The 115,343-nt window shown below is 62.3% G+C and carries 82 protein-coding genes and 10 pseudogenes (2 of these 92 only partly in view); 54 read left to right on the top strand and 38 right to left on the bottom strand.

What is annotated here, in order from left to right; translation table 11 throughout:
* The 6 genes and pseudogenes from moaA to PSH87_RS15550 form a co-directional block, all read left to right on the top strand.
* Window positions 1-651, top strand: the 3' portion of a protein-coding gene (moaA, locus tag PSH87_RS15575) for a GTP 3',8-cyclase MoaA (protein ID WP_017735790.1). Its footprint begins 336 nt before the window's first position; only the last 651 of its 987 coding nucleotides appear in the window; the start codon falls outside the window, past its left edge; the stop codon is at window positions 649-651.
* A gap of 618 nt (window positions 652-1,269) precedes the next feature.
* A pseudogene (locus PSH87_RS15570) lies at window positions 1,270-3,447 on the top strand (ribonucleoside triphosphate reductase).
* Window positions 3,444-4,139: an anaerobic ribonucleoside-triphosphate reductase activating protein gene (locus tag PSH87_RS15565; protein ID WP_032864774.1), complete on the top strand. Its 696-nt coding sequence runs from the start codon at window positions 3,444-3,446 to the stop codon at window positions 4,137-4,139. Before PSH87_RS15570 ends, PSH87_RS15565 begins: the two are co-directional and overlap by 4 nt.
* 69 nt (window positions 4,140-4,208) lie before the next feature.
* Complete coding sequence (locus PSH87_RS15560; RefSeq protein WP_017735794.1) at window positions 4,209-5,828, top strand: methyl-accepting chemotaxis protein; 1,620 nt, start codon at window positions 4,209-4,211, stop codon at window positions 5,826-5,828.
* Window positions 5,829-6,062: 234 nt separating this feature from the next.
* Window positions 6,063-6,272: a DUF3079 domain-containing protein gene (locus PSH87_RS15555; protein WP_017737272.1), complete on the top strand. Its 210-nt coding sequence runs from the start codon at window positions 6,063-6,065 to the stop codon at window positions 6,270-6,272.
* Window positions 6,273-6,356: 84 nt separating this feature from the next.
* Complete coding sequence (locus tag PSH87_RS15550) at window positions 6,357-6,563, top strand: PLDc N-terminal domain-containing protein (RefSeq protein ID WP_017737271.1); 207 nt, start codon at window positions 6,357-6,359, stop codon at window positions 6,561-6,563.
* A gap of 59 nt (window positions 6,564-6,622) precedes the next feature.
* On the opposite strand, the gene PSH87_RS15545 is transcribed toward PSH87_RS15550, so the two are convergent.
* On the bottom strand, window positions 6,623-7,408 hold the full coding sequence (locus PSH87_RS15545) for a DeoR/GlpR family DNA-binding transcription regulator (protein WP_305430100.1): 786 nt from the start codon (window positions 7,406-7,408) through the stop codon (window positions 6,623-6,625).
* A 121-nt stretch (window positions 7,409-7,529) separates the two neighbouring features.
* On the opposite strand from PSH87_RS15545, the gene PSH87_RS15540 reads away from it, so the two are divergent.
* Window positions 7,530-8,690, top strand: a complete 1,161-nt coding sequence (locus PSH87_RS15540; RefSeq protein WP_305430098.1) for an alpha-hydroxy acid oxidase — start codon at window positions 7,530-7,532, stop codon at window positions 8,688-8,690.
* Window positions 8,691-8,882: 192 nt separating this feature from the next.
* Here the strand turns inward: PSH87_RS15540 and PSH87_RS15535 are convergent, their stop codons facing one another.
* A complete protein-coding gene (locus tag PSH87_RS15535; RefSeq protein ID WP_305430096.1) occupies window positions 8,883-9,809 on the bottom strand; it encodes an alpha/beta hydrolase in 927 nt (308 codons plus the stop codon).
* 162 nt (window positions 9,810-9,971) lie between these two features.
* Between PSH87_RS15535 and PSH87_RS15530 the strand changes: the two genes are divergently transcribed.
* Complete coding sequence (locus PSH87_RS15530; protein WP_305430095.1) at window positions 9,972-10,817, top strand: SDR family NAD(P)-dependent oxidoreductase; 846 nt, start codon at window positions 9,972-9,974, stop codon at window positions 10,815-10,817.
* On the opposite strand, the gene PSH87_RS15525 is transcribed toward PSH87_RS15530, so the two are convergent.
* The gene (locus PSH87_RS15525; protein ID WP_305430094.1) at window positions 10,814-11,965 is read right to left on the bottom strand and encodes a GGDEF domain-containing protein; all 1,152 of its coding nucleotides are present in this window, start codon (window positions 11,963-11,965) and stop codon (window positions 10,814-10,816) included. The two genes, PSH87_RS15530 and PSH87_RS15525, sit on opposite strands and share 4 nt — an antisense overlap.
* A 115-nt stretch (window positions 11,966-12,080) precedes the next feature.
* Here PSH87_RS15525 and PSH87_RS15520 point away from each other — a divergent pair, with 115 nt between their 5' ends.
* Entirely contained in the window at window positions 12,081-12,668 is a 588-nt protein-coding gene (locus tag PSH87_RS15520) for an NUDIX domain-containing protein (RefSeq protein ID WP_026136841.1), read from the top strand.
* Between the two features lie 101 nt (window positions 12,669-12,769).
* On the opposite strand, the gene PSH87_RS15515 is transcribed toward PSH87_RS15520, so the two are convergent.
* Complete coding sequence (locus PSH87_RS15515) at window positions 12,770-13,183, bottom strand: hypothetical protein (protein WP_157356516.1); 414 nt, start codon at window positions 13,181-13,183, stop codon at window positions 12,770-12,772.
* A 299-nt stretch (window positions 13,184-13,482) separates the two neighbouring features.
* A pseudogene (locus PSH87_RS15510) lies at window positions 13,483-17,768 on the bottom strand (RHS repeat-associated core domain-containing protein); the annotation flags it as partial.
* Between the two features lie 234 nt (window positions 17,769-18,002).
* On the opposite strand from PSH87_RS15510, the gene lexA reads away from it, so the two are divergent.
* The 7 genes from lexA to PSH87_RS15475 all read left to right on the top strand — a co-directional run bounded on the left by lexA (window position 18,003) and on the right by PSH87_RS15475 (window position 28,512).
* On the top strand, window positions 18,003-18,620 hold the full coding sequence (gene lexA, locus PSH87_RS15505; protein ID WP_017737262.1) for a transcriptional repressor LexA: 618 nt from the start codon (window positions 18,003-18,005) through the stop codon (window positions 18,618-18,620).
* On the top strand, window positions 18,620-19,234 hold the full coding sequence (gene imuA, locus PSH87_RS15500; RefSeq protein ID WP_305430092.1) for a translesion DNA synthesis-associated protein ImuA: 615 nt from the start codon (window positions 18,620-18,622) through the stop codon (window positions 19,232-19,234). The genes lexA and imuA overlap by 1 nt, the downstream gene beginning before the upstream one ends.
* Before the next feature lie 7 nt (window positions 19,235-19,241).
* Entirely contained in the window at window positions 19,242-20,657 is a 1,416-nt protein-coding gene (locus PSH87_RS15495) for a DNA polymerase Y family protein (protein WP_305430090.1), read from the top strand.
* A complete protein-coding gene (locus PSH87_RS15490; protein ID WP_305430089.1) occupies window positions 20,633-23,725 on the top strand; it encodes an error-prone DNA polymerase in 3,093 nt (1,030 codons plus the stop codon). The genes PSH87_RS15495 and PSH87_RS15490 overlap by 25 nt, the downstream gene beginning before the upstream one ends.
* A 110-nt stretch (window positions 23,726-23,835) precedes the next feature.
* Window positions 23,836-25,536, top strand: coding sequence for an ATP-binding protein (locus PSH87_RS15485; RefSeq protein WP_017737258.1), 1,701 nt, complete (start codon window positions 23,836-23,838; stop codon window positions 25,534-25,536).
* Window positions 25,537-25,544: 8 nt separating this feature from the next.
* The gene (uvrA, locus tag PSH87_RS15480) at window positions 25,545-28,052 is read left to right on the top strand and encodes an excinuclease ABC subunit UvrA (protein WP_305430088.1); all 2,508 of its coding nucleotides are present in this window, start codon (window positions 25,545-25,547) and stop codon (window positions 28,050-28,052) included.
* Window positions 28,053-28,287: 235 nt separating this feature from the next.
* Window positions 28,288-28,512, top strand: a complete 225-nt coding sequence (locus PSH87_RS15475; RefSeq protein WP_017737256.1) for a DUF465 domain-containing protein — start codon at window positions 28,288-28,290, stop codon at window positions 28,510-28,512.
* Between the two features lie 150 nt (window positions 28,513-28,662).
* Here PSH87_RS15475 and PSH87_RS15470 read toward each other — a convergent pair whose 3' ends face one another.
* Window positions 28,663-30,039, bottom strand: a complete 1,377-nt coding sequence (locus tag PSH87_RS15470) for a VOC family protein (RefSeq protein WP_305430087.1) — start codon at window positions 30,037-30,039, stop codon at window positions 28,663-28,665.
* Window positions 30,040-30,328: 289 nt separating this feature from the next.
* Here PSH87_RS15470 and PSH87_RS15465 point away from each other — a divergent pair, with 289 nt between their 5' ends.
* Together PSH87_RS15465 and PSH87_RS15460 are read left to right on the top strand one after the other, a co-directional pair.
* Window positions 30,329-31,738 carry an OprD family outer membrane porin gene (locus PSH87_RS15465; protein ID WP_305430086.1) on the top strand — a complete coding sequence of 470 codons (1,410 nt, stop codon included), beginning with the start codon at window positions 30,329-30,331 and terminating at the stop codon, window positions 31,736-31,738.
* 68 nt (window positions 31,739-31,806) lie between these two features.
* Window positions 31,807-34,443, top strand: a complete 2,637-nt coding sequence (locus PSH87_RS15460; protein ID WP_305430085.1) for a glucosidase — start codon at window positions 31,807-31,809, stop codon at window positions 34,441-34,443.
* Between the two features lie 147 nt (window positions 34,444-34,590).
* Here PSH87_RS15460 and PSH87_RS15455 read toward each other — a convergent pair whose 3' ends face one another.
* Together PSH87_RS15455 and PSH87_RS15450 are read right to left on the bottom strand one after the other, a co-directional pair.
* Complete coding sequence (locus tag PSH87_RS15455) at window positions 34,591-34,905, bottom strand: SCP2 sterol-binding domain-containing protein (RefSeq protein WP_026136838.1); 315 nt, start codon at window positions 34,903-34,905, stop codon at window positions 34,591-34,593.
* 56 nt (window positions 34,906-34,961) lie between these two features.
* On the bottom strand, window positions 34,962-35,672 hold the full coding sequence (locus tag PSH87_RS15450; RefSeq protein ID WP_017737251.1) for a histidine phosphatase family protein: 711 nt from the start codon (window positions 35,670-35,672) through the stop codon (window positions 34,962-34,964).
* Window positions 35,673-35,866: 194 nt separating this feature from the next.
* Here PSH87_RS15450 and sohB point away from each other — a divergent pair, with 194 nt between their 5' ends.
* Window positions 35,867-36,892, top strand: coding sequence for a protease SohB (gene sohB / locus PSH87_RS15445; RefSeq protein WP_207046359.1), 1,026 nt, complete (start codon window positions 35,867-35,869; stop codon window positions 36,890-36,892).
* A 65-nt stretch (window positions 36,893-36,957) separates the two neighbouring features.
* Here the strand turns inward: sohB and PSH87_RS15440 are convergent, their stop codons facing one another.
* The gene (locus PSH87_RS15440; protein WP_305430083.1) at window positions 36,958-38,505 is read right to left on the bottom strand and encodes an MFS transporter; all 1,548 of its coding nucleotides are present in this window, start codon (window positions 38,503-38,505) and stop codon (window positions 36,958-36,960) included.
* A 151-nt stretch (window positions 38,506-38,656) separates the two neighbouring features.
* On the opposite strand from PSH87_RS15440, the gene PSH87_RS15435 reads away from it, so the two are divergent.
* Window positions 38,657-39,526 carry a LysR family transcriptional regulator gene (locus tag PSH87_RS15435; RefSeq protein ID WP_305430082.1) on the top strand — a complete coding sequence of 290 codons (870 nt, stop codon included), beginning with the start codon at window positions 38,657-38,659 and terminating at the stop codon, window positions 39,524-39,526.
* A 253-nt stretch (window positions 39,527-39,779) separates the two neighbouring features.
* Window positions 39,780-41,337 (top strand): annotated as a pseudogene (locus PSH87_RS28860) (transporter associated domain-containing protein).
* On the opposite strand, the gene PSH87_RS15420 reads toward PSH87_RS28860, so the two are convergent.
* The 3 genes from PSH87_RS15420 to PSH87_RS15410 all read right to left on the bottom strand — a co-directional run bounded on the left by PSH87_RS15420 (window position 41,318) and on the right by PSH87_RS15410 (window position 43,136).
* Window positions 41,318-42,397: a GGDEF domain-containing protein gene (locus PSH87_RS15420; RefSeq protein ID WP_305430081.1), complete on the bottom strand. Its 1,080-nt coding sequence runs from the start codon at window positions 42,395-42,397 to the stop codon at window positions 41,318-41,320. The pseudogene PSH87_RS28860 and the gene PSH87_RS15420 overlap by 20 nt on opposite strands.
* A gap of 48 nt (window positions 42,398-42,445) precedes the next feature.
* The gene (locus tag PSH87_RS15415; protein ID WP_305430080.1) at window positions 42,446-42,811 is read right to left on the bottom strand and encodes a thioredoxin family protein; all 366 of its coding nucleotides are present in this window, start codon (window positions 42,809-42,811) and stop codon (window positions 42,446-42,448) included.
* Between the two features lie 76 nt (window positions 42,812-42,887).
* Window positions 42,888-43,136, bottom strand: a complete 249-nt coding sequence (locus PSH87_RS15410; protein ID WP_305430078.1) for a hypothetical protein — start codon at window positions 43,134-43,136, stop codon at window positions 42,888-42,890.
* A gap of 333 nt (window positions 43,137-43,469) precedes the next feature.
* Between PSH87_RS15410 and PSH87_RS15405 the strand changes: the two genes are divergently transcribed.
* The 8 genes from PSH87_RS15405 (at window position 43,470) to PSH87_RS15370 (ending at window position 50,065) form a co-directional block, all read left to right on the top strand.
* Window positions 43,470-44,318, top strand: coding sequence for a transporter substrate-binding domain-containing protein (locus tag PSH87_RS15405; protein ID WP_010210965.1), 849 nt, complete (start codon window positions 43,470-43,472; stop codon window positions 44,316-44,318).
* A 52-nt stretch (window positions 44,319-44,370) separates the two neighbouring features.
* Window positions 44,371-45,033, top strand: coding sequence for an amino acid ABC transporter permease (locus tag PSH87_RS15400; RefSeq protein WP_124526745.1), 663 nt, complete (start codon window positions 44,371-44,373; stop codon window positions 45,031-45,033).
* 11 nt (window positions 45,034-45,044) lie between these two features.
* Window positions 45,045-45,707, top strand: a complete 663-nt coding sequence (locus PSH87_RS15395) for an amino acid ABC transporter permease (RefSeq protein WP_017737241.1) — start codon at window positions 45,045-45,047, stop codon at window positions 45,705-45,707.
* Window positions 45,704-46,486, top strand: coding sequence for an amino acid ABC transporter ATP-binding protein (locus PSH87_RS15390; RefSeq protein ID WP_017737240.1), 783 nt, complete (start codon window positions 45,704-45,706; stop codon window positions 46,484-46,486). The genes PSH87_RS15395 and PSH87_RS15390 overlap by 4 nt, the downstream gene beginning before the upstream one ends.
* A gap of 16 nt (window positions 46,487-46,502) precedes the next feature.
* Window positions 46,503-46,892: a RidA family protein gene (locus tag PSH87_RS15385; protein WP_017737239.1), complete on the top strand. Its 390-nt coding sequence runs from the start codon at window positions 46,503-46,505 to the stop codon at window positions 46,890-46,892.
* Between the two features lie 167 nt (window positions 46,893-47,059).
* Window positions 47,060-47,824, top strand: coding sequence for an IclR family transcriptional regulator (locus tag PSH87_RS15380; RefSeq protein WP_207044041.1), 765 nt, complete (start codon window positions 47,060-47,062; stop codon window positions 47,822-47,824).
* A 9-nt stretch (window positions 47,825-47,833) separates the two neighbouring features.
* Window positions 47,834-49,042 (top strand): amino acid deaminase, encoded by a 1,209-nt coding sequence (locus PSH87_RS15375; RefSeq protein ID WP_305430077.1) that lies wholly within the window; start codon window positions 47,834-47,836, stop codon window positions 49,040-49,042.
* A 117-nt stretch (window positions 49,043-49,159) separates the two neighbouring features.
* Complete coding sequence (locus PSH87_RS15370; RefSeq protein WP_305430075.1) at window positions 49,160-50,065, top strand: sugar kinase; 906 nt, start codon at window positions 49,160-49,162, stop codon at window positions 50,063-50,065.
* A gap of 121 nt (window positions 50,066-50,186) precedes the next feature.
* On the opposite strand, the gene PSH87_RS15365 is transcribed toward PSH87_RS15370, so the two are convergent.
* The 12 genes and pseudogenes from PSH87_RS15365 to PSH87_RS15310 all read right to left on the bottom strand — a co-directional run bounded on the left by PSH87_RS15365 (window position 50,187) and on the right by PSH87_RS15310 (window position 66,213).
* Entirely contained in the window at window positions 50,187-50,462 is a 276-nt protein-coding gene (locus PSH87_RS15365) for a peptidylprolyl isomerase (RefSeq protein ID WP_017737235.1), read from the bottom strand.
* A 45-nt stretch (window positions 50,463-50,507) separates the two neighbouring features.
* A pseudogene (locus tag PSH87_RS15360) lies at window positions 50,508-53,006 on the bottom strand (PAS domain-containing protein).
* Between the two features lie 144 nt (window positions 53,007-53,150).
* A pseudogene (locus tag PSH87_RS15355) lies at window positions 53,151-55,102 on the bottom strand (acetoacetate--CoA ligase).
* 148 nt (window positions 55,103-55,250) lie between these two features.
* Window positions 55,251-56,024, bottom strand: a complete 774-nt coding sequence (locus PSH87_RS15350; RefSeq protein WP_305430073.1) for a 3-hydroxybutyrate dehydrogenase — start codon at window positions 56,022-56,024, stop codon at window positions 55,251-55,253.
* Window positions 56,025-56,031: 7 nt separating this feature from the next.
* Window positions 56,032-57,423, bottom strand: a complete 1,392-nt coding sequence (locus tag PSH87_RS15345) for a GntP family permease (RefSeq protein WP_017737231.1) — start codon at window positions 57,421-57,423, stop codon at window positions 56,032-56,034.
* A 297-nt stretch (window positions 57,424-57,720) separates the two neighbouring features.
* Window positions 57,721-59,118: a sigma-54-dependent Fis family transcriptional regulator gene (locus tag PSH87_RS15340; protein ID WP_305430072.1), complete on the bottom strand. Its 1,398-nt coding sequence runs from the start codon at window positions 59,116-59,118 to the stop codon at window positions 57,721-57,723.
* 143 nt (window positions 59,119-59,261) lie between these two features.
* Complete coding sequence (locus PSH87_RS15335; protein WP_305430070.1) at window positions 59,262-60,833, bottom strand: ABC transporter ATP-binding protein; 1,572 nt, start codon at window positions 60,831-60,833, stop codon at window positions 59,262-59,264.
* Between the two features lie 10 nt (window positions 60,834-60,843).
* Window positions 60,844-61,866, bottom strand: a complete 1,023-nt coding sequence (locus PSH87_RS15330; protein ID WP_305430068.1) for an ABC transporter permease — start codon at window positions 61,864-61,866, stop codon at window positions 60,844-60,846.
* Window positions 61,866-62,927 carry a microcin C ABC transporter permease YejB gene (locus PSH87_RS15325; RefSeq protein WP_305430067.1) on the bottom strand — a complete coding sequence of 354 codons (1,062 nt, stop codon included), beginning with the start codon at window positions 62,925-62,927 and terminating at the stop codon, window positions 61,866-61,868. Before PSH87_RS15325 ends, PSH87_RS15330 begins: the two co-directional genes overlap by 1 nt.
* Window positions 62,927-64,768, bottom strand: a complete 1,842-nt coding sequence (locus PSH87_RS15320) for an extracellular solute-binding protein (RefSeq protein ID WP_305430066.1) — start codon at window positions 64,766-64,768, stop codon at window positions 62,927-62,929. Before PSH87_RS15320 ends, PSH87_RS15325 begins: the two co-directional genes overlap by 1 nt.
* Before the next feature lie 130 nt (window positions 64,769-64,898).
* Window positions 64,899-65,180, bottom strand: a complete 282-nt coding sequence (locus PSH87_RS15315) for a peptidylprolyl isomerase (protein WP_010210937.1) — start codon at window positions 65,178-65,180, stop codon at window positions 64,899-64,901.
* A 538-nt stretch (window positions 65,181-65,718) separates the two neighbouring features.
* On the bottom strand, window positions 65,719-66,213 hold the full coding sequence (locus tag PSH87_RS15310) for a DUF1543 domain-containing protein (protein ID WP_017737020.1): 495 nt from the start codon (window positions 66,211-66,213) through the stop codon (window positions 65,719-65,721).
* A 106-nt stretch (window positions 66,214-66,319) separates the two neighbouring features.
* Here PSH87_RS15310 and PSH87_RS15305 point away from each other — a divergent pair, with 106 nt between their 5' ends.
* A complete protein-coding gene (locus PSH87_RS15305) occupies window positions 66,320-67,141 on the top strand; it encodes an aldo/keto reductase (protein WP_017737019.1) in 822 nt (273 codons plus the stop codon).
* Here the strand turns inward: PSH87_RS15305 and PSH87_RS15300 are convergent.
* On the bottom strand, window positions 67,138-67,653 hold the full coding sequence (locus tag PSH87_RS15300; protein WP_305430065.1) for an Hcp family type VI secretion system effector: 516 nt from the start codon (window positions 67,651-67,653) through the stop codon (window positions 67,138-67,140). The genes PSH87_RS15305 and PSH87_RS15300 overlap by 4 nt on opposite strands.
* Window positions 67,654-68,123: 470 nt before the next feature.
* Here PSH87_RS15300 and PSH87_RS15295 point away from each other — a divergent pair.
* The 5 genes and pseudogenes from PSH87_RS15295 to PSH87_RS15275 form a co-directional block, all read left to right on the top strand.
* A pseudogene (locus PSH87_RS15295) lies at window positions 68,124-68,432 on the top strand (type VI secretion system ImpA family N-terminal domain-containing protein); the annotation flags it as partial.
* Window positions 68,432-68,725 (top strand): annotated as a pseudogene (locus tag PSH87_RS15290) (type VI secretion system baseplate subunit TssF); the annotation flags it as partial. The pseudogenes PSH87_RS15295 and PSH87_RS15290, both read left to right, overlap by 1 nt.
* Window positions 68,706-71,405, top strand: a pseudogene (gene tssM, locus PSH87_RS15285) (type VI secretion system membrane subunit TssM); the annotation flags it as partial. The pseudogenes PSH87_RS15290 and tssM, both read left to right, overlap by 20 nt.
* Window positions 71,402-72,115, top strand: a complete 714-nt coding sequence (locus PSH87_RS15280; protein ID WP_017737004.1) for a PP2C family serine/threonine-protein phosphatase — start codon at window positions 71,402-71,404, stop codon at window positions 72,113-72,115. The pseudogene tssM and the gene PSH87_RS15280, both read left to right, overlap by 4 nt.
* The gene (locus PSH87_RS15275; protein WP_305430064.1) at window positions 72,112-72,927 is read left to right on the top strand and encodes a serine/threonine-protein kinase; all 816 of its coding nucleotides are present in this window, start codon (window positions 72,112-72,114) and stop codon (window positions 72,925-72,927) included. Before PSH87_RS15280 ends, PSH87_RS15275 begins: the two co-directional genes overlap by 4 nt.
* 8 nt (window positions 72,928-72,935) lie before the next feature.
* On the opposite strand, the gene PSH87_RS15270 is transcribed toward PSH87_RS15275, so the two are convergent.
* The 3 genes from PSH87_RS15270 to PSH87_RS15260 form a co-directional block, all read right to left on the bottom strand.
* Window positions 72,936-73,265, bottom strand: coding sequence for a DUF6388 family protein (locus tag PSH87_RS15270; protein WP_017737002.1), 330 nt, complete (start codon window positions 73,263-73,265; stop codon window positions 72,936-72,938).
* Between the two features lie 25 nt (window positions 73,266-73,290).
* Window positions 73,291-73,542: a hypothetical protein gene (locus tag PSH87_RS15265; protein WP_017737001.1), complete on the bottom strand. Its 252-nt coding sequence runs from the start codon at window positions 73,540-73,542 to the stop codon at window positions 73,291-73,293.
* 108 nt (window positions 73,543-73,650) lie between these two features.
* On the bottom strand, window positions 73,651-74,964 hold the full coding sequence (locus PSH87_RS15260) for a serine hydrolase (RefSeq protein WP_305430063.1): 1,314 nt from the start codon (window positions 74,962-74,964) through the stop codon (window positions 73,651-73,653).
* Window positions 74,965-75,215: 251 nt separating this feature from the next.
* Between PSH87_RS15260 and PSH87_RS15255 the strand changes: the two genes are divergently transcribed.
* On the top strand, window positions 75,216-77,291 hold the full coding sequence (locus PSH87_RS15255; RefSeq protein WP_017736999.1) for an EAL domain-containing protein: 2,076 nt from the start codon (window positions 75,216-75,218) through the stop codon (window positions 77,289-77,291).
* On the opposite strand, the gene PSH87_RS15250 is transcribed toward PSH87_RS15255, so the two are convergent.
* Genes PSH87_RS15250 through PSH87_RS15240 form a run of 3 tightly spaced genes read right to left on the bottom strand, consistent with a single transcriptional unit; the run spans window position 77,288 to window position 80,559 of the window.
* Window positions 77,288-78,121: a metal-dependent hydrolase gene (locus tag PSH87_RS15250; protein WP_017736998.1), complete on the bottom strand. Its 834-nt coding sequence runs from the start codon at window positions 78,119-78,121 to the stop codon at window positions 77,288-77,290. The genes PSH87_RS15255 and PSH87_RS15250 overlap by 4 nt on opposite strands.
* 15 nt (window positions 78,122-78,136) lie before the next feature.
* Window positions 78,137-79,027, bottom strand: coding sequence for an SDR family oxidoreductase (locus PSH87_RS15245; RefSeq protein ID WP_017736997.1), 891 nt, complete (start codon window positions 79,025-79,027; stop codon window positions 78,137-78,139).
* Window positions 79,024-80,559 (bottom strand): NAD(P)/FAD-dependent oxidoreductase, encoded by a 1,536-nt coding sequence (locus PSH87_RS15240; RefSeq protein ID WP_305430060.1) that lies wholly within the window; start codon window positions 80,557-80,559, stop codon window positions 79,024-79,026. The genes PSH87_RS15245 and PSH87_RS15240 overlap by 4 nt, the downstream gene beginning before the upstream one ends.
* A gap of 276 nt (window positions 80,560-80,835) precedes the next feature.
* Here PSH87_RS15240 and PSH87_RS15235 point away from each other — a divergent pair, with 276 nt between their 5' ends.
* The 12 genes and pseudogenes from PSH87_RS15235 to PSH87_RS15180 all read left to right on the top strand — a co-directional run bounded on the left by PSH87_RS15235 (window position 80,836) and on the right by PSH87_RS15180 (window position 95,648).
* Complete coding sequence (locus PSH87_RS15235; RefSeq protein ID WP_305430059.1) at window positions 80,836-81,834, top strand: alpha/beta fold hydrolase; 999 nt, start codon at window positions 80,836-80,838, stop codon at window positions 81,832-81,834.
* Window positions 81,835-82,128: 294 nt separating this feature from the next.
* The gene (locus tag PSH87_RS15230) at window positions 82,129-83,409 is read left to right on the top strand and encodes an alkane 1-monooxygenase (RefSeq protein WP_305430058.1); all 1,281 of its coding nucleotides are present in this window, start codon (window positions 82,129-82,131) and stop codon (window positions 83,407-83,409) included.
* A gap of 136 nt (window positions 83,410-83,545) precedes the next feature.
* Complete coding sequence (gene praA, locus PSH87_RS15225) at window positions 83,546-84,040, top strand: alkane oxidation protein activator PraA (RefSeq protein ID WP_017739150.1); 495 nt, start codon at window positions 83,546-83,548, stop codon at window positions 84,038-84,040.
* A gap of 135 nt (window positions 84,041-84,175) precedes the next feature.
* On the top strand, window positions 84,176-84,694 hold the full coding sequence (gene praB, locus PSH87_RS15220) for an alkane oxidation protein activator PraB (protein WP_305430056.1): 519 nt from the start codon (window positions 84,176-84,178) through the stop codon (window positions 84,692-84,694).
* Window positions 84,695-84,796: 102 nt separating this feature from the next.
* Window positions 84,797-85,321: an alkane oxidation protein activator PraB gene (gene praB / locus PSH87_RS15215; protein ID WP_305430054.1), complete on the top strand. Its 525-nt coding sequence runs from the start codon at window positions 84,797-84,799 to the stop codon at window positions 85,319-85,321.
* A 71-nt stretch (window positions 85,322-85,392) separates the two neighbouring features.
* Window positions 85,393-85,899 carry a protein activator gene (locus PSH87_RS15210; protein WP_305430053.1) on the top strand — a complete coding sequence of 169 codons (507 nt, stop codon included), beginning with the start codon at window positions 85,393-85,395 and terminating at the stop codon, window positions 85,897-85,899.
* Between the two features lie 108 nt (window positions 85,900-86,007).
* A pseudogene (locus PSH87_RS15205) lies at window positions 86,008-87,463 on the top strand (outer membrane protein transport protein).
* Window positions 87,464-87,721: 258 nt separating this feature from the next.
* On the top strand, window positions 87,722-90,247 hold the full coding sequence (locus tag PSH87_RS15200; RefSeq protein ID WP_305430052.1) for an acyl-CoA dehydrogenase: 2,526 nt from the start codon (window positions 87,722-87,724) through the stop codon (window positions 90,245-90,247).
* 133 nt (window positions 90,248-90,380) lie between these two features.
* On the top strand, window positions 90,381-91,724 hold the full coding sequence (locus PSH87_RS15195) for a 3-oxoacyl-ACP reductase (protein WP_305430051.1): 1,344 nt from the start codon (window positions 90,381-90,383) through the stop codon (window positions 91,722-91,724).
* Window positions 91,725-91,727: 3 nt separating this feature from the next.
* On the top strand, window positions 91,728-92,618 hold the full coding sequence (locus PSH87_RS15190; RefSeq protein WP_305430050.1) for a MaoC/PaaZ C-terminal domain-containing protein: 891 nt from the start codon (window positions 91,728-91,730) through the stop codon (window positions 92,616-92,618).
* A complete protein-coding gene (locus PSH87_RS15185) occupies window positions 92,615-93,913 on the top strand; it encodes an acetyl-CoA C-acetyltransferase (RefSeq protein WP_305430049.1) in 1,299 nt (432 codons plus the stop codon). Before PSH87_RS15190 ends, PSH87_RS15185 begins: the two co-directional genes overlap by 4 nt.
* A 31-nt stretch (window positions 93,914-93,944) precedes the next feature.
* Window positions 93,945-95,648, top strand: a complete 1,704-nt coding sequence (locus tag PSH87_RS15180) for an AMP-binding protein (protein ID WP_305430048.1) — start codon at window positions 93,945-93,947, stop codon at window positions 95,646-95,648.
* Window positions 95,649-95,717: 69 nt separating this feature from the next.
* Here PSH87_RS15180 and PSH87_RS15175 read toward each other — a convergent pair whose 3' ends face one another.
* Window positions 95,718-96,833, bottom strand: a complete 1,116-nt coding sequence (locus PSH87_RS15175) for a Gfo/Idh/MocA family protein (RefSeq protein WP_305430047.1) — start codon at window positions 96,831-96,833, stop codon at window positions 95,718-95,720.
* Window positions 96,834-97,142: 309 nt separating this feature from the next.
* Between PSH87_RS15175 and PSH87_RS15170 the strand changes: the two genes are divergently transcribed.
* Together PSH87_RS15170 and PSH87_RS15165 are read left to right on the top strand one after the other, a co-directional pair.
* The gene (locus PSH87_RS15170) at window positions 97,143-98,180 is read left to right on the top strand and encodes a YCF48-related protein (RefSeq protein ID WP_305434323.1); all 1,038 of its coding nucleotides are present in this window, start codon (window positions 97,143-97,145) and stop codon (window positions 98,178-98,180) included.
* 18 nt (window positions 98,181-98,198) lie between these two features.
* The gene (locus PSH87_RS15165; RefSeq protein ID WP_017739140.1) at window positions 98,199-100,574 is read left to right on the top strand and encodes an RND family transporter; all 2,376 of its coding nucleotides are present in this window, start codon (window positions 98,199-98,201) and stop codon (window positions 100,572-100,574) included.
* Window positions 100,575-100,639: 65 nt separating this feature from the next.
* On the opposite strand, the gene PSH87_RS15160 is transcribed toward PSH87_RS15165, so the two are convergent.
* The gene (locus PSH87_RS15160; protein WP_305430045.1) at window positions 100,640-105,607 is read right to left on the bottom strand and encodes a dermonecrotic toxin domain-containing protein; all 4,968 of its coding nucleotides are present in this window, start codon (window positions 105,605-105,607) and stop codon (window positions 100,640-100,642) included.
* Between the two features lie 76 nt (window positions 105,608-105,683).
* On the opposite strand from PSH87_RS15160, the gene PSH87_RS15155 reads away from it, so the two are divergent.
* The 4 genes from PSH87_RS15155 to PSH87_RS15140 all read left to right on the top strand — a co-directional run bounded on the left by PSH87_RS15155 (window position 105,684) and on the right by PSH87_RS15140 (window position 107,641).
* Window positions 105,684-105,848, top strand: coding sequence for a hypothetical protein (locus tag PSH87_RS15155; RefSeq protein ID WP_305430043.1), 165 nt, complete (start codon window positions 105,684-105,686; stop codon window positions 105,846-105,848).
* 5 nt (window positions 105,849-105,853) lie between these two features.
* The gene (locus tag PSH87_RS15150; RefSeq protein WP_305430041.1) at window positions 105,854-106,144 is read left to right on the top strand and encodes a DUF5629 family protein; all 291 of its coding nucleotides are present in this window, start codon (window positions 105,854-105,856) and stop codon (window positions 106,142-106,144) included.
* Window positions 106,131-107,306 carry a lactonase family protein gene (locus PSH87_RS15145; RefSeq protein WP_305430040.1) on the top strand — a complete coding sequence of 392 codons (1,176 nt, stop codon included), beginning with the start codon at window positions 106,131-106,133 and terminating at the stop codon, window positions 107,304-107,306. The genes PSH87_RS15150 and PSH87_RS15145 overlap by 14 nt, the downstream gene beginning before the upstream one ends.
* A gap of 155 nt (window positions 107,307-107,461) precedes the next feature.
* Window positions 107,462-107,641 carry a hypothetical protein gene (locus tag PSH87_RS15140; protein ID WP_017739136.1) on the top strand — a complete coding sequence of 60 codons (180 nt, stop codon included), beginning with the start codon at window positions 107,462-107,464 and terminating at the stop codon, window positions 107,639-107,641.
* Window positions 107,642-107,781: 140 nt separating this feature from the next.
* On the opposite strand, the gene PSH87_RS15135 is transcribed toward PSH87_RS15140, so the two are convergent.
* The 5 genes and pseudogenes from PSH87_RS15135 to PSH87_RS15115 form a co-directional block, all read right to left on the bottom strand.
* Entirely contained in the window at window positions 107,782-108,375 is a 594-nt protein-coding gene (locus PSH87_RS15135; protein WP_305430038.1) for a glutathione S-transferase, read from the bottom strand.
* Window positions 108,372-112,011, bottom strand: a pseudogene (locus PSH87_RS15130) (AAA family ATPase). Before PSH87_RS15130 ends, PSH87_RS15135 begins: the two are co-directional and overlap by 4 nt.
* Window positions 112,008-113,249: an exonuclease SbcCD subunit D C-terminal domain-containing protein gene (locus PSH87_RS15125; protein WP_017739133.1), complete on the bottom strand. Its 1,242-nt coding sequence runs from the start codon at window positions 113,247-113,249 to the stop codon at window positions 112,008-112,010. The pseudogene PSH87_RS15130 and the gene PSH87_RS15125 overlap by 4 nt, the downstream one beginning before the upstream one ends.
* A 178-nt stretch (window positions 113,250-113,427) precedes the next feature.
* Window positions 113,428-115,068, bottom strand: a complete 1,641-nt coding sequence (locus tag PSH87_RS15120; protein ID WP_257783008.1) for a BatD family protein — start codon at window positions 115,066-115,068, stop codon at window positions 113,428-113,430.
* Window positions 115,065-115,343, bottom strand: partial view of a tetratricopeptide repeat protein gene (locus tag PSH87_RS15115; protein WP_305430037.1) — the 3' end only. 1,461 nt of this gene lie beyond the right edge of the window; only the last 279 of its 1,740 coding nucleotides appear in the window; its start codon lies beyond the right edge, outside the window; the stop codon is at window positions 115,065-115,067. The genes PSH87_RS15120 and PSH87_RS15115 overlap by 4 nt, the downstream gene beginning before the upstream one ends.

The following is a 115,343-nucleotide window of genomic DNA, read 5'->3' as shown; positions in this document are numbered from 1 at the left end:
GTCAAGCGCATGAATATCAGCCTCGACAGCCTTGATCCTGAGCGGTTTCGGGCGATCACGCGCAACGGTGATTTGCGCCAGGTGCTGGACGGGATCGACGCGGCCAGTGGTGCGGGGTTTGAGCGGGTCAAGCTTAATTGTGTGGTGATGAAGGGGCGCAATTTTGATGAGGTACCGGGGTTGGTGCGGTATGCCATTGAGCGGGGGATCGATATCAGTTTTATCGAGGAGATGCCTCTGGGGGATGTGGGGCGGTCGCGGGGGGAGACGTTTTGCCCCAGCGACGACGTGCGTGCGGTGATCGCCAGTGAATACGCGTTGCTCGACAGCGCCGAGAGCAGCGGCGGCCCAGCGAGGTATGTGCGGTTGGCGCGGCATCCTCGGACGCGGATCGGGTTTATTTCACCTAATTCGCATAATTTTTGTGGCAGTTGTAATCGGGTGCGGGTGACGGTGGAGGGGAGGCTTTTGTTGTGTTTGGGGCAGGAGGATTCGGTGGATTTGCGGGGGTTGCTCAGGGGGTATCCGTTGGAGGATGGGCCGTTGATCGAGGCGTTGCACAGGGCGTTGAAGGGGAAGCCGCTGCGGCATGAATTTACGGGGGCGGGGGAGGTGCAGGTGGTGCGGTTTATGAATATGAGTGGCGGCTAACCCGGCGTCCTGCCGGGTTACCCACGGATTCGAGCCTGCGTTCGGCCAGCGTGTTTGACGGGGCAAGTAAGGTCAAAAGCAAAAGCGCGGCGGCCTTGGAGCCGACCGATTTTTTGTGTCGATCTCGGTTTGAAATGTGGGAGCTGGCTTGCCTGCGATGCAGACAACTCGGTACATCAGGTACACCCAGTTGATGCCATCGCAGGCAAGCCAGCTCCCATAAGGGAACGCGTCAGCTCCAGAGACTCGGTCGGCTATTAGGCCGCCGCGCTTTGCTTTTGATTTTGATCTTGGGCGCCCCGTTAAACACGCTGGCCGGAATTCGACATGGATGGCGCGTGGCGGCGGCCCCCCAAATCCATGTCGGATTACGGGCATGCCGAGCCTAGGCGAGGCACCGAGTGTTGGGGCAAGAGCGTTTTGCTTACTTTTGCGCTCTTCAAAAGTGAGCCGCTGTAAGAGCGGAACCATAAGTGGCCGTTACCCAAGAAACGGATATACACCCGATCTGAAAAAACTTGACCCCGATCAATGCTCCCCCAAACCAACCTCCATACCATCACTGCATCTTGTGTCTAGTAAACAAAAAACATCTATATGTAGTGCTAGGAGCCAAAAATGCAAACCGCTCTCACCCCGCTGGCCAGCACCCACCTCTACAAACGTGACGGCACCCAGGCCCCCTTCGACGCCGAAAAAATCCGCCAGGCCCTGATCGCCGCCGGCAACGCCACCACCGAATACCAGCCCCCCGAAGCCGACCTCTTACTGGGGGCAGTACTGGCCCGCCTAAGAGGCATCGACCAGTTGGACGTCGAACAAATCCAGGACAGCGTCGAACGCGTATTGATGGACGCCGGCCACTTCCGCTCAATGCGCGCCTACATCGTCTACCGCGAACAACACGGCCGCCTGCGCCGCGACCGCAAGACCCTGGTGGAAGTCGCCACCTCAATGAACGAATACCTCGACCGCGAAGACTGGCGCGTGCAAGCCAACGCCAACCAGGGCTATTCCCTCGGCGGCCTGGTCCTCAATGTCGCAGGCAAAGTCACCGCCAATTACTGGCTCGACGAGGTCTACAGCGAACAGATCGGCCGCGCCCACCGCGAGGCTGACCTGCATATCCACGACCTGGACATGCTCGCCGGCTACTGCGCCGGCTGGTCGCTGCGCTCGTTGCTGCACGAAGGCCTCAACGGCGTACCGGGACGGGTCGAGGCGGGGCCGCCCAAGCACTTGAGCAGCGCGCTGGGGCAGATGGTCAACTTCCTCGGCACCCTGCAAAACGAATGGGCCGGGGCGCAGGCATTCAGTTCGTTCGACACCTACCTGGCGCCCTATGTGCGCAAGGATCAACTGAGCTACCCCGAAGTGCGCCAGGCGGTGCAGGAGTTCATTTACAACCTCAACGTGCCGTCGCGCTGGGGCACCCAGACGCCGTTCACCAACCTGACGTTCGACTGGGTGTGCCCGGAAGACCTGCGCGAGCAAATCCCGGTGATCGGCGGTGAAGAAATGCCGTTCGCCTATGGCGACCTGCAGGCCGAAATGGAGCTGATCAACCGCGCCTACATCGAAGTGATGCAGGCCGGGGACGCCAAGGGCCGGGTGTTCACCTTCCCGATCCCGACCTACAACATCACCCACGATTTCCCGTGGGACAGCGCCAACGCCGACCGCCTGTTCGAGATGACGGCGCGCTATGGCTTGCCGTATTTCCAGAACTTCCTCAATTCCGATATGCAGCCCAACCAGGTGCGCTCGATGTGCTGTCGCCTGCAATTGGACGTGCGCGAGTTGCTCAAGCGCGGCGGTGGTTTGTTCGGTTCGGCGGAGCAGACCGGCAGCCTGGGCGTGGTGACGATCAACTGCGCGCGCCTGGGTTATCTGTTCAAGGGCGAAACCTCGGGCCTGCTGCAACGCCTCGATCAACTGATGCAGCTGGCGATGGAAAGCCTGGAGGTCAAGCGCAAGGTGATCCAGCACCATATGGATGCCGGTCTCTACCCGTACACCAAGCGCTACCTGGGCACGCTGCGCAATCACTTCTCCACCATCGGCCTCAATGGCATGCACGAGATGCTGCGCAATTTCAGCGGCGACGAGCAGGGCATGCACACCGCCCAGGGGCGGGAGTTCGCTCTCAAGCTGCTCGACCATGTGCGCGCCACCTTGCTGCGTTTCCAGGAAGACACCGGCCACCTCTACAACCTCGAAGCGACGCCGGCGGAAGGCACCACTTACCGCTTCGCCAAGGAAGATCGCAAGCGTTACCCAGACATCCTGCAAGCCGGCAGCGACGTCGCGCCGTACTACACCAATTCTTCGCAACTGCCGGTGGGTTTTACCCAGGACCCGTTCGAGGCCCTGGAGCTGCAAGACGAACTGCAATGCAAGTACACCGGCGGCACCGTGTTGCACCTTTATATGGCCGAACAGATTTCTTCGACCCAGGCCTGCAAGCAATTGGTGCGCAAGGCACTGGGGCGTTTCCGCCTGCCGTACCTCACGGTCACGCCGACGTTTTCGATCTGCCCGGTGCACGGCTACCTCGCGGGCGAACACGAGTTTTGCCCGAAGTGCGATGAGGTCTTGGCCGCGGCCCACTAAGTTTTTTCAACCCCAAGGAGATTCACCATGCAAGCAACCCAGCCACAACGTCAGCGCTGCGAAGTCTGGACCCGGGTGATGGGTTATCACCGGCCGGTGTCGGCGTTCAACCCCGGCAAGCAGTCCGAACACAAGGAGCGCGTGCACTTCACCGAAGCGGCCGCCGTGGCCGGGCGCCAATGAGTCGAGCGCTACGGGTCGGGGGCCTGGTGCCCCTGACCACCCTCGACTACCCCGGCATGCTCGCCTGCGTGCTGTTCTGCCAGGGCTGTGCCTGGCGGTGTCGGTATTGCCACAACCCGGACCTGATCCCGCCGCGCGCCAGCACGGAGATGGATTGGCGCCGGGTGTTGCTGTTTCTCCAGCGCCGCCAGGATTTGCTCGATGCAGTGGTGTTCAGCGGCGGCGAGCCGACCTTGCAGGAAGGCTTGCCGGCGGCCATGGATGAAGTGCGCGCGATGGGTTTTCGCATTGGCCTGCACAGTGCCGGGATCAAGCCGGCAGGGTTTGCCAATGCCTTGCGCCATGCCGACTGGGTCGGGTTTGACGTCAAGGCGCTGGCCGAGGATTGCCCGTCGGTCACCCAGGTCAAGGGCAGCGGCACCGCCAACTGGCGCAGCCTCGACACCCTGCTGGCCAGCGGTGTGGACTACGAATGCCGCACCACCGTGCATTGGCACTTGATCGATCCGCCACGCTTGCTGCTGCTGGCCCAGCGTTTGCAGGCCTTGGGTGTGCAGCGCTTTGCCGTACAGCTGGTGCGCACGGCGAGCATGCTCGATCCGCAACTGCCGACTTCACCGGTGCAGGCCCGCTTGCCGGAGTTATGGGGCCGTTTGCACGAGTTGTTTCCCGCTTTTGTATTGCGAGGGTGATCAGCACCCTCAACCGGTTTTTATAGATGCTGCCCATGGTGGGCAGGTTTTCATCAAGGAATGTTCAGAATGACGCAGTTAACCACGGCACAACGCATTGTCATCGGCTTCGCGATTGCGCCGCTGGCCCTGGTGGGCTTGGTGTTTTACGCCTTGCACGACCTGGCAACCCTCAAGCAGCAGTCCGAGCAGATCGTGCAGCAGGACTGGCCGCGGATCGCACCGATCATGGTGATTGCCACCGGCGTGCGGGATAACGGGCGCAACACCCGCGACCTGCTGATCAACCAGGACAATCAGCAGGCCCAGGAGGCCATCGGCACCACGCGCCAGCGCATCACCGAGGCCTTCGCCACCCTTGAACCGCTGCTCGACAGTGCCGAAGGCAAGGCCGCCTACGCGACCTTGAAAAACCACCGCGAAACCTATGTGGCGGCGTTCACCCAGGTGCAGGCGCTGATCAAGCAAGGTGCCCGTGAACAGGGCCTGGCCCAGCTCAAGCAACAGGTGATGCCGGCCGAAGCGCAGGTGTTCAAGAGCCTGGACGCGCTGATGGCGATGCAAGGGCGGTTATTCAGCGAGCGTGAACAGGCGGCGCAGGTTCTGTATGACGAGGCGCGGCGCAACATGATCGGGCTGTTCCTGCTGTGCCTGGCCCTGGTGGTCGCGGCCGCCGTGATCGTCACCCGCAGTGTGACCCGGCCGTTGGGCGGCGAGCCGGATGAAGTGGCGCGCGTGTTGAACCACATCGCCGAGGGCGACCTGACCATCGACGTACCGCTGGGCAACAGCGCCGACGGCAGTGTGATGCGCAACCTGCACCATATGCAGCAGAACCTTAACCAGATGGTGCGCCACATCGCGGCCTCGGTGGACGGCGTGGCCAGCTCTTCCGAAGAACTCAGCGCGGTCAGCAGCCAGACCAGCGGCAGCTTGCAGTCCCAAGGGCAGGAGATCGAACAGGCGGCCACGGCGGTCAACGAAATGACTGCCGCCGTGGACGAAGTCGCGCGCAATGCAGTGAGCACCAGCGAGGCTTCGCGCCTGTCGGAACAGACGGCCCAGCGCGGGCGTGCCCAGGTCCAGGAAACCGTGGCGTCGATCAACACCCTGGCCACCGGCGTGGTGGAAACCTCGGAGCGCATCCAGCAACTGGCCGGGCGCGTGCAAGACATCAGCGGCGTGCTCGAAGTGATCCGCAGCATTGCCGACCAGACCAACCTGCTGGCCCTCAACGCCGCCATCGAGGCGGCCCGGGCCGGCGATGCCGGGCGCGGGTTCGCGGTGGTGGCCGATGAAGTGCGTGCGCTGGCCCATCGCACCCAGGCCTCGACCCAGGAGATCGAGCAGATGATCGGCAATATCCGCCAAGACACCGAACACGCCGTGGCGGCGATGCACAGCAGCAGCGAGCGCGTGCAGGCCACCCTCGGCGTGGCGCAACGCTCGGGTGAGGCCCTGGAGGAAATCACCCGCTCGATCTCGCAGATCAACGAACGCAACCTGATGATTGCCAGCGCCACCGAGGAACAGGCGCTGGTGGCGCGGGAGGTGGATCGCAACCTGGTGGGGATTCGCAGCTTGTCGCAGCAGGTGTTGCAGGGCGCGTTGCATACCGAAACGGCGGGGCATGACCTGGCGGGGATGGCGAGTGCGCTGCACCAGACGGTGGCGCGGTTCAAGGTCTAGCGTGCGATAAAGCTCTGGGGAGAATGCTTACTGTGGGAGCTGGCTTGCCTGCGATAGCGGTCTGTCAGTCACTGATGTGCAAACTGACAGGGCGCTATCGCAGGCAAGCCAGCTCCCACATTTGGATTTGTATGTATCAGGTACTTTGGGTCTGGTCGGCTTGATGTTGGTCAAGTTCCGGCTTAGGCGATAAGCGTAAGTTGCAGTGATTGCTCGCCGCCAGGAAACCTCATCATGGCCAAGCCTTTCCCGCTGCACCCCAAGCACCCCGAGCGTATCTGCTGGGGCTGTGATCGCTATTGCGCTACGGCCGACCTGGCCTGCGGCAATGGCGCCGACCGCACCATGCACCCGGCGGAGATGCTCGGGGATGACTGGTACGAGCACGGCGATTGGGGCCTTGCCCCCGAGCCGCCAGTGACCGATGAACCCTCAGTGGCCTGAGGGGGGTTTTTCCTTGTCGCAGAACTTTTAATGAACCCTCACGGCCGATGCTTGACCTAACCCATACGACCTGGGAGGTGAAGCATGGAAATTCAATATATCTGGATCGGTTTGGCCGTGATTCTGCTGGTGCTGGAATTGTGGGCGATCAATACCGTATTGCGCAGCACGGGGGGCTGGGAGAGCAAGGGCTTGTGGCTGGTGATCCTGATCTTCGTGCCGCTGCTGGGCTTGATTGCCTGGGCGATGTTCGGGCCCAAGCGCCAGATGCCGGAGCATCGCAAGGGCTGAAACGTGCATGAAAAATACCGGCGCCTCTGAGGCGCCGGTTTTCATTCAGGGGTGATGACCTATTCGACTTCCACCCGCAGCACTTCCATCCCCAACTGCTCATAGGCCTCCACGCTCGGCACATGCCACTCGGTAATCAGCGTGTGAATGCGGCTGCACGGCGCCACCACAAAGGGTTCCACCGCGCCGAGCTTGTCGGCCATGGTCACCGCGATCACCTGGGAGGCGCTGTCGAGCAGGGCTTGCTTGACCGCCACTTCATCGAAATGCAGGGAGGTGATGCCGACCTGCGGGTGCAGCGCGCACACGCCGGTAAACAGCAGGTCGGCCTTCACGCCTTGAATCAGGCGCACGGCTTCGTGGCCGCTGGTGGACAAGGTGGCCGGGTTGAGTTGGCCGCCCGCGAGGATCACTTTCACGTCGGGATGGTCCGCCAGCGCGATGGCGATCATCGGCGACGGCGTGACCACGGTCAGGCGGATCGAGCGCGGCAGTGACTGGGCGATCTGCAAGGTGGTCGAGCCGGAGTCGAACAGCACGATCTGGCCATCTTCGACCCGCTCGGCGGCCAGTTGCGCGAGGTGGCGCTTGGCGGCGTTGGTCTCGCCGACGCGGGTGAAGAAATCCTTGCCGGTGTCCTTGGGCCGGGGCAGGGCGCCGCCGTGGACACGTTGCAGCAGGCCCGCGGCGGCGAGTTCGCCGAGGTCGCGGCGGATGGTGTCCGGGGACACGGCAAAGTGCTCCACCAAGTCGGCGGCGGTGACTTTGCCGTCGCGCTCCAGCAGCAACAGGATCTTCTGTTTGCGCAACGAAGGCAGGTCGATGGCGGCGTGGGTGTCGTGCATGTTTGTGCGCCTTTATGCGGTTTTGTGCGAGATTAGTCGTCCGCCGATGTAAACGCAATGGCTGGTTGCGCCGCCGATGGGCGGTTACTCTCTGTGTTCAGCTCAGGGAGAGGTCACTCAGATGTCGTTGATCACCACCATCGAAGATTTACGCAAACTGGCGCAAAAACGTGTCCCCAGGATGTTCTACGACTACGCCGATTCCGGCTCCTGGACTGAAAGCACCTACCGGGCCAATGAAAGCGATTTTGCCCGTATCAAATTCCGCCAGCGCGTGGCGCGCAATATCGACGAGCGTTCGATCCGCGCCACCATGATCGGCCAGGACATGGCGATGCCCGTGGCCCTCGCGCCCACCGGTCTGGCCGGCATGCAGCATGCCGATGGCGAGATTCTCACCGCCCGCGCCGCCGCCGCGTTTGGCCTGCGCTATACCTTGTCGACCATGAGCATCTGCTCGCTGGAAGACATCGCCGAACACGTCGGCCAGCCGTTCTGGTTCCAGTTGTATGTGATGCGCGACCGCAGCTTTATCGAGCAACTGATCGAGCGGGCCAAGGCCGCTGGCGTGGACGCATTGGTATTGACCCTCGACCTGCAGATCCTCGGGCAACGCCACAAGGACCTGATCAACGGCCTGTCGGCGCCGCCCAAGCTGACCTTGCCGAATATCCTCAACATGGCCACCAAGCCGCGCTGGGTGATGGGTATGCTCGGCACCCAGCGCCGGGGCTTCGGCAATATCGTCGGGCATGTCAAAGGCGTGGCGGACATGAGTTCGCTGTCGTCGTGGACCGCCCAGCAATTCGACCCGCGCCTGAGCTGGGACGATGTGGAGTGGATCAAGAAGTGCTGGGGCGGCAAGCTGATCATCAAGGGCATCCTCGATGTGGAAGACGCCCGGCTGGCGGCCAATGCCGGCGCGGACGCGCTGGTGGTGAGCAATCACGGTGGCCGTCAACTGGACGGCGCACCGTCGAGCATCAGCCAATTGCCGGCGATTGTCGAAGCGGTGGGGGAACGCATTGAGGTGTGGCTCGATGGCGGTATCCGTTCCGGCCAGGACGTGCTCAAGGCGATAGCACTGGGCGCCAAAGGCACCATGATCGGGCGCCCGCACTTGTATGGTTTGGGCGCAATGGGCGAGGCGGGCGTGACCAAGGCCCTCGACATCATCGCCCGCGAACTGGACGTGTCGATGGCCCTGTGTGGCTATAAGGATATACGCGATGTGAATCGCGAGATTTTGCTGCCGGGTACATTTCCCGAAAGCATTTACTGAGCAAAAAAATCGTAAAAAAGTAAAAAGAGTTGTCCACGAAAACCGTGGGTATCTCTGTGGATAACTTTGCAAGACCCCGGCAGGTATGGCGATTTAACCAAAGGTTAATATTTGATCAACTTTCGGCGCGGGCCAGTATGGCCAGGGTTTGCGCTTGACACGCAAGCGCGAACCCAGTGCCGAAAAGCGCTTTTACGAGTCGCCGTTGCGGCCTGTGGAGTGCGTCACCACCTGAGGGGGCATCTCTGCCTGCATCAATTTGTCCAACGCCTGGCCATAGCTGCGTCCGGCCAGGCTCATGCTGTTGTTATGGCTGGCGCCGGGCACCAGCAACAAGCGCTTGGGTTCCTGGGCGGCGTTGAACAATTGCTCGCTGAAGCGCGGCGGCACATAGCGATCATCGAGGCCATGCACCACCAGCAGCGGCATATGGATGTCGGCGATCTTGTCGATGGAATCGAACTTCTGCGACAGCAACCAGCGCACCGGCAACGAGGTATTCGCCACGGCCGTGGCCACATCCGCCAACGAGGTAAAGGTGGATTCGATCACCAGCCCGCGCACCGGCAACGGCACCTGCTTGCCCAGTTCGGCCGCGAGGTCGATGGCCACTGCACCGCCGAGGGAATGCCCGTAGATCAGGCGTTTGCTCGGGTCGGGTTGCAGGGTCTGGAAGCGTTCCCAGGCGATGCGCGCATCTTCGTACACCGTGGTTTCCGACGGCAGCTCGCCGTGGCTCTGGCCGAAACCGCGATAGTCGATGGCCAGTACCGAGTAGCCCAGGGCGTGCAATTGCTCGATGCGAAACAGTTGCCCGGTAAGGTTCCAGCGCACGCCGTGGAGGTAGAGGATCGCAGGCGCGTCCTTCTTGGCCGCCGGGTACCACCAGGCATGGATGTTCTGCCCCGATTTGAAGCTGGCGGGCTTGAGTTCGAACTCCTGCACGGCCTTGGGCAGGCCGGTGTACCAGCCGGCGGTGCCCGGCTCGATCCGAAACACCAGCTCGCGTTCTTTTTGTTGCAGCACGCTGCAACCCACCGGCAGGCCGACGATCAACAGCGCCATGCACAACAAGGGCAACCAGCGCAGGCGCAGGCGCGAGAGAAAACGTGAAGACATGAAGGTTCCAGGGCAAAGGTGAAGCAGGGGTTTTAACAGATGGCCCGTGCAGGCAGGAATTAATTCGACAGTCGTAAACGGGGATTGCTTGCAAAGTGTTACAGCATTGAACAATGCGTGCAGGGATTGTTAGGGTGGTCGGCCAAACAGGAGGGCAAGCATATGGATTTCACCGGCAAGACAGCCATCGTCACCGGCGGTGCACGCGGATTGGGGCTCAGCTATGCACGAGCCCTGGCCCAGTGCGGGGCACGGGTGGTCATCAGTGATATCGGCGCCGACACGGTGGGTTCCGGCAACGATGCGACAGTAGCCCAGGCCGCTGCAGCCGCACTGCAGGAAGAAGGCCTGAACGTGATCGGCCACAGCGGCGAGCTGTCCACCGATGACGGTTGCCGGCAACTGATCCACGCGGCGCTCGAAGCCTTTGGCCAACTCGACATCCTGATTCACAACGCCGGCTGGGTGGGTTACCAGAACATCGAAGACCTCGACGCCGCGTTCCTGCAACGCGCCATGGACATCAACCTCTATGCCCCGCTGTGGCTATGCAAGCACGCCTGGCCACACCTGCTGCAATCCTGCGCGCCACGCATCATCCTCACCACCTCCGACCGCGCCCTGTACGCGCAGTACGAGCAGACCGGCCTGGTGGCCTACAGTGCCGGCAAGATGGCACAACTGGGGATCATGAATGCGCTGAGCCATGAAGGCGCGCAAGCGGGGATTCGGGTCAACGCGATCTCACCGGTGGCCAAGACCCGCATGTGGGGCGTGACCGAGGAACCGGACGAGCTCAAGCCGGAGTGGGTGACGCCGGGGGTGGTGTTCCTGGCATCGGCGCAGTGCGAGGACACCGGTTACGTCCTGCGCGCCAGCAACGGCCAATTCACCGCCACGCGCTTCACCGAAAACCCCGGCGTGGACTACCCGCGCAACCTCGCCCGGATCAAGGCGGGCAGCGCCGAAGAAGTGGCCGCTGCCTGGTCGCGTATCAAACAGGTTTAGGCGGTCTCCACCACCTGAACCCGGTTGCGCCCCTGCGCCTTGGCCAGGTACAGCGCCTGGTCGGCCAGGGACAACAGGTGTGACAAGTCATGGCCGCCCTGGCTGGTGGTAACAATGCCAATGCTCACGCTGAGGAACCCCGGCGCCAGCAGGTCCAACTGCGCAAAGGCCCGGCGGATGCGCTCGGCGACGTCGAACGCGGCGGCGTCATCACTCTCGGCCAACAGGCAGGCGAACTCTTCGCCGCCAATACGCGCGAACACATCGCCCTTGCACAGTATCGCCTGGGTCACCTGGGCGAACGCGATCAATGCCTGGTCGCCCATGGGGTGGCCGAAGCTGTCGTTCAAGCGTTTGAAGTGATCCAGGTCGCACAGCAACAGCGCCACGTTTTGCTGGCGGCGGGTGCTGTCCGCCAGCAGTTTTTCACCCTTGAGCATAAAGGCGCGGCGGTTACCGATACCGGTCAACGCGTCACTGAACGCCGCCGCCTTGAAGCGCAACTCGGCGCGCTCCTTGACCATCGCCAGGGTGACGTAGGCGATGCCAATGGCGTACAGCATGGACTCGAACAACATGAACGAGAAAATCGGTACGCCTTCGCCGCCCGAGAGCTGGGCGTTTTTGATCGGCAGGCCGGGGTCGGTAAAAGCGCGTATGACGTAGAAGCCGGTGTGCCACAGGGTCAGCACCAGCGCGGGGGTGTAGGCGACGTCCAGGGTGTCGCGCTTGCGCCACAGCTCCAGCGCCGACAACACGCCATAAGTGGCGGCCAACAGCGAATACAAGGTCACTCGTGCCGACAACGAGCCATAGAACTGCGGCACCAGGCACATCAGCAACCACACGCCACACCCGGCGAACATCCCCGGCAGGTTGGGCTTGCGGTGCACAAAGGCGCGCATGGCGGTCCAGTTCATTGCCGCACTGAGCAGCAGCACAAGATTGCCGATCACCAGCGCGACATAATCCATGCCCACACCGCGCACCACCAGCAACCCGGTGCCCAGCGCCGCCAGCAACAACATGCTGCCCAGATAACCCAAGGTCGGCTCACGGCCACGGCTCCACGCGTGCACGGTGAGCAAACCCATCAGGCAAAACACGAACACGGCCACCATCAGTAGCGTCGGAATGTGCAGCATCATTTCCTTAAACCTGGAGAGAGTCCTTTATGGCGCGCGATTGTAGCCGCAAGCGGCGCGCTTGACGCTGGCCTTGCCATCGCGACATGCTCGGGCTCCTTTGAGCAAAGGCCTGACCATGGACAACAGCCCCGTTCGCATCACCGCCGAGGAAACCCTCTCGGACAACTGGTACCTGCTGAAAAAATACAGCTTCGACCTGCGCCGCCGCGACGGCAGCTGGCAAGCCCAGACCCGCGAGGTGTACGACCGCGGCAATGGCGCGACGATCCTGCTGTACAACCGCGCGCAACGCACGGTGTTGCTGATCCGCCAGTTCCGCATGCCCACCTTCGTCAACGACTACCCCGGCTACCTGATCGAAACCGCCGCCGGATTGCTCGACAACGCCAGCCCCGAAGAGCGCATTCGCCTGGAGGCAGAGGAAGAGACGGGCTATCGCGTGGGGCATGTGGAGAAGGTCTATGCCGCGTTCATGAGCCCGGGGTCGGTGACGGAACGGATTCACTTCTTTTTGGGCGAGTATCAGCCGGGGGATCGAGTGGGGTCGGGCGGTGGGTTGGAAGAGGAGGGTGAGGATATCGAGGTGCTGGAACTGGGGTTTGAGCAGGCGCTGGGGATGGTGCAGAGCGGGGAGATTGTGGATGGGAAGACGATTATGTTGTTGCAGTGTTTGGAGTTAAGGGTGTTGAAGGAGGGGTGGTGAGGGGAGGATTGTGCTGGTTTTGAATCGGTGATTGTTTGCCCCACGGATTGTGCTTTTTGGTGAGCTCAAGCTGTGGGGCGGTGTTGTGTCGGTTGTAGCGCTTATAGAAAGGCCACATCAATTCGTTCTACCGTTAATTTTATAAGTGAGTCGTTAAGGTCTGGGTGGTCATGGTGGATCCCATCAACCGTCAATAACGTAAAAGTGTTGAAGGTGTTGTTGTTTAATGTTCCGTAGAGAGCATAAGCAAAACTGTTATCTATTCGCTCGATCAAAACGTTGGTTGAACTGATTTTTTGGGCCTCGTAATGCTCAGATAAATATAAGGTCAGTTCAACGGCATAAGTCATCCCTACTTCGATTTCGTATGGACAGTAGCTGGCGAAGCACGTGACTAACGCTCCGTCAATGAGTAGCGTGACCTCTTCGTCTATGAGTTCATCGATGGCTACCACCGTTGCTTGCTTGATCGTGCTTAGTATGGGGTCTAATGGTTTTATCATTGGAATCGCCATTTATTGTTCTCCAGAAATCTCTTCCGCTTTTGGTGTGAAGGGTCGTAATTTGACCGTTCTGGTTGGTTCCGGCAAAAGCAAATTTCGCTTCGCCTGACCTATTTGAACCTAAAAGTAAAACATACCCTGTTGTGGGGCGGCCTTTGTAAGCGTAGTGGACTGGAATCCCGCTATCCACTACGTGCCGTGCAGTGAGTAGGTACTCTCGTGGCTGGTCCCGGACTTGAATTCTGCACCGTGCTTCTCGTAATGAGCGATGAGTTTTTCTTCAGATGCAAACTCAGTTGCTCGCTTCGAGGTTATTGGCGTGTGCGGTTCGTCTGGGTCAACCTTGGATTTTTCTGTAGGCTCCCCAGTTTCATCATCCGGCCTACATCCGTTCCCTCCCGGACAATGGGTTAGTCCTAGCGGATCCATCCACCCCGTAGGATTAGGCACATACCGATACCCATTGATCCCCCCCCGCCAACTTCACCGGGTCCGGCGTCAGGTAGCGACCAATATCGGGATTGTAGTAGCGATGCCGGTTGTAGTGCAGCCCGCTTTCCTGGTCGAAGTACTGGCCCTGGAAACGCAACGGGTTGTCGATTGTTCCGACGTCGAGGCGGGTGATTTCGCCGTAGGCGCGGTAGTGGGCGGACCAGACGATGTCGCCGTCGGGGCTTGTCAGTTCCTGGGGTGTGCCGAGGTGGTCCAGTTGGTAGTGGTAGGGCTGGGTGGCTTTGGGGCCGAAGCCTTCCAGCAGGGCCAGTGGGCGGAAGCTGTTGGGTTCGTAGAGGTAGCTGCGATGGCAGTTCGCATGGTGTTCGGCGATCAGTTTGTCGCCTTGCCAGAAGAATTCTGTTGTCAGGCCGTCAACGGTTTTGCTGATGCGTCGACCAAACGGGTCGTAGCGGTAGCTGGCGGTTTGTCCGTTCGGTTGAGTAACGCCGATCAGCCGATGCTGGCAGTCATAGCGGTATTCGGTAACGAGTTGCTGGCCTTTGCCGCGTCTCTCCCGGATCAGGTTGCCAAACGCGTCATAGTCGTAGTGCCGATCCCCCTGGATCATCAACCGGTTGCCCGCTGGGTCGTGGGCGAATTGCTCTTGGTTGACGCGGGTAAGGCGGTTAAGTGGGTCGTAGTGGTAGTGCTGTTCGCCTTTGCGGGTATCGTAAATACGGGTCAGGTTGCCGGCTTTGTCGTAGTCGTATTGGCGCTGGTAAAGGGCATTTTCGACATTGCATACCCCGTGATTGAAGAGGTGTCCTTGCTCGTTGTATTGGTAACTGCTGAGTAGTTTTCCTTGGCGTCGCTGATGTTCGCGGCCTGTGTCGAAGAAGTGTGAAGTGAGCGTTTCTCCATTCAACTCTACGGTCGAGAGATGGCCGCCTTTGGCGTGGTTGAAGGTGACGCGGTTGTTGTCGGGCAGGCGCAGGTGTTGCAGTTGGCCGCAAGCGTCGTAGCCGTAACGCAAGGTGCCCCAGCCTTGGTGTTCGGCGGTGAGGCGGTTTTGTTGGTCGTATTCGTAGGCCAATGACCAGTGGCCGTCTTCGACGCCGAGGAGGTTGCCTTGGCGGTCGTAGGTGTAATCGACGGTGTTGCCGTCGGGCAGGGTTTTTCGTACGAGGCGGCCGGCGAAGTCGCGTTCGTAACGGGTGACGAGCTGACTGCCGTCATCGCCGTGTTCGGTTTTTTCCTGCAGGTTGCCGTTGATGTCGTAGAGGTAGGACGTGCGCTGGCCGTCGAAGCCGGTTTCCTGCTGGATCAGGCCGTTGGGGTGGTAATCCAGCTGGTAGGTTTCGCCGACTTCGTTTTCGATCTCGGTCAGCAGTAACCGCACGTTGTCGTAGCGGTATTTGACCTGGGTGCCGTCGGCGTTAATTCGACGGCTGATCAGGTGTAGGCCATCGGCGTATTCGTAGCGGGTAACGTGGCCCAGTTCGTCCCGCTCGGAGGTGATTTTTCCGTATGGGTTGTAGCTGTATTCCCGCGTCGAATCGTCTGGCAAGACCACACGAATCAACCGACCCACGTTGTCCCACTTGTACTGGGTCACCGCACCGCGTTCATCCTCGCGCGCAACTTGCCGGCCAACATCGTCATAGCGATAGCGCTTAATGCCGCCATTGGGCAACTGTTCCTCAACCAGCTGGCCACGTTCATTCCACATCAGCCGATGGCAACTGTGATCGGGATACCAAACTCCGGTCAGCTGCCCGTATTTGTTGTAGCTGTAGTCCGTAACGCTGCCATCGGGATCAGTCCTACGCGTGACATCGCCCTGATCATTACGCTCGTGCTTCCAAACCGCTTCACCACGCCGCACAACCCGTACGAAGCCGTTGTCATGCTCGTAGGAGGTCGGCTCATCATCCCCGGGAAACAGCGCCACCAAGCGTCCGGCGTCGTCGTACTGATACGCCGTCACTGCCCCCAGCGGGTCTTGCTCGACCGTCAGCCGGCCCTTGTCGTCGTAGGATTTGAAATGCGTTGCGCCATCTGGATCAACCCGCTGCACCAACCGCGCGCGCTGGTCGTGGACGTAAACCTCCTGGCTACCATCGGCGTTAAACACCGTGACCCGCCCGTCGTCCTCCCAGGCATAGCGCGTGTCCATCTGCGTAATGCTCGCCCAATGGCGAACACATCGCGCAGCCTTGCCAGAACGTTCCCACTCCCAAAAGAAACTCGCCCCACCGGCCAACCCACGCTCAAGGATCACATGCTGATCGTCGTAGCGATAAACCTCGCTTTCGCCTACGGCATTGGTCGCCGAAACCAGTCGGCCAAGGTCGTCATAGGCGTAGGAAACAACGCTGTACTCGGTCACCCAGACGTAGGGATCAGAACCCTCGGCCCGTTGAATCTGGTACTCCACCGCCACGATACGGTCGGCCGAATACCGCAAACACAGCGAACGCCCGACACCGTTGTCCAACCGCTCAATACGCCCCAACACATCCCGGGAAATCCGCAGCCGGTTGTCATACGCATCGCTGACGGCTGTCAGCAAACCCTCACGAAAGTGGTAGAACCGCGACGCCTGCGCCAGTACCAACTCGTCAGGTAAAGTACCGAGATAAATGGCCGCTTCGGCCAGGCTATTGGTGATGGCCGGCCGAGAAATCGTAGGCAAGGGCAAAACCGTCGAGCGGTTTTCATGATCCGTCCACACCACCGAATCGCCCGAAACAGCAAGCCTGTGGGCCAGCGCATGGCTCCAGCCAAACCCCAACCCGCACTCCACGTCCACCGCACTGGTGCGGTACAACCGCGTCCACTCAAACGGCAAAATACCGTCGAGTACGCCGTCGGTGAGGGTGAGCAACTCTTCGCCGGTGACCATCGACACCGGGCAACCGTTGGTAACGGTCTTGTCCGCAGAAGCCGCGGCATCACCATTCGGATTTTTCCCCGAAGCGGGCACATCGTCGACGGGCTCGTGCTTCACCAACACCGTCTGCTGCCTGGACTTGCCCCGCACAGCTGTAACCGGGTTGGAAACCAAATCCGTCCCTGCTTTCAACTGCGCACTTGGCACAGCATTGATCGCAGTGGCCGGACTCCCCAGCAATAAAGGCTTCGCCGCCTCGACATGCGCATCCAGGCGAGCCTTGCCGAACTGGCCAGCCATGTGTTGCAACCACCTGCGCGCCCGCTTCGACTTGATCCCGCCGAGCACCTTGGCACTCATGCGCACCACCACCCCCATCCCGGCAGTGGCAAGGCACAGCAACAGATTGATCAAGACTTCGGCGCTGATTTCCCCCAGCAACTCGTTCATATACGGCGGCGGCAACAGGCGCATCCAGCTGACCATTGCCGACAGATACACAAACAACAACGGCTCATCGCTGAGCATCAGCAAACCCTTGGCAAGGGTTTCGGTGCTCAGGTTCAGCAGTGCTTCGAAGGCTTGCGGGGACAGGTAATGCAGGAGCTTTTCAGCATTGGCCAGTGGGTCCGAGAGCCACAGGAACACTTGCCTGATGGTGTCCCACAGTGAATACAGCGCCTCGCCAAACCCGCGTGCATAGGCGTGGTGCAACGAGAGGTAGCGCTTGAGGAAGTGCGCTTCGGCGTAACCCTTCCACAGCGGCTCGAAGGTGGTTGCCCATTCACGGCGCAACCAGCCTTCCAGCGGAGTGATCACCGATTGGTAGGACGCATACAGCGCCTTGACATGATCCTTGGAAACGTTGGGGTAGAAACTGACCCGATACGGCTGGTTGCGATCACACTCGGTGACTTCAAGAATGCCGCTGGGCCCGATGGTCTTATGGAGAGGTTCGCCCAGCGGGCCACCGTTCGGATCGACGCGCTGCAGCATCACCGGCGTGTTGCCAATGGGCACGAACCGCGCGCTCTGGAACATATGCACCAAGGTCAACGTGCCGTTGGCCGGGCACGTTGCGGTGGTGCTGCTGGGCAGGATGGAGCGGTTGACCGGCGCGACGAGCGCCACCTCATTGCCGACCTTGAACACCTGCTCGACATCCAGCGCCGAAAAGCTGAAAAAGCTCTCGGCCCACACGTCGTAGGTATTGAGGCAGCGATTGAAGTCGCTGATGACGGATTCAACGTCCCGCGTCGTTGAATCCATGGCCGCCAGCACCAGGTAGCCAATCGCCTGGCTGGTCGCGGAAATCACGACACATCACTCACAACAACACTCATCTGCACTCCCTCGCACGGTGAAATCAGGCGAAAGACTTTGCAGAGGTTCCCAGGGCAGGGCAGTAGAGCTAATCCGGCAGTAGCGTGGGACGTTTCAACAGCCCTTGTGTGCCCCCATACGACTGGCGGCTATTGTCAGAAATTTCCCACAGGAGTACAAATGTACTCCATGACGACTCTCACTCCCCGCCGTACCGCCATCCTGACCTTTATCCGCGACCGTATCGCGCAACAAGGCCAGCCCCCCAGCCTCGCCGAGATCGCCGAGGCGTTCGGTTTTGCCTCGCGCAGCGTGGCGCGCAAGCATGTGCTGGCGTTGACCGAAGCCGGCTTTATCGAGGTCAACCCCAACCAGGCGCGCGGCATTCGCCTGCTCAACCAGCCGGCGCGGCCCGAGTGGCTGGATGTGCCGGTACTCGGCCGTGTCGCGGCGGGCTTGCCGATTGGCGCCGATGCCGACGTGCACAGCCGCCTGCAACTGGACCCCGCCACCTTTGCGAAAACCCCGGATTACCTGCTGCGGGTACAGGGCGATTCGATGATCGAAGACGGCATCCTCGATGGCGACCTGGTGGGCGTACGCCGCAGTGCCGAAGCCTTGAACGGGCAGATTGTGGTGGCGCGCCTGGACGGCGAAGTGACCATCAAGCGTTTCGAGCGCCATGGCGACAGCGTGCGCTTGCTGCCGCGCAACCCGGCGTATCAACCCATCGTGGTCAAGCCTGACCAGGACCTGGCGATCGAAGGGGTGTTCTGCGGCCTGGTGAGGCAGGGCTGATGGGCGCCGTCGTTGCGTTGGACACGCTGTTCAATGGCGGCCGCGTGTGGAAAGGCCGGCCCGCCGCGCCACCCGCCAGCGTGCACCCCACCGGGCTCAAGGCGCTGGACGCGGTGTTGCCCAGCGGCGGTTGGCCGGAGGCGGCCTTGAGTGAAATTCTCATGGCCAAGGAAGGCGTCGGCGAGTTGCAACTGGTCCTGCCGACCCTGGCGCGCTTGTCCAAGGCCGGGGAGCGCATTGTGTTGGTGGCGCCGCCCTACACGCCGTATCCCCACGCCTGGCAGAACGCCGGGGTGGATCTGCGCCTGCTCTCGGTGATCCAGGCCGATGAACGTGATGCGCTGTGGGCGGTGGAGCAATGCCTGCGTTCCGGCAGTTGCGGCGCGGTATTGTGCTGGCCGCGCAAGGCCGATGATCGCGCGTTGCGCCGCTTGCAGGTGGCGGCGGAAACCGGGCAGACCCTGGCGTTTGCCTGGCGTTCTTTGAGCGAGGCGATCAACTCATCGCCCGCTGCCTTGCGTCTGGCGGTCGAGACCAAGCCCGCGCAAGTGCGGGTGCTCAAGTGCCGTGGCGGCCTGGCCCATCCGGCGCCGATTGCCCTGGCCGGGCACTGAGGTTGGCATGCGCTGGGTGTGTATTGTCTTCCCGCAATTGGCGCTGGACGGGGTGCAGCGTGTGCACCCCGAGCCGGACCAGCCACTGGCCCTGCTGGCCGGCACGCCGCAGCGCCGCGTGCTGCAAACTGTCAATGACGCCGCCCGCGCCCTGGGCCTGCGCCCCGGCCAGTCGCTGACGGCGGCCCATGCCCTGGCCAAGACGTTTGCCAGCGCCGAATACGACCCCGCCGAGATCGAGCGCTGGCAGCAATTCCTCGCGGCCTGGGCCTACCGTTTCAGCTCCCAGGTCAGCCTGTATTACCCGCGTGCCTTGTTGTTCGAGATCGAATCGAGCCTGGGCCTGTTCGGCCCGTGGCCGCAGTTCGAAGCCCGTTTGCGCGCGGAACTGACGGAACTGGGCTTTCGTCACCGCATCGTCGCCGCGCCCAACCCGGCCGCAGCGCGGGTGCTGGCCAATCTCTACGACGGCCTGGCCGTGGCCGATGATGAACGCTTGATGCAAGCCCTGGCGCCGCTGCCCATCGACCGCGCCGGCCTCGACCCGCAGGCAGCCACGGCCTTGTCGCGCATGGGCCTGCGCACCCTGGCCCAGGTGCAGGCGTTGCCCCGGCATACGCTGGCGCGACGCTTTGACGCCAGCCTGCTCAAGCACCTGGACGCCCTGAGCGGGCAGCGCCCGTTGGCCCTGGCGTTTTATCAGCCGCCGGATCAGTTCGATGTGCGCATCGAGTTGAATTTCGACGTGCAATCCCATCAGGCGCTGCTGTTTCCCTTGCGCCGCTTGACCGGCGATCTGTCCGCCTTCCTCTGTGGGCGCGACAGTGGCGTGCAGCGTTTCGACCTGCACCTGGAGCATGCCCAGGCGCCGGACAGCGTGATCAAGGTCGGCCTGCTCAGCGCCGAGCGCGAACCGGCGATGCTGTTCGAACTGGCCCGTGGGCGCCTGGAGCAAGTGCAAGTCACCTCGCCCGTGCGCGGTTTTCGCCTGGTGGCCGAGGACCTGCCGGTATTTGTGCCGCAACGCCAGGACCTGTTCGACGACCGCCCGCAACAAACCCTGCCGTGGGAGCAATTGCGCGAACGCCTGCGTGCACGGCTGGGGGATGACGCGGTGCAGGGCCTGCGTTTTCACGCCGACCACCGCCCCGAATGCGCCTGGCAAGCGGCGGCCGACAGTCGCCCCGGCCCAACCCTGGATAAAGTCCAGCGCCCCGGCTGGTTGCTGAGCGAACCGACCTTGCTCGCCGAGCAGGGCCTCCAGGTCCTCATGGGGCCGGAGCGTATCGAATCCGGTTGGTGGAACGGCGCCGATATCCGCCGCGACTACTACCTGATCCAGACCCGCGCCGGCCAGCAAGGCTGGGCCTATCGCACCGTGGGCCAGAATGATGGACTGTGGCTGCAAGGCTGGTTTGCATGAGTTACGCCGAGCTGCATTGCCTGTCGAATTTCAGCTTCCAGCGCGGTGCATCCACGGCGCTGGAGCTGTTCGAACGGGCCAAGCACCAGGGCTACAGCGCCCTGGCGATCACCGATGAGTGCACCCTGGCGGGCATTGTGCGTGCGTGGCAGGCGGCGAAAGCGGTGGAGCTGCCGCTGATTATCGGCAGCGAGATGCGCATCGACAACGGCCCGAAAGTGGTGCTGCTGGTGGAAAATCTCAGCGGCTACCAGCAGCTGTGTCGCTTGATCACCCTGGCCCGGCGTCGCGCTGAAAAGGGCAGCTATCGCCTGCTGCGAGAAGACTTCGAGCAACCGCTGCCCGGCCTGTTGGCGCTGTGGGTCGCCACAGACACCGACACCCAGGCCGATATCCAATGGCTGCGCCACACCTTCGCCGAACGCCTGTGGCTGGCGGTGCAGCTGCATTGTGGCCAGGACGATGCGCGCCACGTGCAACAACGCCTGCAACTGGCTGCCAGCCTGCACCTCCCGGCCGTCGCTTGCGGCGATGTGCACATGCATGCCCGTGGCCGCCGCGCCCTGCAAGACACCATGACCGCCATCCGCTATCACGTGCCGGTGGCCGAAGCCGGCACGCGCCTGCATCCCAACGGCGAGCGGCACCTGCGCAGCCTCGACGCCCTGGCCGCGCTGTACCCGCAAGCCTTGCTCGACGAAACGGAAACCATCGCCCGCCGTTGCACCTTCGACCTCAGCCAGTTGCGCTACCACTACCCACGCGAACTGGTGCCCGCCGGCCACGACGCCAAATCCTGGTTGCGCGCCGTGACCGAAGAGGGCATCGCCCAGCGCTGGCCCGAGGGCATCGATGCAAAGACCTTGCAGCAGATCAACAACGAGCTGCAACTGATCAGCGAGCTGGGTTACGAAAGCTACTTCCTCACCGTGCACGACATTGTGCGCTTCGCCCGCAGCCGTTCGATCCTGTGCCAGGGCCGGGGCTCGGCGGCCAACTCGGCGGTGTGTTTTGCCTTGGGCATCACCGAGATCAACCCGAGCCTGACGAGCATGCTGTTCGAGCGCTTCCTGTCGCGCGAGCGCAACGAGCCGCCGGACATTGACGTGGACTTCGAACACGAGCGCCGCGAAGAAGTGCTGCAGTACGTGTTCCAGCGCTACGGCCGCACGCGCGCGGCGCTGACGGCGGTGGTCAGCAGTTACCACGGCGCCGGCGCGGTGCGCGACGTGGCCAAGGCCCTGGGCTTGCCGCCGGATCAGGTCAACGCCCTGGCCGAGTGCTGCGGGCGCTGGAGCGACGAGGCGCCGCCCCTGGAGCGTCTGCGCGAGGGCGGCTTTGACCCGGACAGCCCGATCCTGCGCCGCGTGCTGACGCTGACCCAGCAATTGATCGGTTTCCCCCGGCACCTGTCCCAGCACCCTGGCGGCTTCGTGATTTCCGAGTACCCGCTGGACACCCTGGTGCCGGTGGAAAACGCCGCCATGGCCGAACGCACCATCATCCAGTGGGACAAGGACGACCTCGACGCCGTCGGCCTGCTCAAGGTGGATATCCTTGCCCTCGGCATGCTCAGTGCGATCCGCCGCTGCTTCGACCTGTTGCGCCGCCATCGTCATCTGGACCTGGCGTTGGCGAGCATTCCCAAGGAATGCCCGGCCACCTACGCGATGATCAGCAAGGCCGACACCATCGGCGTATTCCAGATCGAGTCGCGGGCGCAGATGTCGATGTTGCCGCGCCTGAAACCGCAGACGTTCTACGACCTGGTGATTGAAGTGGCGATTGTGCGCCCGGGGCCGATCCAGGGCGGCATGGTGCACCCGTACCTGCGGCGGCGGAATAAAGAGGAAGAAACCACCTATCCCTCACCGGAGTTGAAAGCGGTGCTGGAACGCACCCTGGGCATTCCACTGTTCCAGGAGCAGGTCATGCAGATCGCCATGGTTGCCGCCGATTACGGCCCCGGCGAGGCGGACCAGTTGCGCCGTTCCATGGCCGCGTGGAAACGTCACGGCGGCCTGGAACCGCATCAGGCGCGCCTGCGCACGGGCATGCTGAAAAACGGCTACAGCGAAGCCTTCGCCGCGCAGATCTTCGAGCAGATCAAGGGCTTTGGCAGTTATGGCTTTCCCGAATCCCACGCGGCCAGTTTCGCCTTGCTGACCTACGCCAGTTGCTGGCTCAAGTGCCACGAACCGGCGGCCTTCGCCTGTGCGCTGATCAACAGCTGGCCCATGGGCTTCTACAGCCCGGACCAGATCCTGCAAGACGCGCGGCGCCATCACTTGCAGATCCGCCCGGTGGATGTGCAGGCCAGCGATTGGGATTGCAGCCTGGAACCCATCGACGGCGCGCAACCGGCGATTCGCATGGGCTTGCGCATGATCGCGGGGTTTCGCGAGGAGGATGGGCGGCGCATCGAGGCGGTGCGCCAGCGTCGCCTGTTCAGTGACATTGCCGATCTCGACGAACGCGCCGGGTTGGATGCCCGCGCCCAGGCCTTGCTGGCCGATGCCGGCGCCTTGCGTGCCTTGGCGGGCAACCGGCATGCGGCGCGTTGGGAGGTGGCCGGGGTGCACAAGCAGCTCGGGCTGTTTGCGGGTTTGCCAAGTCCCGACGAGGCAGTGGTGGAACTGCCAGTGCCGACGGTGGGCGAGGACGTGCAGGCCGACTACGCGACGGTCGGCACCACCCTGGGCCCGCATCCGCTGGCATTGCTGCGCGCCGAACTGCGCAAGCGGCGCTGTCGCAGTTCCGAGGAGCTGATGGCGGTGGAGCATGGGCGCACTGTCAGCGTGGCGGGGTTGGTCACCGGTCGTCAGCGCCCCGGCACGGCGAGCGGGGTGACCTTTGTCACCCTGGAGGACGAGTTCGGCAACCTCAATGTGGTGGTCTGGCGCGACCTCGCCGAGCGCCAACGCCAGGCGCTGGTGGGCTCGCGCCTGCTGAAAGTGGACGGGCGCTGGGAAGCGGTGGGCGAGGTGCGGCACCTGATCGCCGGGCGCTTGACCGACCTTACGCCGCTGCTGGACGGGATTCCTGTGCGCAGCCGGGATTTTCACTGAGGGCGGTGGTGCCTGTGCGGTTTAGCGCCTAACGTAGATGCGGTGAAACCATCTGCGTTTGCAGCGCTCCAAAAACTTGACGATGTCTTCTTTGCGCACAGAGCCAACCGATGCAGTTTTTATCCAACCCCCACGGCTGCGAAGGCTGGGCCGGTGAAATGGCCGAGCGCATTCGCGCGTTCGACTGGTCGGCCACCGACCTGGGGCCGATTGACCGCTGGTCCACCAGCCTGGCCTGCAACGTGCAGATGTTGCTGGCGTCCCCCGTGCCCATGGTGATGCTGTGGGGGCGGCTGGGCTACATGATCTACAACGACAGTTATTCGCGCTTTGCCGGCGGCCGCCACCCGTACCTGCTGGGCACGCCGGTGGAGCTGGGCTGGCCGGAAGTCGCCGACTTCAACCGGCATGTGGTGGACACCTGCCTGGCGGGCGGCACCTTGTCGTTCAACAACAAGGACCTGGTATTGCTGCGCAACGGCCAGCCGGAAACCGTGTGGCTGGACCTCTACTACAGCCCGGTCGCCGGCGATCAACAGCAGCCGGCCGGGGTGTTGGCGATTGTGGTCGAAACCACCGAACACGTGCATTCCGAGCGCCTGCGCCAGGAACTCACCCATAATCTTGAACAGCGCGTGGCCGACGAAGTGCAGGCGCGCTCCGCCGCCGAGGAGCAGTTGCGCCAGTCGCAGAAACTGGAAGCCATCGGCGGTCTCACCGGCGGCGTGGCCCACGACTTCAATAACCTGCTGCAAGTGATCGCCGGCAACCTGCACCTGCTGGCGCGCCACGAGCCGGACAACGTACAGGTGCAGCGCCGCGTGGCGGCGGCGATTGCGGCGGTGGAGCGCGGGGCCAAGCTGTCGGCGCAACTGCTCGCGTTTGCCCGGCGCCAACCGTTGTCGCCCGCGGTGTACAACCCGCAGCGCATCTATGCGGGCTTGGGGGAGTTGCTGCAGCGGGCGCTGGGGGAAACCATCCATATCGACGTACAGATGCCCCAGGATGCCTGGTTTATCAATGTCGATCGCAACCAACTGGAAAATGCGCTGCTCAACCTGGCAATCAACGCCCGCGACGCGATGAAAGGCGAGGGCGTGATCCGCATCACCGGGGAAAACATCATCCTCAACCCCGCCGATTGTGCAGGTAAAAGCATCAAGCCTGGCGAGTACGTACGCCTGGCGGTCACCGATACGGGGGTTGGCATGTCGCCGGTCACCCTCAAGCGTGCGTTCGAGCCGTTCTTCACCACCAAGCGCGAGGGCCACGGCACCGGCCTCGGCCTGAGCATGGTGTTTGGCTTTGTGCGCCAAAGCGGCGGGCATGTGGAGATGTGGAGCGAGGAGGGCAAGGGCACGGTGGTGCAGATGTATTTCCCCCACAGCCTGGAACCGGAAAGCCTCGATGTGCACATCGACCAGGTGCTGCCTGCCGGCGGCCAGGAAACCATCCTGGTGGTGGAAGACAATGAAGGCGTGCGCCTGACCGTGGTCGAACTGCTGCAACAATCGGGCTACACCGTGCTCACCGCCGAAGACGGCGACCGCGCCATGCAGGCGTTGCAAGGCGGCTTGCTGCCGGACCTGATTTTTACCGACGTGGTCATGCCAGGCCGCGTCAAAAGCACCGACCTGGCCGACTGGGCCCGTGCACAGAGCCCGCCCGTGGGGGTACTGTTCACCTCGGGCCACACCCGCGACATTCTTTCCAGCAATCATCTGCTGAGCCCCGATATTCATCTGCTGAGCAAACCCTACAGCCCCGAAGCCCTGACGCAACGGGTCCGCAGCGTGCTCACCGCGCGATAAGGTTGACCATGACTTCACAGCGCAACATCCCTCAATTCCACGGTTTCGTGCGGGTGCGCGGCGCCCGTGAGCACAACCTGCGTAACGTCGATGTGGATATTCCACGGGATGCCCTGGTGGTGTTTACCGGGGTGTCGGGTTCGGGCAAGTCGTCCCTGGCGTTTTCCACGGTGTATGCCGAGGCACAGCGGCGGTATTTCGAATCGGTGGCGCCGTATGCGCGGCGGCTGATCGACCAGGTCGGCGTGCCGGATGTGGACAGCATCGAAGGCCTGCCACCCGCCGTGGCCCTGCAACAACAACGCGGCACGCCGAGTGCGCGCTCATCGGTAGGCAGCGTCACCACCTTGTCGAGCCTGATCCGCATGCTCTATTCCCGCGCCGGCAGCTACCCGCCGGGGCAGGCGATGCTGTATGCCGAGGATTTTTCGCCCAACCTGCCCCAGGGCGCGTGCCCGCAATGCCACGGCCTGGGCCGGGTGTATGAGGTGAGCGAGGCACTGATGGTGCCGGACCCTTCGCTGACCATCCGCCAGCGCGCCGTCGCTTCCTGGCCGTTGGCGTGGCAGGGCCAGAACCAGCGGGACATCCTCGTGACCCTGGGTTATGACGTGGACATTCCCTGGCGTGACCTGCCGAAAAAGCAGCGCGACTGGATTCTGTTCACTGAAGAAACCCCGACCGTGCCGGTGTACGCCGGCTTTACCCCGCAGCAAACCCGCGACGCGCTCAAGCGCAAGCTGGAGCCGAGCTACCAGGGCACTTTCAGCGGTGCGCGGCGCTACGTCCTGCATACCTTCACCCATAGCCAAAGCGCGCTGATGAAAAAGCGCGTGTCACAGTTCATGCAGGGCAGCGCCTGCCCGTTGTGCGAGGGCAAGCGGTTGAACAAGGCGGCGCTGTCGGTGAAGTTTGCCGGAGTGGACATTGGCGAGTTGTCGCAGTTGTCGTTGACCCAACTGGCCGAACTGTTGCGACCGGTGGCGGCGGGGGAGGACAAGATGCACCTGTCGGTGGAAAAGCGCCTTGCCGCGCAACGCATCGCCCAGGATCTGCTGGAGCGGGTCAGCACCTTGACCGAGCTGGGCCTGGGTTATTTGTCCCTGGAGCGCAGCACGCCGACGTTGTCGTCCGGCGAACTGCAACGCTTGCGCCTGGCGACGCAATTGGGTTCCCAGCTGTTTGGCGTGATCTATGTGCTGGATGAACCGTCGGCGGGGCTGCATCCGGCCGATGGCGAGGCGTTGTTCACCGCGTTGGAACGGTTGAAAGCAGCGGGCAATTCGTTGTTTGTGGTGGAGCATGACCTGGAAACCATGCGCCGCGCCGACTGGCTGATCGATGTGGGGCCGGCAGCGGGTGAGCAGGGCGGGCAGGTGCTGTACAGCGGCCCGCCGGCCGGTTTGGCGGAGGTGCAGGCATCGCAGACGCGGTCGTATCTGTTTGCCGAGCAGCGCGTGGCGCATCAGGCGCGCCGTGAACCCAGCGGCTGGCTGAAGCTGCAGGGCGTGACGCGTAACAATCTCAAGGCGCTGAGCGTGGATTTCCCCCTGGGCTGCTTTACGGCGGTCACCGGGATTTCTGGCTCGGGCAAGTCCAGCCTGGTCAGCCAGGCGCTGCTGGAGCTGGTAGGCAGCGGCCTGGGTCGCGTGGTCGAAAACGATGAAGAGCCGAGCCTGGAAGACGACGCCCCGCAAACCAGCGGTGGGCGTATCAGCGCCGGCCTGGAGCAGATCCGGCGGCTGGTGCAGGTGGACCAGAAACCCATCGGGCGCACGCCGCGCTCCAACCTCGCGACCTATACCGGGCTGTTCGACCACGTGCGCAAACTGTTTGCTGCGACACCCGCGGCGAAAAAGCGCGGTTACGATGCCGGGCAATTTTCCTTCAACGTCGCCAAGGGCCGCTGCCCGAACTGCGAGGGTGAAGGCTTTGTCAGCGTGGAACTGCTGTTTATGCCCAGCGTCTACGCACCGTGCCCGACCTGCCATGGCGCGCGCTACAACCCCGAGACATTGGCCATCCAATGGCAAGGCTTGAGCATCGCCCAGGTGCTGGGGCTGACGGTGGCGCAGGCCGTCGACGTGTTTGCCGAACAACCCAGCGTGCTGCGCTCGTTGCAGGTGCTGCGCGACATCGGCCTGGGCTACCTGCGCCTCGGCCAGCCGGCCACCGAGCTGTCCGGCGGCGAGGCGCAGCGCATCAAGCTGGCGACGGAGCTGCAACGCAATGCGCGGGGCGCCACGTTGTACGTCCTCGATGAACCGACCACCGGCCTGCATCCCCGGGATGTGGACCGCTTGCTCAGCCAGCTCAACCACCTGGTGGACGCCGGGCACACCGTGGTTGTGGTGGAGCATGAGATGCGTGTGGTGGCGCAGAGTGACTGGGTGATCGACATCGGGCCGGGGGCGGGGGACTTGGGCGGGAAGGTGGTTGCTCAGGGAGCGCCACACACCGTGGCCAAAAACAAAACCAGCCGCACTGCGCCATTTTTGGCCCGAGAGCTACCCTGACAGGCACCACCGATCAACCTGTGGGAACGGGCCCCTGTGGGAGCGGGCTTGCCCGCGATGGCGGAGTGTCAGTCACCGATAGTTTGGATGGACTACCGTAATCGCGGGCAAGCCCGCTCCCACAGGGGCCCTTGTCCACATTTAGAGCAGTGTCTTGACCTCAAACATGACAAGACCCCGCGCAATGGTCTAGCTTCAAGGGCGTAAGCCATTGATCAACTTGCGGAGGTACGCCATGCCAGTGAAACACGACCTGTATCAGGACTTGGGGTTGAGCAAGGACGTCATTCACGAACGCAGGGCGGGCGACAAGCGTCTGGATTCGCTGCTCACTCAATACGACGACGCCGACAAGGAGGTGCTGAAGGCCGAATCGGCCAGTGCCAGCGATGAGGATGTGGAGAAGCTGAAGAAGAAGCGGCTGTTGATCAAGGACAAGATTGTGGAGCAGTTGGGTTAACTGATGTTCCTACAGAATTAGGTCATATTTGTTCAGAATTGTCTGGAGGACAGTGCCCGGCGCAGTCCCTATGATGCCCACCGCCCACCCGGCTCTTGGGGGCTTTTACGGTGTAAGGATTACGCCGATGAGCCGGGTGGGTATCTTGTTTCACCCATGCAGCGCTTGAGTGCAGGCCTCTATCGAGCGCTGCTGCGTCTGCTCATACAGCTTCAACTCATCAATCGTCCGCCGCCCCAGCGCCAGCTCAAACTCGGCCCGGTTCGAATTGGCCGCGTAGTGACTTTGCGCCGCATCCCCCAGGTTTGACTGAAAAATCCCCGCCGCACTCACCGGCAGGAAATCTTCGTACACCAACGGTTCCACCGCCACATGACCTGCTGCGATCAGCGCGTCCAGTGTGCGCGGTTGATCGGCTTGGCCGCGTGCCGCCAGGCCTGGTGTGGTGGCGAAGTAGCGGAAGTACGCCAGGCCCTGCTCGCGCATCTGCGCGTGGTTGTCGGGGAAGGCCTGGAAGTGCTGTTCGATCAATTGCACATAACGCGCGGCGTTGCCCTCAGTGGGGAACGCGCCCAGCTCGTCGCGTGCGGCATTCAACAATTGGTCATACAGGGTGCGGCCTTTGGGGGTGAGTGCCACGCCGCGCTGCTCGATCTCGCCGAAACGGGCACTGTGGCTGCCCTGGGCGTCGGTGAAGGCGATGGCTTCGTCGAGGGCCTTGAAGCTGGTCTGGCGCAGCAGGATCGGGCACTGGCGGCGTGGCGGACCTTCGATCACGGCCTTGGGGGTGATGCCTTTGCCGGGCATGGCGGCCTGGACCTGGTCGATGTCCAGGGTGCGCGGCGTCAGGTGGTTGATGTGCGGCCCCTTGAAGGCCACCACGTCGGCGATCAGGCGGTGCTGGTCGCTGAGTTGCTGGTAGTGGGCGCGGGTGACGGTGGCGGTGTGGTGCCAGCGGAAAGTTTCCAGGGCCTCGCGGATAAACTCCTCGGCGTCCACCGCGTTGAGACCGTCAGCCTTTTCCGCCTGTTCGATCAGCGCCAGGGCGCGGTCGGTGAAGATGTTGCGTTTGGCCAGGACGGTTTCGGCAAAGGCGCGCAGTTCGGGGTTTTCGATCAGTTCCAGGCGCAGCAGCGAGGTGAACACGCGAAACGGGCTGGTTTGCAGCGCCTGCTCATGCACCGCACGAAACGCGGTGGAATGCACCGGTACGCCGGCCGGGGTCAGGTCGTAGTAGCCCACCGGTTGCATGCCCATCACCGCAAACAGGCGGCCGATGGTGGCCAGTTCGAAGGCGGTGCCCAGGCGGATGGCGCCGTGGCGTTCCATGTCCAGGCGCTGGATCTCGCCGGTACGTTGCAGCTGTTGCGCCAGCGCTGGCTGGGCGTCGAGCACACGGGTGTTGGTCTCGGCCACCAGCGCCATCAGCGCGCCATACAGTGGGACTTCATCTCGGTACATGTCGGACATCGCCTTGGAAAAGCCCTTGCGGATCTCGTCGGGGCTGACATGTGCAGTGGTAGGCATAGAAAAATTCCTGATGACGGTGGCGATGAACGTGGCCTTTTTCTGGATTTTGTTGAGCGCCCGCCACACTTGCAAACGAAGAATCCTCTGGACTTCATTCCTTGGATGAATGAGATGACGTGAATATGACAAAAATCGTCCGGCTGAAAATTTCATTTTCCGCTGTTTTTCCTAACTAATTCTTCACGCAGTCGCCCCCACCCGGCATGAAAGAATCGTCACGTTCGCAAGGATGAAAACGCCGTTTTACACATCACACACATAAAAAAATGTTTAGGGGCCGTCGTTAATGAAAATTTCTACACTGGCGTTGTCGATCACCGCCGCCGTTCTTGCACAACACGCGTTAGCTGATGATTTCGGGCTCGGCTCCCTGGGCACGGGCACCGGTCACAGCGGTTTCCTGGAAGACAGCCATGCCTCCGTGAGCTCGCGGACCATGTACTACAGCGCTGACAACCGCTCGGTCACCAACAACGACCTGCGCGAAACCGCCACCGCGCTGCGGTTTGACTACAAGTCCGGCTTCACCCAAGGCACCGTGGGCGTCGGTTTTGACCTGATGGCGTTCGGCGCCCTGCGCCTGGATGGCGGCGATGGCCACACCGCAGGCGCGGGTCTGGCGGGTAACGGCAACAGCTTCTTCCCGACGAAGAACAACGGCACTGAACCGGCCGACTCTTTTGGTCGTGCCGCGGGCAACGTGAAGTTCCGTATTTCCCAGACCGAGTTGCACGTCGGTGGTGGCTTGGCGCCGGTGTTGCCGATCCTGGTGTCCAACGACAGCCGCGTGGCCCCGCAAACCTTTGATGGCGGCATCCTGACGTCGAGCGATATTCCCAACGTGACCTTCACCGGCGGTGAACTGAACCGCGCCGAAGGCCGTGCCTCCAGCAACTCCACCGGTTTGAGTGTGGCGGGTGGTCAGCGCGACAGCGACAGCTTCAAGTTCGGGGGGGTGGACTACAAGCCGTTTGGTTCTTCCGACAACGTCATCGCGAAAAACCTGACGTTGCAGTACTACTACGCCCAACTGCAAGACTTCTACAAACAGAACTACTTCGGCCTGGTCCACGTACTGCCGCTGGGCAATGACCAATCGTTCAAGACTGACCTGCGCTACTTCGACAGCAGCAGCGACGGCAAGAACGGCCAGAGCGGCTACCAGTTCAACAACAACGGCGGCTATGCCCGGCACGCCAACGAAGTCGACAACAAAACCTACAGTGCGGCCTTCACCTACCAACTGGGCGGCAGCAGCCTGATGCTTGGCCATATTGGCGTGGGTGACGACGGCGGCTTTGTCTGGGTGAACCAGGGCAGCCTGGCTGATCCGCACGCACAAGGTGCCGGTGGCAGCGACTTCTACCTGTTCACCGACGCCGTGGTCGGCCAGTTCTCCCGTGCGGGCGAGCAGGTCAACTTTGGTCAGTATTCGTATGACTTCAAGGCCTACGTACCTGGCTTGAAGGCGTCCGTGGCGTACCTGGATGGCCGGGATATCAAGGCGAAGGTGGCCGGTGGCCCTGACCAGAAAGAAAACGAAGCCGACTTCCGTCTGGACTACGTGGTGCAGGCCGGTCCTCTGAAAGGCTTCGGTACCACCTTCCGTACCGGTACCTACCACGGCAAGAACACCGGCACTGCCGATCAGGATCAAACCCGCCTGATCTTCAACTACACCTACGCGATCTTCTAAACCTTCATGTGCATACGGGCGTGGATGGGTCCTACACTGCACCTCACCTTGTAGGCGCAGGAGGCCCCATGACGGCCACGCCCGTAACGCGGATTTCTGACACGATCGAAGGCCAACGCCTGGCAACCAGCGACGCCGAGCGCTGGCGCGAGTGGGGCCCCTACCTGAGCGAACGCCAATGGGGCACGGTGCGCGAAGACTACAGCGCCGATGGCGACGCCTGGGCCTACTTCCCCCATGACCATGCACGCAGCCGCGCCTACCGTTGGGGCGAGGACGGCCTGGCGGGGTTCAGTGACAAGGCGCAACGCTGGTGCCTGGGCCTGGCCCTGTGGAACGAGCGCGATGGAATCATCAAGGAGCGCCTGTTCGGCCTGAACAACGCCGAGGGCAACCACGGTGAAGACGTCAAGGAACTGTACTTTTTCGTCGATGGCGTACCGAGCCATGCCTACATGCGCATGCTCTACAAATACCCCCATGCTGCCTTTCCGTACGCCGACTTGCTCAGCGAGAACGCCCGCCGTGGGTTGGCTGACGCCGAGTACGAAATCCTCGATACCGGAGTATTCGAAGACAACCGCTACTGCGATGTCAGTGTCGAATACGCCAAACATCAACCCGACGATATTTTCATGCGCATCACGGTGCACAACCGTTCGGATCAGCCGACGCGGTTGCAGGTGTTGCCCCAACTGTGGGCGCGCAATGATTGGAGCTGGACCGTCGATGCGCCCAAGCCACAGTTGACGCTGGACGGCGACCAGGTGCTGGCACGCCATCATGAGTTGCCTGACCGCCATCTAAGCGCGTGGGGCGAGGAGGGCGTCGAGTGGCTGTTCTGTGAAAACGAAAGCAACTATCCCCGGCTGGATGGTCAACCGGCACCAGGGCCGTTCAAGGACGGGATCAACGAGTACGTGGTGAGCGGTGTTCAGTCGGCGATTCGCCGTGACTGCGGCACCAAAGTCGCTGCGCGGTTTGTCCTCAATCTGGCGGGCCTGGAGCGCAAAATAATCTACCTGCGTTTTGCGTCGGTCGGTGCGCCTCGGGTCAACGCGCGCAAGCTGTTTGAACAGCGCCGCCATGAAACCGACGACTTTTACGCCGCCTTGCAGCAGGACATTGCGTCTGAGGACGCTCGCAACGTACAGCGTCAGGCATTGGCCGGTCTGCTGTGGTCCAAGCAACTCTATTATTTCGATGTGAACCAATGGCTCGATGGCGACCCGGCCCAACCTGCGCCACCGCCCGAGCGCTTGCATATCCGCAATACCCATTGGCGGCACCTGTCCAACTTCGACATCCTCTCCATGCCCGATACCTGGGAATACCCGTGGTACGCCTCCTGGGACCAGGGCTTCCAGGCCGTGGCCATGGCGCTGATCGATCCGGCGTACGCCAAGCAACAGCTGTTGCTGCTGGTGAAGGATCGTTTCATGCACCCCAACGGCCAGTTGCCGGCGTATGAATGGCGCTTCGACGACGCCAACCCGCCGGTGCACGCCTGGGCCAGTTGGCGCGTGTATCAGCAGGACAAGGCGCTGACCGGCGTAGGCGATATGGACTTCCTGGAAAGGATATTCCACAAGCTGCTGCTGAATTTTTCCTGGTGGGTCAATCGCAAGGATGCCGAGGGGCGCAATCTGTTCCAGGGCGGGTTCCTGGGGCTGGACAATATTGCCTTGTTCGACCGCTCGGCCGCGCTGCCGCCGGGTTATCAGCTGGATCAGGCCGACGGTACGGCGTGGGTCGCCGCCTATGCGCTGGACCTGATGCGCATCGCCCTGGAGCTGGCCAAGCGCAATGTGGTGTACGTGGACATCGGCGTGAAGTTTTTCGAGCACTTCTTGTACATCGCCGGGGCTATCAACCGCGTGGATGACAGCGCCGAAGGCTTGTGGGATGAACAGGACCAGTTTTTCTACGACGTCCTGCACCGCCCCGACGGCAGTAACGAACCGGTACGCCTGCGCTCCATGGTCGGGCTGATGCCCCTGTTTGCCGTGCTGGTGCTGGAACAGCACGAGCATGAAGGCCTGGAAGGTTTGCGCGAGCGTTTGCTGGGGTTCATGAAGCACCGGCCCGACTTGGCCAAGCTGGTGTCGCGCTGGAACGAACCGGGCCAGGGCAATCGCCTGTTGCTGGCGCTGCTGCGCGGTGAGCGCACCAAGGACCTGCTGCGGCGCATGCTCGATGACGCTGAGTTCTTGTCGGCGTTTGGTGTGCGCTCATTGTCCAAGGCGTTTGCCGAGCAGCCGCTGGCGTTGAAGATGAACGGCAATACGTTATGTGCAAGCTACCAGCCCGGCGAATCCGACTCGCGTTTGTATGGCGGCAACTCCAATTGGCGCGGGCCGTTGTGGATGCCGGTGAACTATATGCTGATCGAATCGCTGCGGGAATTTCACCGCTACTACGCCGACAACTTTTCGGTGGAGTACCCGACGGGCAGTGGTTATCTGGCATCGCTGGAGGAAGTGGCTGACAGCCTCAGCGCGCGGCTGACGGGGTTGTTTCTAAGGGACGAGGATGGGCTGCGGCCATCGATGGTGGGGTATGCGCAGTTGGAAGCGGACCCGGCGAGCCGTGACCTGGTGTTGTTCCATGAATATTTCCATGGCGAAACCGGGCGCGGGTTGGGGGCGTCGCATCAGACCGGGTGGAGTGCGTTGGTGGCGTTGCTGCTGCAGCCAAAAAACTGAGCATCACAGCAGATCAAAATGTGGGAGCGGGCTTGCCCGCGAATGCGGTGCGTCAGTCACTGAATCTATTGACTGATACGCCGCAATCGCGGGCAAGCCCGCTCCCACACAAGCCCGCTCCCACAGGGATTCAGGCTGGACCTTGAATCAGGAAGGGAACAGCTCGCTCAGCTTCATCGCCAGCATCATGTCGCCTTCGGTGCGCAGTTTGCCGCCCATGAAGGCCTGCATGCCGTCGGTGGAACCGTCAACGATGCCTTCCAGGGTTTCGCTGTCCATGACCAGCGTCACTTGGGCGTCTGGGTTTTCGCCTTCCTGCAATTCGCAGGTCTTGTCCTTGACGATCAGGGAGAAGTTCTTGGTGTCGTCGATGCGGAAACCGAATACCAGGTCCAGGCCGTCAGCGGCGCCTGGGTTGAATTTGGCTTTCATTGCTTCTACAGCTTTGGCTACGTCAGTCATGGTTTCGATCCTTTTATGGTGAGTCCAGTGACCTTGGGGTCACGGTTGGCCGCAGCTCATCGGAAGGTGATGAGCTGCGGCGCCTTCAACAGTTGCAAGTGGGTGTGGCTGTTGAAGGAAGCCAGGGCCACCTCGCGACCGCGGAATTTCAGCTGGTTGAGCGAGGTGTTAACAATTTGCCAGTTCAGTTCGAAGGCCTGGGCGGCAGGCATCCGGGTAATCAGGTGGAGCAGGGCAGTGATGGTGCCGCCGGAAGTAAACACGGCGATTTTCTGCGCGTTGTCCGCCGCTTCGAGAATGCGTTGCAGGCCACCCTGGACCCGTTCGACAAACCCCAGCCAGCTCTCCAGCCCCGGTGGGTCATAGGTGCCGGCCAGCCAGCGTTCGATGATCAGGGCGAAGATGCGCTGGAACTCGCTGCGGTTCTGCGCGGCATTGCGCAGGATCTCCAGGGCTTCGGGTTCGCTGGTGAGCAGGTCGGGGAGCAGGGCGCGGATGATTGCATCGGCGTCGAACTCGTTGAAGGCGCTGTCCACCTCGACTGCCGGTACCGGCAGGCCGCGGGCGCTGTACTGCTCGAAGGCGGCGCTGGCGGTGTGCTGCTGGCGGCGCAGGTCGCCGGCGAGGCAGCGGTCGAACGTCACGCCCAGATCGGCCAGGTGTCGCCCGAGCACTTGCGCTTGTTCCACGCCGACGGGCGACAGGACGTCATAGTCGTCTGCACCGAAGGAGGCTTGGCCATGTCGAATCAGATAGATGCTGCCCACGTCCGTTTTCCCGGTACGTTGAAAGTCTGGCGAGGTTATGGGGATGCCTGCGAGCTGTCAATGGAAAAACATACGCTTGTTTTAAAAGCCCGTTGGAGGCCCGCTTGCTGGCGGTTTGATCACTGGCCCGAACGCGGTGCCGCCGGTATGCTGGGGCAATCCGCGCCTGGCGCACTGCACTTGTAAGGAGCAACATGGATTTTCTGGCCGAATACGCGAGCTTCTTAGCGAAGACCGTCACCCTGGTGGTCGCTATTCTGGTGGTACTGATCAGCTTCGCCGCCTTGCGCAGCAAAGGTCGTCGCAAATCCGCTGGCCAATTGCAGGTCAGCAAACTCAATGATTTCTACAAGGGCCTGCGCGAGCGCCTGGAATCCACCCTGCTCGACAAGGACCAGCTCAAGGCCTTGCGCAAGTCCGAAAGCAAAGCCGAAAAGAAGAACAGCAAGAAAAAGCCCGAGGCCAAGCCACGGGTGTTTGTGCTGGATTTCGATGGCGACATCAAGGCCTCGGCCACCGAAAGCCTGCGCCATGAAATCACTGCGCTGCTCAGCCTTGCCACACCCAAGGACGAAGTGGTGCTGCGCCTGGAAAGCGGTGGCGGCATGGTCCATAGCTACGGCCTGGCGTCGTCGCAACTGGCGCGTATCCGCCAGGCGGGCGTGCCGCTGACCGTGTGCATCGACAAGGTCGCGGCCAGCGGCGGCTACATGATGGCGTGCATCGGCGAGAAAATTATCAGCGCCCCGTTCGCCATCCTCGGTTCGATTGGCGTGGTCGCGCAGCTGCCCAACGTCAACCGCTTGCTGAAAAAGCACGACATCGACTTTGAAGTGCTGACCGCCGGTGAGTACAAGCGCACCCTCACGGTGTTTGGCGAAAATACCGAGAAGGGCCGGGAGAAGTTCCAGGAAGACCTGGATATCACCCATCAGTTGTTCAAGAACTTCGTCTCGCGCTATCGCCCGCAGTTGGCGATCGATGAGGTGGCGACAGGGGAAGTGTGGCTGGGTGTTGCCGCGCTCGACAAACAACTGGTGGACGAACTGCAAACCAGCGACGAATACCTGGCGACCAAGGCCAAGACCGCCGAGGTGTTCCACCTGCACTATGCCGAGCGCAAAAGCTTGCAGGAACGTGTGGGCCTGGCGGCCAGCGGTTCAGTGGACCGCGTGCTGCTGACCTGGTGGAGCCGGTTGACCCAGCAGCGCTTTTGGTAATCCGACCTCTCGGATGTTAGCAGTCCCTTGTGGGAGCGGGCTTGCCCGCGAATGCGGTGGATCAGTCACTCATGTATCGACTGACGCCCTGTAATCGCGGGCAAGCCCGCTCCCACATTGATCGGGTAGCGCATCAGCAGCCCCACCACCAACGCCCCCAGCAACCCCAACCATCCCGCCACCCACAACACCCCACCGAAACCACCGACAAACGCCTGCTGTGCCAGCGGTTGCACACCGGCCCTTGCCGACGCCGGCAACAACCCCATCGCCGCTGGCATGTCACCGGCCACCACCCGCGACGCGATCCCGGCCACCTGGCCCTGCCACTGCGCATCGATACTCGCCCCCAACAATTGCTCACTGTGGCTGCTCAACAACGCCCCATACACGCCAATGGCCAGCATGATCGCGCTGAAACGCATGGTGGTACTCATCCCCGAGGCCATCCCGACACGGTCGCGCGGCACGCAGGCCATGATGTTTTTCTGCGTATCGCCATTGAGCAAGCCCGCGCCGGCCCCCGTGACCGCAATCGCCAAGGCGAAGGGCAGGTAACCGCCCGCATTCACCGCCCACGCGCTGAGCAAGTTGCCGCAGCCCACCAGGGTCAAGCCGGCGGCCATCATCGTCGCCGGGGTAAAACGCCCCGCCAGGCGTGCGCCGATACGGGGGCACACCAGCATGGTCAGGGCGAACGGCAACATGCCCAGGCCCGACGCGATGGCGGAGAACCCCAGGCCGTTCTGCAGGTAGAAGGGCAGCAGCGTCATCATCACTTGCGCGCACCCGGCGTAGGCGAACATTCCGAGCAAGGCGCCGATAAAACGCGGCTGGCGAAACAGTTGCAGGTCCACCATCGGCCGTTGCTGCACGCGTTCGACCAGCACAAATACGGCCAACAGCGCCGCGCCACCTAGCAGGCGCGCATAGGTCAGCGGGTTGTCCCAGCCGATGCGGTTGGCCTCGATCAGCCCCCAGATCAGGCACAGCAGGCTGGCGCTGAACGCCAGGCTGCCCCAGGGATCAAGGCGGGCGGACTGGGTATCGCGGGATTCCGGGATGGCCCGCAGTACCAGCGCCATCAGTGCCAGGCCCACGGGCAGGTTGAGGTAGAAAATCCAGCGCCAGCCCAGGTACTCGGTAATCAGACCGCCGAGGGTCGGCGCGGCGGTCATCGCCACGCCCATGCACGCGCCCCAGAAGGCCCAGGCTTTGGCGCGCTCCACCTCATCGTGGAAGGTGTGGCCGATGGACGCCAGGGCCGAGGTCAGCAACAGCGCTGCACCGACGCCTTTGACGGCGCGGGCGATGTCCAGCCACAACGCGCTGGGCGCAGCGCCGCAACCCAGGGACGCGAGGATGAAAATACTCAAGCCCCAGACCAGGGTTTTCTTGCGCCCGAAGCGGTCGGCAAGGCTACCGGCGGGCAACAGCAGCGCGGCGAAGGCCAGCATATAGGCGCTGACGACCCACTCGATATCGGCGAAATTGGCCCCCAGGTCGCGGGCGATGCTCGGCAGGGTGACCGCGACGATATTGGTGTCGAGCACGATCAGCGAGCAGACGCCGGAGGCGGTGAGCAACGTCAAGCGTGGGCTGACGGGCTTCATGGGCAGATTACCCGGCAGGCAATGGTGGGTGTGAAATCGCAAGGCATCGCAAAGGCTCTCTGGCTGTTAGGATTGGCCCAGCTTATCGTCGTCCAACGTTGCCTTTGTTAGGTGGCAATAAGAACTTCATTACCTTTGAGCTAATCCTGCGATGGAAATTCGTCACTTCCGCTACTTCCTGGCCGTGGCCCGGCAACGCAACTTCACCCGCGCCGCCGAGCAACTGGGCATCGCGCCGCCGACCTTGAGCCGGCAGATCCAGGACATGGAAACCGCCCTGGGCACGCGCTTGTTTATCCGCCAGCAGCGCGAAGTCAGCCTGACCGAAGCGGGCGCGGCCCTGGTGCAGGAAGCGGAAGCCACCGTGCGCCAATTCGAATGCGCCCAGCGCCATGCCCAGCGGGCCGGGCGCGGCGATATCGGGCATATCGAACTGGGTTATGTGGCATCAGCGGTGTATGGCGGCGTGTTGCAGCGGCAGATGCAGGCGTTCAGCCAGGCGTTTCCCGATGTGAGCGTGAATGTGCGCGAATGCGCGATGGCCGCATTGCCAGGCGCGGTGGCGGATGGGCGTTATGACATTGGTTACGTCCGCTCGCCCATGACCCTGCCCGATGGCGTGGAAGCGGTACGCCTGGACAGCGAAGGGTTTGTCCTGGCCGTGGCGCAAGGTTCCTGGCTGCTGGGATTGAAAGCCATCGGCTGCGAACACCTGCAAAACGAGACCTTTATCCTGCCGGAGCAGATCAGCGGCACGCTGCATGTGGCCGCCCAGGGCGGTTATGCGCCGCGCCTGGGGCCGCAGCCGGGTGGTTTGGTCGCGGTGCTGGCGCTGGTCTCGCTGGGGCAGGGCGTTGCGGTGGTGCCGGCGTCGGTGGTGGGGCATGTGACGCTGCCGAATGTGCTGTACCGGCCCATTCAAGGCAGTGACGCATCGTCGTGGCTGTCGCTGATTCACCGCCGGTTTGAAAAAGCACCGGCGGTCGCGCGGTTTATCCAGCAGGTAAAAGCGGCGCGCTGAACACGATTACAGATCTTGTAATAGTTTTGCGTTGTAGGAAATTTACCTTTCAGCTGTACGATTCAAGTCCTTTTTTATCGCAGGATTTGCATGAACACCCTCTCGGAGCCCCCCAGTCGTCTTTCCCCAAGACATCCGCTGCTGCCGTTCCCGCTGAAGCATCCCGTATTTCGACTGCTAACCTTGTCCCGGTCCACTGACCGCGCATTGCTGTGCCCGGCATTCTGAACTTCGAATTAAAGAGACTCTATAAATGGAATGGTTAGCGGATCCAACGGCCTGGCTCGGCCTGTTGACCTTGATTGTGCTGGAACTGGTGCTGGGTATCGACAACCTGGTGTTTATCGCGATCCTCGCGGACAAGTTGCCGCCCGAGCAGCGTGACCGTGCGCGCTTGATCGGCTTGTCCCTGGCGCTGTTGATGCGCCTGGGCCTGCTGGCGAGTATTTCGTGGTTGGTGACCCTCACCCAGCCGCTGTTCGAGGTGTTCGACAAGAGCTTCTCCGGCCGCGACCTGATCATGCTGTTTGGTGGTGTGTTCCTGTTGTTCAAGGCCACCATGGAATTGCACGAACGCCTCGAAGGCCACGTCGCCCAGCGCAGTGGCAATGCGGCCTACGCGATGTTCTGGCCGATCGTGGCGCAGATCGTGGTGCTCGACGCCGTGTTCTCCCTCGATGCGGTGATTACCGCCGTGGGCATGGTGGATGAACTGGCGGTGATGATGATTGCGGTCATCGTGTCCATCGGCGTGATGATCGTCGCGAGCAAGCCGTTGACCCGCTTCGTCAATGCGCACCCGACGGTGATCATGCTCTGCCTGGGCTTCTTGATGATGATCGGTTTTGCCCTGACCGCCGAAGGCCTGGGCTTCCATATTCCGAAGGGCTACCTGTATGCGGCCATCGGTTTCTCGATCCTGATCGAAGTGTTCAACCAGATTGCCCGCGCCCGTCGCAAGAAGTCGGCGCAAGGCGTGTTGCCAGTGCGTGAGCGCACGGCCCATGCGGTGATGCGCTTGCTCGGCGGGCGCAGCCTGGCGGTGGAAGAAGTGGGTGAAGAGGTGGCCGACCTGTTGGGGCGAGCCGGATACCGCGCAAGGCCCGCTGTTTGATCGCCGCGAGCGCGTGATGATCAGCGGCGTGCTGCAATTGGCCGAGCGGCCGATCCGTACGTTGATGACGCCGCGGGCCAAGGTTGATTACATCGACTTGGCGGACGATGCCGAGACGATTCGCCTGAAGCTGATGCATTCGTCCTACTCGCGCCTGCCGCTGATCCGTAATGGCGCGGTGGATGAACCCCTGGGCTTTGTGCACAAGAAGGAGCTGCTCAAGGAATACCTGGCCGGCAACGAGCCAAACCTGGAGCACCTGGCACGCCGGGCGATCAACCTGCTGGAGAGTTTCTCGGTGCTCAACGCCCTGGAGCAGATGCGCCAGGAATCCACGCACATCGCCTTCGTCATCAACGAATTCGGTGACTTCATGGGCGTGTTGAGCATGACCGACATTCTCGAATCCATCGCCGGTGAACTGCCCGACGCCAGTGAAATCGAGGGACCGGACATTGTCGAGGACGGCGCAGGTTTTCGAGTGAATGGCGCGCTCAACCTCAACCAGATCCGCCAACGCACCGGCTTCAACGCCACGGCGACCGACGACTATCAGACCCTCGCCGGCTTGGTGATGAGCCTGCTGGACCGCCTGCCGGTGGTGGGCGACAGCCTGGTGTACGACGGCTGGCGCCTGACCGTGGCGGCCGTCGAGGAGCGGCGGGTGACCCAGGTGGCTATGGTGCGTGAAACGTAAAGCGGTCCTTGCCCGCATGTTTTGACACATACAACGCCTGGTCCGCCTTGATCAGCACCTGGTTCAGGGTTTCGCCATCCTCCACCCGGGCCAGGCCGATGCTGATGGTCACCGGGTGTTGGCCGGCGTGCGCCCGCACCTGGGCGCACAGCCGGTCCGCCAACTGCGCCGCGTCTTCGCGGCGTACTCCTGCCAGGTAAATGGCAAATTCTTCGCCGCCAAGGCGCGCGTAGTCGTAGTCGTTCATCACGGCGCGGATGTCGTGGGCGACACGCTTGAGCACATCGTCGCCAACGTCGTGGCCAAACCGGTCATTCACTTTCTTGAAATTGTCGATGTCGATCATCGCCAGGTAATGGTCGTGTGTGCGCGGCTGGTGGGCGAGCTTTTGCCCGGCGTTGGCCATGAACGCGCGGCGGTTGGGGATGTCGGTCAGGGTGTCCACGTAGGCCTGGTCCAGCAGCAGCTTGGCCATGATGTAGTTGCTCAGCTTGACCTGGCGCAGCTTGAGGAAACTGTAGAGGGTCAGCAGGCTGAGAAAGCTGGAATAGAAGAACACCGTAGTGCCTTTGACTTCCAGCACCGAGGTTTCGGTGAGATAGAACGGGTTGAGTACCACCCAGGTGATCACCAGCGTAGCGGCGAATGCCCAGCGGTTCAGCGGCAGCACGGAGGCACTGTACAAAATGGTCGACGCGCCGAGGATCAGCCAGCCGGGGTGCAGGTCCATGGGCAGGCCTTCGATCACCAGGCGGATGCCGATGGCGATGATGCTGACGAAGATCAGGTTGATCCACTGGAAGTGGCGCACCTGGGTGTTGAAGGCCAGCACCAGCGTGGTGATCAACAGTGCGCTGAGAAATATCACTGAATAGAAGGTAAAACCCTGGCCGCCGCGAAAGCTGACGATCAGGTTGAACACCAGCCAGATGCTGATGCTGGCGAGGTAGATCAACAGGCAAAAGGGCTTGAGTCGCTCGAAATCATGCTGGGCGAACTCAAGTTGCAGGGCAGGTGAGGGGAGTTTCTTGAGGACTTCGGCTTCAATGGTCTTGAACATTGCTGACCCTGGCTCGGCTGAGACTGCATTGAGCAGCGTAGACGTCTGTCAGGGCCGTGCAAGGGTGGGTTTGATCGGCCGACGCCGCTTAGCATAGCGTTTGAATGTGGCCTCCACGAGTGCGGCTTGACCTTCCTCAGGGCCAAAGCCCTGGAGTTTCTCCTGCAATTGCCCGTTGACATAGACCAGCCCGGTCGGAGTGCCCGTGACCTCGCCGTGTCTTGGGGTGTGTGCACAGTCAAGCACCAAGCTCATGACGCTCGGGTATCTGGCGGCAATCATTTCAAACAGCGGCACAGCTTCGGTACACGCAGGGCAGTGGGCTGAAACAAACAGCAGAAACACCGGGCGTGACGAACTCAGCACCCGTTGGTAGTCCTCGGCATTGGCAATTGTTGCGGTGGCAAGCCCCATGGTGGTCGTCCTCCTGGGCAACGTCAGTTGAGTGCCAACGCTAAATCGAGGATTCACTACCGTCTACTGTCAACCTTCACAGGTTCGCGTCACGCTCCAGGCGTTCGCGCGCCTTGCGGGCCTGGTTCGCGCATTTCTTGTATTCCAGGTTGTCCCGCGAGGCCTTGGCCTGGCGGTAGCCGTGGTGGTTCTGGCTGGTGTAGTTGGTGCTCAAGGCTTCGTTGAGCTTGCGCAGTTCTATCTTGCAGTCGCGGCGGTCGTTGCTGGCCCAGGCGTTGGTGGCGAGCAGACAGGCGCATAAAACCAGGGTGAGGCTGAGCTTCATCGGGGCGCGATCCTTGTCGGCGGGGATGTGCAAAGGCTAGTCCAGCGTGGGGATTTTTCCACGCTGCGCGCGCACTGCAACGGTGCGCGGTAACGCAGTAATGGCGCACGGGATTGGGGCCTGTCACCGCAGTGTGGGGCCTGGGGTAGCAGGGCGGTCGCAGCTGCTGACGTAACGCCCCACCAGCCGCGAAGATTTATCTGGCTGATTTATAAAGAATTTATCCCTCGGATTTTTTTCTGTTGCAGCGTGTGGCACACTTTCTGCTGTCTATTCCGTTGTTACATACTAGGTTCCGGTATAGCGGAATACACAATCCCTGGAGTGCTTGTCATGCATCACCGACCTTCCGTGTTCAAAGCGTGTGTTTTTCTCTTCGCCGCATCGGCTTCCCTCGCAAGCATCGTGCAGGCGGCGGACAGCAAGCTCGATGATGTGCTCAAGCGTGGGCACCTGATCGTAGGTACAGGCAGTACCAATGCGCCGTGGCACTTCCAGGGAGCGGATGGCAAGTTGCAAGGGTTTGATATCGACATCGGCCGCATCGTGGCCAAGGGATTGTTCAACGACCCGAGCAAGGTTGAGTTTGTGGTGCAGTCGTCCGACGCACGGATTCCCAACCTGCTGACCGACAAGGTCGACATGAGTTGCCAGTTCATTACCGTCACCGCCAGCCGTGCGCAGCAGGTCGCGTTTACCCTGCCGTACTACCGCGAAGGCGTGGGCCTGTTGCTGCCCAACAACAGCAAATACAAAGAGATCGAAGACCTGCAAGCCGCCGGCGACGGCGTGACCGTGGCCGTGCTGCAAAACGTGTACGCCGAAGAGCTGGTGCACCAGGCGCTGCCCAAGGCCAAGGTCGACCAGTACGACAGCGTCGACCTGATGTACCAGGCGGTGAACTCCGGCCGCGCCGATGCCGCCGCCACCGACCAGTCTTCGGTCAAATACCTGATGGTGCAGAACCCCGGCCGTTACCGCAGCCCGGCCTACGCCTGGAGCCCGCAAACCTATGCGTGCGCGGTCAAGCGTGGCGACCAGGACTGGCTGAACTTCGTCAACACCGCCCTGCATGAAGCCATGACCGGTGTGGAATTCCCCACCTACAAGGCTTCGTTCAAGCAGTGGTTTGGCGTCGACCTGCCAGAGCCGGCGATTGGTTTCCCTGTCGAGTTCAAGTGATTCGTGACAACCGGGGCGCCGCCGACGGCGCCCCTATTAGGTACTGCTGACCATGAACTATCAGTTGAACTTTGCCGCCGTGTGGCGCGATTTCGACACCTTGCTGGCGGGGCTCGGTCTGGGCCTGCAACTGGCATTGCTGTCGATCGCCATCGGCTGCGTGATCGGCCTGCTGATGGCGTTTGCCATGCTGTCCAAGCACCGTGCGTTGCGCATCTTTGCCTCGGTGTATGTGACGGTGGTGCGCAATACGCCGATTCTGGTGCTGATCCTGTTGATCTACTTTGCGTTGCCGTCCCTGGGGATTCGTCTCGACAAAATCCCCTCGTTCATCATCACCCTGTCGTTGTACGCCGGTGCCTACCTGACCGAAGTATTCCGCGCCGGGCTGTTGAATATTCCCAAGGGCCTGCGTGAAGCCGGCCTGGCCATCGGCCTGGGCGAATGGCGCATCCGGGCCTACATCACCGTGCCGGTGATGTTGCGCAACGTGTTGCCGGCGCTGTCGAACAACTTTATCTCGCTGTTCAAGGACACCTCGCTGGCCGCCGCGATTGCCGTGCCGGAGCTGACCTATTACGCCCGCAAGATCAACGTCGAAAGCTACCGGGTGATTGAAACCTGGCTGGTCACGACCGCGCTCTACGTGGCTGCCTGTTACCTCATTGCCATGCTGCTCCGTTACCTGGAACAGCGTCTGGCGATCCGTCGTTAAGGAGGGTTCCCATGTACGAGTCCCCCAGCTGGCTGCATGAGTTGTGGATCGCCCGGGATACCCTGTGGGCGGGCTTTCAAGCCAGTGTGTATGTGTCGGCGCTGGCGATTATCTTCGGCACCCTGATCGGCATTGTCGCCGGGTTGATCCTGACCTACGGCAAGTTCTGGATGCGTGCGCCGTTTCGTCTGTATGTCGATCTGATCCGTGGCACGCCGGTGTTTGTGCTGGTGCTCGCGTGTTTCTACATGTTGCCGGCCCTCGGTTGGCAGATCAGCGCGTTCCAGGCCGGTGCGGTCGGCTTGACACTGTTTTGCGGCTCCCACGTGTCGGAGATCGTGCGTGGTGCACTGCAAGCCATTCCCCGCGGGCAACTGGAAGCGGGCAAGGCGATTGGCCTGACGTTCCAGCAGTCCCTGGCCTACGTGCTGTTGCCGCAAGCGCTGCGGCAGATCCTGCCGACCTGGGTCAATTCCTCCACGGAAATCGTCAAGGCCTCGACGCTGCTGTCGGTGATCGGCGTGGCGGAATTGCTGCTCAGTACCCAGCAAGTGATTGCGCGCACGTTCATGACCCTGGAGTTCTACCTGTTCGCCGGGTTTCTGTTCTTTGTCATCAACTACGCCATTGAATTATTCGGGCGCTACATTGAAAAGCGGGTGGCCTTGCCATGAACCAACCTCACATCGAGCAACCGTTGCTCAATATCCGCGGCCTGCGCAAACAGTACGGCGAGGTGGAAGTGCTCAAGGGCGTCGACCTGACCCTGCAGCGCGGCAACGTGGTCACGTTGATCGGCTCCAGCGGCTCGGGCAAGACCACGCTGTTGCGCTGCGTCAACCTGCTGGAAGAGTTCCAGGGCGGGCAGATCACCCTCGACGGTGAGTCCATCGGCTACAGCGACATCGGCGGCAAGCGCGTGCGCCACCCCGAGCGGGTGATTTCCCAGCACCGCGCCATGACCGGCATGGCGTTCCAGCAGTTCAACCTGTTCCCGCATTTGACGGCGTTGCAGAACGTCACCCTCGGCCTGCTCAAGGTCAAGAAGATGGGTAAGGACGAGGCCGTGGCACTCGCGGAAAAATGGCTCGACCGCGTAGGGCTTCTGGAGCGGCGCAACCACTTCCCCGGCCAGCTCTCCGGCGGCCAGCAACAGCGCGTGGCGATTGCCCGCGCCATTGCGATGAACCCGAGCCTGATGCTGTTCGACGAAGTCACCTCGGCCCTCGACCCCGAGTTGGTGGGCGAAGTGCTCAGCGTGATCAAGGGCCTGGCGGAAGAGGGCATGACCATGTTGCTGGTCACCCACGAAATGCGCTTTGCCTATGAAGTGTCGGACAAGATCGTTTTCATGAACCAGGGCCGCATTGAAGAGCAGGGCAGCTCGAAGGACATCTTCGAACGCCCGCAATCGCCGCGCCTGGCGGAATTTCTCAAGAACATTCGTTTTTAATCAGGAGGCTATTTTTATGAGCATTACTCGTTACGGCACCGGCAGCACTGCCGGCGGCGGCCAGCCCCGTCCTTTCGCCCGCGCGGTGGAAGCGGACGGCTGGCTCTACGTCTCGGGCCAAGTGCCAGCGGTGGACGGTGAAATCATCAGCGGCGGCATCGTCGAGCAAACCCGGCAGACCCTGCGCAATGTGGTGGCGATTCTCGAAGAAGCCGGCTACGAGTTGAAAGACGTGGTGCGTGTCGGCGTGTGGCTGGAAGACCCGCGCGACTTCTGGAGTTTCAACAAGGTCTTCGGCGAATACTTCACCCCTGAACACGCCCCGGCGCGGGCCTGTGTGCAGGCCAACATGATGGTGGATTGCAAGGTGGAGATCGATTGCGTGGCCTACAAGAAAAAGGGCTAAATGCAGCGATCTGAAGCCCACCGCTGCGCCAATGTGGGAGCTGGCTTGCCTGCGATGACGGAGTGTCAGTCAACCCATGTCTGACTGAGCCACCGCCATCGCGGGCAAGCCCGCTCCCACAGGGGTTCACTGTGCAGTATTACTACTATGACCGGACCAAAACTGCCATGACCGAAGACACCATCAAACGCCGCGCCAAAGGCCTGGACCGGGCGTTCGATATCCTCGATTTTCTCAAGGAGATCGGCCAGCCCCTGCGCCCGAATGATATTGCCAGCGGCATCGGCAGCCCCAAGTCCACGGTCTATGAGCTGGTCGCTTCGCTGCTGGAGCGGCGCATCCTCGAAACCGTGGGCAAGGACGGTCACGTCTACCTCGGCCGCCAGCTGTACTTTCTCGGCCAGGCGCACCTGCGGCACTTCGACCTGACCCGCGAGGCCGACCACGCCTTGCAGGAGATCGTCAGCCAGACCCACGAAACCGCGCAGATGTGCCTGCTCAACGGGCGCAAATACACGGTGGCGCTGATGCGCGAGGGCGAGCGGCATTTTCGCATTTCCTCGGATATCGGCGAAAACGCGCCGATCCCCTGGACCGCGTCCGGGCGCCTGTTGCTCGGGCATTTGAGCGACAAGCAGATCATCGACCTGATCGACCACGATGACTTTATCCTGCCGGACGGCCAGCGCTTGCCGCTGGACACCTTCCTCGCACAAATCCGCCAGGCCACCCTCGATGGTTTCTTTTCCTTCGACAGCGTGGCCGACACCTTTACCCATTGCTTTGCCGCCCCGGTACGGGACGCGCAGGGCATCAGCATTGCGACCCTGTGCATCGTCGCCCCACGGGCCGATGCACTGAAAAACTACAACGACTATCGCCGGGTGCTGATCGACAGCGCCAACAACCTGGCCCGTCGCATCAACGAATAGGAGCATTTCATGTCTGCCATCAATGCCGTTGAAAAGGGCGCCGCCGCCGTCGGTGCCCACCTGGTCCGTGACGTCAGCCTGCCCGCCCTGGTGCTGCACCGCGAGGCCCTGGAACACAACATCCGCTGGATGCAAACCTTCGTCAGCAACAGCGGCGCCGAACTGGCGCCCCATGGCAAGACCAGCATGATGCCGGCGCTGTTCCAACGCCAGATCGCCGCGGGCGCCTGGGGCATCACCCTGGCCAGCGCAGTGCAGACCCGCGCCGCCTATGCCGGTGGCGTGCGCCGCGTGCTGATGGCCAACCAACTGGTGGGCGCGCCCAACATGGCGTTGATCGCCGATCTGCTGGCGGACAAGGATTTTGATTTCCACTGCATGGTCGATCACCCGGACAACGTCGCCGACCTCGGCCTGTTTTTCGCCGCCCGTGGCCTGCGCCTCAACGTGATGATCGAATACGGCGTGGTCGGCGGCCGTTGCGGTTGCCGCAGCGAGCAGGAAGTGCGCGACCTGGCCAAGGCGATCAAGGCCCAGCCGGCCCTGGCCCTCACCGGGATCGAAGGCTACGAAGGGGTGATCCATGGCGAGCACGCCATCAGCGGTATCCGCGACTTCGCCGCGAGCCTGGTGCGCCTGGCGGTGGATCTGCAGAACAACGGTTCATTCGACCTGCCCAAGCCCATCGTCACCGCTTCGGGTTCGGCCTGGTACGACTTGATCGCCGAGTCTTTCGAGGCGCAAAACGCTGCCGGCCGTTTCCTCAGCGTGTTGCGCCCCGGCAGCTACGTGGCCCATGACCATGGCATCTACAAAGAAGCGCAATGCTGCGTGCTCGACCGTCGCAGCGACCTCAGCGAAGGTCTGCGCCCGGCCCTGGAAGTCTGGGCTCATGTGCAATCGATGCCCGAGCCGGGTTTTGCGGTGATCGCCCTGGGCAAGCGCGACGTGGCCTACGACGCCGGTTTGCCAGTGCCGCTCAAGCGTTACAAGGCGGGTGTTGTGGGCGCCGAAGGGGATGATGTGAGCGCGTGCAAGGTCACGGCGGTGATGGACCAGCATGCGTTCATGACTGTTGCGGCTGGGGTTGAACTGCGCATTGGCGACATCATTTCCTTTGGTACTTCGCACCCGTGCCTGACCTTTGACAAGTGGCAGGTGGGGTGCCTGGTGGATGAGCAGTTGCAGGTGGTTGAGAGTCTGCATACCTGCTTCTAGACCGAGTCGCGGCCATCGCAGGCAAGCCAGCTCCCACATTTGAAAGTGCTCACAGATCAAAATGTGGGAGCTGGCTTGCCTGCGATGGGGCCCTGAAAAACACCCGAGAAAACCGCCATGACCACCCTCCCCCACATCGCCCTCATCGGCGAATGCATGATCGAACTGCAACACCGCGCCGACGGCAGCCTGCACCAAAGCTTCGGCGGCGACACCCTGAACACGGCGGTCTACCTGCGCCGCGAGCTGGGCGATAGCGGCCATGTCGACTATGTGACGGCGCTAGGCGATGACAGCTTCAGCGACGCCATGTGCCAGCAATGGGCTGACGAAGGTCTTGGCCTCGGCATGGTCCAGCGCCTGCCCGGGCGCTTGCCGGGTTTGTACTGCATCCAGACCGACGCCAATGGCGAACGCAAATTCCTCTACTGGCGCAACGAAGCCGCCGTGCGCGACTGCTTCACCACGCCCGCCGCCGAACCGATCCTGGCGGCGCTGCCGGATTACGACGTGGTGTATTTCAGCGGTATCACCCTGGCAGTGCTGGGTGAAATCGGCCGTGAGCGCTTGCTGCACACCTTGGTCGAAACCCGCCGGCGCGGCGGCAAGGTGGTGTTCGACAACAACTACCGCCCGCGTTTGTGGGCCAGTGTCGAGGCGGCACGTGAGGCGTATGGCAAGGTCTTGGCCGAGGTGGACATGGCGTTGCTGACTGAGGATGACGAGCGCGCGTTGTTTGGGTATGCCAGCAGTGAGCAGGTGTTTGCGGCGTATCCGGCGATTGCGGAAGTGGTGCTCAAGCGTGGTGCGCAGGACTGCCTGATCCGTTTCAAGGGCGAGCGCTTTGGCGTGCCGGCGGTGAAAGTCGAGAAGGTGGTGGATACGACGGCGGCGGGGGATTCGTTCAGTGCGGCGTATCTGGCCAGCCGCTTGAAGGGCGGCTCGCCGCAAGAGGCAGCGGTGGCGGGGCATCGGTTGGCGAGTCGGGTGATTCAGTTGCCGGGGGCGCTGATACCCCGATGAATGGCCGCCTGCGGCGGATCGCGGGCAAGCCCGGCTCCCACAGTTGATCGAGTTTTGTTTGAAGGAACTCGGTCAACTGTGGGAGCTGGCTTGCCTGCGATAGCGGCTTCAAGCCAACCCCTCAGTCGCGGTAAAACACCTGCACCAGGTGATACCCAAACTTGCTCTTGATCGGCCCATGCACCACCCGCAGCGGCTTCTTGAAAATCACCGCGTCAATCACCCCCACCATCTGCCCCGGCCGAATCTCCCCCAGATCACCGCCGCGCTTGCCTGACGGGCAGGTGGAGTACTTCTTCGCCAGCACGTCAAAGGCTTCGCCCTTGGCAATGCGCTGCTTGAGTTGTTCGGCTTCTTCGCTGGTTTTCACCAGGATATGACGGGCTTGGGCTTTCATTGATCTCTACCAGGTACCTGCAACGGCGGGCGATTATGCCTGAACTCATTCGACCACGCTGATCATGCTGCGGATTTTCGTGGCCAGCAGGTCGATGGAAAACGGCTTGGCCACCATGTCCATGCCGTCCTCCAGGAAACCCTGGCGCTCGGCGGCCTTCTCTGCGTAACCGGTCATGAACAACACGCGCAGGCCCGGCCGATGCTGGCGGGCGATCTCTGCCAGTTGCCGGCCGTTCATGCCCGGCAGGCCGACGTCGGTGACCAGCAGGTCCACGCGCAAATCCGATTCCAGCAGCGGCAGCGCGGTGCGGGCATCCGCCGCCTGGTGGGCGGTGTAGCCCAACTCGTCGAGCACGTTGACCACCAGCATGCGCACGGCCGGGTCGTCTTCGACCACCACCACGGCTTCACCGGCCAGGGCCACCGGCGCTTCAGTCAGGCTGGCCGGCAGGCTGCTTTCCAGCGCGGTGCCGTGCAGCCGCGGCAGGTACAGGCGCACGCAGGTGCCCTGGCCCGGTGCGCTGTGGATGGTCACGTGCCCGCCGGACTGCTGGGCAAAGCCGTAGATCATCGACAGCCCGAGGCCCGTGCCTTGGCCGATGGGCTTGGTGGTAAAGAACGGGTCGAACGCCTTGGCGAGGATCTTCGGCGCCATGCCCGCGCCGTTGTCGCACACGCCGAGCATCACGTAGTCGCCGGCTTTCACCGGTTCCAAAGTGGTGATGTCGGTGCCATCCAGGTAGCTGTTGGCCGTTTCGATCAGCAGTTCACCGCCGTCGGGCATGGCGTCGCGCGCGTTGATCACCAGGTTGAGCAGGGCGTTTTCCAGTTGGCTGGCGTCGGTGTTCACCGGCCAGATGTCGTGGCCCAGTTGCACCTTGAGCGCGATATGCGCGCCCTTGGTGCGGCGGAACAGGTCTTCCAGGGACGCCACCAGCTGGTTCGGATCCAGCGGGCGGCGGTCCAGGGACTGGCGCCGGGAAAACGCCAGCAGGCGATGGGTGAGGGCGGCGGCACGGTGGGCGGAGGACACGGCGGCGTCGGTAAACCGGCCGATTTCGTCGCTGCGCCCGGCGGCGATGTAGCGTTGCATCAGGTCCAGGCTGCCGATGATCCCGGTGAGCATATTGTTGAAGTCGTGGGCGATGCCACCGGTCAGCTGGCCCACGGCTTCCATCTTCTGCGCATGGCGCAGGGCGTCTTCGGCGCGTTCGCGTTCAAACATCTCGTTTTGCAGGCGCTGGTTGGCTTCAGCCAGCGCCTGAGTGCGCTGGGCCACACGTTCTTCGAGGTTCTCGTTGAGGTTGCGCAGGGCTTCTTCGGTGAGTTTGCGTTCGGTTTCATCGATGACAAAGATGTAGAAACCATTCACCGAACCGTCATTGCTGAAACGCGGCAGGTACTTCATCAGCGCGTGACGCGGGCGCCCATCGCGGTGCGGGGTGATGGTCTGGAAGCTGCACGCCTTGCCCTTGAGCGCCGCGTTGATCTGGTCCTCGCGGCCGGCATACACCTCGTCGCCGAGCACTTCGCGGATGCTCTTGCCGTACAGCTCCTGGGGCGTCATGCCGTACCACTCCAGGTACGCGCTGTTGTTCAGGCGAAAGCGTTGTTCGTGATCCACATAACCGATCAGCACCGGCATGGCGTTGATGATCAGCTGCAACTCGGTCTGGCTTTGGCGCAAGGCCTGTTCGGTGTGCTTGCGCTCGGTGAGGTCCAGCGCCGCGCCGAGAAAACGCGCGGGGCGGCCCTGGTGGTCCTTGTAGCAACGCCCCCGGGCAAACACCCAGCGCACCGTGCCGTCGGCTTGTTGCAGGCGGTATTCCTCGGCGTATTCGGTGCCAAAGGTGATGCAATGCTTGATGCTGCGCGCCACCATGCCGCGGTCTTCAGGGTGCACGCCTTGCAGGTAGGCGCTGATGGGCAGCAGGCTGGCGTGGTCGGGGGCCACGCCGTGCAGGTAGGCGAAGTGGGCGTCGGCGATAAAGCGGTCTTCGCCGATATCCCAATCCCAAGTGCCCACCGCGTCGGTGGCGCGGCCAGCGCCAGTTGCAGGCGTTGCTCGGTATTGTGCTGGGCCTTGCGGCGTTCGTTGGTCTCGATGGCGGTGACCAGGATCCCGGCGACGCTGCCGCTTTCATCACGCACCGGGCTGTAGGTCAGGTCCAGCCAGATCTCGGTATCACGGTGATTGCGTTGCAGGATAAAGCGCTGCTCGGTGAAGGTGCGCACCTGGCCTTCGAGCACGGCGTTGTAGATCGGCGTGGTGAAGCTTTGCAGCTCTGGCCAGGCCTGGTGTGCCGGCTGGCCGAGGGCGTCGGGGGTGCTTGTTGCCGGCCAGCAGGGCGAAGCCGTCGTTGTAGAGCTGGGTCAGTTGGCTGCCCCACAGCAGGAGCATCGGCATCGGCGAGTGGACGACAATATCCACGGCAGTGCGCAGGCTTTGTGGCCACTGGTTGATCTCACCGAGGGGGCTTTGCGCCCAGTCCAGCTGCGCGATCAAGGCGGCGGCTGCGCTGACGGTGGGTGTTCCATTCATGAAAAAGCCCTGAGCTTGACGCTTTGAAATATGACAAACGCCGATTATCCCGTGAGTCGGGAACGGCTGACTACCCCTCGAAAAATAGCATGCCTTGGGGTTTTGTCTTCAAATGAGTGTGTCAGGGCTGAAACCTTTCATCTTTCACGCCAGTTCGGGGCGGTCGCGAAACTCCTCCAGGGCCTGTGGGTTGGCGAGGGCGTCGGTATTTTTCACCGGTTCGCCATGCACCACGTTGCGCACCGCCAATTCGACGATCTTGCCGCTGATGGTGCGGGGGATATCCGTGACAGCGAGGATTTTTGCCGGCACATGACGTGGCGTGGTGTTGGCGCGGATCACCTGGCGGATCTGCTGCTCCAGGGCGTCATCCAGCACGACACCATCGTTGAGGCGCACAAACAGCACCACCCGCACATCGTCCTGCCAGCGCTGACCAATGGCCAGGCTTTCCAGCACCTGCGGGACTTTTTCCACCTGCCGATAAATCTCCGCCGTGCCGATGCGCACGCCGCCGGGGTTGAGCACCGCGTCGGAGCGACCGTGGATCAACAGGCTGCCGTTGGGGCGTTGCTCGGCGTAGTCGCCCTGGGCCCATACGCCGGGGAACTGGCTGAAATACGAGGCGCGCAGCTTCTTTTGTTCGGGATCGTTCCACAAACCGATGGGCATCGCCGGGAAGTGGCGGGTGCAGACCAGCTCGCCTTTTTCGCCGATCAGCGCGCGGCCCTGGTCATCCCAGACCTCGATCGCCATCGCCAGGCTCTTGCACTGCATCTCGCCCTGGCGCACCGGCAGCACCGGGTTGCCGATCACAAAGCACGACACGATATCGGTGCCACCGGACATGGATGACAGGCACAGCTCAGCCTTGATCTCGCGGTACACGTAGTCGTAGCTCTGCGGCGACAGCGGCGAGCCGGTGGAGATCAAGCCTTTGAGGCTGCTTAGATCGTGGCTCAGGCGCGGTTGCAGGCCGGCCTTTTCCAGGGTGGCGAGGAACTTGGGGCTGGTGCCGAACACGCTGATCCGTTCGGCATCGATCAAGTCAATCAAACGCTCGGGCCCCGGATGAAATGGCGAGCCGTCATACAGCACCGCCGTGGCGCCGATGGCCAGCACCGAGACCAGCCAGTTCCACATCATCCAGCCGCAGGTGGTAGTAGAACAGGCAGTCCTCGCGGTTCAGGTCGGCATGCAGGCCGTGTTCCTTGAGGTGGGTGAGCAACACGCCGCCGGTGCCGTGGATGATGCACTTGGGCACGCCGGTGGTGCCGCTGGAATAGAGGATGTACAGCGGGTGATCGAAGGGCACGGCGACGAATTCAGGCTCGCCGCCGGGTTGGTAGAAATCGCCCCACAGGCTCACGCTGGCCGCCGTTTGATAGTCCTCGACCTGCGCCTGGGGCCGTGCGTACGGCACGACGATCAGTTGTTCCAGGGACGGCAGGCGTTCGAGGATTTCATTGAGCTTGGCGCTCTGGTCGATGGTTTTGCCGGCGTAGCGATAACCGGCGCAGGTGATCAGCACCTTGGGTTCGATCTGGCCGAAACGGTCGATCACGCCCTGGGTGCCGAAGTCCGGCGAGGAGCACGACCAGATCGCCCCAAGGCTGGTGGTGGCAAGCATGCCCCACCAGGGTTTGCCAGGTGTTGGGCATGCACGCGGCCACGCGGTCGCCCTGGGTCACGCCGATGGCCCGCAGGCTCTGTTGCAGGCCGGCGACGTGGGCGGCCAGTTCGGCGTAGGTCAGGTGTTCGCGCTGGCCGTCTTCGCTGATGGCGACTACGGCGGGGTGATTGTCACGGCGGCGCAGCAGGTGTTCGGCAAAGCTCAGGGTCGCGCCGGGGAACCACTGGGCGCTGGGCATTTCAGCGCCTTCGATCAGCACCGTGCTGGGTGGACTGCGAAATTGCACGTCGAAGAACGTGACGATGGCCTGCCAGAAGTCGGGGCGCTGGTCGATGCTCCATTGGTGCAGGGCGGGGTAGTCGGCGAGTTGCAGGGCGTAGCGCTCGTTGATGTAGCGGCGGAACTGGTCCATGCGCGTGGCGGCGATGTGTTCCGGGGAGGGTTGCCAGAGGATGTCGGACATAAAGCTGCCTCTTATTCTTGAACAAACGCAGATTAAAACTGTGGGAGCTGGCTTGCCTGCGATGGCGGTGTGTCAGTCACTGATGTGTTAACGGGCCTACAGCTATCGCAGGCAAGCCAGCTCCCACATTTGACTCGCTGTGTTTGAGCTACTGGGCCAGCCAGCCACCGTCGATGTTCCACGCGGCACCGCGCACCTGGCTGCCGGCTTCGCTGCACAGGAACAGCACCAGCTCGCCCAGTTGCGGCGGCGTGACAAATTCCAGCGACGGCTGCTTCTCCGCCAGCAGATCATGCTGCGCCTGCTGCGGGTCCACGCCGGTGGCGATGCGATCATCGATCTGCTTCTGCACCAGCGGCGTCAGCACCCAGCCCGGGCAGATGGCGTTGCAGGTCACATTGCTGGTGGCCGTCTCCAGGCCCACCACCTTGGTCAAGCCGATCACCCCGTGCTTGGCCGCCACATACGCCGCCTTGCCGACCGAACCGACCTGGCCGTGCACCGAGGCGATGTTGACGATGCGCCCCCAGCCCTTGGCCTTCATCCCCGGCAGGCTCAAGCGCGTGCTGTGGAACACCGACGACAGGTTGATGGCGATGATCGAATCCCAGCGCTCGGCGGGGAAGTCTTCCACCGCCGCCACGTGCTGGATGCCGGCGTTGTTCACCAGGATGTCGACGCCGCCGAATTCACGCTCGGCGTAGGCGAACATGTCGGCGATCTGCGCCGGGTCGCTGACGTCGGCCGGGTGATGGCCGACCTTGCCGCCAAACGCCTGCACCTGGGCGATCACCGCGCTGGCGTCGCCGAAGCCGTTGAGGATCAGGTCGGCGCCGGCCTTGGCCAGGCTCAGCGCTATCCCCAGGCCGATGCCGCTGGTGGAACCGGTAACCAGGGCGGTCTTGCCGTTTAAAGTCGTCATGAAAACCTCACACAATGCCGGTGGCGTAGAAAGTCCCGATCACCACGAACACCGCAAGGGTCTTGATGATGGTGATGCCGAAAATGTCCTTGTAGGCTTCGCGGTGGGTCAGCCCGGTGACCGCCAGCAGCGTGATCACCGCGCCGTTGTGGGGCAGGGTGTCCATGCCGCCGCTGGCCATGGCCGCCACGCGGTGCAGCACTTCAAGGGGGATATTGGCCGCATGGGCCGCCGAAATAAAGCTCTCGGACATGGCCGCCAGCGCAATGCTCATGCCGCCCGAGGCGGAACCGGTGATACCGGCCAGCAAGGTCACGGTAATCGCTTCGTTGACCAGCGGGTTGGGGATGCCCTTGAGCCAGTCCGCCAGCACCAGAAAGCCCGGCAGCGAGGCGATCACCGCACCAAAGCCGTATTCCGACGCGGTGTTCATCGCCGCCAGCAACGCGCCGCTGACCGCACTTTTGCTGCCTTCGGCGAGCTTGCTTTTGATCGCCGACCAGCCGAACACCAGCACCATCAAGATGCCCACCAGCAGCGCCGCCTGCACCGCCCAGATCGCGGTGAGCTTGGCGATTTCAGTGGTCACCGGCGCGCTCATGCCCGGCAGGGCGAGGCTGTGGGTCTTGCCGTACCACTGCGGAATCCAGTGGGTAAACAGCAGGTTCATCACGCCCACCAGAATCAGCGGCGACAACGCGATCCACGGGTTGGGCAAGCTGAGGTTTTCGGCGGTTTCCGGCTCGTTACGCAGCTCGGTGCCATAGCCTTCGCCGGCGCGTTGGGCCTTGTTGCGCTGGCGCGCCAGGTAGAGCATGCCGGCGCAGAACACAAAGATCGTGCCGATCACGCCCAGCCACGGCGCGGCCCAGGCGGTGGTGTTGAAAAACGTGCTGGGGATGATGTTCTGGATCTGCGGCGTGCCGGGCAGGGCGTCCATGGTGAACGAAAACGCACCGAGGGCGATGGTCGCCGGGATCAGGCGCTTGGGGATATTGCTCTGGCGAAACATCTCCGCCGCAAACGGGTACACCGCAAACACCACCACAAACAGCGACACGCCGCCGTAGGTGAGCAGGGCGCAGACCAGCACGATCACCAGCATCGCCTGGCGGGTGCCGAGCAAACGGATCGCCGCGGCCACAATCGAACGGGAAAAGCCCGACAGCTCGATCAGCTTGCCGAATACCGCACCGAGCAGGAACACGGGGAAATACAGTTTGATAAACCCGACCATCTTCTCCATGAACACCCCGGTAAAGGCAGGCGCAACGGCGGACGGATCGGTGAGCAGGACAGCGCCGAGGGCGGCGATGGGGGCAAACAGGATAACGCTATAGCCACGGTAGGCAGCCAGCATCAGCAGCGCGAGGGCTGCCAGGGCGATGATTACACTCATGGAGTGTCTCCAGATCGAATTGTTATTTTTGTGGGGTGTTGCGGTGGGGAGAGGCTATAGCGAGATGCGTGCCAACAATATAACTAGTTGAAATATAACGATAAAAATCTTATTTGGAGTGAGTGCTTTGAATTTTGTCTCAAGTTAGAGACAAATGAAGATCCCCTGTGGGAGCTGGCTTGCCTGCGATAGCGGTCTATCAGCTTGCTCACCTGTCACTGATGTACCGCTATCGCAGGCAAGCCAGCTCCCACAGGTGCCTGTCTTGAATTTGAGAGTTATGTCTCTTTATGGAGACTAGGCGATGCCCAGCGCCACCATCTTCTTGTACAACGTCGACCGCCCCAGCCCCAACCGCTTGGCCGCCTCCACCACATTCCCCCCGCAGGCCTCCAACGCTGCCGCAATGATCTGCCGATCAAACCGCTCCCGCGCCGCGCTGAAGCTTTCGCCCTCTACCGCCGCCACCGCACTGCGCGCGACCGGGGTAAAGGTGCCGATCGCCGCACGAATCTCCTCGGCATTCAGCACCAGGTCATCACTCAACAACGCCGCCCGTTCCAGCACATTGCGCAACTCGCGGATATTCCCCGGCCATGCGTGTTGCGCCAGCAGCGCCAGGGCTTCGCGGTCCAGTTCGTGCTGGCTGCGCAGTTCCTCAAGGATCGCCTCGCTCAGCGCCGGGATATCTTCCAGGCGCTCGCGCAACGGCGGCACCTGGATCGGCAGCACGTTCAGGCGGTAATACAGGTCTGCACGAAACTCCCCGCGCTTGATCGCCGCTTCCAGGTCCATGGACGTCGCCGCGATCACCCGCACATCGCTGTGCAGCATTTCGTTGGAGCCTACCGGTTCGAATTCCTTTTCCTGCAATACCCGCAGCAGTTTGCTTTGCAGCGGCAGGGGCATATCGCCGATTTCATCGAGGAACAGCGTGCCGCCCTGGGCGATCTGGAATTTGCCGGGACGGCCCTTGCGGTCGGCGCCGGTAAACGCGCCCGGCGCGGTGCCGAAGAATTCGGCTTCCAGCAGGTCGGCGGGAATCGCCGCGCTGTTGACGCTGACGAATGCCTTGTGCGCACGGGGTGACGCGCCGTGGATCGCCTGGGCCAGCAATTCCTTGCCGGTGCCGGTTTCCCCCAGCAGCAGCACCGGCGACTCGGCGCTGGCACTGCGCCGTGCGCGGCGTTTGACTTCGAGGCTGGCGGCGCTGGTGCCGATAAAGTGCGCAAAGTTGTATTTGCTCTGCCGCGAACGCAGCAACGATCGGGTCGAGGCCAGTTCCTGCTGCATGCTCAGGTAGCGCTCGATCAGCGGCGACAGGTTGCGCAGCTCATCGAACAGCGCAAAACCAATCGCGCCGATCACCGCGCCGGCATCGTTGTGGATCGGCAGGCGCATCACCACCAACGGGCCTTTGGGCGTGTCCTGGATGTCCAGCAGGATCGGCAGGTCGGTGCGCACCACCTGGCGCAACAGGCTGTTGGAAATCACCTTTTCACACGGCTGGCCGATGGCTTCATCGGCGCTTTTCAGGCCGAAGCGCTTGGCGTAGCGCTCGTTCATCCAGACGATATTGGCGTCGCGATCGACAATCACCGTGCCTTCGCTGGACTGCTCGATGATCTCGAACAGCGACTGGATGGCCAGGCCGCGCACCTGTTGGTAGTCCTTGAGGCTTTCGCTGGTGTTCATGCTTATGCCGCCAACACAAAATAGGAGTGGGAGTGCGATCCTGTGGGAGCTGGCTTGCCTGCGATGGCGGTCTGTCAGTACCGAATATATATTGACTGATACATCGCTATCGCAGGCAAGCCAGCTCCCACAGGGGACCGTGTTTACAGGGGGATATTGGCGGCGGCCAGCAGCTCTTGGGTGTAGGCATGCTGCGGCGCTTCGAATACCTGATGACTCGCCCCGGCCTCCACCACCTTGCCATCCTTGATCACGATCATGTCATGGGCCATGGCCCGCACCACCGCCAGGTCATGACTGATAAACAGGTAGGTCAGGCCATATTTCTCCTGCAGCTCACGCAACAGCGCCACCACCTGCTTCTGCACCGTGCGGTCGAGGGCCGAGGTCGGTTCGTCCAGCAGCATCAGCGCCGGCTTGAGCACCAGGGCGCGGGCGATGGCGATGCGTTGGCGCTGGCCGCCGGAGAATTCGTGGGGGTAGCGGTGGCGGCTGGCGGGGTCGAGGCCGACGTCCTTGAGCACCTGGATCACTTGTGCATCACGGTCCTCCAGGCTGCATGGCGCGTGCACTTCCAGGCCTTCGCTGATGATCTGCTGCACCGACATGCGCGGGCTGAGGCTGCCATAAGGGTCCTGGAACACCACCTGCATTTGCTTGCGCCACGGGCGCATCTGCTGGTGGTTGAGCGGGTCGAGGGCGGTGCCCTGGAAGCGGATGCTGCCGGTGGAGTCCAGCAGGCGCAGGATCGCCTGGCCCAGGGTGGACTTGCCCGAGCCGGACTCGCCGACAATCCCCAGGGTCTTGCCGCGCTGCACGCTGAGGCTGATGCCGTCTACCGCACGCAGATAGGTCTTGCGCCGGAACAGGCCGCCGCCGAGGGGGAATTGCACGCTCAGGTCGTCCACCTGCAACACCGTTTCACGCGGGTCGCTGCACAGCACGTCGCCCGAGGGTTCGGCGTCCAGCAGCAGGCGGCTGTAAGGGTGCTGCGGCGCGGTGAACAAGGTCTGGCAGTCGGCCTGTTCGACGATCTCGCCGGCGTGCATCACACACACGCGCTGGGCAATGCTGCGCACCAGGTTGAGGTCGTGGCTGATCAGCAGCAGCGACATGCCCAGGCGCTGTTGCAGGGATTTGAGCAGCAGCAGGATCTTGCGCTGCACCGTGACGTCCAGCGCGGTGGTGGGTTCGTCGGCGATCAGCAACTCGGGCTCGCAGGCCAGGGCCATGGCAATCATCACCCGTTGCCGCTGGCCACCGGAGAGTTGGTGGGGGTAGGCCTTGAGGCGTTCCTGGGGTTTCTGGATGCCCACCAGGTCGAGCAGTTCAAGGATGCGCGCCTGCGCCGCCTTGCCGCCGAGGCCCTTGTGCAGCAGCAGGGTTTCGCCGATCTGCTTTTCGATGCTGTGCAACGGGTTGAGGGAGGTCATCGGCTCCTGGAAGATCATCGCGATGCGGTTGCCGCGCAGCTTTTGCAAGGTTGCGGCCGACGCGCCGATCAGCTCCTGGCCGCGGTACTTGATGGAACCGGTGGTTTGCGTGCCGGCCTCGGGCAGCAATTGCAGGATCGAATGGGCCGTCACCGACTTGCCCGAACCCGACTCGCCCACCAGCGCCAGGCACTCGCCGGGGCGCACGTCCAGGCACAGCGTGTTCACCACGGTCTGGCCGTTGAAGGCGACGCTGAGGTCGCGGATCTCGATCAGGTTCATATGCAATCACTCATGAGCGGGGGTCGAAGGCGTCACGCAGCGCCTCGCCAATAAACACCAGCAGCGACAGGATCAGCGCCAGGGTGAAAAACGCCGTCAGGCCCAGCCACGGCGCTTGCAGGTTCTGCTTGCCCTGGGCGATCAACTCGCCCAGCGACGCGCTGCCGGCGGGCATGCCGAAGCCGAGGAAATCCAGGGCGCTCAAGGTGGAGATCGCCCCGGTCAAAATGAACGGCAAGTAGCTCAGGGTGGCGGTCATCGCATTCGGCAGGATATGCCGGCGGATGATCTTCGCGTCGCCCAAGCCCAGGGCCCGTGCGGCCTTGACGTATTCCAGGTTGCGCCCGCGCAGGAACTCGGCGCGCACCACGTCCACCAGGGCCAGCCAGGAAAACAGCGCCATGATCCCCAGCAGCCACCAGAAATTCGGCTCGACAAAACCCGACAGGATGATCAGCAGGTACAGCACCGGCAGCCCGGACCACACTTCCAGCACGCGCTGGCCGATCAAATCCACCCAGCCGCCGTAATAGCCCTGCAACGCCCCGGCGGCGATGCCGATGGCCGCGCTGATCGCGGTGAGCGCCAGGGCGAACAGGATCGACACCCGCGCGCCAAAGATCACCCGTGCCAACACGTCCCGCGACTGATCGTCGGTGCCCAGCCAGTTCACCGCCGAGGGCGGGCTGGGGGCAGGGCGGGTCAGTTCGTAGTTGGGCGTGTCGTCGCTGAACGGGATCGGCGGGAACAGCATCCAGCCGCCGTCCTGTTTGATCAGCTTTTGCACGTAGTCACTGCGGTAGTCGGCCTGAAACGGCAACTGGCCGCCGAACTGCTGCTCGGTGTAGCGCTTGAACACCGGGAAATACAGCTCGTTCTTGAAGCTCAGCACCAGCGGCTTGTCATTGGCGATCAACTCGCCGCCGAGGGTGAGGATAAACAGGCCGATAAACAGCCACAGCGACCACCAGCCGCGCCGGTTCTTCTTGAACCGCTCGAAACGCCGACGGGCCACGGGAGACAAATTAAGCATCAGGCGTTCCTCGCGGCGAAGTCGATACGCGGGTCCACCAGGGTGTAGCAGAGGTCACCGATGAGTTTTATCAAGAGGCCGAACAGGGTGAAGATAAACAGCGAACCGAACACCACCGGATAGTCCCGCGAGACCGCCGCTTCGTAGCTCATGCGGCCCAGGCCATCGAGGGAGAAAATCACCTCGATCAGCAGGGAGCCGGCAAAGAACACACTGATAAAGGCCTGGGGAATCCCCGAGATCACCAGCAGCATGGCGTTGCGGAACACATGGCCGTACAACACGCGCCGTTCGCTGAGGCCCTTGGCGCGGGCGGTGACCACGTACTGACGGGTGATTTCATTGAGGAACGAGTTTTTCGTGAGGATAGTCAGGGTGGCGAACCCGCCGATCACCAGCGACGTCACCGGCAGCACCAGGTGCCAGAAGTAGTCGGCGATCTTGCCCACGGCGCTCAGTTCTTCGAAGTTTTCCGAGACCAGCCCGCGCACCGGGAACCAGTTCAGCGAGGTGCCGCCGGCGAAGACCACGATCAGGAACATCGCAAACAGGAACGCGGGCATCGCGTAACCGATGACGATGGCGGTGCTGCTCCACACGTCAAAGCTGCTGCCGTGACGCACCGCCTTGCGAATCCCCAGGGGGATCGACACCAGGTAGGTGATCAGCGTGGCCCACAGGCCGAGGGAGATGGTCACCGGCATCTTTTCCAGGATCAGGTCGATCACCGTCTTGCCGCGAAAGAAGCTGTTGCCGAAATCCAATTGGGCGTAGCTGGTGAGCATCAGCCACAGGCGCTCCGGCGCGGGCTTGTCGAAGCCGTATTGTTTTTCGATGTCCTTGATCAGCTTGGGGTCCAGGCCACGGCTGGCGCGGGAGCCGCCGCTGATGCCGTCGCCGCCCGAACCGCCCACCGCGCCGCCGCCGATGCCTTGCAGGTGGGCGATGGCTTGTTCCACCGGCCCGCCGGGCGCGGCCTGGACGATAACGAAGTTGACCAGCAGGATGATCACCAGCGTGGGAATGATCAGCAGCAGGCGCCGCACGATATAGGCAAACATCAGTGGCTGCCTCCGCGTTGTTTCATCTGTTCGTCTGTCAGCGGCGTGGGGCTGATTTCCCACCAGCTTTCCAGGGCTTCATCGTTCTTCGCCTCGACGGCCGGGCGGCCGAAGCGGTTCCACCACGCGGCGGACGTGCCGGGCGGGTAGTAGTTGGGAATCCACAAGTAGTTCCATTGCAGCACCCGGTCCAGGGCGTGGGCGTAGGTGAGCATCTGCGCCTGGGTGTTGGCCTTGACCAGGCCCTTGATCAAGGTGTCGACGGCCGGGTCCTTGAGCACCATGTAGTTGTTGGCGCCGGGGTCGAACGCGGCGTCTGAGCCGAAGTAGTTGTACAGCTCCATCCCTGGCGAGGTGGTGACCGGGAAGCCGACCACGATCATGTCGTAGTCGCGCGCCATCATGCGGTTGACGTATTGCGAGGGGTCGATGCGGCGGATGTTCAAGGTGATGCCGATCTGCGCCAGGTTGCGCTTGTACGGCAGCAACAGGCGTTCCAGGCCGTTCTGGGTGTTGAGGAAGGTGAACTCCAGTGGCTCGCCCTCGGCGTTGACCAGCCTGTCGCCGTCCGGTTTCCAGCCGGCGGCTTCCAGCAGGGCCAGGGCTTGCAGCTGCTTGTCGCGGATCATGCCGCTGCCGTCGGTGACCGGGGCCTTGAATACTTGCGTGAAGACCTCGTCGGGAACCTGCCCGCGCAAGGGTTCGAGGATTGCCAGTTCTTCTGGCGTCGGTGGTTGGCTGGCGGCCAGCGGGCTGTTGGAGAAGAAGCTCTGCTGGCGGATGTACATGTTGCGCATCATCTGCCGATTGGCCCATTCGAAGTCCCATAGCATCGCCAACGCCTGGCGCACGCGGCGGTCCTTGAACATTGGTTTTTGCACGTTGAACACGTAGCCCTGGGCCGGTTGCGGCGCCTCTTTGGCCAGGTGCGCACGTTGCAGGCGACCATCGTCGAGGGCCGGGCCGTTGTAGCCGATGGAATAGCCGGTGGCGGAAAACTCGCGGTTGAAGTCATAGGCGCCGCCGCGCAGGACCTGGCGCGCCACTTCGGTGTCGCCGAAGTATTCCAGGCTCAGGTGATCGAAGTTGTACAGGCCACGGCTGACGGGCAGGTCCTTGCCCCACCAGGCGGGGTCGCGGGTAAAGGTGATGGTGCTGCCGGAGTCGATCTTGCTGATCTTGTACGGGCCGCTGCCCAGCGGTATCTCGTAGCCGCCGCCATTGGCGAAGTCGCGGGTTTTCCACCAGTGTTCGGGGAGCACCGGCAGGGTCGCGAGGTCGAGGGGCAGGGTACGGTTTTCATTGCTGGAGAAGTCGAAGCGCACTTGGCGCTCACCTTCGACTTCGACGTGCTTGACGTCGGCGAACAGCGTGCGAAAGCCCAGGCGGCCTTGGGTCATCAGCAGGTTGTAGCTGTAGCGCACGTCTTCGGCGGTGATCGGCGTGCCATCGGCGAAGCGCGCCTTGGGGTTGAGGAAGAAGCGCAGCGACAGGCCATCCTCGGCGCGTTCCATCTTCTCGGCGACCAGGCCGTAGACCGTATAAGGCTCATCCAGGGAGCGCTGGGCCAGGGGCGAATAGAGCCAGCCGTCGACCTGGGACACGCCGATGCCTTTGTCGATATACGGCAGCACATGGTCAAAACGCCCGATCTCGATGGCCGAGCGCTTCAGGCTGCCGCCCTTGGGGGCGTTGGGGTTGACGTAGTCGAAGTGGTGGAAGCCGGCGGGGTACTTGGCCGGTTCGCCGTACACGGTGAGGTACGGTTGCGGCGCCGCGAGCACGGCGGTGCCGGTCAATAGCAGGGAAGCAGCAAGCAGTCTTAGAAAAGCCAATCGCATTATCAGCCTTGAGCGCCGGGTGAACAGGAATAGGGATTTGTACGCTAACGGCATCCGTGTCGCCAGTCGTCACATGCACAACGGCCCACCAAGAGGCGGGCCGTTGTTTATAGCATCAGCGCAGACTGGATCAGTCCTGGCGGCTGGTGACTTCCAGCAGGTGGTAGCCGAACTGGGTTTTTACCGGGCCTTGCACGGTGTTGACCGGGGCGCTGAAGACGACGGTGTCGAATTCCTTGACCATCTGGCCTGGGCCGAACGAGCCCAGGTTGCCGCCGTCGCGGCTGGATGGGCAGCTGGAGTTGGCTTTGGCGATTTCTGCGAAATCAGCGCCGCCTTCGATTTGGGCTTTGAGTTCGTTGCACTTGTCTTCAGTGGAAACGAGGATGTGACGGGCGGTGGCTTTGGCCATGGGGAGGATCTCCTTGGGGTAAAAAGGGGGAGCGTACCGGATTCAGGCGGTTATTTGTTGGCAAAGTTCCGCTGGTTTGGCTTTTGGTGGGAGTGAGTACATATCCGTTGCTGAGGTAACGGCTGCTTATGGTTCCGCCCTTACGGCGGCTCACTTTTGAAGAGCGCAAAAGTAAGCAAAACGCTTTTGCCCCAACACTCGGTGCCTCGCCTAGGCTCGGCATGCCCGTAATCCGACATGGATTTGGGGGGCCGCCGCCACGCGCCATCCATGGCGCGGGGCGGCTAAACCGGCATCCCTGCCGGTTTACCCCCCAAATCCATTTCGAATTCCGGCCAGCGTGTTTAACGGGGCGCCCAAGATCAAAATCAAAAGCAAAGCGCGGCGGCCTAGTAGCCGACCTGATCGATGAAGCGTACGCATTCCCCTGTGGGAGCTGGCTTGCCTGCGATGGCATCAACTGGGTTTTTCTGATGTACCGAGTTGTCTGCATCGCAGGCAAGCCAGCTCCCACACAAGCCAGCTCCCACATTTGCCATCAGGGCAGCACGATATAGTCATTGTGCTGCACGATCGGTCGATGCTGGCCTTGCTCTAGATGAATGTAACGCCCATCCACCAGGTCAATCGGCAGGCAGTCATCAATATCCATCACGGCATCGGTATGGGCCTGGGCCCACTGGCGCAGCATCTGCTGCTTGCCCAGGGCTTTTGCTTCCCGGGCATCGCGCGCCACCACCAGTACGTAGTGGTGAGCTTCGCCAAACACGCTGGCTTCATAACCGCCCAGGTTAATGAAAAACAGGCGCTGGGCGCCGGCAGCAGGCGCCAGGTGGCTGAGCTGGATCTTCCAGCCGTCCACGCCATCCACCGCCATCCACGAATCAATGTGTACACCCTTGGGGCTGCCAAACCAGGCATCGCGCAATTGCGGGTAGGTGGCTTGCAGCGTATCCGCCACGGCGAATACCACATCGTGCACTTCGATCCTGGCCCGTGGGTGCTTGCCCCCGAGCATGACGACAAACAGCATTGCAGGTTCTTCCTGGCGACTTGGCAGGCGCCAACCATACTGCGATTGAACCCTTTTGTCCGGCCAATGCCACACTGTTTATCCGCGAACTCATCAGGAGGTTGTCATGCGTACCATTGATCTGGCCGGTGTTCCGGTCCCTGTTGTCGGCCAGGGCACCTGGCGCATGGGCGAGGACCCGAGTCAGCGCCGTGCCGAAGTCGCGGCCTTGCAACTGGGGATCGACGAGGGCATGACCCTGATCGATACCGCCGAGATGTACGGCGAAGGCGGCGCCGAGGAGGTGGTCGGCGAAGCCATTCGCGGCAGGCGCGACCAGGTGTTCCTGGTGAGCAAGGTGTATCCGCACAATGCCAGCCGCAAAGGCGTGCCACGTGCCTGCGACGCCAGCCTGCAACGCCTGGGCACGGACTACATCGATCTGTATCTGCTGCACTGGCGTGGCCAGTATCCCCTGGAAGAAACCGTCGAAGCCTTCGAGCGCTTGCGCGAAGCCGGCAAGATCGGCCGCTGGGGCGTGTCCAACTTTGATGTGGCAGACCTGCAGGAGCTCGCCGCCCCGGCGTGTGCCACCAACCAGGTGCTCTACAACATTGAAGAGCGCGGCATCGAGTTCGACTTGCTGCCCTGGTGGCAGCAGCACCATCTACCGCTGATGGCGTACTGCCCGATTGCCCAGGGCGGCGCGTTGCTGGCCAGCCCCACCCTCAAGCAGATCGCCCGCCGTCATGACGTGACCCCGGCACAGGTGTCCCTGGCCTGGGTGTTGCGCCAGGACGGCGTGATCGCCATCCCCAAGGCCGTGACCCCCGAGCATGTGCGGCTGAACGCCCGCGCGGCACAGCTGGTGCTGGATGAACATGACCTTGAGGCCATCGACCGGGTGTTTGGTGCGCCGAAGCGCAAGCACCCATTGGCGATGGTCTAGCCGGCTACGGGCGTGCGCCAGTCGTCCGAGCCGGACGTACCGGCCACTTCGTGGGTCCAGACGATCTTGCGATAGGTGAAGTGCACGTCCTCCAGATGGGTGAAGTGCGCATTCGCCGGGTCCTGGCAATTGGGCATGCGTGACTGGATATCGACGATGGTCGCGCCTTCCAGCTCGATGGTGAAGTAATGCTCCTGGGTGCCGGCCGAGGAGGTACGGAACCACTCCAGGCGGCATTTGACCTCTTCGCCCGCCGTGAGCGCGCTGAAAAGCAGGGGTGAGGACTTGCCGAAGATCTTGCTGATCATCAGCGGCTTGTGCACACGCTGCCCGGTGGGTTGGCCGGATTGCGGGTCACGGGGAATGATTACCTGATGGCTGAACGCCTGCACCAGAATCTGATCTTCATGGCCTTCCTGGTAGATGTTGCCGACCGAGTCCTGGGTAAACGTGCCTGCGGTAATCAAACCTTGTTTGACACCGGTAATGGAGAGATACGCGGGTGTTGGCATGTCGCTTTCCTTGCCTGGTTATTGAGAGGGGCCCACGCGGCGCAGGGTGCCGGATGGGCAAGGTCCTATAACAAGAAGCGTGCCTGAAAGTGCAGGGGGTAATGAAATAAGGGGTGGCTGGTTAGTTGGGCGTAAGTTGGCCAGTAGTTATACGGTATTTGCTCGCATTAACTGCGCAGCAGTGTGCATTTAATTGCTCATCTTGTTGCGCCGCGGATTTAAAAGGTTTGCGTGATTCTTGACGGGTTTCGTGCTGATCAAGCTGCGCAAATAATTGCGCATCGCCTTGTTTTATAAGAGTTGTAGGATATTCCTTAACCCCGGTTGTGTTGCTTGCCCAATGCTGTTGGCGTGGCTAAGGTTTGCGAGCTTCGCGGTGATTTGGCGAAGTTGATGCGGCACGCTGATCGCGCGTTTTAAACGATGATTAGTTTGCCCGCTCTGCCTTTAATCTTCGTCCATGGTTGCGCATGATCTACTCAGACAAACTGCTGGATTATTACCTTGAATTGGCGCGCTCACCTTGCGCGCCGGCGAGTTTTGCCGGCAGTGACATGCGCTTTTCAAGTGAATATGAAGCGCTGGAGTTCGAGCTGGCCAAGGCACAATCAGTACATGGCGGCGGCCAGCCGGACTGGCAGAAGGTCAGGGGCGTCGCTGAGGGTCTGTTGCGCCATCACTCAAAGGATTTGCGCGTCGCAGTGTGGTTGACCTGGGCACTGCATCAGTGTGAATCCTTCCCGGGGTTGCTCGCAGGCCTTGGGCTGCTGCGTTATCTCGCCAGCGTGCCTCGGCGCAGCATGACGGGTTGGACACCTGGCTGGTCGTGGGCCACGGCCATGAGCAGGAAACACTGTCGGTCGAGCTGACCTGCACCCACCACAACCTGCCTCGGCAACTGCAGGTGGGCGATATTCGCCAGGCCTGCGAGCAGACGCCGGAATTTGTCACCTTCCGCAACATCAGCGTGCCGACCCCCAGCTTCGCGCCGCCCCTGGACCAGGATTTCCTGTGGAAGCTGATCAGCCACATGTCGCTCAACTACCTGTCGCTGGGCGACGTTGCTGGGCTTGCTCAGGACGCGGCGCAAGGCCAGCCCGCTGGCCGGCGTGGTGGTGACGTTGTCGGTGCAGACCTTGCTCGCCAGCCACGAACACGACCTGGACCTGCATGCCCGCCAGGTGCATGGCCGTTTGCAGGAGATCCGGCAGGCGTTGCATGTGGATGTGCCCATCTACCTGGTGCTGACCCACGCGGACCGTTTGCCGGGGTTTGCCGAGTATGTCGATTCACCCCAGGCGCAAGCGGCTCAAGGCGTGTGGGGTGAGTCGTTGGCTCTTGGCACGACGGGGGACGATAGAGACGTGGTACGCCAGGCCTTTGAGGCCCTGCTGCAACGCTTGAGTGGTGGGCTGATCACACGTTTGCATCAGGAGCGCAACGTGGAGCGCCGTGCGCGCATGCTGGAGTTGCCGTCACACCTGGCGCGGATGGGCGAGCGTTTGTGCGTGTTTATCGAGACGGCGTTCCGCGCCCATTGTGCCCCGCGTATCAACGGTGTGCGCGGCTTTTACCTGACGGGGGCGGGCGACGTACGGGCGCACTGTGTGCCGGCGCTGTTCCGCCAGGTCATCCTTGCCGAAGCCGACCTCGCCGGCCTGCATGGCAGGGAGCGCCAGCGCCTGCATTGGCGCCAGGCCGGGTTGAGCCTGGCGGCGTTGTTGCTGCTGGGGGCGGGCGCGGCCTTGTGGATGCACAGTTACACGGCCAATCACCAGCGTCTTGGGCAACTGGTTGAATTGGCACACGAGACCGCAGCCTTTGCGACAGAGCCCGACAGCACCCTGATGGTCCTGGCGCAGCTGGACCGACGCTTTGCCGCCACCCTGGTGTTCCCGGCCAAGGGCGATGCCCGGCTGGTGGAGCGCGCGGGCCTGTACCAGGGCGACCTGAGTGCGCCGCTGTTGGCGGGTGCCTACGAGCAGGCCTTGCTCCAGCAGTTGCTGCCGGCCGTCGTCGCGCTGCTGGAGGAACAGGTGCAGGGCAGCCTGGCAAACCGCGAGCGGTTGCTGGACGCCCTGCGTGCGTACCTGATGCTGACACTGCACGAACGGCGAGAGAACAGCTGGCTGGCCGAACGTGTGGCGCAAGCCTGGTCCGCACGTTATGCCGGTGCGGCCGCGGTGCAGGAGCGTCTGAATGCCCACCTGGCGCGGCTGCTGGCGTTGCCGTTCGCGGCGCCGCTCAATGATGCACGGGTGGCCCAGGCACGCCAGGTGTTGCGCGGTGAACCGTTGGCCGACGTGGTCTACCGGGTACTGCGTGAACAGGCGCGTGACCTGGAACCTCTGCACCTGGCGGAGGGGCCGGCGTTCGTCGCCATCGATCCGCCCATTCCCGGCTTTTACACCATGCGCTTCGTGCAGGATTTCGATGTACAGGGGCCTCGGTTGGTGAATGCCATTGCGCAGGACAACTGGGTGCTGGGCGAGAGCGCCGACCTCGGCGCGTTGGAGTTGCGCCGATTGATGCTGGCGTTGGAGCAGCGCTATTTCAGCGAGTACGCCGATGTCTGGAGCCGCGCCCTGGGCCGGCTTCGACGGGCGGCGAGCGACGACCTGAAGCAGGACGCCACACGGCTGGCGAGCATGACGTCGGCCCGTTCGCCCCTGGTGCTGCTGTTGCAGCAGGTGCGGGAAAACACCCTGCTCGCCGCCCCGTTACCGATGGCTGAAGACTCCCCCCGGCGCACGTTGCAGCGGCGTTTTGAGGCGCTTCACCAGTTGTTGGATGAGCAGCAGAACCCCGGCACGGAGCTGACCCGGGCATTGGGCGTGCTTGATGAACTGCACCTGCAACTGGTTGCCTTGAACCGCGACGGAGCGGCCGGGCAGGCTGCGTTCCTGCGCGTCAAACGGCGTATGGAAGGGCAGCCGGACGTGCTGGGCACACTGCGCGACGCCGCCGCACGTTTGCCGCTGCCACTGTCGGGCCTGTTAGACGGCATGGCCGATGACAGCTGGCAGCATTTGCTGGAGGAGGCCTACGTGTACGTCAATCAGCGTTATCAAAGCGAGGTCTATGGGCTTTACGCCCAGGCGATCCGTCAGCGTTACCCGTTCAATGCCCACGCTGCCAGCGACGTCGCCCTCAGTGATTTCCAGGCGTTCTTCAAGCCGCACGGCGTGATGGCGCGCTTTCACGACAGTTATCTGCGGCCGTTCGTCAGCGGCGAGGGCGGGCGTTATCGTTTGCGCAGCCTGGACGGACGCAGCCTGCCGATGACACGCGGGGTGCTCGATCACTTGAGCAAGGCCCAGCTTATCCGCCGCAGTTTTTTCACCGATGGCGGGGGCGACCTGCGGGTGCGGTTTACCTTGGCGCCCTACAGCCTGGATCAGGCCGTCAACCGGGCTGTGTTGCGCATGGGTGAGCGCCAGTTGGAATACCGCCACGGTCCCATCGTGCCGATAGCGTTCCAATGGCCTGATGAGGCCGAAAACGGTCGCAGCAGCCTGGTGCTGGAACGGGGCACGGAGCGGCCAGTGGGGCTGGAAAAAAACACTGGTGCCTGGTCGTGGTTTCGCCTGGTTGATCTGTTGCAGAGCGAACCGGCCGGTGGTCGCGACGGGCACTTGCTCAAGGCCGACCTGGCCGGTTTGCGTGCCAACTTCCTGCTGACCAGCCAACGCACGCCCAGCCCGTTCCCGTTGGGGGATTGGCGCACGTTCCGTTTGCCGGAACAGTTATGAGCCCCACGCCCGCGCCTTGGCACAGTGCCGGGCGCACCCAGCGCGGCAAGGTCCGCGCGCGCAATGAGGATGCCTTTCTGGACCGCCCGCAGAGCGGTTGCTGGGTGGTGGCGGACGGGATGGGTGGGCATCGCGCGGGCGATGTCGCCAGCCAAGCGGTGATTGCCAACCTGGCTGCGTTGCACGACCAAGGCCCGCTGGACCAACGGGTCGAGGCGTTGCGCCGCTGCCTGCATCGGCTGGATCGGCGCCTGGCCCTTGAAGGCCTGCACGCTACGATCGGCAGCACGGTGGTGGCATTGCTGCTGGAGGGGCATCGCGCCGCCTGTGTGTGGGCGGGAGACAGTCGTTGTTACCTGTGGCGCGCGCACCGCCTGTATCAGCTGTCGCGAGACCATTCAGTGCTTGAGCGACTGATGGCCGAGCAGCAGTTGAGCCGTGAGCAGGCACAGGCCCATCCGGATGCCCGGGCGTTGACCCGTGCGGTCGGCGGGCGTGAGCCGTTGAGCCTGGAGGTGCTCGAACTCGACACGCGCCCCGGCGATGTATTCCTGTTGTGCAGCGATGGCCTGTATCAGGCGCTCAGCCATCGGGAATTGGGCAGTGCCTTGAGCCAGGGCACGGCGCAGCAGATGGTGGAGCACTTGTTTGCCCTGGTGTTGCGCGGCCCCGCACGGGATGACCTGACGGCCGTGGTCGTGCAGCCATGACTGAGGCGAGGATCGTCCCTGGCCTGCTTGCCGGGCGTTATCACCTTGAGCAGGTGCTCGGCACGGGCGGCATGGGCGTGGTGTATCGCGCCCGCGACTTGCTGCACGAGCAATTTGGCGAGCCCTGCTCGCGCGTGGCGTTGAAAGTGGTGGGCGAAGGCCTTGCCCGGTCCAGTGACGCCCATGTGCTGTTGTTCAGCGAATTTGCCGTGACCCGCAGCCTGCGCCATGAGGGAATCGTGCGGGCGTTCACCTTTGAGGTCGATAGCGCTTGCCAGATGGCCTTTTTCACCATGGAACTGCTGACGGGCCTGACCTTGGACCGGTTGCTGCTGGAATGCCCTGGCGGCTTGCCCTGGTCGCAGTTGCAGCCGATGGCGCTGCAGGTGCTCGACGCGCTGGCGTACGCCCATGGGCAGGGCGTGCTGCACGGCGACTTGAAACCGGGCAATGTGCTGCTGGGCGAGGCGGGCATCCGCTTGTTCGACTTTGGTTTGGGCCAGGGTGAGGGGTTGCCGCAGTTGAGCCGTGGCCGTTTCAACGCGTGGACACCCGCATATGCCGCCCCGGAAATGCTCGGCGGTGGTGCGCTGACACCGGCGGCAGATCTCTATGGCGTAGCCTGCATGCTGTACGAACTGGCTGAGGGCGGGCGCCCCGACGAGCGTCAGTCCCTTAAGCCGCGCAGACTTCCCAGGCAATACTGGCCTGCGCTCAAGACCGCATTGGCCGTGGACCCGGAGCGCCGGGCCATCAGCGTCGCCGAATTGCGTGAAACGCTGGCCCGTGACTCAAGACGCTGGTACCTGTAGCGGCGTGGTCACTGCGTCAGATCATGCAATTGGCAATACTCCGGCCAGCTCAACCCCGCCATCTGCGCCACCTCTTTATGCACTTCCAGACGCTGGGTCTCGAAGGCTTCGGCCGATTCCGCCGTCAGCTTGAGGGTCAATTCCCAGGCAAACAAGCCCAGCCGCTCAGCTTCGGCTTCGAAGGCTTCGTGCAGGCGTTCGGCGCGGTACTGCGCCAGGGTTTCGCCCTTGGCCTGGGCGGCGAGGGGGTTGAGGGTGTCGAGTTGCGTGACGACGTCAGGGTGTTCGTTCAGGAAACGGTCCAGCGCGCGCTGGTGGTTATCGCCAGGTTGGGACAATGGGTCACTCCAGATAGAAAAGGCTTCAAGCGCGGCTGCGATATCGGCGCCGGGCGTTTTTGCGCAGGCGGCGCTGGATGGCGTTGCGTATCGGCTCAAGCAAAAACAGCAGCAGGTAAGCCATCAGCACGGTGACCAGGTCCATCGAGCTGTCGCCCAGCGGCCCGGTCAATTGCGCCACGGCGTCCTTGATCATCAACAACACAGAAACACCACCTACCCACAGCAACACATTGAGCAACAGCGGGCGTACGCCCGTTGAGGGTTTGTCTTGCATGTTGAACCTCATCTCCCTGACGGCGGTTGCCCACGCGGATACTACGGGTTGAAGGCGGTGTGGGAGTTGTGCCGGGTCATAAAATCCAATTAATCGTACTGCCCAGGTTTACCGGGTTGTCCTCAAGTACTGCGCCAAGGCTGCATACGCGGGCAACGTCACCCCATCATTGGCGGCATTGTCCGCGATGGGGTGGGAGGCGAAACGCACAATCACCATTTCAGCCTTGGGGTCGATGTAGAGGCTCTGGCCGTGCACACCACGGGCCATGAAGGCGCCATCCGGGTTATGGGTGACCCACCACATGGAGCGATAACTCCAACCCTGCAACTGACTATAGCCGGCCTTGGCAAATGCGCGCTTATCGCCGCCCTGGCGGATATCGCTGACCACGGCCTCGGGGACGACTTGCTGGCCGTTGAACCGGCCGTTGTTGCGCAGCATTTCGCCAAACCGGCCGAGGTCGCGCAGCCCGGCGTTAAAACCGCCACCGGCGAACGGCGTGCCGATGGAATCCACGCTGAAATACGCATCCTGCTCGCTGCCCAACCGGCTCCAGATGCGTTCGCTGAGCAGTTGCGCGACATTGCGCCCGGTGGCACGGGCAATCACCCAGCCGAGGACGTCGGTGTTGACGGTCTTGTAGCCAAAGGCCTGGCCATGTTCACCGCGTTGGCGCACGGTCTGCAGGAATTCGAAATAGCTGCGCGGGCCGCTGTAATCCTTGGGCTTGGGCAGTGGGTTGCCGGCCTGGGCGTGGGCCCAGACTTCGGCGTTGGGGTCGGCGTAGTCTTCGCTGTAGTCCAGCGCGGTGGTCATGTCCAGCACTTGGCGCAGGGTCGCGCTGCCAAAGGCGGAGTGGGCCAGTTCCGGTACGTAGTCGACGATCTTCTTGCTGGCATCGAGGGTGCCGTCAGCCACCAGCATGGCGCCGAGTGTGCCGACCACCGACTTGGTGACGGACATCGCCGCATGCTGGCCGTCGTCCTTGAGCACGCCGAAATAGCGCTCGTACACCACCGTGCCACGGTGCAGCACAAGGATGCCGTCGGTGTAGGTGGCGTCCAGGGTCTGGCGCCAGTTCAGGGCCTGGCTGGCGCCGGTCGGCAGCACGGCAAGGCTGTCGATCCGGGCATCCAGTTGGCGCGCCAGGGGCGACGGTGCGCCGAGCCCGCGCGAGACGTTGACGGTGGGCATCAGTTGGCGAAAGTTCGACACGCTCCAGCGCATCGCCGGGAAGCGAAAGTAGCTGCCATCTTCAAAACGCAGGGTGCGGTCGGCCGGTGGCGGCGCGCCGACCATCCACTTGAGCCGCGCCGGGTCACTGGCCTGGGCGTCGGGGAAGGCGGTGTCGGCGGCCTGGGTCAGCAGGCTGGCAGCGCTGAGGAACACGCCGGTCATAACGGGAAGGAATCGCAGCATCAGCAGGCGCCTTGATGTCGGGGAGACGACGGGAGCAAGGCTCGGGGCTCGACTCCATTCGAGGGAAACATTGCCGGTGGTGGCAACAGCTAACCGGCAGGATGGGCCAAACGGGGGTGTTCGACAACCGCCATGACTTCAAATGAGTACTGAATAATTTGCGCCATCGCGGCAAAAGCCTTTCATTCCCTGTATCAGGACGTGTAGCGTTAGCCGGTATTTTCGCCCCGCGATGGACAGAGGGATGGGTCATGGCGCAAACGCTGTTCAAGCTGTTTTTTACCCAGCGTCTGGCTGCCTTGGCCAGTACCGAGTCGTTGCGCGCGATTCGCGAAGGGCTGTTGTGGATCCTGCCGTGCCTGCTGGTGTCGGCGGGTTTTTTGATCTTGTCCGAAGGCGCGCGGGTGCTGGGGTTCGATCCACAGTTGGTGAGCTTCCTGGCCGGCCTGCACAACCAGATCAGCTCGGTCATCCCGCTGCTGGTGGCGGCGTCCATTGGTTACATGCTGGCGATCCAGTACCGCTTGCCCCAGCTGCCCGTGGCGTTCCTGTGCCTGGCCCATGTGGTGGTGGCCACGTTTATCCTGCGTGAGTACCCACGCGCGTCGGCCACGTTTGTGCTGTTTATCGCGATTGCCTCGCCCTTGCTCAATGTGCCGGCCATTGCCTGGTTGCACCGTTACCGCTGGACGCGCCTGGTCAACGAGGACCTGGTGGGGCACAACTTGCGCGGCACGATCAATATGGTGCTGCCCGGTGCCGTGACGGCGCTGGCCCTGGTGGTGGTGTTGTCGCTGCTGTTGCAGATTCCCTATGTGGCGCAGTTGCAGGGCCCGCAAGTGCTCGAAGCGCTGGATTCGCCCTACGGCAGCGGCCTGTTCGTGACCTTGATGAATTCGCTGCTGTGGTTTTTTGGCATCCATGGCGTGTACGCCATGCAGCCGTTGTTCGACGTGCTCGACCAGGCCGTGGTGCTCAACGCCGCGGCATTGGCTGCCGGTGAGCCGATCAGGTACACGCTCAACAGCGGCCTGTTGGGCAGTTTTGCGTTTATCGGCGGTTCCGGCGGCGCCCTGTGTCTGCTGGTGGCGATCCTGCTGTTCTCCAAGAGCCAATCCATGCGTTTGCTGGCGATTGCCAGTGTGCCGCTGTCGTTGTTCAACGTCAGCGAAGTGCTGTTGTTCGGCTTGCCCATCATCCTGAACCCGCGCCTGTTCATTCCGTTTCTGCTGGTACCGGCGTTTAACACGATGGCCGCGTTGACGGTGGTGCAATGGGGCTGGGTATCGCCGGCGGTGGCCAGCGTGCCATTCACTTCGCCGGTGCTGCTCAACGCCTACCTCAGCACCCACGGCGATATGGCGGCGGTGGTGCTGCAACTGGTCTTGTTGGGCGTCGGCACGCTGATCTACGCGCCCTATGTACGGGCGATCCATCGCCAACCGGCCGAAGGCGGCACGGTGTACCTGCGCTCGCTGGACATGACCTTTCGCGGCCTCGAAGAAAAAGGCCGCCTGCTGGAGGCCGACCCGGTGCTGGCGTCCCACAAGGCGATTGCGCGCCAGGCCAGTGAACTGAGCCGTATCCAGCAGATCAGCGACTATGAGTTCTACCTCGAATACCAACCCCAAGTGTCCACCCTGACCGGCCTGTGTACCGGCTGCGAAGCCCTGATGCGCGCGCGTGACAGCCAGGGCACGGTGCATTCGCCCTGGGAATTCTTGCAGTGGCTGGCGCAGGCGCGGCTGATGCCGGATGTGGATGTGTGGGTGGCGTCCGAGGCCGTGCGTCAGTACCAGCATTGGCAGGCGTTGGGGTTTGCGCTGCCGATGACGATCAATATCTCCAGCGCCACCTTGACCGACCCGGCCTACGGCAATCGCCTGGTGAAGATCCTGGCCCAGGCCCATGGCCAGGTGTCGGTGGAAATCACCGAAGACGCGCTGGTGAGCGATATCCAGGCCACGCGCCAGACCATCGAGAAACTGCAGGCCATCGGCGCCAAGGTGTATATCGATGACTTCGGCACCGGGTTTTCCGCGCTGAGTTACCTGCACCAGTTTCCGGTGGATTTCATCAAGATCGACCGCAGTTTCGTGCTCGCCCAATGCGACCCCAAAGGCGCCCAGGTGCTGACGGGCATGTTGCGCTTCTGCGAGGCGCTGAACCTCGGCGTGGTGGTCGAAGGGGTGGAGACCGCCGAGCAGTTGGCCTTCCTGAATACCGGCAGCGAGCTGTTTATCCAGGGCTGGTATTTCAGCAAGGCGCTGCCGGGCGATCAGTTGCAGGGGTTTGTGCGCGAACGTGCGGCGCTGGCCGAGGCTTAGGTCGAGGGGTAGCTGCGTTCGACGTCTGCGACCAAGCCGTCGATGCGTTCCAGGCGCGCGCGGTTGTCGTGGTCCCAGGGGTGAAAACCGGGCCGGAAGTAATCCAGCCAGGGCCGAAACATCCGTGGGAACACACCCCGTGGCCCATACAGAAACTTCAGCATGCGCCAGAAGCCCTTCAAGTGCCCGCCGGCCTTGCGGTCGGCAATCAGCAGGCGCAGGTGGAAATCGAACACCACCAGCCAGAAGAACACCGTGGTGGTGAGCATGGTCCCCGTACGCAGCAAGTAGCGCTTGGGCCCGGGCTTTATCACGCGGTTCCACACGTCGAAGGCCACGGCCTTGTGTTCGGTTTCTTCAAGGGCGTGCCAGTACCACATCTGCTGATAACCCTTGAGTGAGTCGCCAAAGCGCGACGGGTCGCTGAGCAGGATCTCCGCGAGCATCGCGGTGTAGTGCTCAAGGGCAATGGTGATGGCCAGGTTGAATGACGGCGGGAAGTGTTTTTTCTGCCAGTCGAGGATGAACTTCAGGCGCCGGTCCAGGGTGTGCGCCGGCAGGCCCGCGGCTTGCAGCAAGTCGTTGTAGGCCACGTGTTCACGGCTGTGCATGGCTTCCTGGCCGATAAACCCCTGGACCTGTTTTTTCAGCTCGGGATCAATGATGCGCGCGCGGTAGTGGCGCACGCTGTCCATGAAAAACAGCTCGCCCTGGGGAAACAGCAGCGACAGGGCATTGAAAAAGTGCGTGATGAACGGCCCTTGTTCATGCCAGTCCTTGATACGTTCGGCGGGCAATGTGAAGTGGAGGTCGCGACGGATCGGCAACATGGCAGGTGCTCCTGTTCAGAGACGGGACTCGTCATGGGTTTCCAAGACCTGGCTGCGCGGTTTTGGCGCCATGCGCTTGCTGGCCAGCACCACCAGCGCTTGATAGGCCGCCGGCAGGCAGCGGGCGAGCAGGTCGAGAAAGTAGGCGTCACGGCCGATCAGCACGCGGCGCTTGTTGTGGCGCACGCCTTGCAGGATCACGTTGGCGGCTTTGTCGGCGTCGGTGATAAACAGCTTTTCGAAGTCGGCGCGGGCTTGTTGTTCGCTGTGGATCAGAAAGCCGGTCATGTTCGCGTCGATACGGCTGCTGCGGCAGATATCGGTACGAATCCCGCCCGGGTGCACGCAGGTTGCGGACACGCCGCAGCGTTGCAGGTCGAGTTCCTGGCGCAGCGACTCGGTAAAGCCGCGCACCGCAAACTTGGTGGCGTTGTAGCCGCTCATGCCGGGTTGGGCAAACAGGCCGAACACGCTGGAGGTGTTGACCACATGGCCGTCGCCGCTGGCTTTCAAGTACGGCAGGAATGCCTTGGTGCCGTGGACCACGCCCCAGAAATTGATACCGACGATCCACTCAAGATCGGCATAGTCCACGCCTTCCACGGTGCTCGACAGCGCCACGCCAGCATTGTTGAAGATCAGGTTGACCTGGCCGTGCTGCACGAAGGTGTCGGTGGCCCAGGCCTGCACGGCCTCGCGGTCGGACACGTCCACCGTGTGGGTGGTGATCATCACCGGCGACAGCGTGGAGGCCTTGATGATTGCCACGGTCTGCAACAACCCCGGGCCGTTCTTGTCGGCCAGTGCCAGGTGGCAACCTTCCCGCGCCAGGGCCAGGGCGAGTGCGCGGCCCATGCCGGAAGCGGCGCCCGTGATGGCCGCGACGCGACCGTTGAATGACTTCATGACAAGCTCCTTTCGGCGGCGCTGTGGGGCGTGGCGACCGGGCGGGGTGGCTGGATCGGCAGCAGCTTGGCCACGTAATCCTTGAGGGCAAAATGCCGGGTGACCTGTTTGAAGCGCCAGGTCGAACCGGGCCACAGGGTGGTGTTCTTGCCGGTGCGCGGGTCGAGGTACCAGCTCTGGCAGCCGCCGGTGTTCCAGATCGTGCGCTGCAGCCTGGCCTGCACGCGCAGGTTGTAGGCCTGTTCCACGGCGGGCTTGACCTCCACCGTGGCGATGCGATGGCGCTGCATCTGCTGGATGGCGTCGAGGATGTAAGTGACCTGGGCCTCGATCATCAGGATCATCGAGTTGTGCCCCAGGCCGGTGTTGGGCCCGACGATCAGGAACAGGTTCGGATAACCCGGCACCGTGGTGCCCTTGTAGGCGTGGGCGCCGTCGTGCCAGGTGTCCATCAGGTCGATGCCATCGCGGCCGATGATGCAATCGCGGGGCAGTGGGTCGGCGGCCTGGAACCCGGTGCCGAAGATCAGGCAATCGGCGGGGTGCTTGATGCCGTTGGCGGTGACCACACCGTCGGCTTCGATGCGCAGCACGGTGTCGGTGACCACCTCGACGTTGCTGCGGGACAGTGCCGGGTAGTAATCGTTGGAGATCAACACGCGCTTGCAGCCGATGGTGTAGTCCGGTGTCAGGGTTTTGCGCAGGGAAGGGCGCGCAACCTGTTTGTGCAGGTGGCGCTGGGCGATCTTCTGCACCATTTTCATCAGCCGTGGGTGCAGGGCAAAGCCCACGACGCGGCCTTCCAGGGCCCAGTAGAACGCGCTGCGCACCAGGCGTTGGGTGAACGGCAGGTGCTTGAACAGCCAGCGTTCAGCGGATGAAATCGCCCGGTCGGGCTTGGGCATGATCCACGGCGGGGTGCGCTGGAACAGGTCCAGGTGGGCCACCTGCGGTGCAATCTGCGGCACGAATTGAATGGCGCTGGCACCGGTGCCGATCACGGCCACGCGTTTGCCTTTCAGTGAATAGTCGTGGTCCCACTGCTGGGAGTGGAAGCGCTTGCCCTTGAAGCTGTCGATCCCCGGGATCAGGGGCAACGCCGGGCGCGACAGGCCGCCCATGCCCGACACCAGCACCCGCGCACTGACCTGGCGGCCGCCGCTGAAGCGCAGCTGCCAGCGTTGTTGCTGCTCGTCGAACACCGCACGCTCGAGGCCCATGCCAAAACGCATATAGGGCGCCAGTTCATAACGCCGGGCGCATTGCTCCAGGTAGGCGCGGATCTCCGCTTGCGGCGCGAACTGCCGCGTCCACTCCGGGTTGGGCGCAAAGGAAAACGAATACACGTGGGATTGCACGTCGCAGGCGCAACCGGGGTAGTGGTTGTCGCGCCAGGTGCCGCCGAGGGTGTCGGCCTGCTCGGCAATGAAGAAGTCGGTGAGCCCGGCTTCCTTGAGCTTGATGGCCATGCACAGGCCGGCAAAGCCGGAACCGATGATGGCGATGTCGATGGCATCGTCGTGGGCATTCATAGGCTGTCCTCTATGGGCATCTCATGTGCTCCTGTTTTTGTTGTGTGTTTTAGATAGAACACCATTGCAAAGAAAAAATGAATTAATTATTTTAAAAAAGATTTTAAATAATCTACCTGAAAATATCGCCTACGCTAGGACCTTGTTCTACAGGTGCGACTTGTCCGACGGACGAGCACGCTATGCACGAAGTCCAAGTCCAGGGTGTGGGCGATGGCTGAGGCCTTGATCAATTCCGGTCGGGTCGCCAGCCGCAGGGAAGCAGAGGACCGAGCTATGGCTGTCGAATGGGTTATTGCTGCGGCTGTGTTAGTGGGTGCGAGTGCATTGCTGTGGGCTTTCAGTGCGCGGATGACCCGGCGCATCGAAGCGGCGGTACCGAGCAACGGGCGCTTTGTCGAGGTGGAGGGCGAGCGCTTTCATTATGTAGAAGAGGGCAAGGGCCCACCGCTGGTGATGATTCATGGGCTGATGGGCAGCAGTCGCAACCTGACGTATGCCTTGTCCGGCCAGTTGGCTGCGCAGTTTCGGGTGATTACCCTGGATCGCCCGGGGTCGGGTTATTCCACGCGCCACACGGGCACCCCGGCTGATCTGCCAGGCCAGGCCCGGCAGATTGCCGCCTTTATCAAGACCCTTGATCTGGATAAACCGCTGGTGCTGGGGCATTCCCTTGGCGGGGCGATTTCCCTGGCATTGGCCCTCGACCATCCCGAGGCGGTAGGCGGGTTGGTGCTGGTGGCGCCGCTGACCCATCCGCAGCGCCTGTTGCCGCTGGTGTTCCTGTCGCTGGCGGTACGTCCGGCGTGGTTGCGGCGCTGGATGGCCCACACGTTGACCATGCCCATCGGGCTGCTGACCAAAGGCTCGGTGGTCAAGGGCGTGTTTGCCCCCGACCCCGCGCCGGCAGACTTCGCCACCCGCGGCGGCGGCTTGCTCGGCATGCGGCCCGGCAACTTCTACGCGGCTTCCACCGAGATCAACACGGTCAATGATCACCTGCCGGGGATGGTCAAGCGCTACCCGCAACTGACCCTGCCCATTGGCCTGGTCTACGGTTCGCGCGACCAGGTGCTGGACTTTCGCAAGCATGGCCAGGCCCTGGTCGACAAGGTCCCGGGGGTGAAGCTGCAGTTGGTGGAAGGGCGTGGCCACATGCTGCCGATCACTGCCACCGCGCGCGTGGTGGAGGTGGTGCAGCAGGTCGCCAAGCGGATGCGTGCACCACAAGGCGCGACGCTTTTGCACCCGCCGTTCGCCCTGGCGAACAAATAAGCGTGGCCTCTGTTGCGGGTTGGGCTGTCGCAAATGCTTGCTCTAGAGACCTGACCAAACGGCTGAAAAAGAGACTGCCCGGTCACATGAAAAAGGCCTCGAAAAAGTAGTTGACGACCTATCGATTCCGCGTTATTTATTTAAAAAAATATTTCAATTTATATTTTGAAATGATTTTTGAAATGCCTAAGAGCGAATAAAAATGAAAAAAACGTCTTTTATCGCATGGTTGGTTTTCGGGAGCATTCAGCGCTCCTCGGACCTGTATTCTGCCCGCCTGCCAAGGAGCCTGTCATGAATCAGACTCTGGCGGCTCCAAGCGTATGGACCGACGGCAAGCGCCACCTGTGGTGGTTGGGCATCATGCCGCTGGCCACCCCTCTGTTGTCCGGCGCACTGGCCATTACCACCGGCATCCAGCAACTGTGGTGGGTCGGTGTACTGGTGATCTTCGGCCTGATCCCGCTGATCGATGGCCTGCTCGGCGAAGACGTCAGCAACCCACCTGAATCCGCCGTCAGCCACCTGGAATCGCAAAGCTACTACCGCTGGATCGTCTACACCGGTGTGCTGTTTGTGATCTCGTCGGTGGTGATCACCGGCTGGCTCGCCGCCGGCGGCATTGAATGGATCATCCAGGGCGGCCTGCTGCAAGCCGCTGCCACACTGGACCCTTCCAGCTGGCTTTCCCACGCTGCCAGCTACATCACCGCGCGCACCCAATTGCATGGCGAACCGAGCTGGTTCACCTACCTGGGCATGGCCATGTCCACCGGCGCGGCAACCGGCATCGCCATCAACACCGCCCATGAACTGGGCCACAAGCCCAACGCCCTGGAAGTGTTCCTCGCCAAGGTCACCCTGGCGCCCACGTTCTACGGGCACTTCTACACCGAACACAACCGTGGCCATCACGTCCGTGTGGCCACCCCGGAAGACCCGGCCAGCTCGCGCCTGGGCGAGAGCTTCTGGGCCTTCCTGCCGCGCTCGGTGTGGTTCAGCGCCCGCTCGGCGTGGAACCTGGAGCGTGAACGCCTGCGCAAACTCGGCTTGCCCGCCTGGCACTGGCAGAACGGCGTGCTCAGCGCCTGGATGTACAGCGTGGTGTTGTGGGGCGCGATGATTGCCTGGCTGGGAGCGGCGGTGATTCCGTTCCTGATCATCCAGGGCATCTACGGGTTCTCCTTGCTGGAAGTGGTGAACTACGTCGAGCACTACGGCCTGAAACGCCAGAAGTTACCGAATGGGCGTTATGAACGTTGCTCGCCTCGGCACTCCTGGAACAGCAATCGGATTGTGACCAATATCTTCCTGTTCCAACTGCAACGGCACTCCGATCACCATGCCAACCCAACGCGTAGTTATCAGTCGCTGCGTCACTTCGATGAGTCGCCGCAACTGCCCTACGGTTACGCGAGCATGATTGTCTGGGCTTATGTGCCTTACTTGTGGCGCCGGCGCATGGATCACCGTGTACTAAATCATTACGCCGGGGATATCACCCTGACCAATCTTCAGCCGTCACAACGCTTGAAGTATCTGGAGAAGTACAGCGGCAGTGCCAAGCCGTTCTGATGTGAACTAACACGTAAGTGGGCGTACTCGGGATCTGTGTATCGCGCAGGTTTCTATCGCCCACGGTTTCCCCCGGTTAGTTGCAAGAAAGTTGTTTGACCCTAACAAAAATAATTTCAAGGGAAGGACGTACACCATGCAAGCACCTGCCAAGTTCACCACCCATATCGTATTGGCCGCATTGGGGCTGATCGTCTATCACCAGGCCCAGGCCGCGCGCATCGAGCCGGCCGGCAGTGCCTTCACGGCCCAGGGCCCCATCAGCTTTTCCAAGGGCGCGCTGATCAGCGCCGACTGCACCATCAAGGTGGCCGGCAAGGTCGCGGCGGATGGTTCGTCGGTGAATGTCGACAAAGTCGAATTCGACGGCGGCCTCAAGTGCAGCCGGGTTGAAGCCATCAACTTGCCCTGGGTATTGATCGCCAAAGATACCAAGAGCGGCTCCATGTCGAAGATCAGCGTGGACGTGCACGCCTTCGGCCTGGGCGGCAAGTGTGGGCCTTCCACCGCCGACGGTACGTGGGATAACGCCACCGGCAAGTTGGAAGCCAGCAATGTGCCGATTGGCGAAGACTGCAAGATCAAGACGGTGTCGATCAAGATGCCGCCCAACTTCAAAGTTGTGGAATAAGCGTCAGATGTAGTTGCGGTAATCGAATTGAGATTTGGCTGGAAAGGGAAGTTCTGCTGTGTTTCACCGTGACCTCTCGTTCATGGCCATTACCCCCTGGCGAAATGACTTCGCCATAACATGTGAGGAACAACAATGAAAAGTTTGAAAACCCTCGTATCGTTGACTGCTTTGGCTGTTTGCATGGGTGCGGCCTCAATGGCCAATGCGGCGTCGTTCAGCCCAGCGGGCAAAACGTTTACCACGGATGCCACTGGCACCATCGTGGTGAAGTCGCCGTCTTCATTTGGGGGGGCCGTGACCTGTAAGGCGGTATTCCAAGGGACGGTTCGCGCCGATGGTAAAGCTGATATCACCAACGTAACGATCTCCCCGGGCTCCAGCACCCTGTGCAACTTGCCCAACATTACCGGCCTGCCTTGGCTGCTGACGCCTGTCACCACCACCACCGGCACCGCGACCAACGTCGGCTACACCATCACCGGTGCTCCACCGCTGATCCCGGCCACCAACTGCGGCCCATCGCAGATCGCCGTAACCCTAGCGTCTACGGCGTCGTCCATCACCCTGGGGGCTACCAACCAGCCACTGTCAGGCAGCTGCACCGTGCAGTCGCTGAATGTCACCGCTACTGGCGTGACCATCGTTCCTTGATAGCGACGCTCCGTAACAAGGGCTGATCACCCGTAACAACGCAGGTGCCTCTCGCGGGGCACCTGTTTATAGGTGATTGGGTTGACCGGACAGGTAGGGAAGATGATGAAAAGACTACATGCCTTCGCAGGAGCAGGATTGTTTGCGTTGTGGGTGAGTGTGCCTTTGGGCGCCAGTGCCGCGACGTTCAGCAGCCCGGGTTTGCAGTTCACCACCAGTCCAACCGGCACGATTACGTTGAAGACGCCGTCCTCTTTTGGTGCGTCCGTCACTTGCCGTATTCAGCTGACCGGTGGTGTGCGGCTGGATGGTTCAGCGGCCGACATCCAGTACGTCAGGTTTTCGGGCACTGAGCCGCTGTGCCAAAGAATTCAGATGAACAACGGTGCAACCTGGAAGTTAACGCCGACCACGTTGACGACTGGCGAACTGAGCAATGTCGGCTTCGTGATTACAGCGCTTCTTCCAATTATTCCTGCCTCTAACTGCGGTCCCGCCACTATTTCGGTAGGGCTGGTAAATGGACCCGGTGTTGTGAACGTATCGGCACTCAACATGTACCTGCCGGGTAGTTGCGCAGTGGCGTCGTTGAACGTCGCCATACCCGCTACGTCCATCATTCCCTGATCAATGCACCACGTTAACGACTAGACGCTGGCGGAGCCGGCTGAAAAATAAAATGTCTGAGGACCAAGACAATGCAAAGCGTCAGCTCACGAATTTCCTTGGCCGCACTGCTGCTGGGTGTGGTGTTCACCTCATCGATGGCAACAGCGGCCACGTTTGCACAAGCGGGAACTGCATTTACCACCACGGGTTCGATTTCCACAGCGGTCAAGATGCTCGCGTGGACCCCGGTTCCCTGCAACCTCACCCTGACCGGCCAGGTCGCCGCCGATGGCAGCCACGCAACCATTACCGGCGCCACCTTTACCCCCGTCAGCGGTACCAATTTGCTGTGTACCTATTCGGCACCGCTCAACTTGCCCTGGACGTTGCTGCCCACCAGCGCGAATACGGCAACGCTTGCCGGTTTCAGTGAGAAGGCGGCCTACGACAGTTGTGCGACGCCAAGCACCTTGAGCCTGCAATGGAGCGCTGCCAGCAGCGCCTTCAATCTGGCTAGCCCATACACGATGAATGCCACTTGCAAGATCACCGCGTTGACCTTCAAGCCTTCGCCGGTGCTGACGATCAACCCTTGAGGTTGATCCTGGCGCCGCTATTCGAAGTACCGCCTTTGACCAGGCGAACCAAGCAGCATGACGAACCGGCTGGGGTCGGTTCAGTGAGATAACAATAAGGAGTGCCGCATGAATAATAAAAAACAACAGGTACAGGTATTGCTGGGGTTGGCGCTGATGGGAGGGGTGATGGTTGCCGCGCCGGTGCAAGCCGGTGGCTTCTCCACACCGACCTATGGTGCGCAGGGCTGGGGACGTGCGTTTGGTGGTGGTTCGCTGTTCAAGAACGATCCCAGTTCCGCCTACAACAACCCGGCGGCCATGGCATTTGTTGAGCACAACGTTGCGCAATTCACCGTCGATTACGCGCGAATCAAGATCAAGTACAAAGGGGAGGCCAACAACTATCTCGGCAACCCCGTGACCAACACGCCGGTCACTGACGAAGGGTTCCCGGGCTCAGAGGCCACGGTGAACAATAACGATGGCGGCGAAGGCGGGTTCACCGCCTGGTTGCCCACCGGTTTCATGGTGATGCCCCTGGGTGACCGCTTTGCGTTCGGCCTGAGCCAGGTGGTTCCGCAAGGCATGCGCTCAACGTGGGATTCGGACTCCAAACTGCGGGATTTTGCGGTAGACACCAAGATTGAAACCGTCGGCCTGACCGGTTCTCTTTCGTTCAAGGTGAACGACCAGTTCTCGATTGGTGGTGGGTGTCATCGTCCAGCACAGCAAAGGCTTCGTCAGCCAGAATATCGACTTGCTGGCGGCGGCCTCCAACTCCCAGTCCGAGTTGTTGGGCGGCATCGATTTCCCGGCAGGGGTAGGTGGCGCGCTGATGCGGGTCAAGGTCGATAACATCTCGGCGGGCTGGTTCACCGGCATCGTCTGGAAACCGACCCCGCAAGACACCCTGGGCCTGAACTATCACGCCAAGATCAAGAACAAAATGACCGGCAAATACAATATCTACGCCGATCAGTTTTCCTACAACCTGATGACCCAACCCAGCCCGTTTGGTGGCAGTGGCACGCTGGTCGAAGAGGCTTACCCTGGGCTGAAGCTGTTCCCGGATGGCGCGCATGCCAGCACCCAACTGGACATTCCTGCCACGGCGGCCTTTGACTGGGTCCACCAGTTCAACGACCGTTTCACGTTGGGCGCCAGTGTGGCCTGGACTCAATGGTCGTCGTTCAAGGACCTGACGCTCAAATCCGGCGATATCACCATTGTCTCCATTCCCTACAACTACAAAGACACCTGGATGTACTCCGTGGGTGGCGACTTCCGCGCCACGGATGAGCTGACCCTGCGCGCGGGTGTGGCCCTTGACCAGACGCCAACCCGTAATTCGACCCGTGACCCACGGATTCCAGACGGCGACCGTACATTCCTTTCATTGGGCGCGGGGTACGAGGTCAAAGCGATCAAGGGCTTGAGCCTTGACGTGGCGTACTCTCACCAGTTCGTGCAGGAGGTCAAGTTGAAGACCAAGAACGTCGACCGCCTAGGGGGCGCGAGCCTCGACGGCAAAGCCGAGTCGTCGGGCGATGTGGTCAGTGTGTCGGCCACCTACGCGTTCTGATGATTGATCGAGGATGATGGAAGAGGGCATCAAGCGCATCTTGCTGCCGTTATCCCGTGGTTCATCCTCATTCCTTTGTTGTGTGTTGATTGATCCGGCTGACCCGTTCAGCCGCTGTTTTTTTTCGCCCAAGCATTAAATAAAAATTTCAAAACAAAATTTGAAAAATGCTTTGCGAGTTTGTAGTGTGGCCTTACGCCGCAGCTTTTCCGGGCTGTCGCACCGAGGCCGTACCCTGAATCGAGTAGAGGTATCCCCATGGTTATCTGGTTATTGGCGGGTGTCGCAGCAGCGATTGCCCTGGCGTATCGACAAGCGGCGGCCACCTTGTGGCTGGGCGCTGGCCTGGTCTGGCTGGCGGTGGGTTACCTGATCAATGGGGTCGAGGGCTTGGGTGTCACGGTCGCAGCGTTGCTGGTGCTGGCGCCGGCGTTGCTGATGGCGATCAAACCCCTGCGTCGCACGCTCTTGTCCAGCAAGGCCCTGGCCCTGTTTCGCACCATCATGCCGGCCATGTCCGACACCGAACGCGCCGCAATCGAGTCCGGCACCGTGTGGTGGGACGCCGAGCTGTTCAGCGGCAAACCCGACTGGCAGCGCCTGCTGCAAGCCGCCCCCGCCAGCCTCAGCGCGGAAGAACAGGCCTTCCTCGATAACGAAGTGGAAACCCTGTGCGACATCGCCAACGACTGGGAAACCACCCAGGTGTGGCAGGACATGTCCCCCGAAGGCTGGCAGTACACCAAGGACGCCGGCTTTCTCGGCATGATCATTCCCAAGCAGTACGGCGGCAAAGGCTTCTCCCACTACGCCCATTCGCAGGTGGTGATGAAGTTGTCGACGCGCTGCTCGGCGGCGGCGATTTCGGTGATGGTACCCAACTCCCTGGGCCCGGCCGAGTTGCTGCTGCATTACGGCACCGACGCCCAGCGCAACTACTACCTGCCACGCCTGGCGCGGGGCGAGGACATCCCGTGTTTCGCCCTGACCAGCCCCTATGCCGGCTCCGACGCCGGGGCGATCCCCGACCTGGGCATCGTCTGCAAAGGCAGTCATGAAGGCGAGGAAGTGCTGGGTTTTCGTGTGACCTGGGACAAGCGCTACATCACCCTCGGCCCGATTGCCACCGTGCTCGGCCTCGCGTTCCGCGCCGAAGACCCCGACGGTTTGCTCGGCCCGGCCGGTTCGCTGGGGATCACCTGCGCGTTGATTCCCACGGATCACCCCGGGGTCAACAGCGGCCGCCGGCACTGGCCGTTGAATGCGGTGTTCCAGAACGGCCCGACCACCGGCAAGGACGTGTTTATCCCACTGGAGTGGGTGATCGGCGGCCGCGAGCAAGTCGGCAACGGCTGGCGCATGCTGATGGAATGCCTGGCAGCCGGACGGGCGATTTCCCTGCCGTCGGCCAACGTCGGCCTGGGCAAGGTCGCCGTGCGCGGCACCACCGCGTATGCGGCGATGCGCAAGCAGTTCGGCCTGCCCATTGGCAAGTTCGAAGGCGTGCAGGCGCCACTGGCACGCATGGCCGGGCATTTGTATGCGTGCGATGCGGTGCGCAAAGTCTCGGTGGCGTCCCTGGATGCCGGTGAAAAACCTTCGGTGATCTCCGCCATTGCCAAGTACCACGTCACCGAGCGCGCGCGGATCATCGTCAACGACGGCATGGACATCGTCGCCGGCAAGGGCATCTGCATGGGGCCGAACAACTTCCTCGCCCGTGCCTATCAGCAAAGCCCCATCGCCATCACGGTGGAAGGCGCCAATATCATGACCCGCTGCCTGATCATCTTTGGCCAGGGCCTGATCCGTTGCCATCCCTACGTGTTCCGCGAGATGGAAGCGGCGCGCAACCCGGACCGGCGCCAGTCCCTGGAAGACTTTGACAGCGCCATGTTCGGCCATGTGAGTTTTGTGCTGGCCAATACCGTACGCGCGGCGGTGCATGCGCTGACGGGTGGGCGGCTGATTGCCGTGCCGGCCAAGACCGATCCGGCGCTGGCGTCCTACTACCGCCAGGCCAATCGTCTGTCAGTGGTGTTGGCGTTGATCTCGGACGTGTCCATGGGCGTGCTGGGCGGTGCCCTCAAGCGCAAGGAAAGTATCACCGGGCGTTTGGGAGATATTCTGTCGCAGCTGTACATCCTGTCCTGCGTGCTCAAGCGTTTTGAGGACGACGGCCGGCCCCAGGCGGACCTGCCGCTGGTGCATTGGGCGGCGCAGGATGCGTTGCTGCGCGCCCATGAAGCCCTCGCCGAAGTGCTCGACAATTACCCATCCAAAGCCGCTGCGGCGGTGGTGCGTGGCTTGAGTTTTCCGTGGGGCATTCCCCTGCGCAAACCGTCGGATCGCCTGTTGGCGCAGGTGGCGGATGTGGTGCAAACCCCCGGCGAAACCCGTGACCGTTTGCTGGCCAATTCCTACATTCCTCGTCCGGAAATCGACAAGTTGGCCTACGGCGAACTGGGCTTCCGCTTGTTGCCACAGGTGGAGTTGATCGACGCGCGCCTCAAGCCTGCGATCAAGCAAGGCCTGCTCGAACCGCTGCCGATCTCGGCCACGGCCTTCACCGCGTGGCGGGTCAAGGCGCGCGCGCTGGACCTGATCAGCGATGACGAAGACGCCTTGCTCGCGCGCTATGTGGAATACGCCGATCACGCCATCCAGGTGGACGACTTCCCGCAGGACTTTGGTTTGCTGGAGGCGTTGCAGCAGCGCAAGCAGGCGCTGGAGCCGGTGGCCAAGCGCCGTAGCAGCCAGGGCGAAAACGCCTCGGTCAACTAGCCGTAACACGGTCGATGTGGGAGCCGGGCTTGCCCGCGATGACGGTGTACCTGATACACCGCTATCGCAGGCAAGCCAGCTCCCACAGGGATCGGGTTTACAGGTCAAGACAGTGTTGTGAGTGGGTTTATCTATGAGTGACAGCTATCTAACGTTCGTCAATTCCCCTTGGGGCCGCCGCCTCGCCCAGGCCATCGGCTTGCCGCAACCGCTGCCATTGCAACGCCATCGCAGCGGCCAGCAGGGCTTGGCCAACCCGGTGATCGTCGCCGGGGCAGGGCGCCTGGCTGCGCAGGTGCAACAGCTCTTCAGCGCCACCGATACGGTCACCGCTGCTGCGGCCACGCTCAAGGCACCGTCCACCGGCAAGGTGCAGGGTGCGGTGTTCGACGCCAGCGGCGTGAGCGGCCTGCAACAGTTGGATGAGCTGTATGAATTCTTCCATGCCAACGGCAAGCGTCTCAGCCAGCACGGCCGTGTGGTGGTGCTCGGCACCGCGCCGGAACACTGCGCGGACTTGCCCCAGGCCATCGCCCAGCGCGCCCTCGAAGGTTTGGTGCGCTCCCTGGCCAAGGAGCTGCGCCGTGCGATCACCGTGCAATTGCTCTACGTGGCGCCGGGGGCCGAAGATGCGCTGGACAGCAGCCTGCGCTTCTTTCTGTCGCGCCGCTCGGCCTACGTTTCGGGGCAGGTGGTGCGCGTGGAAAACCCCGTGGACGGTCACGTGACGGTCAACTGGGACAAGCCTTTCGCCGGTCGCCGCGCGCTGGTCACCGGTGCGTCCCGTGGCATCGGCCTGGCGATTGCCCAGGTGCTGGCCCGCGACGGTGCCCACGTGGTGTGTGTGGATGTGCCCCAGGCCCAGGACTCGCTGCAACAAGCGGCGGCCAGTGTGGGCGGTTCGGCATTGCCGTTGGACATCACCGCCGCCGACGCCGCTGCGCTGTTGCACGCCCATGTCAGTCAATACGGCGCATTTGACGTGGTGGTGCATAACGCCGGGATCACCCGTGACAAGACCATCGCCAAGATGACCGAGGCCGCGTGGCGCAGTGTGTTGGCGGTCAACCTGGACGCGCCCCTGCACCTGAGCGAGGCGTTGCTGGACAGCCAGGGCCTCAACCCCGGTGGGCGCATTGTGTGCGTGTCGTCGATCTCCGGCATCGCCGGCAACCTCGGGCAAAGCAACTACGCCACCTCCAAGGCCGGGGTGATTGGCCTGGTGCAAGGCCTCGCGCCGCGCGCGGCGGCGCAGCAGGTCACGGTCAATGCGGTGGCGCCGGGGTTTATCGAAACCCAGATGACCGCGAAGATTCCGTTGATGATCCGCGAAGCGGGGCGGCGCATGAATTCGCTGTCCCAGGGCGGGCAGCCGATTGACGTGGCCGAGACGATCGCCTGGCTGGCGCACCCGGCTTCCGGCGGGGTCAACGGACAAGTCGTACGGGTGTGCGGACAAAGTCTGCTGGGAGCTTGAGCCATGGACTACGTGACGCAGATTATCGATCCACCCCCGTCGCGCACCCAGCTGTTGCGCGACGGCGTGCGTGCCCTGCGCAAACCAAAGCTGGATGGTGCACCGGTATTGCCGACTGAACGCCTGGTGCGTTCGGCCGTAGCGTTGCAGGCCACCGATATTGCCGCCTATGGCCGTGCCTGCGGGTTTCGCCCGGAGCAGGGCGTGCCATTGTCCTATCCCCATGTGCTGGCGTTCCCGCTGCACTTGATGTTGCTGACGCGGCCGAGCTTTCCTTATCCGGCCAGCGGCATGGTGCATCTGGCCAATCGCATTCGCCAGCATCAGCGTTTGCAGGAGGGCCAGGCGCTGCGCCTGGAGGTGTATTGCGAGCGCTGGGTCGCCCATGCCAAGGGGCAGGCGTTGAGTATCGCTACCCGTGCCTACAGCGCCGGCACTCTGGTGTGGGAAAGCGACAGCCTGTACCTGCGCCGGGACGTCAAGGATCCCGTCGGCGAACCCTGGAATGACGCGTTGGCGTTGCAGGAAGAAGGCCTGTTGCGCACCCAGCGCTGGGTGTTGCCGGCCGATCTGGGGCGGCGCTTTGCCCGGGTATCGGGGGACTTCAACCCGATCCACACCTCGCTGATCGGCGCCAAACTCTTTGGCTTTCGCCGCGCCATCGCCCACGGCATGTGGACCCTGGGCCGCGCGCTTGCCGCCCAGCAACCGCCCGGTGGACTGGCGCAGGCCGAGGCCCATTGCGACTTCAAACTGCCGATCTTCCTGCCCGGCCAGGTCGCGCTGTGGAACCACCCCGTAAACGGCCCGCGCCGCGAGTTTGAAGTGCGCAATTTCGCCGGTGATAAACCGCATATGCGTGGGCTATTTGTCTGGAATGAGAACCGTCGATGACTGACTACAGCTTCAACCCGGCCCCGACTCGCCGCGTGGCGATTATCGGTGGCAACCGCATCCCGTTTGCCCGCTCCAACACGGTGTACGCCCACGACAGCAACCAGGACTTGCTGGTGGCGGCGCTGCAAGGCCTGGTGGACCGCTACAACCTGCACGGCCAGCGCCTGGGTGAGTTTGCCGCCGGGGCGGTGATCAAGCACTCGCGGGATTTCAACCTGGCCCGTGAGTCGCTGCTGTCCACCACCTTGTCACCGGACACGCCCGCATACGATGTGCAGCAAGCCTGCGGCACCGGCCTGGAGGCGGCGTTGCTGGTGGCCAATAAAATCGCCCTCGGCCAGATCGACGTGGGCATCGCTGGAGGTGCCGATACTACCTCCGACGCGCCCATCGGCATCAACGAATCCCTGCGTCACACCTTGCTCGCGGCCAACCGCGCCAAAGGCCTGGGTGGCAAGGTGCAGGCCTTGCTCAAGGTGCGTCCGTCGATGTTTTTCAAGCCGCTGCTGCCGCGCAATGGCGAGCCGCGCACCGGCTTGTCCATGGGCGAGCACTGCGAGGAAATGGCCAAGCGCTGGCAGATCAAGCGCCTGGCCCAGGATGAGCTGACGTTGACCAGTCACCAGCGCCTGGACGCGGCCTACAAACGCGGCTTCTTCGACGACCTGATCAGCCCCCATCACGGCCTGGCCCGGGACAACAACCTGCGCGCCGACACCAGCCTGGCCAAGCTCGCCAGCCTGGCGCCGGCCTATGACCGTGACAACGGCAGCCTCACCGCTGGCAACTCGACACCGCTGACCGATGGCGCCTCGGTAGTGTTGCTGGCCAGTGAAGAATGGGCTGCGGCCAATGGCTGGCCGGTGCTGGCCTACCTGCGCACCGGCGAGACGGCGGCGGTGAATTTTGTCGATGGCACTGAAGGCCTGCTGATGGCCCCGGCCTACGCCGTGCCGCGCATGCTCAAGCGCGAAGGCCTGAGCTTTGCCGACTTTGATTTCTTCGAGATCCATGAAGCCTTTGCCGCCCAGGTCCTGTGCACCCTCAAGGCTTGGGAAGACGCCGATTACTGCCGTGAACGCCTGGGCCTGGACGCGCCGCTGGGCGCCATCGACCGCGCCAAAATGAACGTGAATGGCGGCTCCCTGGGCTGCGGCCATCCTTTCGCCGCCACCGGTGGCCGGCAACTGGCGACGCTGGCCAAGACCATTCATGAAAACGGCGGCGGCCGTGGCCTGATTTCGATCTGTGCGGCGGGCGGGCTGGGCATTACCGCCATCGTCGAAAAGTAGCGCTATCCAAAACAACAATAAGGAAACTGCCATGAGCACTGTGAGCCTGGAACAAGCCGAACGGATCTGGTTGGACGCTTACCTGCCCGGCGTGCCGGCGGACATCGACGCGGGGATTGAGGCTTACCCGTCGTTGCGGGAAGTGTTCCTGGAGCACCTGGAAAAATTCCGCGAGCGTGTGGCCTACGTCAGCATCGGCACGGAAATGACCTACGCCGACTGGGAAGTCCAGGGCTTCGCGTTTGCCGCGTGGCTACAGGGCCAGGGGGTGAAAAAGGGCGACCGCGTGGCGCTGATGATGCCCAATTGCTTGCAGTACCCGATCTGCCTGTTGGGCACGATCCTGGCCGGTGCGGTGGTGGTCAACGTCAACCCGCTGTACACCTCCCATGAACTCAAGCACTTGCTCAAGGACAGCGAAGCCGAAACCGTGGTGATCTTCGAGAACTTCGCCCACACCCTGGAAAAAGTCATCGCCGGCAGCAGCGTCAAGCGCGTGGTGATCGCGGCCATCGGCGACCTGCTGGGCACCTTCAAGGGCGCGGCGATGAACTTCATCCTGCGCACCGTGCAAAAGCAGGTGCCTGCATTCAAGCTGCCGGGTGCGTTGCGGTTCAACCAGGCGCTCAAGCAAGGGCGTGGCCTGAACCACTTCCCGGTGGCCATGCAGCTCGATGACCTGGCGTTCCTGCAATACACCGGCGGTACCACCGGCGACGCCAAGGGCGTGATGCTCAGCCATCGCAATATCATCGCCAACCTGCTGCAAGCCAAGGCCTGGGTCGGCGACCAACTGGACCAGGACAAGCAGGAAACCAACGTCACCTTGTTGCCGCTGTACCACATCTTTTCCCTGACGGTGAACTGCCTGATGTTCATGTGCCTGGGCGGGCGCAACATCCTGATCGCCAACCCTCGGGATGTGAAGCGGGTGCAGATGATCCTGCGCAAGGAGCGCTTCAACGGCATCGCCGGGGTCAACACCTTGTTTAATGGCTTGCTGGAGAACAAGGAGTTCTGCGCGCGGGACTTTTCCGACCTGCGCATGGTGATCGCCGGCGGCATGGCGACGCACACGGCGGTGGCCAAGCGCTGGCAGGAAGTCACCGGGCTGCCGATCATCGAGGGTTACGGCCTGACCGAGTGTTCGCCGGTGGTGAGCATCAGCCCGATCAATATCGCGCGCATGCGTGAGATGGAGTTTACCGGCAGCATTGGCGTGCCGTTGCCGTCCACCTGGGTGCGCTTTGTGCGTGAAGACGGCGAGTTGGCCGAGATTGGCGAGCAGGGCGAACTGCAAGTGCGCGGCCCGCAGGTGATGCAGGGCTACTGGAAACGCCCGGATGCAACCGCCGAGGTGCTGGATGGCGAGGGGTGGCTGTCGACGGGTGATATCGGGGTGATGGACGCGCGCGGGTTTATCCGCCTGGTGGACCGCAAGAAAGACATGATCCTGGTCTCGGGCTTCAACGTGTACCCCAATGAAATCGAAGATGTGGTGGCACTGCACCCCGGCGTCAGTGAAGTGGCGGCCATCGGCGTGGAAGACCCGGTGACGGGCGAGAAGGTGAAGATCATCGTGGTGCGCAAGGACCCGAACCTGACGCAGGAGCAGATTCTTGCGCACTGCCGGGAGTATCTGACGGGGTACAAGGTGCCCCGGTATGTGGAGTTTCGGACGACGGAATTACCCAAGACTACCGTGGGCAAAGTGCTGCGCCGGGCGTTGCGCTGACGCTCAGGCGCTGCTGATCCAAATGTGGGAGCGGGCAAGCCAGCTCCCACAGGGGATCAGCGGTGGGTTTTAAACGGTGCTTACTTTGACCCAGCGTTCTTCGCTGGCGGCAATGCGAATCGCTGTTGCCAATTGCTCGACCGCCCACGCCGCTTCAAAGTCGGTGCCATCCGACCCCTGGCCAGCCACGGCCATGATCAGCTCCTGCACTTCCAACGTCTTCAACTCGTTGTAACCCAACTGATGGCCCGCCGCCGGGCTGAATGCCGCATAGCCGGGCAGGGCAGGGCCGGCCAACAAGCGCTGGAACCCGTCCTGGCCAACGCGGCACAGTTGCAGTTCATTCAACCGCTCCTGATCGAAGGCCAGCGTACCTTTGGTCCCGCTGATCTCGAAACTCAGGTGGTTCTTGTAACCGTGCTTGAGCCAACTGCTGCTGACCGTGCCGCGCGCGCCGTTGGCGAAGCGCAGCAGTGCGTGCACCTGGTCATCCACGGCAATGGCTTTGTGCTCGCTGCTGCCTTTGACGGCAGGGCGCTGGGCATGCACGGTCTGGGTGTCGGCGCACACGCTGGTCACATCGCCGACCAGATAGCGCGCCATCGACAGCAAGTGGCTGCCCAAGTCCGCGAGGGCGCCCCCGGCATGCTCCACTTCGCAGCGCCACGACCAAGGGGAAGCCGGATCGGCCATGAAATCTTCGCTGAACTCGCCCTGGAAGCTGATGATCTCGCCGAGGTCGCCCCGGGCAATCATCTGCTTGGCCAGCGCGATCATCGGGTTGTGCTGGTAGTTGTAGCCCACGCGCGTCACCACACCGGCGGCACTGGCCGCACGGCGCATGGCGTCTGCCTGTTCGAGGCTGACGGCCAGGGGTTTTTCGCAGTACACCGCCTTGCCGGCCGCGATGGCGGCCATGGCCATGGGGTAGTGCAAGTGGTTGGGAGTGGTGATGGCCACGACATCGACATTGGGGTCGTTGATTAGCGCTTGCCAGTCGCCGTGGGCCTGGGCAAAACCCCAATCCTTGGCGCAGCGCTGTGCGCGTTCGGTATCGGCGTCGGCCAGGGCGGCCAGCTTGAGGTGTACCGGCAGTTCAAATACCGCACGGGCGTTATTGAACGCCAAGGCATGGGCGCGGCCCATGAAGCCTGTGCCGATCAAGCCGATTCCGAGTTCACGCATAGCCGTGGTCCTTTGCATTATTGTTGTCAGAGGCGCTATTAATGGAATAAAAATTCCCTAATTTCAATAGATAGAATAAAAATTCATAGAGGCGCAGGTAATCACTCTGGCGAATGCAGCTATATTCAGCCCGTGGCCAAATGCCGCCAGTTAACAAAAGATAACGTAGCGCCGATTGTCAGACGATTCGAAAGCCCGATAGGATGGCCCCTGCTTCCTCCAGGCGCTCTAGATTGCAGGTTTCAGAGCCCGGGAAGGCGAGATGACCTAACAATAATAAATGGGAGAAGGTCTATGAGTGAGCCTGTCATGGGTTGGGTTGTTTGCCGCCCACGCGCCGCACGCAGGGTTGCGTTGCTGGCCACAGCGCTCTCGCTGTTTGGGGCCGTCGCGTTGCCGACCGCCGCCCAGGCCGCTGGCGATACCCCCGCCGCGGCGGTGTTTGCAATTGAATCGCCCAAGGCCGCCAAAGGCCTGATGATCGACGTGGTGCACGCCGGCAAGCGCCTGGTGGCGGTCGGTGATCGTGGGCATATCCTCTATTCCGATGACCAGGGCGCGACCTGGACGCAAGCCAAAGTCCCCACCCGACAGTTGCTCACGGCGGTGTTTTTCGTCGATGACAAACAAGGCTGGGCCGTCGGTCATGATGCGCAAATCCTTGCCAGCACCGACGGCGGCGCCACCTGGACCCAGCAGTATCAAGACCTCAAGCGCGAATCGCCGCTGCTCGACATCTGGTTCAACAACGCCAACCACGGCCTGGCCGTCGGCGCGTACGGTGCGCTGATCGAAACCACCGACGGCGGCAAAACCTGGGCCGATGTCAGCGACCGCCTCGACAACGAAGACCAGTTCCACCTCAACGCCATCTCCTTTATCAAGGACGCCGGCCTGTTTATCGTCGGCGAGCAGGGCAGCATGTTCCGCTCCAGCGATGACGGCCAGACCTGGGAAAAACTCGAAGGCCCTTACGAGGGCTCGCTGTTTGGCGTGATCAGCACGGCGCAGCCGCAAACCCTGTTGGCCTATGGCTTGCGCGGCAACCTGTACCGTTCCACGGATTTCGGCACGACCTGGGAGCAAGTCGAGCTCAAGGCGGCGCGGGGTGCGCTGGAGTTCGGCTTGTCCGGCGCGACGTTGCTGGACGACGGCGCCATCGTGGTCGTCGGCAATGGCGGCAGCGTGGTGGTCAGCCATGACGACGGGGTAACTTTCAGCGTCTTCAACCGCCCGGACCGGATTTCACTGTCGGCCGTGACGGCGGCAGGCAACGGCAATTTGATCCTCGCGGGGCAGGGTTGTGTGCGTGTCTCCACCGTTGCCGGCGCAGAGCTCTCAAAATAATAAGAAGGCGGGGATTCAATGAGCAGTCATCACAACGATAAAGCGACCTTTCTTGAGCGCCTGATCTTCAACAACCGCCCGGCAGTGATCGTGATCTGCCTGTTGGTGAGCATTTTCCTGTTCTGGCAGGCGACGTTGATTCGCCCGTCCACCAGCTTTGAAAAGATGATCCCCCTCAAGCACCCCTTCATCGAGAAGATGATGGAGCACCGCAACGACCTGGCGAACCTGGGCAACACGGTGCGCATCTCGGTAGAAGCGAAGGACGGTGACATCTTTACGAAGGAATACATGGAGACCCTGCGGCAGATCAACGACGAGGTGTTCTACATCTCCGGCGTCGATCGTTCGGGCCTCAAGTCGCTGTGGAGCCCCAGCGTGCGCTGGACCGAAGTGACCGAAGAGGGCTTTGCCGGCGGTGAGGTGATCCCGCAGAGCTACAACGGCTCGCCGGAAAGCCTCGATCAGCTGCGTAACAACGTGCTCAAGTCCGGCCAGGTCGGGCGCCTGGTGTCCAACGATTTCAAGTCGAGCATCGTCGATATCCCGTTGTTGGAGGCCTACCCGGACCCGCAGGACCAGGGCAAGTTGCTGGCCCTGGACTATCGCAAGTTCTCCCATGAACTCGAAGACAAGATCCGCGACAAGTTCGAGGCGCAGAACCCCAACGTCAAGATCCACATCGTCGGTTTCGCCAAGAAGGTCGGTGACCTGATCGATGGCCTGGTGATGGTGGTGATGTTCTTCGGCATCGCGTTTGTCATTACCCTGATCCTGCTGCTGTGGTTCACCAACTGCCTGCGCAGCACTATCGCCGTACTGAGCACCACGTTGGTGGCGGTGATCTGGCAATTGGGCCTGATGCACTTTTTCGGTTTCGGCCTCGATCCGTATTCGATGCTGGTGCCGTTCCTGATCTTTGCCATCGGTATTTCCCACGGCGTGCAGAAGATCAACGGGATCGCCCTGCAATCCAGTGAGGCCGACAACGCGCTGACGGCGGCGCGACGCACGTTCCGCCAGTTGTTCCTGCCGGGGATGATCGCGATTCTGGCGGATGCGGTGGGCTTTATTACCCTGCTGATCATCGATATCGGCGTGATCCGCGAACTGGCCATCGGTGCGTCCATCGGTGTGGCCGTGATCGTGTTCACCAACCTGATCCTGCTGCCGGTGGCGATTTCCTACGTCGGCATCAGCAAGCGCGCCATCGCCAAGAGCAAGAAAGACGCGAACCGCGAACACTCGTTCTGGCGCCTGCTGTCGAATTTTGCCAGCCCGAAAGTCGCCCCGATCTCCATCGCCCTGGCCCTGGTCGCCTTTGGCGGCGGCCTCTGGTACAGCCAGAACCTGAAGATCGGCGACCTCGATCAGGGCGCGCCGGAACTGCGCCCCGATTCGCGCTACAACAAAGACAACAACTTCATCATCAGCAACTACTCCACCAGTTCCGATGTGTTGGTGGTGATGGTCAAGACCGCTGCCGAAGGCTGTTCGCGTTATGAAGCCATGGCGCCCATCGACCAGTTGATGTGGAAGATGCAGAACACCGAGGGCGTGCAGTCGGCGATCTCGTTGGTGACCGTGTCCAAGCAGATGATCAAGGGCATGAACGAGGGCAACCTGAAATGGGAAACCCTGTCGCGCAACCCCGATGTATTGAACAGCTCGATCTCCCGTGCCGATGGCCTGTACAACAACAATTGCTCCCTGGCGCCGGTGCTGGTGTTCCTCAACGACCACAAGGCCGAAACCCTCGACCGCGCGGTGCATGCGGTGCAGGAATTTGCCAAGGAGAACAACAAGGATGGCCTGGAATTCATCCTTGCCGCTGGTAATGCCGGGATTGAAGCGGCGACCAACGAGGTGATCAAGGAGTCGGAACTGACCATCCTGATCCTGGTGTACCTGTGCGTCGCAACCATGTGCATGATCACCTTCCGCTCGTGGGCGGCGACCCTGTGCATCGTGCTGCCGCTGGTGCTGACGTCGGTACTGGGCAACGCGTTGATGGCGTTCATGGGCATCGGCGTCAAGGTCGCGACCTTGCCGGTGGTGGCCCTGGGTGTGGGGATTGGCGTGGACTACGGCATCTATATCTACAGCCGCCTGGAAAGCTTCCTGCGTGCCGGTTTGCCCCTGCAAGAGGCGTATTACCAGACACTCAAGTCCACCGGTAAAGCCGTGCTGTTCACCGGCTTGTGCCTGGCGATCGGCGTGTGCACCTGGATCTTCTCGGCGATCAAGTTCCAGGCCGACATGGGCCTGATGCTGACCTTCATGTTGCTGTGGAACATGTTCGGTGCGCTGTGGCTGTTGCCGGCACTGGCGCGGTTCCTGATCAAGCCCGAGAAACTGGCGGGGCAGAAGGGCAACTCGTTGTTTGCCCACTGAGCCATGGAGTGGGGTAGCTGAAACATGACGGGGGAAGCCATTGGCTTCCCCCGTCGTCGTTCAGGTCACAGTTTCAGGAACAGCTTCTCGTCCAGTGGTGGCTTGATTTTCGCACGCAAGATGCTGTCGATGCGCTTGTCATCCTTCCCCGCCTGGGTCACCAGGTCCTTTTGCGTGAGGTAGCGTTGCTCGGGCAGCTTCAGGTGGGCTGCGCTGTAGTCTGCGCGCGGGGTGTCCTGTGTCGGGTAATGGAAGTGCGCATACCAAAGAACGCCCGGGCCGTTTTTCTCGCGCACAGCGTACTCGGTGAGAAAATCCTTGCCCTTGAGCGGCTTGTCCCGGGCAACCAGGCCGATATCGACACGCCCGTGCGTCCATAGGTATTCGATGTTTTCCGGACGCGGGGGCTGGCGAAGGTAGCCGTCGCAGCGATGCATGATCGCGCGTTGGCGCATGTCGTTGGCGGCGTTGCGCCACAGGGCCAGCAGCGGGGCCGTTTCACTGTTGTCCTGATGGCTCGCCTCAGCCTGCTGGGCGAGGCGATCCAGGTTCCGGGCCTGGTTTTCCAGCATGTCGCTCCAGTCGCTGGGGCTCACGCTTTCCCGGCGGGTTGGGTCATCCAGCTTCTTTTTCTGGTATTGGATGCTGCGTTCGATCTCGGCCTGTCCATCCATCAGCTTGCGCGCGTCGTTGGCGTAGCTTGCCAGTGGCTTTAGGAGTGGAGCCGGCGCAGGCTTGACCGGGTCATTGCGGATTATCTGTACCCACTCGCCTTCGCTGGTGTGCCAGCTGTAGCTGGTAACCGGCAGACCGGTCTGCGGGTTGAGCACATCGATAATCTGAATGTCCTGGCCTGGCGCTGCCGCACGCAGCGTACCGACCAGGGTTTGCTTGTCGCGGGTCTTGAAGACTTGTTTATTCTGCGCCTTGTGCGGACGGTCCTTGCGCCGTTTCACGATGGGGGAGAGGTGTTGCTCTTCGCGAACAAGGTCGGCCAGTTCAGCCTGCGCCTGGGTAATCACCTGACGAAGGGCCTCGGCGAAACGCTCGCTGTAGACCGGCCTGAGCCGTTTCGAACCCATCTCCTGCAACGCCTGGAAGTTGTTCAGCTCACCCTTGTATTGGTCAATCAGGCTGCCAAGTACGGCAATGCGTTCTTCCGCGGTATAGCCCTCATGCTCTTGCAGTTCGATGTGGGAGGTTGCGATGGTATTGAGGTCGGCTCGGTTGAAGCGATCAATCAGGAACGCTTCTTGCGGTGACTCGATATCGGTGCTGCGGTCAATGCTTAACTCGCGCAGGGTGCTCATGCGTTCCAGGCGGGCAAACAACGCCTGATTGATCGGTGGTTGATCGTTTGCCCTGATAAACGCAGCGGCCTGTTTTTTGCCATGGGGCGAGTCACTCTTCCATTCATCCAGCAGTTGGGCATAGGTGTCTGACAGGCGTATGAGATGCTCGATATTTTCGACGCGGTCACTCAGGCTTTGGATCAACTGCGTATAGGCCCCAGGTGCGTTGATACGGGTTCTTTCGATAAGGTCGTTCAGGGGCTCACCGGTACTGGCATGGGAAAATTCTTCGCCGATGTACAGGTAGTCGGTGTTGAGCGAACGCAGGGTTTCGGCGATTTCCTGATACGCCTCGGAACGTTTTTCCTTGAAGATGTTGAAATCCATGGCAGGGGTTTCGGGGGTCAGCGCCTGGATTGCGTTTTTGCGCAAGTGGGTGAGCTTGTCGATCTGTTGTTCGTAAAGGGTGAAGCGGGTGCGTTGTAACGCCAGTAGCTGCCGGTTGCGGGCCAGTTCTGCCTGATATCGATCGTTGAATTCAGCGCCACGCTCGCTGTTGCTGGCCAGGCCCCACAGGGTTTGCAGTGTCTTGTTGGACTGGTGCAGTGAACGTTCGGTCTCGACCAGGTGCCTGTCGGCAACTTCCGTGGCAATGGCCACGGGCTGCGCCGCGATCAATTCATCTGCGTACTTGGCGAGCATGGCTTTGGTGACTTCGACATTCTTGTCCACTGTGGCCTTCATGCGGGCACCGGAACGGGGCATGCCGCCTTTGAGTTTCGGGCGTGTATCAAATTGCCAGTGGCCTTGAGTATCGGCTTTCAGCGGTGGCCCTGTGCGGGCCTTGTCCTGCTCATCGATGACAAACAGTCCATCCAGGTCCCTCGCCACCCGGTACCAGTGGTTGTCGATGCGTGCGTGCAGTGTGCTCTCAATGGAATACAGGCCTTTCAGCGGGCCGCTGGCGATGGGCGTTGCATGCCCGGCAGGGGTGGGCACGCTGAAGCTTTGAATATGCGCACGCTGCGCGGGTGTGAGCACGCCGGCGCTGGAAAAGGCGAAATCGAAAGGCGTTGAAACAGCGGCCAAGGCCGTGCCGACAGCGGCCTGATGGATTGTCGCGGGGTGGCCGGTGCTGGCTTCGCCACCGCGACGCAGGGGCACGTTGACTTCTGGGCGGTCGGCAAAGGGAATACTGCCCAATGGACGCGGCTTGACCGCGTTTGCCGTGGTATGGCTCAACAACGTACCCACATTTACCAGCAAATCCACCATGGCGGCTGTGGGGTCGGGGTTGGCGGTCTCACTGGCCTGCTGGATATCGTTCTCCACGCTGGCCAGTTGCACCAGCCAACCGGCCATGGCGCCGGGGCCCTGCAATACCGGCAACAGCGTATTGAACAGTAACCAGCCGAGTTCCTTGTGGGACGCCCAGCGGCTTTCGGCATCGGACGTCGATTGGTCCTTGGCGAGGTTGACCAGGCTATGGGCATTGGCATTGAACAGGTGCTTCATCAGGTCGCCGCGGTCCACGTCGCGAGCCAGCGTGGCGGCCGCGTCATAGCCATCGACGGCCAGGGTGGTCGGCCCCGGTGTGGCGGGGGCATCGAATTCGTTGAACACACTGTAGTGGGCGATGTGTGGCGTGTGAAAACCGCCATTGCCATACACCGCACGGGTCTTGGCGTCCGGCAACCAGGCCAGGATGCTTTGCTGCAACGGGCCGGGTTGCTGGATCGCACTCAGCAAGGCCGCGCGGCTGGCGAACTCTTGCAATGGCGGCGAGAGCTGCGGGCGGTAGAGGATGTGCGGGCCTTTTTCGACGTTTTTCGGCTCGATCAGAAACATGTTCTCGACCACATCCGGCGTTGCCCCGGGTTTGCGCAGGAACGCCAGCGGGCGCACGGTGAGGTCCAAGCCATCGACCTGACGGCTGCCGGCGCCGGGGCGGGTCACCGCTTCGACAAACTGTACGCCTTGCGCCGTCAGGCCGGCCTGGCCCTTGAGTTTGAGTTCGCTGGCCTGCATGGCGAGCTGGATGGGCACCTGCTCGGCGAACAACGCCAGGCGCTCCCTGGACTGCGCGCTGTCACCCGCCAAATGCTGTTCCAGCAAGGCGGGGTAGTGCTTGCCGATATCGACCTCACTGATCAGGTCCTTGAGGTCCTGGGCCAGTGTGGGGTCATTGACCGGCTGGCCGCGCAGGCGAATCTCCATCTGACCCTTGGGCAGTCCGGCGAGGTTTTCCAGGGCCATCTGTACCAGGCTCATCTTCACTGGCTCGATGTAGCCACTCCCCAGGGTGCCCACCGCTACCTTGAAGGTGACCTCCAGGTCCTTGGCCTTATAGCCCTTGGCTGCCAGGCGGGCGTCGAGTTGTTGTTCGGCATAGGTGCGGATGTCCGGTATGTCCGTAAGAAACGTACGCCCGTGATTGCGCTGCACACTGCTGGCCAGTGCCAGGGTGTGGCGCCGGTAGGCAAAGCGCTCGGCTTCGCTGGCTTGGGTGAGCCAGGCCGGCATGTTGCGGGCCATGTACTCAAGCGTGGTGGCGGCTGGGCTCAGGGCGCCGATGAATGACGGGGCCGTGGCGCTGGCTTGGGCGAACAGTTGCTCCAGCGCTTCGACGCTGGCGTTGGCGGGCAGTTGTATGGCCTCCAGGTTTTGCAATTGCCCGTTGAGAACGAGGGCAGCCTGGGTTGCAAACACCGGGCCGGTGAGTTCCACGCGCTTCCAGTCCAACCGGTCGAACACGAACTGTTCGCTGAGCTGGCGTTGCCATGCGGTGGCAAAGGCCTCGAGGGAATCGTAGGGCGTCACCACGCCGGCGGCCGAGGTGTGAAGCACGATCTGGCGGCCATCGACTTCGCGGGTGATCAGCAGGTCTGGGCTGAGCACCCGGGAATGGCTATCGCCCTTGCTCAGGCTCGACTCCAGCGCATACACCTTGGCTACCGAGGTGCCGAAGGCGTTTGTACGCTCCGTGGCATCGGGGTAGCGCGTGACCTGGTCGAGCGTCTGGCGTTGCAGGTCATCCAGCCCCGGTTGCTGGAGACCGGCGATGCGCAGCGTGTTGTGCAGGGTGTCGCCGAGCCACGACCACTGGCTGGTGCGCGCGCCGTTGGGTGTTGGGGGAAAGGCGTCCTGGTCCCAATAGGCCGTCAGCGCTTCGGCAAAGGCGGCCTGCAGATTGGGGCGCAGGGCGCGTATGGCCAGTTCGACCGCTTGCATGTCCAGCGGCAGTGTTGGCTGGCTCGCATCATCCTTGACGCTGAGGAAGTTGTAGTGGGTGGTGTTGATCCACTTGCAGGGCTGGCCGAAGCGATTGGAGAAATCCAGCTCGGCACCCGATGCCAGGTGTTCAAGGGCCAGGTCCAGCAGTGGTGTCAGCGCATATTGCGAGGTACTGGCCTGGGTTGGCACGGCGAGGGACGTGTTGGCGACATCGATGTTCAAGCTGGGGTGTTGTGCCTTGAGTGCCTCGGTCAGAAGCCCGGCGACCACCGAACGCACGCTGGGACGGCTAGCGAAATGCTCGGCCACGCGGGTTTCCAGGGCGGTGGCGTCTGGCTGGGGCGGTGCATTCAACTGGCGCTGGAGGCCCGTGGGCGCCGGGTTCGGGCGAGGTGCCGGCGAGTGGGGCTTGGGGAGTGTTTCGTTGCCGGGCGTTGCAGGGGGCGGCGGTGACTGCACGGGCAGGGAGACGGTGTAAGTGTTGGGCGTGTTTCTTACCGATAGCATGCAAGCGCTTCCTTTGCTTGTGGGACAAAACGTACGCCGGGAAAAATACCTGTCCGGTCACGCCCCGATGTCGGCAATGCGTTATCAACTGTTTCGCGGCGCGTCGCCGATCAAGGCGTATGCCTTGATCGGCGTGGGGTCGGGCTGTCTGTTTCGGCGTGTTTGTCGCTGCCCGCCCATCGAAAGCGGCGCTCCACCGCCGTTGCTGGGCTATCATTGGCGCTTTCCCGTAGATGATTGACTGCCATGACTGCCAACACCCTGACCACCGTCCTTGTCACCAGTGACATGCTTGAAATCGATGGCCTGCACGCGTTTGACTTCAGCCTCGATGCCCAGAAGTTGCTGATCACCGCCATGGACGGCCGTGCTGAAAAACGCTGGAGTTTCAGCCTGGAACAGGTGCAGGCCGCGACGTTTGACGACGCCCTGCAAAGCTGGACCCTCGTCGGCGATTCGGGCGAACACCGCCTGATCTGCCTGAGCGCGTTCACCGGCAACAATGACGACGAGGACGACACCGATGATGTTGCGTAAATTCTGGCCCCTGCTGATGGCAGGCAGTGTGGGGGCGATGTCGGTGCAGGCCGCGCCGGCCGAGACCTATGAGCTGTTGGTGGGCAGCTACACCGCTGGCACCAGCGAAGGCATCTACCGCTTGCAGTTCGACAGCCGCACCGGCAAGTTCCAAGGCCAGCCTGTCTTGGCCGCCAAGGCCGCCAACCCGTCCTGGCTGACCGTTTCCAAGGATCAGCAGCATCTGTTTGTAGTGAATGAGAACGGTCCGGGCCAGAAAGATCCGGTCGGGCGTGTCAGCAGCTACAGCATTGCCCCCGGCGATCATCAACTGACCTTGATCAACCAGGTACAAAGCCTGGGCAACGAACCGACTCACTCCAGCCTGTCTGCCGATGGCCGTTATCTGTTGGTCGCCAACTATTCGGTCCTGGAAGATCCGGGCGGTAGCCTGGCGATCCTGCCGGTGGATGCCAGTGGCAAGCTGTCACCTCCGGTGCAGTTGAGCGGGCACCCGGCCAGCCGCGTGAACCCGGAGCGCCAGGCGTCCAACCATGTGCATTCGGTGGTGTCGTCGCCGGATGGCAAGTACGTGTTTGTGCAGGACCTGGGCGCGGACAAGGTGTTTGCCTACCACTACGCCCCCGAGGCCAACCACGAGTTGCCACTGACCCCGGCCAACCCGGCGTCGGTGCAATTGCCACCGGGTAGCGGCCCACGGCATTTGCTGTTCAGCGCCGATGGCAAGCACGCCTGGCTGACCACCGAGATGAGCGCCCAGGTTGCGGTGTTCGATTACCACGACGGTCAGCTCAGCCAGACCCAACTGGTGGACTTCGCCGCTGGCCAGCCGGTGTCCGACAAGGCAGGCGCTGCGCTGCACGCGTCCAGCGACGGCAAGTTCCTGTATGTGAGCAACCGTGGTACGGCCAACCAAATGCTGGTGTTCAGCATTGACCCAGCCACCGCGCACCTCAAGGAACTGCAACGCCGTTCGGTAGAGGGCGACCATCCGCGTGAGTTCAGCCTGGACCCGAGCGGCAGGTTCTTGCTGATCGCCAACCAGAAAAGTAACGAAATCGTGGTGGTCGAACGTGACCCCAAGACCGGCCTTCTCGGTAAAACCGTGCAAAAAATGCCGATCGATGCGCCCAGTGATTTGAAATTCCTGGTGCGTCAATAAGCCACAGGCCCCGCAGTGCGGGGCCTGAGCCTTTCTATTAATTGCAGTGATATCGGCTACTGTTTCAAAGCATTTCTAAGGTTCAACCCTCGGGCGTAAGTTTGGTTCCAAGGCCTTCCCGGCCACTCAATCAAACGAACACAAGGGTTACCGCCATGAACTTCAATCTCTTCTCGATCATCGCTGCTTCCGCCGTTTCCGCCACCGTGGCCCTGCCGGCTGCCGCCAGCGTGGAACTCACCGGCAAAAAATCCAGCACCAGCGCCTACACCCAGAAGTACCTGCAACAGAGCGCCAATTTCTATGCCGCGCTGGATCACAAAGCCCAACACTGATCCAGAAGCTGGTGAGGTCAAATGTGGGAGCTGGCTTGCCTGCGATAGCATCAACTCGGTACCACTGATTCACCGAGGTGTCTGCATCGCAGGCAAGCCAGCTCCCACAGGAGTATTCCCACATTTGGATTGTGTTGCGTTCAAGCCTTTGCCATGACTGCGACAAAGAGCGGCGAATCCAGAAAACGCTGTAACCAACCCTGCAACCGTTTATACGATGTACCGGCAAACCACACTCGATCCACATGGGCAAACTGGCGCACAAACGGCGCCAGTGCAGCATCCGCCAGGGTCAGGTGGTTGGCCAGCAGGTAGTCCCGCTCGGCCAGCAACCCCTCCAATTTCTGCAAGAACACCTCGCCCTCGGCCCGATAATGTTCCATCGACTGTTCCGGGTAGCGCTCGGCGTACTTGTATCGATTCAAGTGATACTTGAAGCCCTGATCGTTCTCTGCGATCAACCCCAGGACTGCCGGATCACCCTGCAGCAACCAGTTGTCAGGATCATGCTGGGCCAGCGCCCATTGCATGATCTCCAGGCTCTCTTCAATCACCCGTCCATCAACGCTGAGCACCGGCACCGTGCCCTTGGGCGATAGCGCGAGCATCTCGGCCGGCTTGGCCTTGAGGCTGACCTCGACGATACGCACCGGCACGCCGGCGTAGCGCAACGCCAGCCGTGCGCGCATCGCGTAGGGGCAGCGGCGGAACGAATACAGCAGCGCTTCGCTCACTTGACCTCCAGGGTGCTCAAGCCGTTGCCTTGGCGCTTGACCTGGATCTGCACCGGGATGCGTTCGTGCATTTCCTGCACGTGGGAGATCACCGCCACCTTGCGCCCCTGGGCCTGCAAGCCGTCCAGTGCGTCCATGGCCAGTTGCAGGGATTCGGGATCGAGGCTGCCGAAACCTTCGTCGATAAACAGCGACTCGATCTTCAAGGTACTCGACGCCATGGACGCCAGGCCCAAGGCCAGTGCCAACGACACGAGGAAGGTCTCGCCGCCAGACAGCGAATGCACCGAGCGCAGTTCATCGCCCATCTCCGTGTCCAGCACCAGCAGGCCCAGCATGCTGCCGCCGCGCTTGAGGCGGTAGCGGCGCACCAGTTGGCGCAGTTGCACGTTGGCGTGGTGCACCAGCAGGTCGAGGTTGTAGGCATGGGCGATCTTGCGGAACTTGTCGCCGCTGGCCGAACCGATCAACGCTTCAAGACGCGCCCAGCGCTGCCATTCTTCATAGGCTTTGGCGGTGGTGAGTGCCAGGGTGTGGTTGGCGTCCTGGCGACGCTGGTCTTCGGACTGACGCGCGCGCAGTTCGGCGACAGCTTTCTCGCCATCGGCCAAATGCTGGTTCAACGCGGCCAGGGTATCGGCCAAAGCCTCGGCGTCGAGGTGGCCGTTGTGCAAGGCCTGGTGCTGGGCCAGCAGGTGTTCGCGTTCTTGCAGCAGGACCTGGGCTTGTTCGACGGCTTTTTCGCTGTGCTGCAACTGCTGGCGCAGCGCACTGACCTGCGCCTCATCGAAGGCCAGCAGGCGGTTGAGGCCGCTGTCGTCCAACTCGGGATGCAGGGCGCGCCATTCGCTGATGCGGGTGTCGAGGTGCTGTTGCTCGGCTTGCAGCGCGGTTTGGCGTTCCTGTTGGGCCTTGAGGTCGGCGGCCAGTTGCACCAAGCCATTGCGGGTGTCCTGCAATTGCTGGCTGGCATCGGCCTCGCTTTGGCGCGACTGGGTCACGGCCAGCTCCAGTTGCTGCTGCCAGTGTTCGGCGCTGGTGTGTTCGCCAAGCAGGGGCGCTGAGGGTTGCCTGTGCAGCCTGTTGCTGGGTGGCCAGTTCGCTGACCTGCACCAGCAAGCCATCCAGTTGCTGCTGGCGATGTTGCTGGTGGGTCTGTTGTTTCTCGATGGCCTGTTGGCGTTCCTGTTGTTCGGCCAGTTCATCGCGCTGGTGGCCCAGTTGCTCAAGACGCTGGCTGACCTGTTGGTCCAGTTGCATGAAGGTGGCCGCAGGCTCCTTGCGCAAGCCGTCCAGGGTATCGGCGGGCAACAGGCTGGCGAAGGCGTTGAGTTCTTCGTCGAGGCGCTCGCGGTCGCTGGACAACTCCCGTTGCTGGTCCACCAGCAATTGCCGGGCCTGCTGGCTGGCGTCCTGGGCGGCTTGCAGTTGTTGCTGCAAGCGCCCGGCGTTTTGTTGCAGGTTGAGCAGGGCGCCTTGGCGGTGTTCATCCTGGGTGATGCTTTGGGTCAGTTGGCCGAGTTGCTGGGCCAGCCAGTCGCTGCGCTTGGCCTGCTCCTGATTGAACAACGAAGCGGCTAACGGGTGCGCGTCCAGGCTGGGCGCCAGGGCTTGCTGTTGCGTAGCCAGGTGCTCCTGCTGTTGCAGGAATTCTTTCTGCTGGGCGATCAAGCCGCCGACTTCGCCGCGCAGCTCGTTGAGTTTTTCCTTGAGGGTGTCGACGGCTTTCTGCGCCGCCGCCTCTTCGTTGTCGTCATGGCGGCCGAGGCTTTGCAGCAGGGCTTCGGGCTGGTGATACGGATGTTCATGGCTGCCGCACACCGGGCAGGGCTGGTCATCCTGCAACCGCTCGCGCAACTCCTCGACACTGGCGCTGCGGGCCAGGCGTTGGCGTTCCAGCAATTGCCTGGTCACCGCCAGGGTTTGTTCGGCAACGGTCAGTTCGGCCTTGGTTTGCAGGCCCGTTTGGTTCAGTTGTTCGCGTTGCTGCTGCGCATCGGCCAGTTTTTGCGTGAGGGCTGCCGACTGTTGATCCAGCTGTCGCTGGTTGTCCCATAGGCGCGTCAGGTCTTCAAAGGCCCGTTGTTGCTTGCGATTGTCTTGCAGCAGGCTGGCCAGCAGCTGGATCTGTTCGGCCACCGCATGGGGTTCGGCGCCGGCTTCCTGGTACAAGAGGTCCAGGGCTTCGCGTTGCTGGGTGAAACGTTCGGCGGCAGTGGTGGCGCGTTGTTCCAACTGTGGCAGCTCGGTATGGCCCTTGTTTAGGCGATTGCCGATCAGCATCAGTTGTTGCAGGCGTTCGCGGTAAACGGTCCAGGCATCGCTCAACGGGGCGAGGGCGATGCTGCGTTCAAGGCCAGCGGCCAGGCGTTGCAGACGTTCGGCCACCTGGGACTGTTGTTCCAGCAAACCGTTCAGTTGGGTCTGGCCTTCGGTGCAGGCAGTTTCGTGTTGCAGCTTGTCGTCGACGCGCTTGGCCAGGTCCTTGGTCAAGTGGGCGAGGGTGCTCTGTGCTTCAAATGCCTGGCGCAACAAAGGCACGGCGTCGCCCTGGTTTTTCAGGGCGTCGGCGAGGGCGGCGTGCGCCGTTGCCTGCTGTTGCTGGGCCTGTTCCTGGCGGGCATTGAGCGTGGCCTGCTGTTCGATATGGTGCTGGATCTGCGCGGCCAGGGGCGACAACAGATTGGCCAGTTCAGCCTGGCGTGCGAACTGATGACGTTGCGGCGCCAACTGGTCCAGGCGGCTCAGGTCCTGGCGCTGCGGGCCTTGGCTGTCCCACTCGGCCTGGGCGCGCTGGAGTTGTTCGGTCGCGCTGAGTTGGCGCTCCTGCCATTCGCGCAACTCCTTGAGCCAGGCTTGCTGCGCCTCCAACTGCTTGAGTTGGGCCTGCTGGGTCTTGAGTTGTTGTTGCGCGGCGTCGAATTGCTGATCCAGTTCGGCGCGCGCTTCGGCGGCCAGGGGCACGACGCCGGTGGCCTGGTCTTGCAGCTGTTTGTGGGCGTCCCTGGCCTCCTTGGCCTTGTCGAACGCGCGGCGCCCGAGCTGGGTGTACAGCGCGGTGTCGGTGAGTTTTTCCAGCAGCTCGCTGCGTTCGTTGTCGTTGGCCTTGAGGAAGGCACTGAATTCGCTCTGGGCCAGCAATACGGCGCGGGTGAACTGTTCGAAGTTCAGGCCCAGGGCCAGTTCCAACTGGGTCTTGTATTCGGTTTTCTGGCTGGCGAGCAGTTGGTCGCTGTCCAGGTCGATCAGGCTTTGGCGGCTGTTTTGCAACTTGCCGCTGGCCTTGTCGCGGGCACGGTTGGCTTCCCAGCGCGCTCGGTAGCGGCGGCCGTTGACGCCGACGAAATCCACTTCGGCATAACCGCCACCGGTGCCCCGTCGCAGCAGGGTGCGTGGGTCGCCGATGGAAATATCGCTGTCGGCGTCGGGCATCTTGGCCTGGCCGGTGTCGCCCAGGCGCGGCACGGCGCCAAACAACGCCAGGCACAGCGCATCGAGCAGGGTGCTTTTACCAGCGCCGGTCGGCCCGGTGATGGCGAACAAGCCGGCACTGGCCAGCGGTTCGGCAGTAAAGTCGATTTCAAACGGGCCGGCCAGGGAGGCCAGGTTTTTCAGGCGGATGGCGAGGATTTTCATGCTTGTTCCTCCGCGTGTTGCACTTCGTGGAGCAGCACGGCGAAGTCCTTCAAGGTCTGTTCATCCACGTCACTGCCGTAGCTGTCCTGCCAGGCGCGGCTGAACAGTTCCTGGGGGGTGAGTTGGTCGAGTTCGATCAGGCGCGCTTCGCCTTCTTCCTCACGCGCACCATTGCCGGCGTATTCGGCGGCGATGCGCACCAGGCGCACAGCCTTGCCTTGCAGGGCGGTTTCGATTTGCTGGCGCAGGTCCGGTTGCGGCTCGTCGAGGCGCACGCGCACTTCCAGCCAGGGGTGGCGCTGGGTTTCGGCGAGCAGGTCGATGTCGGGCAGTTCGGCCAATGTCTTGAGGATATCCGCCAGAGGCGCAGCTTCCAGGCGTTGCAGGTCGACCGAGCGGGGGATCAGCAGCGGTTCGACGCTCACCAGGGCTTGACCCTGGAAGGTCACGTCGAGGATCTGGTGCTTGTAGCCGATTTCGGAAAACGACAGCGGAATCGGCGAGCCGCTGTAGCGAATGCGTTCCTCACCATTGACCTTTTGCGGCTTGTGCAAATGGCCGAGGGCAACGTAGCCGACACTTCTATCGAACAGGTTGGCCGGCAGTGCCTCGGCGTTGCCGATGATCAGGCTGCGCTCGGAGTCCTCCGACACCGAACCACCGGCCATGTGCGCGTGGCTAATGGCGATCAGCGCCTGGCCCTTCTTGCGCTTGGCATTCGCAGCGGCGATTAACCACTCATGTACCTGGCCGATACCACGCAGGTAATCGTCACCCAAGTGTGCCCCGGTGACTTCTGCCGGGCGCAGGAACGGCAGCGCCAGGCACCAGGCGGCGATCTTGCCCTTGGCATCCGGCAACGGGATCAGCAGGCGCTCGGCATCCAGTTGACCGTCATCCAGCCACAACACGCGACCGAGGGCATGGGTGCGCAGGCGCCGCATCAACGGCGCGGGCAATTCGATGCGCGAGCCGGAGTCGTGGTTGCCGGCGATCATCACGATGGTGAGGTTGGGGTTTTGTTCGTGGGCGCTGATGATGAAGTCATACAGCCGTTCCTGGGCCTTGAGCGGCGGGTTGACGGTGTCGAAGATATCACCGGCGATCAGCAGCGCGTCCGGGCGCTGGGTCTTCAGTTGGCCCAGCAGCCAGTCGAGGAAACAGGCGTGTTCGTAATCGCGTTCCTGGCCATGCAGGTTTTGCCCAAGGTGCCAGTCGGAGGTGTGGAACAGACGCAAGGCAAACTCCCTGGAGAAGATGAAAAGGAGGGGAGTTTACCTGTATTGCGCACACATCGCCCCCTGTGGGAGCTGGCTTGTGTGGGAGCTGGCTTGCCTGCGATGCAGGCGCCTCGGTTTGTCAGAGATACCGAGGTGATGCGATCGCAGGCAAGCCAGCTCCCACAGGGTTTAGCGGTTACTTGGGATAGAGCGGTGGCAGGCTGGTGGTGTCGGCGGTGGGGTCGGCTTCGCGTTCGGCCATTGGGATGGCTTTTACCGCGCGCCACAGTTCTTCACCCAGCCAATACTGGCCGCTTTCGCTGTAGAGCGCGCCGTTGAGACCGTCCAGCGCATCAGACAGCGGGATAAACCGAGCAGCCATCTCGGCCAGGGTTTCCGGTTGCTGCCGCGCCCAGGCGTCGAGGGCCTGGCGGGTGGCCTGGGGGTCGTTGGCCTGGGTGGCGCGCTTGAGGTCGTCGAGCAGGGTGCGCGGGCTGGGGCCGGTTTGTGCGGCACGTAGCACGGCGGGCTGCCTGCGCGCACGCCACCAGAGGCTGAAGCCGAGCAAGGTGGTGCAGGCCAGGATCAGCGTGCTGAGTTGCCACAACCACAGGCGGCTGTCGTCCGGCGCAGTGATGACGGTGGGCGTGGCGGGCGTATCCACCACCAGGCTTGGGTTATTGGCCACCTGCAAGGTGCGCGCCGGCAGGCTGGTGCGTTCCAGGTGGTCTTCGTGGGTGTTCCACCACACCACTTCCACCGCCGGCAGTTCCAGCGGGCCGACGCGGTTGGGCACCAAGGCTTCGCGGTCTTCGCGGCTGCCGATCAGGCCACGGTCGTTGGTCTGGTTGGCGAGCACCGGTTGGTCCGGGTAGCGGCGCAGGCCGTTGATCTCGCTGCTGGGCAGGGACGGCAGTTGCGCGCTGGACAGGCCTTCGGCCTTGACCGTGAGGCTGCGGGTCAGCGAGTCGCCGATCTGCACATGTTCAGGTTCGGGGTTCCAGCTTTCGTCGAGGGTCAGGCTCCGTGCCGGCAACCACGGTGCATCGGCGGGGTACAGCTCTGGCTTGGGCTTGACCGTCAGTGGCAGCGGCGCCGAGCTGACGTGGATCAGCTTGCCGGGCTTGGTGCCTTGCAGGGTGTTTTCCTGGGGCGGGCGTGATTCGACCAAGGTGGCGCTGAAGGTCTGCGCCGGAATATCCAGTACGCCGCTGTGTTGCGGGTAGATCGCGTAGCGGGTCTCGATCACGCCGTGGCGGATGCTGTTGATGACTTTTTCGTAGGTGCGCGACTCGCCCAGTTGCTCGACCCGGGCGTCGGCAATGCGCAATGGGGTGAGGCTGCTGTCGTCATACAGCGACACCGAGTGGTACACGCGCACCGTCAGCAGGGCCTGGGCCTGCACATACACGCTGCTCTGGTCGAGGTTGGCTTCGACAAACACCGGGGCCAGTTCGGCGTTGGTGTTCTGGCTGGCGGTCTCCACCACTTGCAGGCTGATGGGTTGGGTCGAGTACTCGCCCACTTGCAGCGGCGGGATCACCACGGTGCCGTTTTCCTTGGGCAGCAGGGTGATGATCCAGCGCGTGGTCGCGTGGTTGTCGCCGCCGAGGGTGGTGAGTTGGTTGAGCTGGCGGGTGCCGCTGACTTCGAACTGCGCGTCCAGGGGCGACAGGTCGGGTTTGCCGAACTGGGTGACGTCGCTGGATTCCACCGTCAGTTCCACCGTTTCCCCGGAGTTGAGGCGGCTGCGGTCAACGCTGGCGACCAGGTTCGCCGCCTGGGCGTGGCCTGCCGATAACGCGAGCAGAAGCAGTAGGGTGGGGCGGCGGCTCATCGAGTCTTGTCCTGATGTTGTTGCTGTTCGTACCAGAATTTACGGCGCAGCAGTTCGCCAGGGTTGTCGGGGATCTCCCGCAACCATTGTTCCAGGGCCTGGCGGTGTTCACCGTCGAGGCTCGCGTCGCTGGGGCGCAGCGGCGGGGTGGTGGTTTGCTCATCCCCCAGTTCGCTGCCCGGCACTTCGTTGCCACCGGGGTGGGGTGTGGCGCCGGTCTGGGTATCGCCGGTGCCGGCTTCGCCCTGGCCTTGGGACGATTGCTCGCCACCCGT

The sequence above is a fragment of the Pseudomonas sp. FP453 genome, from assembly GCF_030687495.1.
Lineage (GTDB): Bacteria > Pseudomonadota > Gammaproteobacteria > Pseudomonadales > Pseudomonadaceae > Aquipseudomonas.
The sequence above is the reverse complement of the archived record's forward strand: the minus strand, read 5'-3'. Positions and strand labels throughout refer to the sequence as shown.

Coding starts and splice junctions, on each gene's coding strand:
- PSH87_RS15565 (WP_032864774.1), top strand. CDS start 3,444: ATGAGTCGAGCGCTACGGGTCGGGGGCCTGGTGCCCCTGACCACCCTC.
- PSH87_RS15560 (WP_017735794.1), top strand. CDS start 4,209: ATGACGCAGTTAACCACGGCACAACGCATTGTCATCGGCTTCGCGATT.
- PSH87_RS15555 (WP_017737272.1), top strand. CDS start 6,063: ATGGCCAAGCCTTTCCCGCTGCACCCCAAGCACCCCGAGCGTATCTGC.
- PSH87_RS15550 (WP_017737271.1), top strand. CDS start 6,357: ATGGAAATTCAATATATCTGGATCGGTTTGGCCGTGATTCTGCTGGTG.
- PSH87_RS15545 (WP_305430100.1), bottom strand. CDS start 7,408: ATGCACGACACCCACGCCGCCATCGACCTGCCTTCGTTGCGCAAACAG.
- PSH87_RS15540 (WP_305430098.1), top strand. CDS start 7,530: ATGTCGTTGATCACCACCATCGAAGATTTACGCAAACTGGCGCAAAAA.
- PSH87_RS15535 (WP_305430096.1), bottom strand. CDS start 9,809: ATGTCTTCACGTTTTCTCTCGCGCCTGCGCCTGCGCTGGTTGCCCTTG.
- PSH87_RS15530 (WP_305430095.1), top strand. CDS start 9,972: ATGGATTTCACCGGCAAGACAGCCATCGTCACCGGCGGTGCACGCGGA.
- PSH87_RS15525 (WP_305430094.1), bottom strand. CDS start 11,965: ATGATGCTGCACATTCCGACGCTACTGATGGTGGCCGTGTTCGTGTTT.
- PSH87_RS15520 (WP_026136841.1), top strand. CDS start 12,081: ATGGACAACAGCCCCGTTCGCATCACCGCCGAGGAAACCCTCTCGGAC.
- PSH87_RS15515 (WP_157356516.1), bottom strand. CDS start 13,183: ATGGCGATTCCAATGATAAAACCATTAGACCCCATACTAAGCACGATC.
- lexA (WP_017737262.1), top strand. CDS start 18,003: ATGTACTCCATGACGACTCTCACTCCCCGCCGTACCGCCATCCTGACC.
- imuA (WP_305430092.1), top strand. CDS start 18,620: ATGGGCGCCGTCGTTGCGTTGGACACGCTGTTCAATGGCGGCCGCGTG.
- PSH87_RS15495 (WP_305430090.1), top strand. CDS start 19,242: ATGCGCTGGGTGTGTATTGTCTTCCCGCAATTGGCGCTGGACGGGGTG.
- PSH87_RS15485 (WP_017737258.1), top strand. CDS start 23,836: ATGCAGTTTTTATCCAACCCCCACGGCTGCGAAGGCTGGGCCGGTGAA.
- uvrA (WP_305430088.1), top strand. CDS start 25,545: ATGACTTCACAGCGCAACATCCCTCAATTCCACGGTTTCGTGCGGGTG.
- PSH87_RS15475 (WP_017737256.1), top strand. CDS start 28,288: ATGCCAGTGAAACACGACCTGTATCAGGACTTGGGGTTGAGCAAGGAC.
- PSH87_RS15470 (WP_305430087.1), bottom strand. CDS start 30,039: ATGCCTACCACTGCACATGTCAGCCCCGACGAGATCCGCAAGGGCTTT.
- PSH87_RS15465 (WP_305430086.1), top strand. CDS start 30,329: ATGAAAATTTCTACACTGGCGTTGTCGATCACCGCCGCCGTTCTTGCA.
- PSH87_RS15460 (WP_305430085.1), top strand. CDS start 31,807: ATGACGGCCACGCCCGTAACGCGGATTTCTGACACGATCGAAGGCCAA.
- PSH87_RS15455 (WP_026136838.1), bottom strand. CDS start 34,905: ATGACTGACGTAGCCAAAGCTGTAGAAGCAATGAAAGCCAAATTCAAC.
- sohB (WP_207046359.1), top strand. CDS start 35,867: ATGGATTTTCTGGCCGAATACGCGAGCTTCTTAGCGAAGACCGTCACC.
- PSH87_RS15440 (WP_305430083.1), bottom strand. CDS start 38,505: ATGAAGCCCGTCAGCCCACGCTTGACGTTGCTCACCGCCTCCGGCGTC.
- PSH87_RS15435 (WP_305430082.1), top strand. CDS start 38,657: ATGGAAATTCGTCACTTCCGCTACTTCCTGGCCGTGGCCCGGCAACGC.
- PSH87_RS15420 (WP_305430081.1), bottom strand. CDS start 42,397: ATGTTCAAGACCATTGAAGCCGAAGTCCTCAAGAAACTCCCCTCACCT.
- PSH87_RS15415 (WP_305430080.1), bottom strand. CDS start 42,811: ATGGGGCTTGCCACCGCAACAATTGCCAATGCCGAGGACTACCAACGG.
- PSH87_RS15410 (WP_305430078.1), bottom strand. CDS start 43,136: ATGAAGCTCAGCCTCACCCTGGTTTTATGCGCCTGTCTGCTCGCCACC.
- PSH87_RS15405 (WP_010210965.1), top strand. CDS start 43,470: ATGCATCACCGACCTTCCGTGTTCAAAGCGTGTGTTTTTCTCTTCGCC.
- PSH87_RS15400 (WP_124526745.1), top strand. CDS start 44,371: ATGAACTATCAGTTGAACTTTGCCGCCGTGTGGCGCGATTTCGACACC.
- PSH87_RS15395 (WP_017737241.1), top strand. CDS start 45,045: ATGTACGAGTCCCCCAGCTGGCTGCATGAGTTGTGGATCGCCCGGGAT.
- PSH87_RS15390 (WP_017737240.1), top strand. CDS start 45,704: ATGAACCAACCTCACATCGAGCAACCGTTGCTCAATATCCGCGGCCTG.
- PSH87_RS15385 (WP_017737239.1), top strand. CDS start 46,503: ATGAGCATTACTCGTTACGGCACCGGCAGCACTGCCGGCGGCGGCCAG.
- PSH87_RS15380 (WP_207044041.1), top strand. CDS start 47,060: ATGACCGAAGACACCATCAAACGCCGCGCCAAAGGCCTGGACCGGGCG.
- PSH87_RS15375 (WP_305430077.1), top strand. CDS start 47,834: ATGTCTGCCATCAATGCCGTTGAAAAGGGCGCCGCCGCCGTCGGTGCC.
- PSH87_RS15370 (WP_305430075.1), top strand. CDS start 49,160: ATGACCACCCTCCCCCACATCGCCCTCATCGGCGAATGCATGATCGAA.
- PSH87_RS15365 (WP_017737235.1), bottom strand. CDS start 50,462: ATGAAAGCCCAAGCCCGTCATATCCTGGTGAAAACCAGCGAAGAAGCC.
- PSH87_RS15350 (WP_305430073.1), bottom strand. CDS start 56,024: ATGACGACTTTAAACGGCAAGACCGCCCTGGTTACCGGTTCCACCAGC.
- PSH87_RS15345 (WP_017737231.1), bottom strand. CDS start 57,423: ATGAGTGTAATCATCGCCCTGGCAGCCCTCGCGCTGCTGATGCTGGCT.
- PSH87_RS15340 (WP_305430072.1), bottom strand. CDS start 59,118: ATGAACACCAGCGAAAGCCTCAAGGACTACCAACAGGTGCGCGGCCTG.
- PSH87_RS15335 (WP_305430070.1), bottom strand. CDS start 60,833: ATGAACCTGATCGAGATCCGCGACCTCAGCGTCGCCTTCAACGGCCAG.
- PSH87_RS15330 (WP_305430068.1), bottom strand. CDS start 61,866: ATGCTTAATTTGTCTCCCGTGGCCCGTCGGCGTTTCGAGCGGTTCAAG.
- PSH87_RS15325 (WP_305430067.1), bottom strand. CDS start 62,927: ATGTTTGCCTATATCGTGCGGCGCCTGCTGCTGATCATTCCCACGCTG.
- PSH87_RS15320 (WP_305430066.1), bottom strand. CDS start 64,768: ATGCGATTGGCTTTTCTAAGACTGCTTGCTGCTTCCCTGCTATTGACC.
- PSH87_RS15315 (WP_010210937.1), bottom strand. CDS start 65,180: ATGGCCAAAGCCACCGCCCGTCACATCCTCGTTTCCACTGAAGACAAG.
- PSH87_RS15310 (WP_017737020.1), bottom strand. CDS start 66,213: ATGCTGTTTGTCGTCATGCTCGGGGGCAAGCACCCACGGGCCAGGATC.
- PSH87_RS15305 (WP_017737019.1), top strand. CDS start 66,320: ATGCGTACCATTGATCTGGCCGGTGTTCCGGTCCCTGTTGTCGGCCAG.
- PSH87_RS15300 (WP_305430065.1), bottom strand. CDS start 67,653: ATGCCAACACCCGCGTATCTCTCCATTACCGGTGTCAAACAAGGTTTG.
- PSH87_RS15280 (WP_017737004.1), top strand. CDS start 71,402: ATGAGCCCCACGCCCGCGCCTTGGCACAGTGCCGGGCGCACCCAGCGC.
- PSH87_RS15275 (WP_305430064.1), top strand. CDS start 72,112: ATGACTGAGGCGAGGATCGTCCCTGGCCTGCTTGCCGGGCGTTATCAC.
- PSH87_RS15265 (WP_017737001.1), bottom strand. CDS start 73,542: ATGCAAGACAAACCCTCAACGGGCGTACGCCCGCTGTTGCTCAATGTG.
- PSH87_RS15260 (WP_305430063.1), bottom strand. CDS start 74,964: ATGCTGCGATTCCTTCCCGTTATGACCGGCGTGTTCCTCAGCGCTGCC.
- PSH87_RS15255 (WP_017736999.1), top strand. CDS start 75,216: ATGGCGCAAACGCTGTTCAAGCTGTTTTTTACCCAGCGTCTGGCTGCC.
- PSH87_RS15250 (WP_017736998.1), bottom strand. CDS start 78,121: ATGTTGCCGATCCGTCGCGACCTCCACTTCACATTGCCCGCCGAACGT.
- PSH87_RS15245 (WP_017736997.1), bottom strand. CDS start 79,027: ATGAAGTCATTCAACGGTCGCGTCGCGGCCATCACGGGCGCCGCTTCC.
- PSH87_RS15240 (WP_305430060.1), bottom strand. CDS start 80,559: ATGAATGCCCACGACGATGCCATCGACATCGCCATCATCGGTTCCGGC.
- PSH87_RS15235 (WP_305430059.1), top strand. CDS start 80,836: ATGGCTGTCGAATGGGTTATTGCTGCGGCTGTGTTAGTGGGTGCGAGT.
- PSH87_RS15230 (WP_305430058.1), top strand. CDS start 82,129: ATGAATCAGACTCTGGCGGCTCCAAGCGTATGGACCGACGGCAAGCGC.
- praA (WP_017739150.1), top strand. CDS start 83,546: ATGCAAGCACCTGCCAAGTTCACCACCCATATCGTATTGGCCGCATTG.
- praB (WP_305430056.1), top strand. CDS start 84,176: ATGAAAAGTTTGAAAACCCTCGTATCGTTGACTGCTTTGGCTGTTTGC.
- praB (WP_305430054.1), top strand. CDS start 84,797: ATGATGAAAAGACTACATGCCTTCGCAGGAGCAGGATTGTTTGCGTTG.
- PSH87_RS15210 (WP_305430053.1), top strand. CDS start 85,393: ATGCAAAGCGTCAGCTCACGAATTTCCTTGGCCGCACTGCTGCTGGGT.
- PSH87_RS15200 (WP_305430052.1), top strand. CDS start 87,722: ATGGTTATCTGGTTATTGGCGGGTGTCGCAGCAGCGATTGCCCTGGCG.
- PSH87_RS15195 (WP_305430051.1), top strand. CDS start 90,381: ATGAGTGACAGCTATCTAACGTTCGTCAATTCCCCTTGGGGCCGCCGC.
- PSH87_RS15190 (WP_305430050.1), top strand. CDS start 91,728: ATGGACTACGTGACGCAGATTATCGATCCACCCCCGTCGCGCACCCAG.
- PSH87_RS15185 (WP_305430049.1), top strand. CDS start 92,615: ATGACTGACTACAGCTTCAACCCGGCCCCGACTCGCCGCGTGGCGATT.
- PSH87_RS15180 (WP_305430048.1), top strand. CDS start 93,945: ATGAGCACTGTGAGCCTGGAACAAGCCGAACGGATCTGGTTGGACGCT.
- PSH87_RS15175 (WP_305430047.1), bottom strand. CDS start 96,833: ATGCGTGAACTCGGAATCGGCTTGATCGGCACAGGCTTCATGGGCCGC.
- PSH87_RS15170 (WP_305434323.1), top strand. CDS start 97,143: ATGGGTTGGGTTGTTTGCCGCCCACGCGCCGCACGCAGGGTTGCGTTG.
- PSH87_RS15165 (WP_017739140.1), top strand. CDS start 98,199: ATGAGCAGTCATCACAACGATAAAGCGACCTTTCTTGAGCGCCTGATC.
- PSH87_RS15160 (WP_305430045.1), bottom strand. CDS start 105,607: ATGCTATCGGTAAGAAACACGCCCAACACTTACACCGTCTCCCTGCCC.
- PSH87_RS15155 (WP_305430043.1), top strand. CDS start 105,684: ATGCGTTATCAACTGTTTCGCGGCGCGTCGCCGATCAAGGCGTATGCC.
- PSH87_RS15150 (WP_305430041.1), top strand. CDS start 105,854: ATGACTGCCAACACCCTGACCACCGTCCTTGTCACCAGTGACATGCTT.
- PSH87_RS15145 (WP_305430040.1), top strand. CDS start 106,131: ATGATGTTGCGTAAATTCTGGCCCCTGCTGATGGCAGGCAGTGTGGGG.
- PSH87_RS15140 (WP_017739136.1), top strand. CDS start 107,462: ATGAACTTCAATCTCTTCTCGATCATCGCTGCTTCCGCCGTTTCCGCC.
- PSH87_RS15120 (WP_257783008.1), bottom strand. CDS start 115,068: ATGAGCCGCCGCCCCACCCTACTGCTTCTGCTCGCGTTATCGGCAGGC.